This window comes from Pandoraea faecigallinarum, assembly GCF_001029105.3.
GTDB classification, from domain to species: domain Bacteria; phylum Pseudomonadota; class Gammaproteobacteria; order Burkholderiales; family Burkholderiaceae; genus Pandoraea; species Pandoraea faecigallinarum.
Window position 1 is genome coordinate 2,245,483 of the sequence record NZ_CP011807.3, and the last position, 115,343, is coordinate 2,360,825.

General features: G+C 63.5%; 89 protein-coding genes (2 of these 89 only partly in view). 50 read left to right on the forward strand and 39 right to left on the reverse strand.

What is annotated here, in order from left to right:
* Positions 1 to 23: the end of a TrmH family RNA methyltransferase gene (locus AB870_RS10065; protein ID WP_047907887.1), read on the forward strand. The gene continues 757 nt to the left of window position 1, outside the view; 23 of the gene's 780 nt are visible here — the last part of the coding sequence; the start codon falls outside the window, past its left edge; its stop codon occupies positions 21 to 23.
* 103 nt (positions 24 to 126) lie between these two features.
* Here AB870_RS10065 and ppsR read toward each other — a convergent pair whose 3' ends face one another.
* A complete protein-coding gene (gene ppsR / locus AB870_RS10070) occupies positions 127 to 1,017 on the reverse strand; it encodes a posphoenolpyruvate synthetase regulatory kinase/phosphorylase PpsR (RefSeq protein ID WP_084664119.1) in 891 nt (296 codons plus the stop codon).
* 275 nt (positions 1,018 to 1,292) lie between these two features.
* Here ppsR and ppsA point away from each other — a divergent pair, with 275 nt between their 5' ends.
* The 3 genes from ppsA (at position 1,293) to AB870_RS10085 (ending at position 5,439) form a co-directional block, all read left to right on the forward strand.
* Positions 1,293 to 3,683 (forward strand): phosphoenolpyruvate synthase, encoded by a 2,391-nt coding sequence (gene ppsA, locus AB870_RS10075; RefSeq protein ID WP_047907888.1) that lies wholly within the window; start codon positions 1,293 to 1,295, stop codon positions 3,681 to 3,683.
* A gap of 156 nt (positions 3,684 to 3,839) precedes the next feature.
* The gene (locus AB870_RS10080; RefSeq protein WP_047907889.1) at positions 3,840 to 4,274 is read left to right on the forward strand and encodes an NfeD family protein; all 435 of its coding nucleotides are present in this window, start codon (positions 3,840 to 3,842) and stop codon (positions 4,272 to 4,274) included.
* A 190-nt stretch (positions 4,275 to 4,464) separates the two neighbouring features.
* Complete coding sequence (locus AB870_RS10085; RefSeq protein WP_047907890.1) at positions 4,465 to 5,439, forward strand: SPFH domain-containing protein; 975 nt, start codon at positions 4,465 to 4,467, stop codon at positions 5,437 to 5,439.
* Between the two features lie 114 nt (positions 5,440 to 5,553).
* Here AB870_RS10085 and smpB read toward each other — a convergent pair whose 3' ends face one another.
* Positions 5,554 to 6,000, reverse strand: a complete 447-nt coding sequence (gene smpB / locus AB870_RS10090; protein ID WP_047907891.1) for an SsrA-binding protein SmpB — start codon at positions 5,998 to 6,000, stop codon at positions 5,554 to 5,556.
* Between the two features lie 157 nt (positions 6,001 to 6,157).
* Here smpB and AB870_RS10095 point away from each other — a divergent pair, with 157 nt between their 5' ends.
* A complete protein-coding gene (locus AB870_RS10095) occupies positions 6,158 to 6,592 on the forward strand; it encodes a type II toxin-antitoxin system RatA family toxin (RefSeq protein ID WP_047907892.1) in 435 nt (144 codons plus the stop codon).
* The gene (locus AB870_RS10100) at positions 6,582 to 6,920 is read left to right on the forward strand and encodes an RnfH family protein (protein ID WP_047907893.1); all 339 of its coding nucleotides are present in this window, start codon (positions 6,582 to 6,584) and stop codon (positions 6,918 to 6,920) included. Before AB870_RS10095 ends, AB870_RS10100 begins: the two co-directional genes overlap by 11 nt.
* An 86-nt stretch (positions 6,921 to 7,006) precedes the next feature.
* On the opposite strand, the gene AB870_RS10105 is transcribed toward AB870_RS10100, so the two are convergent.
* Entirely contained in the window at positions 7,007 to 7,936 is a 930-nt protein-coding gene (locus AB870_RS10105) for a DMT family transporter (protein ID WP_047907894.1), read from the reverse strand.
* A 432-nt stretch (positions 7,937 to 8,368) separates the two neighbouring features.
* Between AB870_RS10105 and guaB the strand changes: the two genes are divergently transcribed.
* The 3 genes from guaB to guaA are packed head-to-tail and all read left to right on the forward strand — an operon-like array spanning position 8,369 to position 12,086.
* Complete coding sequence (guaB, locus tag AB870_RS10115; protein ID WP_047907895.1) at positions 8,369 to 9,829, forward strand: IMP dehydrogenase; 1,461 nt, start codon at positions 8,369 to 8,371, stop codon at positions 9,827 to 9,829.
* A gap of 6 nt (positions 9,830 to 9,835) precedes the next feature.
* Positions 9,836 to 10,528, forward strand: coding sequence for a hypothetical protein (locus AB870_RS10120; protein ID WP_053059653.1), 693 nt, complete (start codon positions 9,836 to 9,838; stop codon positions 10,526 to 10,528).
* A complete protein-coding gene (guaA, locus tag AB870_RS10125) occupies positions 10,503 to 12,086 on the forward strand; it encodes a glutamine-hydrolyzing GMP synthase (protein ID WP_047907896.1) in 1,584 nt (527 codons plus the stop codon). Before AB870_RS10120 ends, guaA begins: the two co-directional genes overlap by 26 nt.
* 209 nt (positions 12,087 to 12,295) lie before the next feature.
* Here guaA and AB870_RS10130 read toward each other — a convergent pair whose 3' ends face one another.
* Both AB870_RS10130 and AB870_RS10135 read right to left on the reverse strand, forming a co-directional pair.
* Complete coding sequence (locus tag AB870_RS10130) at positions 12,296 to 13,000, reverse strand: SDR family oxidoreductase (protein ID WP_047909050.1); 705 nt, start codon at positions 12,998 to 13,000, stop codon at positions 12,296 to 12,298.
* Positions 13,001 to 13,284: 284 nt separating this feature from the next.
* A complete protein-coding gene (locus AB870_RS10135) occupies positions 13,285 to 14,520 on the reverse strand; it encodes an MFS transporter (RefSeq protein ID WP_047907897.1) in 1,236 nt (411 codons plus the stop codon).
* Between the two features lie 112 nt (positions 14,521 to 14,632).
* Here AB870_RS10135 and AB870_RS10140 point away from each other — a divergent pair, with 112 nt between their 5' ends.
* From AB870_RS10140 to AB870_RS10150, 3 genes are all read left to right on the forward strand, one after another.
* On the forward strand, positions 14,633 to 15,571 hold the full coding sequence (locus AB870_RS10140; RefSeq protein ID WP_047907898.1) for a LysR family transcriptional regulator: 939 nt from the start codon (positions 14,633 to 14,635) through the stop codon (positions 15,569 to 15,571).
* A gap of 19 nt (positions 15,572 to 15,590) precedes the next feature.
* Positions 15,591 to 16,205: an LON peptidase substrate-binding domain-containing protein gene (locus AB870_RS10145; RefSeq protein ID WP_047907899.1), complete on the forward strand. Its 615-nt coding sequence runs from the start codon at positions 15,591 to 15,593 to the stop codon at positions 16,203 to 16,205.
* 129 nt (positions 16,206 to 16,334) lie between these two features.
* The gene (locus AB870_RS10150) at positions 16,335 to 17,243 is read left to right on the forward strand and encodes a ParB N-terminal domain-containing protein (protein ID WP_047907900.1); all 909 of its coding nucleotides are present in this window, start codon (positions 16,335 to 16,337) and stop codon (positions 17,241 to 17,243) included.
* A 135-nt stretch (positions 17,244 to 17,378) separates the two neighbouring features.
* Here AB870_RS10150 and AB870_RS10155 read toward each other — a convergent pair whose 3' ends face one another.
* From AB870_RS10155 to AB870_RS10175, 5 genes are all read right to left on the reverse strand, one after another.
* On the reverse strand, positions 17,379 to 18,098 hold the full coding sequence (locus tag AB870_RS10155) for an ABC transporter ATP-binding protein (protein WP_047907901.1): 720 nt from the start codon (positions 18,096 to 18,098) through the stop codon (positions 17,379 to 17,381).
* A complete protein-coding gene (locus AB870_RS10160) occupies positions 18,095 to 18,910 on the reverse strand; it encodes an ABC transporter ATP-binding protein (protein ID WP_047907902.1) in 816 nt (271 codons plus the stop codon). Before AB870_RS10160 ends, AB870_RS10155 begins: the two co-directional genes overlap by 4 nt.
* Entirely contained in the window at positions 18,907 to 19,794 is an 888-nt protein-coding gene (locus tag AB870_RS10165; protein WP_047907903.1) for a branched-chain amino acid ABC transporter permease, read from the reverse strand. The genes AB870_RS10160 and AB870_RS10165 overlap by 4 nt, the downstream gene beginning before the upstream one ends.
* Positions 19,787 to 20,680 (reverse strand): branched-chain amino acid ABC transporter permease, encoded by an 894-nt coding sequence (locus AB870_RS10170; RefSeq protein WP_047907904.1) that lies wholly within the window; start codon positions 20,678 to 20,680, stop codon positions 19,787 to 19,789. Before AB870_RS10170 ends, AB870_RS10165 begins: the two co-directional genes overlap by 8 nt.
* Positions 20,681 to 20,882: 202 nt before the next feature.
* A complete protein-coding gene (locus AB870_RS10175; protein WP_047907905.1) occupies positions 20,883 to 21,992 on the reverse strand; it encodes an ABC transporter substrate-binding protein in 1,110 nt (369 codons plus the stop codon).
* A gap of 334 nt (positions 21,993 to 22,326) precedes the next feature.
* On the opposite strand from AB870_RS10175, the gene AB870_RS10180 reads away from it, so the two are divergent.
* From AB870_RS10180 to AB870_RS10210, 7 genes are all read left to right on the forward strand, one after another.
* Positions 22,327 to 22,926 (forward strand): GntR family transcriptional regulator, encoded by a 600-nt coding sequence (locus AB870_RS10180; RefSeq protein WP_237170126.1) that lies wholly within the window; start codon positions 22,327 to 22,329, stop codon positions 22,924 to 22,926.
* A 199-nt stretch (positions 22,927 to 23,125) separates the two neighbouring features.
* A complete protein-coding gene (gene tadA, locus AB870_RS10185) occupies positions 23,126 to 23,680 on the forward strand; it encodes a tRNA adenosine(34) deaminase TadA (RefSeq protein ID WP_047907907.1) in 555 nt (184 codons plus the stop codon).
* A complete protein-coding gene (ldcA, locus tag AB870_RS10190) occupies positions 23,677 to 24,609 on the forward strand; it encodes a muramoyltetrapeptide carboxypeptidase (RefSeq protein ID WP_047907908.1) in 933 nt (310 codons plus the stop codon). Before tadA ends, ldcA begins: the two co-directional genes overlap by 4 nt.
* A gap of 325 nt (positions 24,610 to 24,934) precedes the next feature.
* Positions 24,935 to 25,879, forward strand: coding sequence for an allantoinase PuuE (puuE, locus tag AB870_RS10195; protein ID WP_047907910.1), 945 nt, complete (start codon positions 24,935 to 24,937; stop codon positions 25,877 to 25,879).
* A gap of 164 nt (positions 25,880 to 26,043) precedes the next feature.
* Positions 26,044 to 26,559, forward strand: a complete 516-nt coding sequence (gene uraD, locus AB870_RS10200) for a 2-oxo-4-hydroxy-4-carboxy-5-ureidoimidazoline decarboxylase (protein WP_047907911.1) — start codon at positions 26,044 to 26,046, stop codon at positions 26,557 to 26,559.
* A 57-nt stretch (positions 26,560 to 26,616) separates the two neighbouring features.
* Complete coding sequence (alc, locus tag AB870_RS10205; protein ID WP_047907912.1) at positions 26,617 to 27,639, forward strand: allantoicase; 1,023 nt, start codon at positions 26,617 to 26,619, stop codon at positions 27,637 to 27,639.
* Positions 27,640 to 27,711: 72 nt separating this feature from the next.
* Positions 27,712 to 28,245 carry an ureidoglycolate lyase gene (locus AB870_RS10210; protein ID WP_047907913.1) on the forward strand — a complete coding sequence of 178 codons (534 nt, stop codon included), beginning with the start codon at positions 27,712 to 27,714 and terminating at the stop codon, positions 28,243 to 28,245.
* A 148-nt stretch (positions 28,246 to 28,393) separates the two neighbouring features.
* Here the strand turns inward: AB870_RS10210 and AB870_RS10215 are convergent, their stop codons facing one another.
* From AB870_RS10215 to AB870_RS10235, 5 genes are all read right to left on the reverse strand, one after another.
* Positions 28,394 to 29,860 carry an IS1182 family transposase gene (locus tag AB870_RS10215; protein WP_053059358.1) on the reverse strand — a complete coding sequence of 489 codons (1,467 nt, stop codon included), beginning with the start codon at positions 29,858 to 29,860 and terminating at the stop codon, positions 28,394 to 28,396.
* Positions 29,861 to 29,996: 136 nt separating this feature from the next.
* Positions 29,997 to 31,394 (reverse strand): MATE family efflux transporter, encoded by a 1,398-nt coding sequence (locus tag AB870_RS10220; RefSeq protein ID WP_047907914.1) that lies wholly within the window; start codon positions 31,392 to 31,394, stop codon positions 29,997 to 29,999.
* Positions 31,395 to 31,895: 501 nt separating this feature from the next.
* Positions 31,896 to 33,101, reverse strand: a complete 1,206-nt coding sequence (locus tag AB870_RS10225) for a urate hydroxylase PuuD (protein WP_047907915.1) — start codon at positions 33,099 to 33,101, stop codon at positions 31,896 to 31,898.
* A 40-nt stretch (positions 33,102 to 33,141) separates the two neighbouring features.
* On the reverse strand, positions 33,142 to 33,492 hold the full coding sequence (gene uraH / locus AB870_RS10230; RefSeq protein WP_047907916.1) for a hydroxyisourate hydrolase: 351 nt from the start codon (positions 33,490 to 33,492) through the stop codon (positions 33,142 to 33,144).
* A 287-nt stretch (positions 33,493 to 33,779) separates the two neighbouring features.
* Complete coding sequence (locus AB870_RS10235; protein WP_047905322.1) at positions 33,780 to 34,799, reverse strand: IS110 family RNA-guided transposase; 1,020 nt, start codon at positions 34,797 to 34,799, stop codon at positions 33,780 to 33,782.
* A gap of 569 nt (positions 34,800 to 35,368) precedes the next feature.
* On the opposite strand from AB870_RS10235, the gene AB870_RS10240 reads away from it, so the two are divergent.
* A complete protein-coding gene (locus AB870_RS10240) occupies positions 35,369 to 36,736 on the forward strand; it encodes a nucleobase:cation symporter-2 family protein (RefSeq protein WP_047907917.1) in 1,368 nt (455 codons plus the stop codon).
* Positions 36,736 to 38,094 carry an 8-oxoguanine deaminase gene (locus AB870_RS10245; RefSeq protein ID WP_047907918.1) on the forward strand — a complete coding sequence of 453 codons (1,359 nt, stop codon included), beginning with the start codon at positions 36,736 to 36,738 and terminating at the stop codon, positions 38,092 to 38,094. Before AB870_RS10240 ends, AB870_RS10245 begins: the two co-directional genes overlap by 1 nt.
* A 178-nt stretch (positions 38,095 to 38,272) precedes the next feature.
* Here AB870_RS10245 and AB870_RS10250 read toward each other — a convergent pair whose 3' ends face one another.
* Complete coding sequence (locus AB870_RS10250; protein ID WP_047907919.1) at positions 38,273 to 39,211, reverse strand: LysR substrate-binding domain-containing protein; 939 nt, start codon at positions 39,209 to 39,211, stop codon at positions 38,273 to 38,275.
* A 254-nt stretch (positions 39,212 to 39,465) separates the two neighbouring features.
* Between AB870_RS10250 and AB870_RS10255 the strand changes: the two genes are divergently transcribed.
* The 6 genes from AB870_RS10255 to AB870_RS10280 all read left to right on the forward strand — a co-directional run bounded on the left by AB870_RS10255 (position 39,466) and on the right by AB870_RS10280 (position 47,960).
* Complete coding sequence (locus tag AB870_RS10255; RefSeq protein ID WP_084663520.1) at positions 39,466 to 41,004, forward strand: ABC transporter ATP-binding protein; 1,539 nt, start codon at positions 39,466 to 39,468, stop codon at positions 41,002 to 41,004.
* 122 nt (positions 41,005 to 41,126) lie between these two features.
* Complete coding sequence (locus AB870_RS10260; RefSeq protein ID WP_047907921.1) at positions 41,127 to 42,233, forward strand: ABC transporter permease; 1,107 nt, start codon at positions 41,127 to 41,129, stop codon at positions 42,231 to 42,233.
* Positions 42,234 to 42,243: 10 nt separating this feature from the next.
* A complete protein-coding gene (locus AB870_RS10265) occupies positions 42,244 to 43,173 on the forward strand; it encodes an ABC transporter permease (protein WP_047907922.1) in 930 nt (309 codons plus the stop codon).
* Positions 43,174 to 43,263: 90 nt separating this feature from the next.
* Positions 43,264 to 44,412 (forward strand): BMP family ABC transporter substrate-binding protein, encoded by a 1,149-nt coding sequence (locus AB870_RS10270; protein WP_047907923.1) that lies wholly within the window; start codon positions 43,264 to 43,266, stop codon positions 44,410 to 44,412.
* Between the two features lie 252 nt (positions 44,413 to 44,664).
* Entirely contained in the window at positions 44,665 to 46,260 is a 1,596-nt protein-coding gene (locus AB870_RS10275) for an ABC-F family ATPase (RefSeq protein ID WP_047907924.1), read from the forward strand.
* A gap of 266 nt (positions 46,261 to 46,526) precedes the next feature.
* Positions 46,527 to 47,960, forward strand: a complete 1,434-nt coding sequence (locus AB870_RS10280; protein ID WP_047907925.1) for an aldehyde dehydrogenase family protein — start codon at positions 46,527 to 46,529, stop codon at positions 47,958 to 47,960.
* On the opposite strand, the gene AB870_RS10285 is transcribed toward AB870_RS10280, so the two are convergent.
* Positions 47,941 to 48,156, reverse strand: a complete 216-nt coding sequence (locus AB870_RS10285; RefSeq protein ID WP_157112288.1) for a DUF1289 domain-containing protein — start codon at positions 48,154 to 48,156, stop codon at positions 47,941 to 47,943. The two genes, AB870_RS10280 and AB870_RS10285, sit on opposite strands and share 20 nt — an antisense overlap.
* A gap of 165 nt (positions 48,157 to 48,321) precedes the next feature.
* On the opposite strand from AB870_RS10285, the gene AB870_RS10290 reads away from it, so the two are divergent.
* Positions 48,322 to 48,744, forward strand: coding sequence for an EamA family transporter (locus tag AB870_RS10290; RefSeq protein ID WP_174554724.1), 423 nt, complete (start codon positions 48,322 to 48,324; stop codon positions 48,742 to 48,744).
* A gap of 62 nt (positions 48,745 to 48,806) precedes the next feature.
* Here AB870_RS10290 and AB870_RS10295 read toward each other — a convergent pair whose 3' ends face one another.
* The 5 genes from AB870_RS10295 to AB870_RS10315 form a co-directional block, all read right to left on the reverse strand.
* Complete coding sequence (locus AB870_RS10295) at positions 48,807 to 50,123, reverse strand: phospholipase A (RefSeq protein ID WP_047907927.1); 1,317 nt, start codon at positions 50,121 to 50,123, stop codon at positions 48,807 to 48,809.
* A 47-nt stretch (positions 50,124 to 50,170) separates the two neighbouring features.
* Positions 50,171 to 51,775 carry a sensor domain-containing diguanylate cyclase gene (locus AB870_RS10300; RefSeq protein ID WP_047907928.1) on the reverse strand — a complete coding sequence of 535 codons (1,605 nt, stop codon included), beginning with the start codon at positions 51,773 to 51,775 and terminating at the stop codon, positions 50,171 to 50,173.
* Complete coding sequence (locus AB870_RS10305; RefSeq protein ID WP_053059655.1) at positions 51,699 to 53,207, reverse strand: putative bifunctional diguanylate cyclase/phosphodiesterase; 1,509 nt, start codon at positions 53,205 to 53,207, stop codon at positions 51,699 to 51,701. Before AB870_RS10305 ends, AB870_RS10300 begins: the two co-directional genes overlap by 77 nt.
* Positions 53,208 to 53,558: 351 nt before the next feature.
* Entirely contained in the window at positions 53,559 to 54,809 is a 1,251-nt protein-coding gene (locus AB870_RS10310; protein WP_047907929.1) for an NAD(P)/FAD-dependent oxidoreductase, read from the reverse strand.
* A gap of 381 nt (positions 54,810 to 55,190) precedes the next feature.
* Positions 55,191 to 55,661, reverse strand: a complete 471-nt coding sequence (locus AB870_RS10315) for a Cd(II)/Pb(II)-responsive transcriptional regulator (protein WP_047907930.1) — start codon at positions 55,659 to 55,661, stop codon at positions 55,191 to 55,193.
* Between the two features lie 69 nt (positions 55,662 to 55,730).
* Here AB870_RS10315 and AB870_RS10320 point away from each other — a divergent pair, with 69 nt between their 5' ends.
* Positions 55,731 to 58,121, forward strand: coding sequence for a heavy metal translocating P-type ATPase (locus AB870_RS10320; protein ID WP_084663522.1), 2,391 nt, complete (start codon positions 55,731 to 55,733; stop codon positions 58,119 to 58,121).
* A 41-nt stretch (positions 58,122 to 58,162) separates the two neighbouring features.
* Here the strand turns inward: AB870_RS10320 and AB870_RS10325 are convergent, their stop codons facing one another.
* Both AB870_RS10325 and AB870_RS10330 read right to left on the reverse strand, forming a co-directional pair.
* A complete protein-coding gene (locus tag AB870_RS10325) occupies positions 58,163 to 59,209 on the reverse strand; it encodes a CHAD domain-containing protein (RefSeq protein ID WP_047907931.1) in 1,047 nt (348 codons plus the stop codon).
* Positions 59,210 to 59,545: 336 nt separating this feature from the next.
* On the reverse strand, positions 59,546 to 59,824 hold the full coding sequence (locus tag AB870_RS10330; protein WP_047907932.1) for an HU family DNA-binding protein: 279 nt from the start codon (positions 59,822 to 59,824) through the stop codon (positions 59,546 to 59,548).
* Positions 59,825 to 60,332: 508 nt separating this feature from the next.
* On the opposite strand from AB870_RS10330, the gene AB870_RS10335 reads away from it, so the two are divergent.
* Together AB870_RS10335 and AB870_RS10340 are read left to right on the forward strand one after the other, a co-directional pair.
* Entirely contained in the window at positions 60,333 to 61,211 is an 879-nt protein-coding gene (locus AB870_RS10335) for a phosphodiesterase (protein ID WP_047907933.1), read from the forward strand.
* 227 nt (positions 61,212 to 61,438) lie between these two features.
* A complete protein-coding gene (locus AB870_RS10340; protein ID WP_047907934.1) occupies positions 61,439 to 62,209 on the forward strand; it encodes a ferredoxin--NADP reductase in 771 nt (256 codons plus the stop codon).
* Positions 62,210 to 62,342: 133 nt separating this feature from the next.
* Here the strand turns inward: AB870_RS10340 and AB870_RS10345 are convergent, their stop codons facing one another.
* From AB870_RS10345 to AB870_RS10380, 8 genes are all read right to left on the reverse strand, one after another.
* Positions 62,343 to 63,809, reverse strand: coding sequence for an IS1182 family transposase (locus AB870_RS10345; RefSeq protein WP_157112290.1), 1,467 nt, complete (start codon positions 63,807 to 63,809; stop codon positions 62,343 to 62,345).
* Positions 63,810 to 63,960: 151 nt separating this feature from the next.
* Positions 63,961 to 66,204 carry a TonB-dependent siderophore receptor gene (locus tag AB870_RS10350; RefSeq protein WP_084663528.1) on the reverse strand — a complete coding sequence of 748 codons (2,244 nt, stop codon included), beginning with the start codon at positions 66,202 to 66,204 and terminating at the stop codon, positions 63,961 to 63,963.
* Between the two features lie 116 nt (positions 66,205 to 66,320).
* A complete protein-coding gene (locus AB870_RS10355; RefSeq protein ID WP_053059656.1) occupies positions 66,321 to 67,958 on the reverse strand; it encodes a PepSY-associated TM helix domain-containing protein in 1,638 nt (545 codons plus the stop codon).
* A gap of 11 nt (positions 67,959 to 67,969) precedes the next feature.
* Complete coding sequence (locus tag AB870_RS26760) at positions 67,970 to 68,224, reverse strand: hypothetical protein (RefSeq protein ID WP_047907936.1); 255 nt, start codon at positions 68,222 to 68,224, stop codon at positions 67,970 to 67,972.
* Positions 68,214 to 68,492, reverse strand: coding sequence for a hypothetical protein (locus tag AB870_RS10365; protein ID WP_047907937.1), 279 nt, complete (start codon positions 68,490 to 68,492; stop codon positions 68,214 to 68,216). Before AB870_RS10365 ends, AB870_RS26760 begins: the two co-directional genes overlap by 11 nt.
* Before the next feature lie 229 nt (positions 68,493 to 68,721).
* Entirely contained in the window at positions 68,722 to 69,798 is a 1,077-nt protein-coding gene (locus AB870_RS10370; RefSeq protein ID WP_167362694.1) for a fatty acid desaturase family protein, read from the reverse strand.
* A gap of 199 nt (positions 69,799 to 69,997) precedes the next feature.
* On the reverse strand, positions 69,998 to 70,318 hold the full coding sequence (locus AB870_RS10375; RefSeq protein ID WP_047907938.1) for a helix-turn-helix domain-containing protein: 321 nt from the start codon (positions 70,316 to 70,318) through the stop codon (positions 69,998 to 70,000).
* Entirely contained in the window at positions 70,311 to 72,623 is a 2,313-nt protein-coding gene (locus tag AB870_RS10380; protein ID WP_047907939.1) for an FdhF/YdeP family oxidoreductase, read from the reverse strand. Before AB870_RS10380 ends, AB870_RS10375 begins: the two co-directional genes overlap by 8 nt.
* A gap of 234 nt (positions 72,624 to 72,857) precedes the next feature.
* Between AB870_RS10380 and AB870_RS10385 the strand changes: the two genes are divergently transcribed.
* The 10 genes from AB870_RS10385 to AB870_RS10430 all read left to right on the forward strand — a co-directional run bounded on the left by AB870_RS10385 (position 72,858) and on the right by AB870_RS10430 (position 84,211).
* On the forward strand, positions 72,858 to 73,931 hold the full coding sequence (locus AB870_RS10385; protein WP_047907940.1) for a substrate-binding domain-containing protein: 1,074 nt from the start codon (positions 72,858 to 72,860) through the stop codon (positions 73,929 to 73,931).
* 259 nt (positions 73,932 to 74,190) lie between these two features.
* Positions 74,191 to 74,667 (forward strand): NAD(P)H-dependent oxidoreductase subunit E, encoded by a 477-nt coding sequence (locus tag AB870_RS10390; protein ID WP_047907941.1) that lies wholly within the window; start codon positions 74,191 to 74,193, stop codon positions 74,665 to 74,667.
* The gene (locus AB870_RS10395; protein ID WP_047907942.1) at positions 74,660 to 76,309 is read left to right on the forward strand and encodes a formate dehydrogenase beta subunit; all 1,650 of its coding nucleotides are present in this window, start codon (positions 74,660 to 74,662) and stop codon (positions 76,307 to 76,309) included. The genes AB870_RS10390 and AB870_RS10395 overlap by 8 nt, the downstream gene beginning before the upstream one ends.
* Positions 76,310 to 76,418: 109 nt before the next feature.
* A complete protein-coding gene (fdhF, locus tag AB870_RS10400; RefSeq protein WP_047907943.1) occupies positions 76,419 to 79,304 on the forward strand; it encodes a formate dehydrogenase subunit alpha in 2,886 nt (961 codons plus the stop codon).
* Between the two features lie 40 nt (positions 79,305 to 79,344).
* Complete coding sequence (fdhD, locus tag AB870_RS10405) at positions 79,345 to 80,328, forward strand: formate dehydrogenase accessory sulfurtransferase FdhD (protein ID WP_237170092.1); 984 nt, start codon at positions 79,345 to 79,347, stop codon at positions 80,326 to 80,328.
* 34 nt (positions 80,329 to 80,362) lie between these two features.
* Positions 80,363 to 80,596, forward strand: coding sequence for a formate dehydrogenase subunit delta (locus AB870_RS10410; protein ID WP_047907944.1), 234 nt, complete (start codon positions 80,363 to 80,365; stop codon positions 80,594 to 80,596).
* A gap of 196 nt (positions 80,597 to 80,792) precedes the next feature.
* A complete protein-coding gene (locus AB870_RS10415) occupies positions 80,793 to 81,044 on the forward strand; it encodes a hypothetical protein (RefSeq protein WP_047907945.1) in 252 nt (83 codons plus the stop codon).
* Between the two features lie 182 nt (positions 81,045 to 81,226).
* Complete coding sequence (locus tag AB870_RS10420) at positions 81,227 to 81,619, forward strand: hypothetical protein (protein WP_064674810.1); 393 nt, start codon at positions 81,227 to 81,229, stop codon at positions 81,617 to 81,619.
* Between the two features lie 129 nt (positions 81,620 to 81,748).
* A complete protein-coding gene (locus AB870_RS10425; RefSeq protein WP_047907947.1) occupies positions 81,749 to 82,510 on the forward strand; it encodes a phytanoyl-CoA dioxygenase family protein in 762 nt (253 codons plus the stop codon).
* Positions 82,511 to 82,822: 312 nt separating this feature from the next.
* The gene (locus AB870_RS10430) at positions 82,823 to 84,211 is read left to right on the forward strand and encodes a sodium-dependent transporter (RefSeq protein WP_237170093.1); all 1,389 of its coding nucleotides are present in this window, start codon (positions 82,823 to 82,825) and stop codon (positions 84,209 to 84,211) included.
* A gap of 104 nt (positions 84,212 to 84,315) precedes the next feature.
* On the opposite strand, the gene gor is transcribed toward AB870_RS10430, so the two are convergent.
* A complete protein-coding gene (gene gor / locus AB870_RS10435) occupies positions 84,316 to 85,677 on the reverse strand; it encodes a glutathione-disulfide reductase (RefSeq protein WP_047909058.1) in 1,362 nt (453 codons plus the stop codon).
* Positions 85,678 to 86,214: 537 nt separating this feature from the next.
* Here gor and AB870_RS10440 point away from each other — a divergent pair.
* The 5 genes from AB870_RS10440 to AB870_RS10455 all read left to right on the forward strand — a co-directional run bounded on the left by AB870_RS10440 (position 86,215) and on the right by AB870_RS10455 (position 90,176).
* Positions 86,215 to 86,727 (forward strand): hypothetical protein, encoded by a 513-nt coding sequence (locus tag AB870_RS10440; protein WP_071386860.1) that lies wholly within the window; start codon positions 86,215 to 86,217, stop codon positions 86,725 to 86,727.
* 25 nt (positions 86,728 to 86,752) lie between these two features.
* Positions 86,753 to 86,887 (forward strand): hypothetical protein, encoded by a 135-nt coding sequence (locus AB870_RS27370; RefSeq protein ID WP_257786671.1) that lies wholly within the window; start codon positions 86,753 to 86,755, stop codon positions 86,885 to 86,887.
* Positions 86,888 to 87,040: 153 nt separating this feature from the next.
* Positions 87,041 to 88,531 (forward strand): DASS family sodium-coupled anion symporter, encoded by a 1,491-nt coding sequence (locus AB870_RS10445; protein WP_047907950.1) that lies wholly within the window; start codon positions 87,041 to 87,043, stop codon positions 88,529 to 88,531.
* A gap of 26 nt (positions 88,532 to 88,557) precedes the next feature.
* Entirely contained in the window at positions 88,558 to 89,610 is a 1,053-nt protein-coding gene (locus AB870_RS10450; RefSeq protein ID WP_047907951.1) for an Ldh family oxidoreductase, read from the forward strand.
* 140 nt (positions 89,611 to 89,750) lie between these two features.
* The gene (locus tag AB870_RS10455; RefSeq protein ID WP_047907952.1) at positions 89,751 to 90,176 is read left to right on the forward strand and encodes a F0F1 ATP synthase subunit epsilon; all 426 of its coding nucleotides are present in this window, start codon (positions 89,751 to 89,753) and stop codon (positions 90,174 to 90,176) included.
* 30 nt (positions 90,177 to 90,206) lie between these two features.
* Here the strand turns inward: AB870_RS10455 and AB870_RS10460 are convergent, their stop codons facing one another.
* The 6 genes from AB870_RS10460 to AB870_RS10485 all read right to left on the reverse strand — a co-directional run bounded on the left by AB870_RS10460 (position 90,207) and on the right by AB870_RS10485 (position 111,191).
* Positions 90,207 to 93,053 (reverse strand): RHS repeat-associated core domain-containing protein, encoded by a 2,847-nt coding sequence (locus AB870_RS10460; RefSeq protein WP_053059658.1) that lies wholly within the window; start codon positions 93,051 to 93,053, stop codon positions 90,207 to 90,209.
* Entirely contained in the window at positions 93,050 to 97,651 is a 4,602-nt protein-coding gene (locus tag AB870_RS10465; protein ID WP_047909060.1) for a SpvB/TcaC N-terminal domain-containing protein, read from the reverse strand. Before AB870_RS10465 ends, AB870_RS10460 begins: the two co-directional genes overlap by 4 nt.
* 4 nt (positions 97,652 to 97,655) lie before the next feature.
* Positions 97,656 to 100,370 carry a hypothetical protein gene (locus AB870_RS10470; protein WP_071386861.1) on the reverse strand — a complete coding sequence of 905 codons (2,715 nt, stop codon included), beginning with the start codon at positions 100,368 to 100,370 and terminating at the stop codon, positions 97,656 to 97,658.
* A 326-nt stretch (positions 100,371 to 100,696) separates the two neighbouring features.
* Positions 100,697 to 101,716 (reverse strand): IS110 family RNA-guided transposase, encoded by a 1,020-nt coding sequence (locus tag AB870_RS10475; RefSeq protein ID WP_047905322.1) that lies wholly within the window; start codon positions 101,714 to 101,716, stop codon positions 100,697 to 100,699.
* 172 nt (positions 101,717 to 101,888) lie between these two features.
* On the reverse strand, positions 101,889 to 106,328 hold the full coding sequence (locus tag AB870_RS10480) for a Tc toxin subunit A-related protein (RefSeq protein WP_047907954.1): 4,440 nt from the start codon (positions 106,326 to 106,328) through the stop codon (positions 101,889 to 101,891).
* Positions 106,329 to 106,352: 24 nt separating this feature from the next.
* On the reverse strand, positions 106,353 to 111,191 hold the full coding sequence (locus AB870_RS10485; RefSeq protein WP_047907955.1) for a Tc toxin subunit A: 4,839 nt from the start codon (positions 111,189 to 111,191) through the stop codon (positions 106,353 to 106,355).
* A gap of 341 nt (positions 111,192 to 111,532) precedes the next feature.
* Here AB870_RS10485 and AB870_RS10490 point away from each other — a divergent pair, with 341 nt between their 5' ends.
* From AB870_RS10490 to AB870_RS10505, 4 genes are all read left to right on the forward strand, one after another.
* Positions 111,533 to 112,333 carry an enoyl-CoA hydratase/isomerase family protein gene (locus AB870_RS10490; RefSeq protein ID WP_047907956.1) on the forward strand — a complete coding sequence of 267 codons (801 nt, stop codon included), beginning with the start codon at positions 111,533 to 111,535 and terminating at the stop codon, positions 112,331 to 112,333.
* Between the two features lie 149 nt (positions 112,334 to 112,482).
* The gene (locus AB870_RS10495) at positions 112,483 to 113,565 is read left to right on the forward strand and encodes an ABC transporter substrate-binding protein (RefSeq protein WP_047909061.1); all 1,083 of its coding nucleotides are present in this window, start codon (positions 112,483 to 112,485) and stop codon (positions 113,563 to 113,565) included.
* 42 nt (positions 113,566 to 113,607) lie between these two features.
* Positions 113,608 to 114,687 (forward strand): ABC transporter ATP-binding protein, encoded by a 1,080-nt coding sequence (locus AB870_RS10500; protein WP_047909062.1) that lies wholly within the window; start codon positions 113,608 to 113,610, stop codon positions 114,685 to 114,687.
* Between the two features lie 57 nt (positions 114,688 to 114,744).
* Positions 114,745 to 115,343: the beginning of an ABC transporter permease subunit gene (locus AB870_RS10505; RefSeq protein WP_053059660.1), read on the forward strand. Its footprint extends 1,153 nt past the window's final position; the window shows 599 of its 1,752 coding nt (coding positions 1-599); the start codon lies at positions 114,745 to 114,747; its stop codon lies beyond the right edge, outside the window.

Consider the following 115,343-nt stretch of genomic DNA (forward strand, 5'->3'; position numbering starts at 1 on the left):
CGGTGCGTCAGCGATTGCCGTAATGGCGCGCGGCGGGCACGTGAACGCCGCTCAGACGGAAAAAGGGACGCTCATGGCGTCCCGTTTTGCAACGCTCGCATTGACATGATGGGTTGCCCGCAATCGTCAATAAACGTCTCGTTCCAGCTTGATTTCCTGCAAGATCGTCGTGGCGATTTCCTCGATCGACTTGTGCGTCGACGACAGCCATTTGATTCCTTCACGACGCATCATCGCTTCCGCTTCGTTGACTTCGTAGCGGCAATTCTCCAGCGATGCGTACTTGCTCCCCGGGCGACGTTCGTTGCGGATCTCCGATAGGCGTTGCGGGTCGATGGAAAGACCGAAAATCTTGTCCTTGTACTGATCGAGCGTGGAAGGCAGTCTCTCACGCTCGAAGTCGTCGGGAATCAGCGGGTAATTGGCCGCCTTCACGCCGTACTGCATTGCGAGATAAAGCGTTGTCGGTGTCTTGCCGCTGCGCGACACGCCCACGAGGATCACATCGGCGCTTTGCAGGTTCTTGTTGGACTGTCCGTCGTCGTGCGCGAGCGAAAAGTTCACCGCTTCGATGCGGTTCTTGTACGCTTCGCTGTCGGCGTTCTGATGCACCCGGCCGATGGCGTGCATCGACTTGAGGCCAAGTTCCAGTTCGAGCGGTTCGATGAACGTCTGGAACATGTCGAGAATCACGCCCTGGCAATTGCGGAGGATCTCGTTGGCGCGCGCGTCCACAAGCGTGCTGAAGATGATTGGGCGAACGCCATCGGCCCGATACATTTCATTGATCCGTTGCGCGGTTTCATAGGCTTTATCGACGGAATCCACGAACGGGACGCGAATCTGACGGAAACGCATCTCGAATTGCGCCAGGATCGAATGCGCGAACGTCTCCGCCGTGATCCCCGTGCCGTCGGACACGATGAAGACCGGCCGTGCGGCGACCGGTTTGGGTGCCGCTGCGGGTGCGTCGGCAGCGGGTGCAGGGGGATTTCCGGGAGTGGTGGCTTCGCTCATGCGCAGAATCGCAAAATGGTGCATTGCACGGTAGAATAGCGGCAACTTGTTGGATAAGCAATTGCGCGACCATCGCGTGCCACTCCCGGTCAGGCCCGTGCGGCGGGGAGTTTCGGGAAACGGCGATGGTTCGGCGCAGGTCGTCGGGCGCTGGCCCCGGTACTCGACGATGCTCAGGCGTGAGCAAAGCGCGATTTCTTATCCAACAGGTGGGTCGGCCCATGTCAGTCCCAGCCGATCCTCCGAGAATTTTTTTTCTTACCTTAGGGGCTTTTATGACTAACGCAGCACACGACGGCGCCTACGTGGTGCCGTTTGAGCATCTGCGCATGACCGACGTCGAGTCGGTCGGCGGCAAGAATGCATCGCTCGGCGAGATGATCAGCCAACTGGCCAACGCAGGGGTTCGCGTGCCGGGCGGCTTCGCCACCACGTCTTTCGCATTCCGCGAGTTCCTCCAGCACAACAATCTGACCGAGCGCATTGCCAAGCGCCTCGATGGTCTCGACGTGGACAACGTCAAGGCGCTTGCGGAAGCCGGCGCCGAGATCCGCCAATGGATCGTCGACGCACCGCTGCAACCGCAGCTCGAAAAGGATATCCGCGAGCAGTTCGCCCGCATCGCCGCCGATCAACCGGACGCCTCGTTCGCCGTGCGTTCGTCGGCCACGGCCGAAGACTTGCCGGATGCCTCGTTCGCCGGCCAGCAGGAAAGCTACCTGAACGTCGTCGGTATCGACGACGTGCTCGATCGTATGAAGCACGTGTTTGCGTCGCTTTACAACGACCGCGCCATCTCGTACCGCGTCCACAAAGGTTTCACGCACGCCGAAGTGGCGCTGTCGGCCGGCGTGCAGCGTATGGTGCGCTCGGACTGCGGCGCGTCGGGTGTGATGTTCACGATCGACACCGAGTCGGGCTTCCAGGATGTCGTCTTCATCACCGCAAGCTATGGCCTGGGTGAGACGGTCGTGCAAGGCGCCGTGAACCCGGACGAATTCTATGTCTTCAAGCCGACGCTCAACGCCGGCAAGTATCCGATCATTCGCCGTACGCTGGGCTCGAAGCTGGTCAAGATGGAATTCACGCAGCCGGGCGAACCGGGCCGCGTGAAGACCATCGACGTGCCGATGGAACTGCGCAACCGCTATTCGATTACCGACGACGATTGCGCCGAACTGGCCAGGTTCGCGCTGATCATCGAGAAGCACTATGGCCGTCCGATGGACATCGAGTGGGGCAAGGACGGCAAGGATGGAAAGATTTACATCCTTCAGGCCCGTCCGGAAACCGTGAAGAGCCAATCGGCGGGAAAGGCCGAGCAGCGCTTCAAGCTCAAGGGTGACGCCCCGGTGCTGGCCACGGGCCGCGCAATCGGACAGAAGATCGGCGCAGGCCCCGTGCGTGTGATCATGGACCCGAGCGAGATGGAACGCGTGCAACCGGGCGACGTGCTGGTGGCGGACATGACCGATCCGAACTGGGAGCCGGTGATGAAGCGCGCTTCGGCCATCGTCACGAACCGTGGCGGCCGTACCTGTCACGCGGCCATCATTGCGCGTGAACTGGGCGTGCCGGCTGTGGTCGGGTGCGGCGATGCCACCGACGTCCTCAAGGACGGTGCCCTCGTGACCGTGTCGTGCGCCGAAGGCGATGAAGGGAAGATCTACGACGGCCTGCTCGAGACCGAAGTGACCGAGATCCAGCGTGGTGAAATGCCGAAGATCCCGGTGAAGATCACGATGAACGTCGGCAACCCGCAACTGGCCTTCGATTTCGCACAGTTGCCGAACGACGGTGTGGGTCTGGCGCGTCTGGAATTCATTATCAACAACAACATCGGCGTGCACCCGCGCGCGATCCTTGAGTACCCGAACATCGACGCCGATCTGAAGAAAGCGGTGGAGTCGGTGGCTCGCGGTCATGCGTCGCCGCGTGCGTTCTACGTCGACAAGCTGGCCGAGGGCGTGGCAACGATCGCCGCGGCTTTCTATCCGAAGGCCGTGATCGTGCGCTTGTCGGACTTCAAGTCCAACGAGTACAAGAAGCTCATCGGCGGTTCGCGTTATGAGCCGGACGAAGAAAACCCGATGCTGGGTTTCCGTGGTGCGTCGCGTTATATCTCGGAAGACTTCGCTGAAGCGTTCGAAATGGAATGCCGTGCGCTCAAGCGCGTTCGTGACGAGATGGGCCTGACGAACGTCGAGATCATGGTGCCGTTCGTGCGTACGCTGGGTCAGGCGGAGCGCGTGGTCAACATGCTGGCCGAATATGGTCTGAAGCGAGGCGAAAACGGCCTCAAGCTGATCATGATGTGCGAAGTGCCGTCGAACGCCATTCTCGCCGACGAGTTCCTTGAGTACTTCGACGGCTTCTCCATCGGCTCGAACGACCTGACACAGCTCACGCTGGGTCTGGATCGCGATTCGGGCATGGAACTGCTGGCGAAGGACTTCGACGAACGCGACCCGGCCGTGCAATTCATGCTGAGCCGCGCCATCAAGGCTTGCTTGTCCAAGGGCAAGTACGTCGGTATCTGCGGTCAGGGCCCGTCGGACCATCCGGATCTGGCCGAGTGGCTGGTGAAGGAAGGTATCGTGTCGATGTCCCTGAACCCGGACACCGTGGTGGAGACGTGGCAACAGCTCGCCAAAGTGGCGAAGTAAGCGTCACGAGAAACGCCTGAAATAGGACGCGTCCGAGTGGCATCTCGGACGCACCCGAAAGGCGGCGCGCATCCTTGGAGTGCGTGCGCCGATCGGCGGGTTTCATGCTATAAACCCCGGTATCACACCGGGGTTTTTTTGTGTCTGGGAGTTGCGATGGAACAGGCTTGGCTTTGGTTCGGCGTGGCCGGATTGATCGTGGTGCTGGAGCTGGCCAGCGGGACGTTCTATCTCCTGATGGTGGCGTTGGGCGTGGCGGCTGGCGGTATTGCCGCGCTGCTGCGAGCGGACTGGCCGCTGCAATGGGTGAGTGCGGCGATTGTCGCAGGCTTGGCCGTGTGGTTGTTGCGACGCAGCCGGTTCGGTCGGCGGCGTATCAAGATCGACGTGTCGGCCGATCCCAATACCAATCTCGACATCGGTCAGCGTCTGCGGGTGGATGCCTGGCAGCCGGGTGGCCAGGCGCGCGCCATGTATCGCGGCGCCGAATGGGATGTCGAGCTTCTGCCGGGCGAGTTGCTGGATGCCGGATGGTTCGTTATCCGAGAGGTACGTGGCAGCCGTTTGTATGTCGCTCACGTGCCAGCTTGACGGAACGCACCGGTACCAATGAGGCAGCGGCTGCGTCGACACCGTCATCGACATTGTTCGCGGGACGATCGCAGCGTTGCCTGAACGCGCAGACGAACACTTTGGCTTCGGTGTGGTCAGACAGCAAGTCCCGCTATCGCGGTGACGGGGAACCAGCCGGCCGGTAAGGTCGGCGTATTCGGGGGAAATCATGTTATCCAACGTCGCATTTATTCTCTTCATCATTGCGGTCATCATCGCGGCGCGCTCGATCAAGATCGTGCCTCAGCAGCACGCCTGGGTGGTGGAACGCCTTGGGAAATTTCACGCGACGCTCACGCCGGGCCTCTCCATCGTCGTGCCGTTCGTGGATCGCGTCGCATACAAGCATGTGCTCAAGGAGATTCCGCTCGACGTCCCGAGCCAGATCTGTATCACGAAGGACAATACGCAGTTGCAGGTCGACGGCATTCTGTACTTCCAGGTGACGGATCCGATGAAGGCGTCGTATGGTTCGAGCAACTTCATCGTGGCCATCACGCAGCTCGCGCAAACGACGTTGCGCAGTGTGGTCGGCAAACTCGAACTCGACAAGACGTTCGAAGAGCGCGAGTTCATCAATCACAGTGTGGTGAACGCCCTCGATGAGGCGGCTGCGAACTGGGGGGTGAAGGTGCTGCGCTACGAGATCAAGGATCTGACGCCGCCGAAGGAAATCCTGCACGCCATGCAGGCGCAGATTACGGCCGAGCGCGAAAAGCGCGCGCTGATTGCAGCCTCCGAAGGCAAGAAGCAGGAACAGATCAACCTGGCGTCCGGTGCGCGCGAGGCGGCCATTCAGAAGTCGGAGGGCGAGCGCCAGGCCGCCATCAATCAGGCGCACGGCGAAGCGGCTGCGATTCTCGCAGTGGCCGAAGCGAACGCCGAAGCCATTCACAAAATTGCGATGGCCATTCAGACGCAGGGGGGGATGGAGGCCGTCAACCTGAAGGTCGCCGAACAATATGTGGACGCGTTCAGCAAGATCGCGAAGACGAACAATACGCTGATCGTGCCTGGCAATCTGTCGGACATGAGCGGGATGATCGCGTCGGCTCTGAAGATCGTTCGCGGCACGGAAGGCGGTTCGAATACGCCTGCCGAGGGCAGCACGAGCGGCTTCGGCAATCCGGGCACGCGACGCTAAAGGGTTTTGTCGGCGCGTTGGCGCCGGCCAAAATGAAAACGGCCCGAAAGGGCCGTTTTCTTTTGCAGACGCTGCCAGTCGCGGGAAGCGAGCCACACGGTGCGTGCCGGTGTTTCACGTGGGGTTGCGCATCAAGCGCGCTTTTTCGCGGTTCCAGTCGCGTTCTTTTTCCGTCTCGCGCTTGTCGTGCAACTTCTTGCCCTTACCCAATCCGATCTCGCACTTCACGAGACCTTTGCTGTAGTGCAGGTTGATCGGGACGAGCGTGTAGCCGCGTTGCTCGACCTTGCCGATGAGCTTCTTGATCTCGTCGGCCTTGAGAAGCAACTTGCGGGTGCGCACGGGATCGGGCTTGATATGTGTCGATGCCGATTGCAGCGGGCTGATGTGCGCGCCGATCAGAAAGATTTCGCCGTTTTTGATAACGACATAGCCTTCCTTGATCTGCGCCCGCCCGGCGCGAATGGCCTTGACTTCCCATCCCTCCAGCGCGATCCCGGCTTCGTATCGCTCCTCGATGAAGTAGTCGAAGAAGGCCTTTCTGTTGTCGATGATACTCATGGATCCTTGGCGGGTAACTTGGTCGGACCCGGTGAGTCGGGCTCGGGTAAAATAGCGATTTTAACAAAGAGTCTCGGCAAGAGGCGGCTAGCGACACACGCGGATCGACCCGACGTCGATAGCGAACGCGCCGTCAGCACACCTCGCCCGACCGACGATGGCCGAAGTCAGTAAAACCGTTCTCGTGCATTTCTCCGACGAGCAAATGTACGATCTGGTGACCAATGTCGCCGATTACCCCAAATTCCTGCCGTGGTGCGGTGGTGTCGACATTCGGCATCAGGACGAACACAGCATGGAAGCGTCGCTCATCATCGACTTCAAGGGACTGAAGCATTCGTTCGCGACGCGAAATATTCAGGAGCGTCCGCATTCCATCCAGATGACGTTCGTCGAAGGACCGTTCAAGCGATTTCACGGGACGTGGAAATTTACCGCGCTGCGCGAGAATGCCTGCAAGATCGAGTTCGGCCTGCATTACGAATTTGCGAATTTTCTGTTGGAGAAGGTCATCGGTCCGGTGTTCAGCCATATCGCCAACACGTTTGTCGACGCCTTCGTGAAGCGTGCGGAGACCGTCTATGCCCAGTGAGTTGAACGTCGAGGTCTGCTATGCCTTGCCGGGCGAACAAACGATTGTCCCGCTGACGCTTTCGGCAGGGGCCACGATGCGCGACGCCATCGAGCGCAGCGGCTTGCTGCAACGATTTCCCGAACTCGATCTGACGCGCATGAAAGCCGGGGTGTTCGGTAAGGTGCGCGCGTTGGATGCGGTACTCGATGCGGGAGATCGCGTCGAGATTTATCGCACGCTCAAGGCGGACCCGAAGCTGGCGCGTCAGCGCCGTGTCGAGAAGGTGCGCAATGAAGGCAGTCGCGAGGGACAGAAGTGGCTGGGGAGCAGTCGTCGCGGTAGTTGAGATAGCCGTCGAGGTGGTCGTTCAGGCGGCAACCGGGACCGGCGCCGCGACGGCGAACGGCCGGGCGGCACCGGGCAGCGCCCGGTTCAGTTCGACGAGCGTCTCGCGTGCAGGCGCACGGACGCGCTCACGCCGGCGAGCAGCAGCACGATAGCGGCAAGTTCCAGCCAACGCGGCGCGCGATGCTCGTAAAGGAATCCATAGACGAGTGCGAACAGCGTTTCGAACACGATCATCTGTCCCGAGAGCGTCAGTGGCAGGCGTCGGCTTGCCGCATTCCAGAAAGCATTGCCAATGGTCGACGCGCCGAGCGCCACGGCAATATTCACGATCAGAAACATCTGCCAGTCTCGCTGTGCGTCGGCGGCAACCGGGGGCGGCAATAGCGCCGCGGGAATCGCGAGTGCCACGGCTAGCACACCCGTGGCGACACCCGTCAGCAAGGACCATTCTTGACTCGTGAAATGTCCGAATTCTGCGAGATAGCGGGCGTTCGCGACGGCGTACCAGGTCCAACTCAGCAGCGCACCCACGGCGCAGGCGACGCCGATGAGCGTCAATCGCCAGTCGCCGCCGCTGGCTGCGGCATGGGCAAAGACATCCACATTGATGCAGACGATGCCCGCGGCGACCAGCGCCAGCGGGCCGGCAAGCTTCGACAGGGGCAAGGCGCCGTGATCCCGGCTGCCCACCAGCGTCACGGTGACCGGCAGCACGCCGACGATCAGCGATGCGGGGGCGATGCCCGCCATCTGGACGGCACCTGCGAGAAACAGGTAATAGACGAGATTGCCGACGAGGCTCAGTCGAAACAATGCGCGCCAGTCGTTGCCGGAGACGGAATGGCGCAGGCGGGACCAGAGCGGGGCTAGCAGCACGGCGGACACCAGTCCGTACAGCACGTAGCGAGCGGCAGATAGCTCAAGTGGCGAGAAGCCCGGCAGCAGGCGGGGCGCCAGAAACACCAGCCCCCATAACGCGCCCGCTGCCAAGCCATAAGAAATGCCTTTCCCCATGAAATTCGTATCCGTGTCTAATGATGCCGAACCGCCGAACCGCCGAACCGCCGAACCGCCGAACCGCCGAACCGCCGAACCGCCGAACCGCCGAACCGCCGAACCGCCGAACCGCCGAACCGCCGAACCGCCGAACCGCCGAACCGCCGAATTGGGCGCCGGCCGGTAAATCGGCGGCGGGTGTCCTCTGGAAGGGCGCAAGAATAGCACTCATGCCGAGCGTCGCTATTGTGAAATCCGGCAGTTGGCCGGCGCCGCCGGGGCTTCGCGGCATACCGTGGAAATACCGACTGGCGGTCGGAGCCCCGGTCTTTGCACGTCGGGCGCTATCTCGCCGACGTCTCGGGGAAAAAGCCCCTTGACATGTGGGGCGGACGTGCCATGCATCGCGCGATTTCTGTATAATTCGGTTTTGCGCCTATAGGATTTGCCATGCGTCTGATCCAAAAAGCACTCACATTCGATGACGTGCTCCTCGTCCCGGCCTACTCCGCCGTTCTCCCGCGCGACACCAGCCTGAAAACCAAGCTCACGCGCAACATTACCCTGAACATGCCTTTGCTGTCGGCCGCCATGGATACGGTGACCGAAGCGCGTCTGGCCATTGCCATGGCGCAACAGGGCGGTATCGGCATTATTCACAAGAATCTGAAGCCAGCCGAGCAGGCGCGGGAAGTCTCGAAGGTCAAGCGTTTCGAGTCGGGCGTTTTGCGCGATCCGATCACGATTCCGCCGCACATGAAGGTGCGCGACGTGATTGCCCTGTCGCGTCAGCATGGCATTTCCGGTTTCCCGGTCGTTGAAGGCGCTCAGCTCATCGGTATCGTCACCAACCGCGACCTGCGTTTCGAGAGCCGTCTGGACGAGCCGGTGCGCGTCATCATGACGCCGAAGGAAAAGCTGATCACCGTGCGTGAAGGCGCTTCGCCGGCAGACGCCGAGCGTTTGATGCACGATCACCGCCTCGAGCGCGTGCTGGTCGTCAACGACGCCTTCGAGCTGCGCGGTCTGATGACGGTCAAGGACATTACCAAGGCGACCGAATATCCGCTGGCAAGCAAGGACGAACACGGCAAGCTGCGTGTCGGGGCGGCCGTTGGCGTGGGGCCGGACAATGAAGAGCGCGTCGAACTGCTGGTGGCTGCCGGTGTCGACGTGATCGTGGTCGATACGGCCCATGGTCACAGCCAGGGCGTACTGGATCGCGTGCAATGGGTCAAGAAACATTTCCCGCAGATCGAAGTCGTCGGCGGCAACATTGCCACGGCAAGTGCCGCGCTGGCACTGGTCGAGCATGGCGCGGATGCCGTGAAGGTCGGTATCGGCCCTGGCTCCATCTGCACGACGCGTATCGTCGCCGGTGTCGGTGTGCCGCAGATTACCGCCATCGCCAACGTGGCCGAAGCGCTCAAGGACACGGGCGTTCCGCTGATCGCCGACGGTGGCATCCGTTATTCGGGTGACGTTGCCAAGGCATTGGCGGCAGGCGCCCATACGGTGATGATGGGCAGCATGTTCTCCGGCACGGAAGAAGCGCCGGGCGAAGTGTTCCTGTATCAGGGCCGTTCGTACAAGAGCTACCGCGGCATGGGTTCAGTCGGTGCGATGAAGGACGGCGCTGCCGATCGCTACTTCCAGGACCCGGCGAACAATGCCGACAAGCTCGTGCCCGAAGGCATCGAAGGTCGAGTGGCGTACAAGGGGAGTGTGAACGCGATCCTGCACCAGTTGACCGGCGGTATCCGCTCGTCGATGGGTTATCTCGGTTGCCCGTCGATCAAGGATCTGCACGAAAAGGCGGAGTTTGTCGAAATCACGGCCGCGGGCATGCATGAATCGCACGTGCACGACGTCCAGATCATGAAGGAAGCCCCCAACTACCACGTGGAGTAATTGCCCATGAAGGCCATGTTGCGTACGGTACTGTTCCTCGATGCGGCGTTGAATCTGGCACTCGGTGTGTTCCTGATCGCGTCGTTCTGGTCATCGCTGTATGCGGCCATCGATGTCCCTGCGCCGTCGCCCGTGCTTTATGCGCAGGTGCTCGGCGTGGCCTTCATCGGTGTGGCCTGGCTGCAATGGCACGCGACCGTGAATGGCCAGTTGACGGCGACCGTCGCGAAAGTGACGGGCCATGTCAACTGGGTGAGCGGTGCGTTCGTGCTGGGCTGGCTGATCTCCGGCCAGTTGGTCGTGTCGACGGGCGGCAAGCTGATGCTGGCCGTGCTCGGCGCCGTCCTGCTGGTAATAGGCGGTATTCTCGTCAAGCTGGCGTCGAGTGTGCGCACGAAAGAGCGCGTACAGGCGGCGCAACAGGCTGGCGAGCGGGTGCGTGGCGGTGTCGTGAGCGACACGCGGCGCGACGCACCGCAAGATTATTCCGATGCCCGGGTCGTCGACGAGTCCCGTGGCAGGCGCGCTGAGCCGCGTATGGAGACGCCTCGCGGCGGCTCCGCTCCCGTCAATACCACGCCGGTCGCGCCCGTGGGCGCCACCGGCATTGTCACGCCCGTGCCTTCTGCCACGGCGCCGACGTCCAACGAATCCACTTCATCCGTACCTCACGATGCACGACAAAATCCTCATTCTTGACTTCGGCTCGCAAGTCACCCAGCTCATCGGACGCCGCGTTCGCGAAGCGCACGTCTACTGCGAGATTCACCCGAACGACGTTTCGAACGAATTCATCCGCGAATTCAACCCGAAGGCGATCATTCTGTCGGGAAGTCACGCGAGCACGTACGAGGATCAGGATCTGCGCGCGCCGCAGGCGGTCTGGGATCTGGGCGTGCCGGTGCTGGGCATTTGCTACGGCATGTTCGCGATGACGGTGCAACTGGGCGGTCAGGTCGAAGCCAGCAACCATCGCGAGTTTGGCTATGCGGAAGTGCGCGCGCATGGTCATACGCCGCTGCTCGACGGTCTCGAGGATTTCCGCACGGACGAAGGTCATGGCATGCTCAAGGTGTGGATGAGCCACGGCGACAAGGTGACGCAGCTGCCGGAAGGTTTTGCACTGATGGCGTCGACACCGAGTTGCCCGATTGCCGGGATGGCCGATGTAAAGCGTCATTACTATGCGGTGCAGTTCCACCCGGAAGTCACGCATACCGTGAAGGGTCGCGAACTGCTTGAGCGTTTCGTGCTGGAGATCGCCGGGGCCAAACCGGACTGGATCATGCGCGATCACATCGAGGAGGCCGTCAAGGCGATACGCGAGCAGGTGGGCGATGAGGAAGTGATTCTCGGTCTGTCGGGCGGCGTCGATTCGAGTGTCGCGGCGGCGCTCATTCATCGTGCGATTGGCGATCAGTTGACGTGTGTGTTCGTCGATCACGGTCTGCTGCGTCTGGACGAAGGCAAGATGGTGATGGAGATGTTCCAGGGCCGTCTGCATGCGAAGGTGGTGCACGTGGACGCCACGGCGCAGTTCATGGGCCACTTGGCGGGCGTGACGGATCCGGAGCAGAAGCGCAAGATCATCGGCCGCGAGTTCGTCGAAGTGTTCCAGGCGGAAGCGAAGAAGCTGAAGAACGCGAAGTGGCTGGCGCAGGGAACGATCTATCCGGACGTTATCGAGTCGGGCGGCGCGAAGACAAAGAAGGCGACGACGATCAAGAGCCACCACAACGTGGGCGGCTTGCCGGAGACGCTGGGCCTGAAGTTGTTGGAACCGCTGCGCGATCTGTTCAAGGACGAAGTGCGCGAACTGGGCGTTGCGCTTGGCCTGCCGCATGACATGGTCTACCGCCACCCGTTCCCGGGTCCGGGCCTCGGTGTACGTATTCTGGGTGAAGTGAAGCAGGAGTACGCCGATCTGCTGCGTCGCGCGGATGCGATCTTCATCGAAGAGCTGCGCAACACGGTCGAGCCGAACAGCGGCAAGACGTGGTACGAACTGACGAGTCAGGCGTTTGCCGTGTTCCTCCCGGTGAAGAGCGTTGGCGTGATGGGCGATGGCCGCACTTACGAGTGGGTCGTGGCACTGCGTGCCGTGCAGACGCAAGACTTCATGACGGCACACTGGGCGCACCTGCCGCACGAGCTGCTCGGCAAGGTGTCGAACCGTATCATCAACGAAGTGCGTGGCTTGAACCGTGTCGTGTACGACATCTCGGGCAAGCCGCCTGCGACGATCGAGTGGGAATGATCTGAAATCACCTCATGGCCGTTATGGCAGTATCAAAGTCACCATAAAGCCTTCCGATACAAGAGGGCGAGGCAAACGTGCAGTCTCGCCCTGTACGGGGCATTACGGCGGTAAGGCCTGCATCGCGGAATGGATTCGACGATGCGAGCGCGCCGCACATTGGTGAATGTCGCGAATGTCGTGGGCTGGTTGAGCCACGACTGCACGCCTCAGACCGAACGCGTCAGTCCGCCGTCGACCCGAATGTTCTGTCCCGTGATGTAGCCGCCGCCCTCCGAGGCAAGAAACGCCACGGTCGCAGCGATCTCCTCGGCCTTGCCGTAGCGCCGCATCGGCACGCTTTCACGCCGCGTTTCCTGTTGCGGCAGGCTATCGATCCAGCCCGGCAAAATGTTGTTCATGCGGATGTTGTCCTTCGCATACTTGTCCGCGAACAGCTTGGTGAACGACGCGAGTCCGGCGCGGAAAACGGCCGACGTCGGAAACATTTCGCTGGGTTCGAACGCCCATGCGGTCGAGATGTTGATGATCGCGCCCGCGCCTTGCGCCTGCATGATCGGCGTGACGAGCCGCGTCGGACGGATGACGTTCATAAGATACGTGTCCATGCCGCGATGCCAGTCTTCGTCGCTAATCTCCAGGACCGCCGCGCGCGGCCCATGACCAGCGCTATTCACCAGCACGTCGATACGTCCCCAGCGCGCGAGCGCCAGATCGACCAGCGCTTTCAGATCGTCGTTCGACTGATTCGACCCGGTCACGCCGACGCCACCCAACTCGGCAGCGAGCGCCTCGCCCTTGCCGGACGACGACAGAATGCCGACCTTGAACCCGTCCGCGGCCAGCCGCCGCGCCGCCGCGGCACCCATGCCGCTACCACCGGCGGTGATCAACGCCACTTTTTCCACTGTCATGCTGATACTCTCCGGATACGCTGGCTGACGCCCGTATGGCGGCCAGATCTCGTGAAACATGTTCGAGAGCGTACCACCGTGCGACCGCCGCGGCGCATCAGTTTTCGACACGTCATTCAGTAGAAAAATTACGCCGTGACAGAGGCCATCGGCCGGTTGCCGTCGCTCGATGCGCTGCATGCTTTCGAGACAGCCAGCCGCTATCTCGACTTCCGGCTGGCGGCGCAGGCGTGGGGCGTCGCGCAGGGCATGGTGGCCCAACAGGTGCGCGCACTCGAAGCCGATCACGCCTCGGCATCGATGCCGGCGCGCTGTACGAAGCCATGTCGTTTGGCGGCAAACGTCACTCCCCAGGCAGCGAGCGCGAGGACGATCAGCACATGCGGCAGTGCGCAGGCACCCCATGTCGACAATACGGCGCCGCCGAGTATGCCGCTACCGGCGAAGGACAGATTGAAGACTGTCACGAGCATCGATTGCGCCACGTGTTCGTGCCTGCCGGCCGCGTTACCGAGGGCCGTTTGCAGGATCGTTGGCGCACCACTGAAACTCAGGCCCCACAGCACGGCCCCCGCCATGAGCACCGGCCATGAGCCGGGCCAGCCGCCGAACGCGACGATCACCGCGACAAACGTCCCCAATGCCAACAGCGCGAGCCTGCGCAACCACCGGTCCACCCACAGCCCAATCCCCCACAGGCCCACGAGCGTGAAGATACCGAACGTCGATAACAGCGTCGCAAGCCCGTCGCTCATGCCGGCCGACGCGAGAAACGGCGCGATATAGGTGTACATCGTGTAATGCGCGACGACCCACAGCATGACCACCGCGAGGACTGGACGCACGCCAGGCAGGCGGAGTACGTCCACGACACGGGTGCGGGCGGATTGACCGTCGGCACTCTCGTTTGCATTGCTCACATTGGGCACGATCAGCAACATCCAGCCAACCAGCACGAAGGCGAATGCCGACAGGCCGCCGAAGACCCATCGCCATCCGATCAGATGGCCGAGCGTCGTGGCGGCGGGCACCCCAATGGCCAGCGCCAGCGGAATGCCGAGCATGGCGAATGCGAGGGCACGGCCCTGGCGGGCCGGATTCACGAGCCGTCGGGCGTAGGTCGCAATCTCGCTCCACGCAACGCCTGTAGCGAGCCCCACGACGAAGCGCGCGACGAGAGTCCATGTGAAATCGGACGAGATCGCCGTGGCCGCGTTGCACAGGGCAAAGCCGAGCAGGGCGGCGACGAGCACGGTCCGGCGCGACCAGCGGTGCATCAATACCGTGAGCGGCACCGCGCCGAGTCCGGCGCCCAACGCGCAAAGCGTGACCATCTGGCCCGCCCATGATTCGGAGATACGAAATCCGTCGGCCAATTGCGGCAACAATCCGGCGGGCACCGTTTCGTTCGCCGCAGCGATGAAGGAAGCGAGCATCAGCGCGGTGAGCGATGCCCAGGGCGTGGCGTCGACCGGCGGCGCGACGGCGGAGGAAGAAATCGAGGCAGGGGAAGCGGACATGGTGGCTAGTCAATCGAATGTCCCTGGCGGGACGACGTGGGATAGTCTGCCGACATCCGCGATATTTGATAATCTGCCGGGAATTTGAATGACTTTCAAATCCAGATAGAAGATGGCGACTGACAAACTGGGCGACATGCGATTGTTCAGCACGGCGGCGGCGCTTGGCAGCCTGTCTGCGGCGGGCCGCAAACTGGGCCTTTCGCCGGCAGCGGCCAGTGCGCGGCTTGCGAAGCTGGAGGCCGCATTGCATACGCGGCTGTTCATGCGCACCACGCGGCAGTTGCGACTGACCGAGGAGGGGCGTGTCTATCTCGCGCACTGCCTGATTGCCTTGCAGGCTATTGAAGACGGGGAGGCGGCGCTCCAGGCCGGGTGCGCGGCGATTCGCGGCAAGATCCGCGTGTCGGCGTCGACCGATTTCGGCACGCACAAGCTTTCGCCCTGGCTCGACGAGTTCACCGAGCGTTATCCGGACATCCGGTTATCGCTGACACTCACGGACTCTCTGTCCAATCTCGTGCAGGACGACGTCGACCTGGCCATCCGTTTCAGCGAACCGGACGACGGCACGCTCGTGGCGCGGCGTCTCGCGCCGATGTGCCGCGTGCTGTGCGCGTCGCCCGACTATCTGGCGCGGCATGGCGAACCGGCGACGCCCGACGCGTTGTCGGCTCATCGGTTCATCGTGCTGGTGACGGCCGCGGGGCCGCTCAATGACTTCCACTTCCGCAGGGGCGAAGCGACATGGCGATTCACGGTGCCGATGGCGCAGGCGTGGGAGACGAACGATGGCACGATCGCGCGGCGCTGGGCGCTCGATGGGCGTGGCATCGTCCGAAAAACGCTTTGGGACGCCGCGGACGATGTGCGCGCCGGACGGCTGAAGATCGTGCTGCCGGACTTCATCGCGAAGGAACCCGGCGTGTATGCGGTGCGGCATCGCACGCGTTACATGGTGCCGCGCGTGCGTGCGCTGCTCGACTTCCTGATCGACAGGTTCGAACGGGAGACGAGAGCCTGGCCCGACGTTGATACTTGCCGAGTGTGACTTCATGTCATCATACGGCATGGCCCAGATCCCGCTCTTCCCGCTCGGCAACGCCTTGTTTCCCGCTGGGGTGTTGCATTTGCGCATCTTCGAGGTGCGCTATCTCGACATGATCAAGCGGTGTCTTGCCGATGGCACGGAGTTTGGCGTCGTCGTGTTGCGGCAGGGCAGTGAGGTGCGGTTGCCCGACAGCGTGGAGGAGCCCGCGATGATCGGCACCATGGCGCGTATCGAGGACTGGCGTGCGCCTATGCCTGCGTTGCTCGAACTGGTTTGCCGCGGAACGACCAAGTTCCGGCTCTCGTCCGTTGCGCTTGGCAAATACGGACTGTGGACGGGCGAAGCGGAAATGTTGCCCGCCGACGTCAGTGTCGCGCTGCCCGACACGCTTCAGGTCAGTGCCGATACGCTGGGCAAGCTGATTGCCGGTTTGCAGCGCGATCCGGCGCGCGCGGCAAAGCTTCCATTGGCGCCGCCTTACCGGCTGGACGAATGCGGCTGGGTGGCGGACCGCTGGGCGGAGTTGCTGCCGCTGCCCGCGCATGAGAAAGAAACGCTGCTGGGCATCGACGACCCGGTCGCGCGGCTTGCCCGCATTCAGGCCTTTCTGACCGATCACGGCGTGTTGTCCTGAGCCTTTCGCCCCGGGCCCGTTCGGCGTCACGGCGGGAATGTCGTCATTCCCGTGCGGACAGGCGATAATGTCGCCTGTCCAGATTTCCCCATGCCATCGCCGTGTGCGGCGGCATCGTCACACGAATCCATGACAGTCCAGATCAACGAAGAACTCAAGGCGTACATCGATCCGCTCACGCCTGACGAATACGCTGCACTCGAACAGAGTCTGCTTGCCGAAGGTTGCCGCGATGCGCTCGTGCTGTGGGGCGACGTGCTGGTCGACGGCCACAACCGTTACGAAATTTGCCGCAAGCACGACATCGAATTCCGCACGGTCCAGAATCCGTCGTTCAAGTCGATGGACGATGTCCACCTGTGGATGATCGACAACCACCTGGGCCGCAGAAGCGTGTCCGACTATCAGCGCGGCGTGCTGGCGTTGCGCAAGAAGACGATCCTCGAAGCGCGCGATGTGCCCGCCGGCTCTGTGCCCGGGGCGGCGTCCGCTGCGCCGCAGGACACCGCACAGTCGGGCGCGGCCGCCGGTGAAGCGCCGTCGCGGGATGCGTCGAAGCCGTCGATTCCCGCTCACACCATGGCGCTCACGCGCGCAGCGCTGGCGCGTGCGGCGCGTTTGTCGAGCAATACGCTGGGGCAGATCGAGCAGATCCATAATGCGGCGGCGCCTGAACTCGTGGACGCCGTCAAGCGTGGCGAAGTCTCGATCAATGCCGCCGCTGCCGTGTCGACGTTGCCGCAGGCGGCACAGGTCGCTGCGGTGGTTGCGGGCAAGCAGGAATTGCGGGAGCTGGCGCGCTCAGTGCGTGAGGCGCGTCCGGTCAAGCCGCGCAAGAAGAAGGAAGAGGAGATCACCGGGGAGGACGACGGCACGCCGCCTTGGGACACGAGCGCCGATCCGTCGGACGAACTGATGCGGCTTGCCCGGGAACTCAAGGCCGTGACGGCCGAGCGCGACGCGCTCAAGAAAAAAGTCGCCCATCTCACCATCGCGCTGGCCGAGGCGCGCGCCGGGAAGTCGGCAGGGCAGCCTTGACACTTCATGGCGTGCAAACCTGCTGCACGCCATGAAGCCGTCGCCCCCCGGCGCCGAAAGGCCGGCGCGATGCGATGGGCAGTCCGGGAACCACGGGAACCACGGGAACCACGGGCACTATGGGCTCTATGGACATTACGCCGCCCGGCCGCCCAGATACAACTGCCGCACCTGTTCGTCTTCGAGCAGCGCATTGGCTGCCCCGGTCAGTGCGACCGTCCCCATCGAGAGCACGTAGGCGCGATCCGAGATCCGAAGCGCTTCCATCGCGTTCTGCTCGACCATCAGAATCGTCACCTGTTCCTGATCGCGCACGCGCACGATCGCGTCGAACACTTCGTGCAAGACCTTGGGCGAGAGCCCAGCCGAGGGCTCGTCGAGCAACAGCAGACGCGGGCGCGGCATTAGCGCCCGTGCGAGCGCCAGAATCTGCCGTTCGCCGCCCGACATCGACGCCGCAGGTGCGTTGCGCTTTCGTCCCAGCACGGGATACAGCTCGCACAGTTCGTCGATGCGCTTCGCGCAGGCGCTGTCGCTCAGATAGTGCCCGCCGACCTGAAGATTCTCGCGGATCGTCAGTGAGCCGAAGACGTTGTCCGTCTGCGGCACGAACCCGACGCCGCATTCACGGATTTTCCGGTGCACCGGCACTTGCGACACGTCGGCCGTTTCGAGCACGATACGGCCCTCGCGCGGGAGCAGGAATCCGGCAATGGTCTTGAGCAGCGTCGATTTGCCGCAACCGTTTGGGCCGAGGAGCGTGACGATCTCGCGCGATGCGGCGTGCAGCGTCATTCCCTTCAGGATGTCGACTTCGACGGAGTAGCCCGCCACGACGTTCTCGATCTGAATCATGCGGACTCCATTTCTCTGGCACGGGCGGCCGGCGCGGCGGAATGTGCGCCACCGCCGAGATACGCCTGCAAAACACGTTCGTTGGACGAGAGTTCGTCCGGATGGCAACTCGCCACGATGTGACCGCGATCGAGCACGATGCACCGGGTGCACAGTTCGCGGATGAAGTGCATGTCGTGCTCCACGACGACAAGCGTCATGCCTTGTGCGTTCAGGCGCTTGATTGCTGCGACGATGTCACGCCGCAGATTCGGGTGCACCCCCGCCGTGGGCTCGTCGAGCATGACCATGCGAGGCGAACCCATCAGGGCGCACACGATGCCGAGCAACTTCTTCTGCCCGCCCGAAAGCGCGCTGGACGGCAGGTCGCGCACCCGCGTGAGCAGCAATTCGTCGAGCAGCGCGCTTGCCTTGGCGTGCGCGGCGGTTTCCGCATCGCGGGCGCCGCGCGTTCGCAGTAACGTGGAGAACACCCCGTGATGCGAGGTAGCCGCCGCCATCGCGACCTCCATGACGGACATGCGCGCGGGCATCGAGGGCAACTGAAACGTACGTGCAACACCTTGCGCCACAATCCGGTCGGCGCGCAGCGTGTCGATGCGATGCGCATCGAGCGAGATGCTGCCCGCGTCCAGACTCTCGAAGCCGGTGATCGTGTTGAGCAGCGTGCTCTTGCCCGAGCCGTTCGGGCCGAGCAAACCGACGATCTCGCCGGGCATGACGTCGAAAGTGACATCTTGCAGCACCTTGTTGCCGCCGAACGCCTTGGCGACGGAACGGACTTCGAGCAAAGGTTTGACGGAATGCGTCATGCCATTTTCCTCAGTTTTTCGGGCACGAGGCCTTCGCTGCGCCACAGCAGACAGGCGAGCAGGATCAGGCCGATGACACCCAGACGCAGCGCACCGGCGCTGTCCGAGCTGAAATGCAGATAGTCCTTGGCGAATGGAACCAGCGTGTATGCCGCCTGCACGACCGCCGTGCCCACGAGTACGCCCCAAACGTTGCCGATGCCGCCGATCATCAGGATCGTCCAGAGGGCGAACGTTTCCGCCGAGAGCAGGTAATCGGGACCAGTGAAGCTCATGTAATGCGCATACAGGGAACCGGCGACCGCCGTCACGGCGGCGCTGGTCATCACGGCACGGGATTTGAGCGTACGCAGGTTGTAGCCGAAGCATGCGGCGAGCTTCGGTTCCTCGCGCATGACACGCAGGGCGCGTCCGAAACGGCCGTCGGCGAGCCGCTTCGTCAGCCACGCAAAGGCGATCAGCACGGCGAGCACGAGGGCGAGGAATGCCAGCGAGTCGTATGGGCGCGGCAGCGAGTCGAAGAGCATCGGAATCGGGCTGATGCCATTTGCACCGCCCGTGAGCCAGCCTTCGTTCGTGGCGACGGTTCGCAGGATCTCCGCGACGGCGAGTGTGGCGATGCCCCAATAGTCGGCACCCAACTGACGCCCGAGGTGTGCGATGCCGGACCCGAGCGCGACCGCGAGGACGACACCGATGGCCATGCCGGCGAGCGGCGAGCCGCCCGCCTGAATCGTGATGCCTGTGGCGTAGGCGCCAAGCCCAGCGAAAGCGATGTGACCGAAGTTGAGCAACCCGGCGTAACCGGCTTGCAGGTTCAGGCCGAGGGCCATGATCCCGTAGATGCCTGCCACGGTGAGAGTGGCGACGATGAACTCAAACACGGCGCACCTCGCGATCGAACAGTCCGTAGGGTTTGAAAAGCAGGGCCAGGAGCAGGATGAGGAACGCACCGGCATTGATGTAACCGACAGGCAGGAAGGCAACGGCCTTGCCCAGCACCGGTCCGAAATTCAGGTTCGTGACGAGGGTCTCCGTCAGCGCGATCAACACCGCGCCCGCAACGGCGCCGAGCGGATTGCCCAGACCGCCGAGAATGGCGGCGGCGAACACCGGCAACAGCATGTCGTTGCCGAGTTGCACGTGTGCGCCCGCCGACAGCGCAAGCAGTCCGCCGCCAAGGCCCGCCACGGCGCCGGAGGCGAACGTCACACCGCGCGTGATCCACTCTGCGTTGAGCCCCGACGCCGCAGCGAGCGCCGGATTGGTGGCCAGCGCGCGCATGGCGCGACCGGCACGGGTGTAGAACAGGATCAGCGCAAACACCACGAGCAGGGCGAAGGTAGTGGACACCGAGTAGAGCTGGACCTCCGTCACGCGCGCGTCGCCGAAGACCAACGGCTGCGTAAGCGGCAGATTGAACATCTTCGGGAACGAACCGGCAACGCCCTGACATACGGCGATGACGAGCATCGACACGGCGAGCGAGCCGATCATCGCGATGGCGGGGCCGCCGCGCAACAATTTGCGAAAGACGAGACGGTGCATGGCGAGCGTCAGCGCACCCGTGGCGAGCGCGGCGACGGCGAGCGCCATCACCAGTGGCATGCCAAAAGCGAACATGGCATAGGTTACGTAGGCACCGGCCATGGCGTACTGCACATGGGCGATGTTGGGAAACTTGACGAGTCCGTAGACCATGGACAGCCCTAGGGCGACCAGAGCGAGATCGGACGCGCGTAACAGCGTATCGACGAGAAGTTGGAGCATGGAAGGGATCCGCGGTGTGGCAAGGGCGTCGCCGGGGCATGCCGGTCGTGAGATCGTGACGTGTGTGCCTGCGCGCAGACGGGACAGGCCTGCGGTGCGTGCGCCGCTACACACGACATAGGCAACGCCATGCAGGGCGTTGCCTATGGGCATTACATCGAGACGAACCGGCCGATGCCAGCGTCGGCGAAGGTGAGGGCGATCAGCGCGGCACCACCTTGCCGTCGTACTTGAGCTTCGCGTACGGCGGGTCGATGCGCTGGCGATCGGCGTCGAACCTGATCGGGCCGGTGACACCATCGAAGTTTTTGCCCACGTCTTTCAGTGCGGCCTGCACCGCGGCGGGTTGCGTCGACTTCGCCTTGTTGATGGCTGCGGCCGTGAGCATGACGGCGTCGTAGGCATACCCCGTGTATGAAGTCTTCGGTGCCTGACCGTACTTCGCCTGGAACGCATCGATATAGCGCTTGCCGTTCGCGCCGTTCACCGAACCGACTTCCATGCCGAGCTGGCCGTTGGCGATGTTCGCGGGCGTATCCGAGAGGCTCATCGACAACAGAATCGCGTACCACGGCTTCTGACGCAGGCCTAGCTCGAACGCTTCGCGATCGAGTACCGCCGATTCCTGCCCGTAGGCGGTGTAAATGTAGGCGTCGGGCTGGCTGCGCGAAGCTTGCTGGAGTTCGCGCCGATACGTCGACTGCCCGGCGGTGTAGAGCAGTTCGGTCGCGACCTTGCCGCCGAGTTTTTCGAATTCCTCGCGGAAGCCGTGGGCCACGCCCTGACCGTAGGCGTTGTTCGGTGCGATGAGCGCGACGTTGCGATAGCCGAGCGCCCAGGCGTCGGCAGCCGAGAACTTGTTGCCGAGATTCTCCAGCCCGATCAGGTTGAACGACGTGGCGCCGAGGTCCTTGACCTTCACACTTGTGCTGGCGATGTTGATATGCGTGACCCCTTCCTTGACGAGGTACTGTGCCATCGGCAGCGTGATGCCCGACGAATACTCGCCGATCACGACCGGCACCTTGTCGACGGTGGCCAGCTTGCGCGCTGCGTTCAATGCCGTGGTGGCATTGCCGCCCGAGTCTTCGACGATGACGTCGAACTTCTTGCCCATGACGCCGCCCTGGGCGTTCACCTTCTCGACCGCGAGCGCAACGGCGCGGCGCACGTCTTCCCCGACCGTGGCGTTCGCGCCGGTAAGCGAGAGCACGGCCCCCATGTGGACGGCGTCGTCGGCCGCATGGGCATGCGACGCCAAGGCGAGTGCCATTGCGGCGGGAACGATCAACTTACGAAGTTTCAATGACATGGTTTTCCCCCGGAAAAACTCAGTTGAGCCTGCAAGAAAATGCGTTTGACCGATGACCGTGCGTCCACATGTCGGCGGCGACGCCCAGGTGAGCGGCCGCGCGACGGCCGTCGCCGTCGAATCCGCTGTCACCCCTGATGGAACCGGGTCGCACTTGATAAAACTACGCGATTTTGGATCCAAAATAATATATTGGATCCAATGCTATATGATTGGATCCAGAATCGCAATGTGGGTAAAAAATATGCTCTAATCGCGCCATATGCGAACCTCCGGACCCCAAGCACTTCATCAGGCCATCCGCGACACGCTTCGAGACGAGATCTTGAGCGGCGTGCTCCCGGGTGGATATCAATTGCGTCAAGAAGCGCTCGCAGAGCGATTCAATTCGAGCCGGGTGCCGGTGCGCGAGGCGTTGCGGCAACTGGAAGCGGAGGGGTTGGTCACGCACCATCTGAATCGTGGTGCGACGGTGGCGAGCATGAATCTCGAACAGCTTTGCGAGATGCTCGACATTCGCGTGGCGCTCGAATGCCATGCCGCAAAGCTCGCGGTGCCGAACATGGCCGAGCGCGACTTTCAGGTGATGGAACAGATCCTGGCGCAATACTCGGCCTCGGAGGTCGTGTCCGAGTGGGCCGAATACAACCGCCGTTTCCATCTGGCGTTGTCGGCCCCGGCGAACAATCGCCGGCTGCGGATGTTGATCGAAGAGTATTGCCTCAATACCGATAGGTATTCGCACCTTGCGATGTCGCAGGCGACCGGCAAGGAAAAGCCGCAGCACGATCACTACGAGATCCTGGCCGCATGCCGGCGGCGTGACGTTTCGGCTGTGGTGTCGATGCTCGAAGCGCATATCCTTACGACGCGCAACGAAATCAAGGCGATGGCCCGCGACGATATCAGCTTCCTGTCGCGCGCCGCGTTCTAGGCGTTTGCCGGGACATCACGGGCCGGAGGCGACGCGCCGGCGCGGCGTGGCTTCACAAGTCGGGGGTGTCCCCGGACTTGCACTGACCGCGCCTATGCGAGAATAGCGTATTGCCGATGTCGGCCAATTGCGTGGTGCGGGGTGCGTTCCTGGCAGGTGGGGGAACGGGCGATGCGCTGCGGCTTTTCGTCCACGTTTCATGAATCGAGATTTACCCGCGACCGACGAGACCTACATGGGGCTGGCGCTCCAGCAGGCCCGCGCCGCGATGCAGCAGGGAGAAGTGCCGGTCGGCGCTGTCGTGGTCTGCGACGATCGGGTTGTGGCGGTGGGCCACAACTGTCCCGTCGGCGGTCATGATCCGTCGGCGCATGCCGAAATGCAGGCGTTGCGCGCGGCGGCGCAGGTGCTGGGCAATTACCGTCTTCCCGAATGCGAGTTGTATGTGACGCTGGAGCCGTGTGTGATGTGCGCGGGCGCGATCATGCACGCGCGCATCCGCCGGGTCGTGTACGGTGCGGCCGATCCCAAGACCGGCGCATGCGGCAGTGTGGTCGACCTGTTTGCGGAGCCGCGTCTGAATCACCATGCCGAGGTGATCGGCGGTGTCATGCGAGACGAGTGTGCCGGCATTCTTCAAACCTTTTTCAGTGAGCGGCGCGCGGCGGCCAGAGCGCGTCGTCTGGCTCAGCCGTTTGTTGCCGGTGAGGCGGCAGACGCGTCCTCCGTCCCCCCATCGGAATCTTCCAATTGACGCAGACCAAGCTTGTCGAACTGATTGCGCCCTCGGGCTATGCCCCGTGTCCGGACGTCGCCGCGCGCGGTGTCGCAACGCTGGAGAGCCTCGGCTATTCGGTGCGTAACCGCGAGGCGTTGGAGCGGCGCTATCTGCGTTTCGCGGGCACCGACGAAGATCGTGCCGCGGAGATCAACCGTTTGGGCCAAGGCGTCGACCCGCTGCCGCAGGTCGTGCTGGCGGTGCGAGGGGGGTACGGCGCCGTCCATCTGCTCGACCGTCTCGATTACGGCAGGCTCCACGATCGGCTGTGCAACGCCCCGGTGGCGATCGTGGGGCATAGCGATTTCACGGCGATTCAATTGGCGCTCCTGTCGCAGGCGCATATCACCACGTTCGCCGGGCCGATGTTGCTGGCCGATTTCGGTGCCGAGACACTGAGCGATTTCACGCTGCAGCAATTCCATTCGATGATGCATTCGCCGAGCCATGCCGTTCAGTGGACGGATGACGGGGCGAGCGGCGGCATCGACGTCTCAGGCACCCTCTGGGGCGGCAATCTGGCGATGGTGTGCAGTCTCATTGGCACCCGGTATCTGCCGCAGATCGACGGTGGCGTGCTGTTCGTCGAAGACGTGAACGAGCCGCCGTACCGGGTCGAGCGCATGTTGTATCAGCTGCATCAGTCGGGCATTCTCGCGCGCCAGCGTGCGTTGGTGCTCGGCGATTTCTCGCAATATCGTCTGACCGACTACGACAACGGGTACGACATGGCGACCGTGATCGAGAGCATGCGGCGCGTGATTGGCATTCCCATCGTCACCGATATGCCGTTCGGTCATTGCCCGGACAAGCTCACGTTACCCGTGGGTGGGCAGGCCAGGGTGCAGACGTCAGGGGCTCAGGTCACGCTCACGCTTACGGGATATCCCTATATCGACGGCTGACGTGCGCGCGGGCACGACGCACGCGCCTGCCGGGTCGAACCGGCGATGCGGGATGCTTTCTCGCTATCTGCGAAAAAGTCGCCAATTGGCGTGTGTTCGGGGCACTTGATGGTCGTTTCAAAGAGATTCGTGGCCGAAACGACTGCTTCGACGATGAGGCTGGCGCACGCCGGCGCCCGTTTTTTTTGCAAATCGGGCGATCGGCGGGGCAGGCGACTATACGTTTAAGCACAGCCTGAATATCTGAATATGGCTATGTTTCGTCCCACCTTAATTGGCTAAACTTCTTCGATCGTTTCGCCAACAGGAAGGACGCCAAGACATCATGGCCAGCCACAGCAGCAGCTCCAAGGATTATCCTCGCGACCTTATCGGTTATGGCCGTCACGTGCCGTTTGCCGATTGGCCGGGGCGTGCGCGAATTGCCGTGCAGTTCGTCCTGAACTACGAGGAAGGGGGCGAAAACTGTGTTTTGCATGGTGATCGTGCCTCGGAGCAATTCCTGTCCGAGATCATTGGCGCGGCTGCGTACGAGGCGCGCCACATGAGCATGGAGTCGATTTACGAGTACGGTTCGCGCGCCGGCGTGTGGCGCATTCTGCGCGAGTTCGAGCGCCGGAATTTGCCGCTGACCGTGTTCGGTGTGGCGATGGCCATGCAGCGTCATCCGGAGGTGACGGCGGCCTTTCAGGAACTCGGGCACGAAATCGCATGCCACGGCTGGCGCTGGATTCATTACCAGAACGTGGATGAGGCGACCGAGCGCGAGCACATGCGCATCGCCATCGACATTTTCAAGGAAATGACGGGCAGCGCGCCGCTGGGTTGGTACACCGGTCGCGACAGCCCCAACACGCGCCGGCTCGTGGTCGAACAGGGCGGTTTCGTGTATGACTCCGACAACTACGGCGACGATCTGCCTTTCTGGACACAGGTGCAGACCGGCAATGGCGATGTCAAGCCGCATCTGGTCGTACCGTACACGCTCGATTCCAACGACATGCGCTTTGCCGCGCCCCAGGGTTTCAATACGGCCGATCACTTCTTCCATTATTTGCGCGACGCGTTCGATGTGCTCTATGCCGAGGGCGATGAGGCGCCGAAGATGTTGTCGATCGGCATGCATTGCCGTTTGCTGGGGCGTCCGGGCCGCTTTGCCGCGTTGCAGCGGTTCCTCGATCACATCGAAAAACACGATCGCGTGTGGGTGTGCCGCCGCATCGACGTGGCGCGTCACTGGCAGGAGCGCCATCCGTTCGTGGCGGCCTGAGCGTCAATCCGGTCGAGCCGTTGTTTCGCGGGGCTGCCATGTCCGCAGGGTGTGGCGGCAGACATCGAAATTTGAATCCGACAGGCGTCATCGGGCTGTGCGAGAGCATGGCGGGGCGCCACCTTTGTTCTCCAGGAGAGCAGTGAATGAATGCCCCGTTGCCTATGACCCAACGAACCGTAGCCGAATTGTCGGCGCTGCCGCGCGCCGAGTTCATTGCCGCGCTCGACGGCATTTTCGAGCATTCCCCGTGGGTGGCCGAAGCGGCGTGGGACGACCGTCCGTTCGCGAGCGTCGATGCCTTGCATGACGCCATGTGCCAGGCCGTCATCGATGCCGGCGAAACGCCGCAGCTCGCGCTCATTCGCGCCCACCCGGAGTTGGCGGGCAAAGCCGCGGTGCGCGGCGAGCTGACGGCGGAGTCGACTCGCGAGCAGGCGGGTGCCGGGCTCGATCAGTGCAGCGCCCAGGAGTTTGCGCGGCTGACCGAATTGAACGACGCATACAAGGCCAAATTCGGCTTTCCCTACATTCTTGCGGTGCGGGGACATACGCGCACGAGCATCATCGAGAACTTCGCCGGGCGGCTTGAGAACAGTCGTGCGGACGAAATCGAAGAGTGCCTGCGCCAGATTTTCCGCATTGCCGGTTTCCGTTTGCAGGATCTGGTGCGCGACTGATCGCGTTGCGCGCTGGCATCGATTCGTTTCAGACATTACAGAGTTTCAGGAGTTGGCATGGCCCTCGCCCCCCAAGATCCGAACGCACCGGAATTCGTGCGCCGTTACGTCAATCTGGCGGACCCGCGTCTGGGTGCGCAGGCGCTGGTCGCCAGCGACGAGTTCTTCGCGGCCAAGGAGCGCATGCTCAACCCCGAGCCTGCGGTCTTCATCCCCGGCAAATACGACGAGAACGGCAAGTGGATGGACGGTTGGGAGACGCGTCGCAAGCGCGTGAACGGATACGACTGGTGCATCGTGAAGCTCGCGCGCCCGGGCGTGTTGTTCGGCGTCGATCTCGACACGAGCCACTTCACCGGCAACTTCCCGCCCGCGGCGTCGCTCGAAGGCTGCTACAGCCCGGGCGGTGCGCCGACCGATGCGGCCGAATGGTTCGAGTTGCTCGCGTCGACCACATTGCAGGGCAACTCGCACCACTACCACGCCATTGCCGGGCAGCGCCCTGTCACGCACGTGCGCGTGAATCTGTACCCGGATGGCGGTCTGGCGCGTTTGCGTCTGTACGGTTTGCCGCAGAGCGACTGGGCGGCACGCTCGCGCGACGAGCTGATCGATCTGATCGCGATGGAAAACGGCGGCTACGTCGTTGCGGCCAACAATCAGCATTTCGGCCTGGCGTCGAACTTGTTGATGCCGGGTCGCGGCGTGAACATGGGCGACGGCTGGGAGACGCGCCGTCGTCGCGAGCCGGGCAACGACTGGGCGATCATCGCGCTGGCGCAGCCGGGCGAGATCGACAGGATCGAAGTCGACACCGCGCACTTCAAGGGCAACTTCCCGGACCGCTGTTCGATTCAGGCCGCGTATGTCACGGGCGGCACCGAGCAGTCGCTCATCACGCAGTCGATGTTCTGGCCGGTGTTGCTGCCCGAGCAGAAATTGGCGATGGACAAGGCGTTTCAGTTCGAAGCGCAGGTGCAGAAGTTGGGGGCGATCACGCACATCCGCTTCAACATCATTCCGGACGGGGGCGTGTCGCGTCTGCGGCTGTGGGGGCGACTGAGCGACGCGAAGGCGTGAGATCCGCACAAACCTCTGTCGCGCACGAGCTGCGCGACAGAGCAACGAATCGAGAAAAAAAGGAGTGGGGAAATGGCGGGACCGGCATTGAAGATCGAGCGGTTGACGCGCGAGGCGTTTGCGCCGTTTGGCGACGTGATCGAGTTGGCGGGGGCGAAGCATTTCGCGATCAATGGCGGGACGACCGAGCGTTTTCACGATTTGGCGACGGTGGATTTGGGGCCGCAGGGCGGGCGTACGCTGGTCAACGTCTTCCGGGGGCAGCCCAGGCAGTTGCCGTATGAGGTGAAGATGTTGGAGCGTCACCCGCTGGGCAGTCAGGCGTTCATTCCGCTGAAGACGACGCCGTACCTCGTGGTGGTTGCGCCGGCGGGCGAGTTGGACGTGAGCAAGATGCGCGCGTTCGTCTCGGAGGGTTGGCAGGGGGTGAACTATGCAAAGGGCGTGTGGCACCACCCGCTGTTGGCGCTCCATGAGGTGAGCGACTTCGTAGTGGTGGACCGGGGCGGCGAGGGTCACAACTGCGACGAGCAGGATTTGCCGGGCGTGTATTTGCTGACGCAGGCGGCTTTGGATGCCGTGCAGGCAACGCAGAAGGTCGCGTAGAACAGGAAACACGAGAAGCACGACGAAAACCGCGAGCCAGGCACGGGAGCGGAAGCGGAAGCGGCCATGAAAATGAAAACGCCGGGCTATTGCCCGGCGTCAGATTGCTGACGAACCCCTCGTTTTTCGGAGCGAGGGGTTTTATCTTTTAGGCAAGGGCGAATGGGCAGCGTAAGGGCGCGCACATTGAGAGACAAGCCCTCAGGACGCTCATGAGCCACCGAAACGGGCGCCAGAGGTACGAACGCTCGCCTAAACGCGCCCGTAGGCGCGCCACCAGCATCGCAATTTTCTTGATGTTCTGCGCCGCCGCAGCCAACAAGCACTGCTCGGCCACCTTGCGCAGCCCGCGCATGCGCGCATAGCGATGCCCATGCAGTTGCTTGGCATCGGCAAAGCTGCGTTCCACCGTCTCCTTGCGCCGCGCGTAAATGCGTCGTCCCCACTCGCTCAGCCGCCTCGCGTCCACCCGCTGCTTGGCGCGCTCCCAGACGTGGCGCGTCACCACCTTCACCGCGTTGGCACTGTTCGTGCACTGTGCTCGTACCGGGCAGCACCGGCATATCCGAGCATCGGATTTGTATTCCCGATAGCCGAGCCGGTTAGTCGTGCTGTACGGCAGCGCCTGTCCCTGCGGGCACACGTACTCGTTGCGGTACGCGTCGTACTGGAACTGCCGTTTGTAGAACAGCCCCGGCTTGTGGTTCGGCGTGCGATAGCCCATCACCCCGGCAATCTCCCGCTCCTCCAGCCCCTGGCACACCGCTGGCGTGAAGTAGCCAGCATCCAGCCCCACCGCTTCCACCTTGAACTCAAAGCGCTCGCGCTGTCGATCCAGCCGCTCCAGATACGGCTGGCTGTCGTGCACCGAGGCCGGCGTCACATGCGTATCGGTAATGATCGCGTGCTTGGCGTCCACCGTGCGGTGGTCCAGATAGAAGAAGCCCTTCGGCTTGTCGTCCCGCACCATGTAGCCGCTGTCCGGATCGGTCCGGCTAATCTTGGTGTCCTTGCTCGACGGCGGCTCATCGTCGTCCCGATTCAGCGGCTTCTTGCCATGCGCGGCCCGGTCCGCATCCACTGCCGCATTGAGCTTCTCCAGATAGGCCGCAGGCGTCTGTTCCAGCTTTACCACGTCGAACTTGTTCTTGTTCGCGTTGGCCTTCAGGTGCGTGCTGTCGGTGTACAGCACACGGCCATCGACCAGACCACGGCCCATCGCCTGGCGCACGATCTCGTCGAAGATCTCCTGATACACCGTCGTGTCCGTGAAGCGTCGGCGGCGATTCTGTGAGAACGTCGACGCATCCGGCACCTTGTCGGTCAGCCGAAACCGGGCGAACCACCGGTAGGCGACGTTGACCTGGACCTCGCGCATCAACTGCCGCTCACTGCGCACCCCAAACAGGTAGCCGATGAACAGCAGCTTGAACATCACCACCGGATCGAGCGCCGGACGACCGTTGTCTGCGCAGTACAGATGCGCGACCTTTTCGCGGATGAATTCGAAATCCACTGCCGCGTCGATCTGGCGCAGCAGGTGGTCCTTCGGCACGAGTTCCTCGAGCGTCACCATCTCGAGTTCGTGCTGCGTGGGCGTCGGGATCTTTAGCATCCTGCTATTAAAAAACAAAACCCTCGCACTTGGCGAGGGTTTGTCAGCAATCTGACGCCGGGCTATTGCCCGGCGTTTTCATTTCGAGGAGGGAGAAAAAATACGAAGTGCGGGCAGGTGTGTGGACGATGCCCGGTCACGACGAACGCTGTTGGCAGCGTTTTGTGACGTGATGCCTGCCGTGCCGTTTTCGGTACAGCCAGGCGCTGACGGCAAGCGTTGTCGTTTCCGTGGCGAGGAGCGTGTACCAGATGGCGTCGCCACCGAAGTGTGCGTCGAGCATCCACAGAATCCCAAGCAGCAGAACCCAGCTTCGCAGCATGGCAATGGCCGCCGACGGGCCAGGGGCTTCGACGGCCGTGAGGTAGCCGGCCACGATCAGGTTGCCTGCCGCGGGCAGAAATGCGAGCGCGTACCAGATCACCGCATGCGCCAGAATCGCCCATGCTTCGCCGCCTGCGGGCAGGAACAGGAAAGTCAGCGGGCGCGCCAGCGTCGCCATCGCGATGGCCACCAGCAGCGAGAACCCCATGACGGCCACAACACCCAACCGGAACGCCCCTTGCAGGGCCTTAGCGTCCTGCGCGCCGCGATAGAAGCTGATCATCGGCTGCATGCTTTGCACGAGCGCAACCATCGTGACCGTTGCGCCGAGGGTCATGTACTCGAGAATCGCGTAGGCTGCGAGACCCGGTTCGCCGAAGTTCGTCAGAATGACGCGGTTGAAGGCGAAGACCGTCACGGCCGGGGCAATGGCGCCGAGAAATTCCGATGCGCCGTTATACATCGCGCGCCACACATGCGTCTGTCCGCCCCCGCCAAATGCATTGCGGGCTGGCACCACCTGCTTGGCGAACACGAAGTGATAGGCGAGCATGAGGCTGCTCGACACCATCATCGACAACCCGGTTGCCAGCGACGCACCGTACATTCCCATTTCGCGCGCGACGATGAGCCAATAGTCGAGCGCCACGTTCGCGAGCGCCCCGAGAAGCATCGCGTACAAACCGAACCGCGCGGCGCACGCGCCCTCCACGCGCAGGAACAACTCCATGGCATAAAGACCATTCGCGAAGAGCACGAACCAGCCCCAGCCCGACAGGTAGGCCGCCACATCGGCTGTGAGGGCGCCTTCGGCGCCCAGCGCCGCGGCGATCTCATGCCGGAAGACGAGCACCGCGGCGCTCATCGCCACCCCCGCCACCAGCATGACCCAAAGGACTTGCGAGAATGCCCGGCGTGCGTCGGCGTGGCGTTGTTCGCCGAGCAAACGCGCAATGAGTGTGGCCCCGCCGACGCCGACCATCACACTGATTGCATACGGCACGTAGAGCAGCGGCACCACCAGATTCAGCGCTGCGAGCGCCTGCTGGCCGACGTAGCGGCCGATAAAGATGCCGTCGATCAGCGTATAGATCGTGTAGACCCAACCGGACAGGATCGTGGGTACGGCGAGAGACGTGAATTCCTTGAGCAGCGACGTCGTCGCGCGCTGCACGTGGTGGTGTTGATTCGTAGATGTGGAAAGAGACATGGTCCCCCCGATGACATCGCACCGCGTCGTTTCGGGACGCGGCTCACCGTGGCTTGCACATCGAAAACTTCAGGGTGGGGAGTGTTGCCGCTCACGCGCAAGCGATGGCGTAAGCGCTCCACCGCGCGGCGTCGCGCCCTGTAGCGGGGGACGCCGGCGGGGCGGTCAGACGGACGGAGGGAACATCGCCTGGTGCAAATGCACCCAGACGACGCCTTGCCGGGAGGCGGAAAAAAGCAGGAAATTCATGATATTGATCATGGTGTCGATCGTTCGTCCCGGACAGGCCGGGCGCGTATGACAGACACCGACCTTCACGCGCGAGTTCCCCGGCGTGTGACGGTCTGACGGGCGGGGGAGGGGGCGATGGCTGTAGCTACCACCATGGGAATCCCGGAACGAACGCGATACGCTTCGCGGCGAACGCCGGACGAAAAAAGGGGCGCCGAAGCGCCCCAACATGGGTCCAGCAAGAAAGTCGGTCGTTGCCGGCGTGCGCCGTTACTGCTGCGCGCCGCCGTTGAACCAGGCAGCAATCTTCTGACGTTCTTCGTCGGTCATCTGGGTCACATTGCCCAGCGGCATTGACTTGAGCGCCACCGATTGCTGATAAATGCGTTGGGCGTTCTGCGAGATTTCGGCCGGGGTGTCGAGCATCACGCCTGCCGGTGCGCTGCCCATCATGGTCGGCTTGGCCGAGTGGCAGGTGGCGCAACGTTGCGTGAGAATCGGCTGAATCTCCGAGAGTTTCACGGCCGGGGCGGCAGTTTCGCCATGGGCGCCCGCGGCCGGGGCCGGCGCGGGACGCGGCGCGGCGAACACGGCAACGCCGGCGAGCAGTGCGGCGCCAGCCACGGGCAGCGCGTACAGATTCTTGCCAGCGTGACGCAGCACGAAGAACTGACGAATCATCGCGCCTGCGGCCATGATGATCGTGAGGATCACCCAGTTGTACGGGTTGCTGTACGTGAACGCGTAGTGGTTGCTGATCATGATGAACACGACCGGCAGCGTGAAATACGTGTTGTGCACCGAGCGTTGCTTGCCGAGCTTGCCCCAGACCGGGTTCGGGACTTCGCCTTTCGCGAGTGCGTCCACGCTCTTGCGTTGCCCCGGAATGATCCAGAAGAAGACATTGGCCGACATCGACGTGGCCATCATGGCGCCCACGATCAGGAACGCGGCACGACCCGCGAAGATGTGCGTCGTGGCAAACGTCGCGGCCACCACGAACAGGGCGACGGCGATGCCGAGCACGCGTTCGTTCTTGCCCAGCAGGCGGCACAGGAAGTCGTAGACGAACCAGCCCCCGATCAGGAACGCCACCGCAAGGCCCACGGCCTGACCCGGTTGCAGATCCATCACGTTCTTGTCGATCAAATAGGTTTGCGGTTGCAGCAGGTACAGTACGCAGAACAGGGCGAAGCCCGAAAGCCACGTGGTGTACGACTTCCACTTCGACCAGTGCAGGTCCTCAGGCATCTGCGGCGGCGAGTTCAGGTACTTCTGCGCGTGGTAGAAACCCCCGCCGTGCACCGACCACATCTCGCCGAATACGCCTTTTTGCTTGTCTTCGGCGGCCTTGGGCGGCTTCAGACCGTTGTCCAGCATCACGAAATAGAACGACTCGCCAATCCAGGCAATGGCGGCCACCACGTGCAGCCAGCGCAGCAACAGATTGACCCAGTCGGTAATAAACGCTTCCATCTTATGTTCTCCTCAACTGCCTGACGTTCACGTTCGCGGTTTAGCTACCGCGATACGTGGAAAAGCTCCACGGCGACACCAGAAGGGGCACGTGGTAATGCTGCGAAGGCTCGGCGATGCCGAAACGCAGGACAACGCGATCGACGAAGCGCGGCGTGGGCACGTTCACACCCTGCGCAGCAAAGTAGTCGCCCGCGTGGAACACAAGCTCATATTCGCCAGTAACGAAGTCTTCGCCTTCGAGCAACGGCTTGTCGCAACGGCCGTCGGCATTGGTCTGCACGTCGCGCAGCGAACGGCGCTCGCCGTCAACGCGCCACAACTCGACACGGATGCCGGCGCCGGGCTTGCCGTGCGATGTATCTAGTACGTGGGTAGTCAGTCGTCCCATGATGTCTATATGAACGCGTCCCGTTTGCAACAGTTTTCGCGTGTTTTGATAGACAGGATGGGCTGCAGCTCTATATCCGGCCTCGATGCAGTCGGTACAGTCGCTGCGGGCCCCTATGAAATTCGCTGACTCGCACCTCATTCTCCCGGCGAGCTCAAAGCTCGAGGCATCATTCAGGTTTAGCGAGTCCCGGTCCTACCTGGCTTGTCATCACACTCGATTGCTGCGCAACCTTTCGACGTTCACCCTGTGTTTAAACGTTAATCCTCTACGCAAGCGCTGCCCGTTTAGACGGGTTTCACGCTCACGTATCCCTTCTGGTACTGCCGGTCATGGGCAAGAACTGCCCAGATCGTTCGCGCCATCTTGTTGGCTAACGCGACGATTACGACATTTTTTGGCCGCCGCTTCTGGATTTGTTCGACCCACTCACCGGGCTCTTTCGCATGCGTCAGCACAGATCGTGCACCGTGAATCAGCAGGGTGCGCAGATATGTGTCGCCGCGCTTTGATATGCCATGCAAGTTCACCTTGCCGCCCGAACCCGTCTGCTTCGGCACGATCCCAACCCACGCGGCAAACTCTCGTCCCGAACTGAACGCTTTCGCATCTCCCATCATCGCGACAGCTGCTGTTGCCGTCAGTAATCCAACACCGGGAATCTCGCTGATGGCCTTGACCGCCTTATCCTCTTTCTTCCACTCGCGCATCCGACGCTCGATCTCAGCGATCTGCTCATCAAGCTTCTCCAGTCCGTTCCACTGCGCGCGAAACGTATCGATCAGCACGGCAGGCAAACGCTCCGCAATCCGTTCGAGCACAGCGGGTATTTCCTTATCGAGCTTCGCCCGACTCTTGCCCATCACTTCACCGTATTCCGTTAGCAGCCCTCGCAGAGCATTAATCTGCATCGTGCGAAATTTGATCAGTTGCTGTCTCATCCGGTGCAGCCCCAGCATGGCTTGCTGCATTTCGGTCTTTACTGCGACCGGCTTGCCCGGCTGCTGCACGGCCAGCCAGATCGCCTTCGCATCAGCCGCATCGCTCTTGTTCCTGATGTTGAAAGCCTTTACGAACTCCCCCGGCATCAGCTTCACCTCGTGGCCCAGCTTCGCGAGTTGCCGGGCCCAGTGGTGCGCACCACCGCACGCTTCCATCCCGATCAGGCACGGCGCTCGGTTCGCAAAATGCTCAAGGAACTTTGCCCGCTTGATCGGCTTGTTCACGATCTCGCCAGTTTCCTGATCGACGTAATGCACTTGGAACACACTTTTCGCGATGTCTACACCCACTGCCGTACAATTCACTCGGATCCTCCGGTTGCTTTGGAAAACTTCGTATTTTCCACTTTGGGCACATCGATGCCGTTGGCCCGTGAGGATCCACCTTCCTTTGCTCACTCGGTCACGGGGTGGGACGCGTTCATTTCATTCTCCTGTGATGGATGGGTGCATTGTAGGGAGATGGCGGCCCGGCAACGCGCGCAATACCAAAGATAAAAACGTGCACATACCCTGTCACGCCGGACAAAAAGCCGAAGCCCGTCAAGCGGCACGTCAATATGGCATGGGGACGTCTCAAGCGTACGTCGCATGCGCGGGAATTGGGATTTTTGGGAGCGCTATCCGGTTTCGTTATCGCGGATATAACGATATTCGTATGACCCGTTATCGCAGCAGGAGACACGTCGCCCGGAAAGCCCAATGGTTACGTGGATCCTTGGGGAAAACCCGAAACGCATAATAAGCATTCATGCATACGTTCCATGAAAAAAACACTATAGCCGTGGGTGGTCTTGCCGCAAAAGGCGTCGACCTGCACCATTGAGTCACCCTAAAAATAGACATCAAACAGCCCCCCGAGGGACGGAGACGCAATGAGTGTGACGACTAACGCCGTGGATCCGGTCGACGAGCGACTGCCGATCGGAAAATTGTTCATGCTGGGCCTGCAACACGTTTTGGTCATGTATGCGGGGGCGGTCGCCGTGCCCCTCATCATTGGCGGCGCTCTTGGACTGCCCAAGGACCAGATTGCGTTTTTGATTTCCGCCGACCTGATGTGCTGCGGCATCGCCACGCTGATCCAGAGCGTTGGCATCGGCCGCTTCGGTATTCGCATGCCTGTCATCATGGCCGTGACGTTCGCGGCCGTCGGTCCCATGCTCGCGATCGGCACCAATCCCTCGCTCGGCCTGCCCGGCATCTTCGGGGCGACGATTGCCTCCGGCATCATCGGCACCCTGATTGCGCCGCTCGTCGGCAAGCTCCTGCGGTTCTTTCCGCCCATCGTCACGGGCATCGTCATTACGTCCATCGGTCTGACGATCATCGGCGTAGGCATCAACTGGGCGGCCGGCGGCGTGGGTAACCCCGACTATGGCGATCCCGTCTACCTCGGTGTGTCGTTCGCGGTGCTTATCTTCATCTTGCTGGTCACGCGCTTCGTGAAGGGCTTCTTCTCGAACATCGCCGTGCTGCTGGGCATTCTGTTCGGTTTCGTGATTGCGCTGATGCTGCACAAAGTGAATTTCGACGGTCTCGATCAGGTGAAGTGGTTCGACATCGTGTTGCCGTTCCATTTCGGCATGCCGGTATTCGATCCGTGGGCGATTCTCACGCTCACCATCGTGATCCTCATCACGTTCATCGAGTCGACGGGCATGTTCCTCGCGCTGGGGGAAATCGTCGGCAAACCGGTCGACGAAAAGACACTGGTGGCCGGGCTGCGTGTGGATGGCGTGGCGACCGTGATCGGCGGGTTGTTCAATACGTTCCCGCACACCTCGTTCTCGCAAAACATCGGTCTCGTGGGTGTAACGGGGGTGAAGAGCCGCTGGGTGTGCGCTGCCGCCGGGGTCATCCTGCTGGTATTCGGCCTGATTCCGAAAATGTCGGTGGTCGTGGCGTCGATTCCCCAGTTCGTGCTGGGCGGCGCAGGCGTCGTCATGTTCGGCATGGTGCTCGCCACGGGCATCAAGATCCTGTCCAAGGTCGATTACGCGCACAACCGCTACAACCTGTATATCGTAGCAATCAGCATCGGTATGGCGATGATCCCGGTCGCGTCGAACAAGTTCTTCGCAAAGATGCCGGAACAGCTCGCACCGCTGCTGCATAGCGGAATTCTGCTTGCCACACTGTCTGCCGTGATTCTTAACGCCTATTTCAATGGTTTCAAAACCCCCGTGGCGGATGCCCATGGCAGGAAGAATGGCTCGGGCATGGGGTTGGAGGCGCACTGATGAAAACGCTGCTCGTCAAGAATGCCGAAGTGCTCGTGACGATGGACGCCGGCCGCCGCGAGATCGCCCGCGGCGGGCTGTACGTCGAGGGCAACCGGATCGTGGCCGTCGGCACCAGCGACAGTCTGCCGGCGAGTGCGGACGAAGTGATCGATCTGACCGGGCACGTTGTGATTCCCGGTCTCGTCAATACGCACCACCACATGTACCAGAGCCTCACGCGCGCGATTCCGGCTGCGCAGGATGGCGAGCTTTTCAACTGGCTGACAAACCTCTACCCGGTGTGGGCAAATCTCACGCCGGAGATGATCCGTGTCTCGACGAAGACGGCGATGGCCGAACTGCTGCTCTCCGGGTGTACCACGTCGAGCGACCATCTCTACATCTATCCGAACGGATGCAAGCTGGACGACAGCATCGAAGCCGCCGCCGAGATCGGCATGCGCTTTCATGCGAGCCGGGGAAGCATGAGCGTGGGGCAGAGTCAGGGCGGCTTGCCGCCGGACCGCGTGGTCGAGCGCGAAGACGACATTCTCAGAGACACCCAGCGACTTATCGAGACGTATCACGACGAAGGCCGTTACGCGATGTTGCGTGTGGTGGTGGCCCCGTGCTCGCCGTTCTCCGTGAGCCGCGACCTGATGCGCGAGTCGGCGACGATGGCGCGCCACTATGGCGTGTCGCTGCACACCCATCTTGCCGAGAACGTCAACGATATCGCCTACAGCCGCGAGAAGTTCGGCATGACGCCGGCGCAGTACGCGCAGGATCTGGGCTGGGTCGGCCACGATGTCTGGCATGCCCACTGCGTCCAGCTCGACGATGCGGGCATTGCGCTATTCGCGAAGACCGGCACGGGCGTGGCGCATTGCCCATGTTCGAACATGCGGCTTGCGTCGGGCATTGCCCCGATTCGACGCATGCGCGACGCCGGTGTGCCCGTCGGGCTCGGCGTGGACGGCTCGGCGTCGAACGACGCCGCGAGCCTGATCAACGAAGCGCGTCAGGCGCTGCTGCTCCAACGGGTGGGCTTCGGCCCGAGTGCCATGACGGCGCGCGAGGCGCTGGAGATCGCGACCGTGGGCGGCGCGCGTGTACTCGGGCGCGACGATATCGGCGTGCTCGCCGAAGGCATGGCCGCAGACTTCGTGGCGTTCGACACGCGCGGTGTGGGCATGGCCGGCGGCTTGCACGATCCGGTCGCCTCGCTCGTCTTCTGTAATCCTGGACAAGCCGCGTACAGCGTGGTGAACGGACGGGTGGTGGTGCGCGAAGGGCGTCTCGAGACGCTCGACCTGCCGGCGCTCGTCACGCGTCACAACGCGCTGGCGCGGCAACTGGCCGAGGCTTCCCGATAAGGCGTTGTCACACCGGCCGCATATTCATGGTGTGTGGCCGAGCGTGGCAATGGGCAAACGGGAAGTCGGGGTGGCGTGCCTGTGCATGGGGCGCGCCGCCGTGCGGTTCGGCGGAGCGGTGGGGGCCGCTCCGCCGGTAAAACCGGTGAATGCCCGTGAATGCCTGTGAATGCGGAAATTACGGCTGCGTACGCGATTCGAGCAGCGTGCGCGTGGCGTCCGAAATCACGCTGCGCAGCCAGCGAACTTCATCCGAGTAGTGCGTGCGCTCGTGCCACAACTGGTAGTACTGCATGGGCGGGAAGTCGATCGGCGCTTCGAGTACCGTCAGCGGCAGGAACTCTGCGTAATGATCGGCAAACAGGCGTGTCGTCGTAAAAATCAAATCGGATTTCAGCAGCACGTACGGCGCGAGATTGAAGTACGGGATCGTCACGACCACGTTGCGCTTCAGGCGCTCGCGCGCAAGATGCATGTCGATCGCGCCGCGTTGCGCGACGGAATAGGGCGTCGGTGCGAGGTGCGGGCTACCGAGATACTGTTCCAGTGTCAGCCCGCGCTTGGCATACGGATGGCTATTGCGCACCAGACACACGATTTGATCCACGAACAGATTCGAGAGGTGAAGCTGCTCGGGCGGTTCGGGCCAGTTTCCGATGACGATGTCGACTTTGCCGTCTTCGAGCGCGTGTTCGTAATCGAATGCCGGGCCGAGCGAGTGCAGTTCGAGCTGTGCGTTGGGCGCTTGTTGCCGGAAGCGCTCGACGACCGTCGGCACGAAAAGCGTATTCAGGTAGTCGGGGGAGCCGATACGGAACGTGCGCACCGTCGTGGCCGGATCGAAGTTCGATTGCTGGACCGTGATGCGTTCGATCTCTCGCAGCGCATTCTGCGTGGGCTCCAGCAGCGACTGACCGTATTCGGTCGGCACCATCCCCGATTTGCCACGTACCAGCAACGGATCGCCGGTAATGTCGCGCAAACGGCGCAGGGCAGCGCTGATGGCCGGCTGCGACTGGTTCAGCTTGACGGCCGCACGCGTCACGCTGCGCTCGATCAACAGGGTGTGAAGAACGCGCAGCAAATAGGTGTCAATCGGTTCGCGGTTTTGGCTCATGAGAAATATAACGATCCGAATATGCCGGACCCTGTAGTGCATAAGGAAATCATTATGAAGGACAAGCTCGAACGTCTCTATAGCGGAAAGTCCCTATCACCGAAATAGAGGCTGGCCATGCATCGCATCGTCGGTCAGGTGACGTCGGATGGCGGGTTATTGACACACGCTCGACATTTCTACGCGAATTGGGTATTTTCGGACCGCCCAGGCCCCAACTCAGACTCAGTCAGACTTCGCCAGTGACCTTTTCCATGCAACCGACACCACGTCTGGCGCTGACCGGCATTACCAAACGCTATCCGGGCGTGGTGGCCAATGACGATATCGCCTTGAGCGTGCTTCCCGGCGAAATCCATGCCGTACTCGGCGAGAACGGCGCCGGCAAGAGCACCTTGATGAAGATCATCTACGGCGCGGTGCGCCCCGATGCCGGGGAAATTCGCTGGGAAGGGCAGCCGGTCGGCATCGAGAGCCCGGCTGCGGCGCGCAAGCTCGGCATCGGCATGGTGTTCCAGCATTTCTCACTGTTCGAGACGCTGACCGTTACCGAGAACATCTCGCTCGCGCTCGACGACGCCGGTCACGATTTGAGGGCGCTCGCAAATCGTATTCGCGAGGTGTCGGCGCAGTATGGCCTGGACATCGATCCGCAACGGCATGTGCACAGTCTGTCTGTAGGCGAGCGTCAGCGCGTGGAAATCGTGCGCTGCCTGTTGCAGAACCCGCGTCTGCTTATCATGGACGAACCGACCTCCGTGCTCACGCCGCAGGCCGTCCAGAAGCTTTTCTCGACGTTGCGCCGGCTCGCCGCCGAAGGGTGCAGCATCGTCTACATCAGTCACAAGCTCGACGAAATTCGCGATCTGTGCGACCGCGCGACCGTGCTGCGGGGCGGGCGCGTGTCCGGACATGCCGTGCCGCGCGACGAAACGGCGCAGACGCTCGCGCAGATGATGATCGGCCGGGCGTTGCCGAGCATCGAGCGCCGGGCGCATTCGCCGGGCGACGTGCGGCTCTCGCTGCGCAATCTGTCGATGACCAGCGAAGACCCGTTCGGAACGTCGCTGCACGAGCTCAGTCTCGACGTTCACGCCGGGGAGATCGTCGGGATTGCGGGCGTGTCCGGCAATGGGCAGGCTGAATTGCTGGCGGCGCTCTCCGGCGAGGCGCGCGCGCCACACGCGCAGGCCATTGCGCTCAACGACCGTGACGTCGGGCGCATGGGCGCGGCCGCCCGCCGGCGCCTCGGGCTGGCGTTCGTGCCCGAGGAGCGTCTGGGACGCGGGGCGGTGCCGAGTATGTCGCTCACGGAGAATGCGCTGCTGGGCGCCTCCGGCACGGCGCATCTCGGACTCTTGCGTGGCGGCTGGATTCGCCGCGGCACGCTGCGCAAGTTCGCTTCGCTGTGCATCGAGCGGTTCAACGTGAAGGCCGGTGGGCCGGACACGGCGGCGCAAAGCCTGTCCGGCGGCAACCTGCAGAAGTTCATCGTCGGGCGAGAAATCCTCCAAGAGCCCAGGGTGTTGGTGGTGGCGCAGCCGACGTGGGGCGTCGACGTCGGCGCGGCGGCTTTCATTCGTCAGCAATTGCTGGACTTGTCGGCACGTGGGGTTGCCGTGCTGGTGCTGTCCGAGGAACTCGACGAACTGTTCGAGATATGCGACCGGATCACGGTGCTGGCGCAGGGACGTTTGTCGCCGGTTCGCAAGCCCGAACAGACCGACGCCCGCGAAATCGGCTTGTGGATGGCGGGGATATTCCCCGGTGGCCCGGGCGAGCGCGCTGCCTGACGGAGCGCGCCATTTTTCGTCTGTCCGGCCCCATTGGCATGACCTGCGATCCCGGTTTTGGCGGTCTCGCCGGTGTCGGCAGGACACCGATACCGTAACGTTTTCTTCGATTCCCAGACACCATGTTCGATTTCACGCTTGAGCCACGGCCAAGTCCCTCCCGCATCATGCGGCTTGCCATGCCGCTGGTGGCCACGCTCGTTACGCTCGTCGGCGGCGTGTTGATTTTCAGCTTTCTCGGCAAGAACCCGGCTCAGGCGATGGCGGCGTTCTTTCTTGCGCCGGTCAGTAGTCTGAACGGCTGGTCGGAGCTGCTGCTCAAGGCGTCACCCCTGTGCCTGATCGCGTTGGGGCTGGCGATCGGCTATCGCGCGAACGTCTGGAACATCGGCGCGGAAGGTCAATTGTTGCTCGGGGGCATCTTCGCATCGGGCGTCGCGATCCACTTCGACGGACATGGCGGCCCGTGGCTGCTGCCTTTGATGATGGCGGCCGGCGCGCTCGGCGGCATGTTGTGGGCCGCCATCCCCGCGCTGCTGCGGGTGCGCTTTAACGCCAACGAGATTCTCGTGAGCCTGATGCTGACCTACGTGGCTACGCAATTACTAATCTATCTTGTCAGCGGTCCGTGGCAGGATCCGCACGGCATGAATTTCCCGCAGTCGATCAACTTCGGCCGCGACGCGTTGTTCCCGCGCTTGTTCGGCGACTGGCACTGGGCGAGCTGGCGCGGCACGCGTCTGAACGCATCGGTCTTCATGGCGGTGCTCGCGGTACCGGCCGCGTGGTGCTTCATGCGCAAGAGTTTTGCGGGGTACCGGATGGAAGTCGGGGGTCTTGCGCCGCTCGCGGCACGCTACGCCGGCTATTCGGAGCCGCGCGCCGTGTGGCTGGCATTGCTCATCGGCGGTGCAGCGGCCGGGCTTGCGGGCACCGGCGAGGTGGCGGGACCCGTGGGCCAATTGCAGGCGACGTGGGCGCCCGGCTATGGCTTTACCGCCATCATCGTGGCGTTCGTCGGCCGTCTGCATCCCGTGGGGATCGTGCTGGCAAGCTTGCTCATGGCGCTGCTATACCTTGGTGGCGAAGCGGTACAGACTTCGCTTCAATTGCCCAAGGCCATCAGCGGTGTGTTCCAGGGGCTGTTGCTGTTCAGCCTGCTGGGGTGCGATGTTTTCGTGAATTACCGTTTGCGTCGTCGCGCTCGCGCGCTCACGCGAGACGCCTGAGGAGCGCCGCATGAACTGGATCAATTTGCTCACGCCGCTGGCCGCAAGCGCTGTGATCGCCGCCATTCCGCTGATGCTGGCGGCGCTGGGCGAACTGGTAACGGAGAAGTCCGGCGTTCTCAATCTCGGCGTGGAAGGCACGATGCTCATGGGCGCGATCGGCGCATTTGCGGTGACCGTGCAGACCGGCAGCCTCTGGCTTGGCGTGCTCGCGGGCATTGCCGCGGGTGTGGCCATGTCGGCCATTTTCGCCTGGCTCACTCTCTCGTTGATGGCCAATCAGGTCGCGACCGGTCTCGCGCTGACCATCTTCGGCATCGGTCTGTCGGCCTATATCGGGCGGCCGTACACCGACGCGACGATTCCGCTGCTCGCCGACATGCCGATTCCGGGGTTGTCGTCGATCCCGGTACTCGGGCCGTCGATCTTTTCGCTCAACCCGCTGGGCTACCTCTCGGCGCTGCTGCTTGTGGCAATCGCGTGGTTTCTGTACCGTTCGCGCGCCGGGCTGGTGCTGCGCTCGATCGGCGAGGCGCCTTCGGTGGCGCATGCCATCGGCTATCCGGTGGTGCGGATTCGCTATCTCGCGACGCTGTTCGGCGGGGCGATGTCGGGCCTCGCGGGCGCTTATTATTCCGTCGGCTATCTACGTTTGTGGCAGGAGAACCTGACTGCCGGACGCGGGTGGATCGCGCTGGCGCTGGTCGTGTTCGCGACGTGGCGGCCGGGTCGCACGGCGCTGGGGGCAATGCTGTTCGGCGTGGTGATGGCACTGCAATTTCAGGCGCAGGCGATGGGGATTCGCGTCCCGTCGCAGGCGCTGGCGAGCCTGCCGTATCTCGCGACCATCGTCGTGCTGGTCATCATCTCGCGCAATCGTCAGACGATTCGTCTGAATGCACCGGCCTCGCTGGGCAAGCCGTTCTTTGCCGGGTCCTGAGCGTGGCGTGGGTGCATGGCCGGCGGGCAACGGGGAGCGGCAAGCAGCACAAGAATTCAACCGAAACAATCGATCACGAGGAGAAAATCGATGCGACGTAAAGTCCTGATCACGATGGCAAGCCTGGCGGCCGCCATGCTGGTTTGCGCCTGCGGCAAGCAGGAAAACACCACGGCAAACGCGTCGGCGGCGGCGTCCGACGCCCAAGCGTCGGCGGCGTCGGCGAGTAAGGGCCCGATGGGTGTGGCGTTCGTCTATATCGGAAACCCGGGCGATGCCGGCTGGACCTACGCTCACGAGCAGGGCGCGAAGGCCGTCGAGGCAAAGTTCGGCGACAAGGTCACGGTGACCCGGGTCGAGAACGTGCCGGAAGGCGCGGACTCGGAACGTGTGTTCCGCGATCTGGCGAGCAAAGGCAACAAGCTGGTGTTCGGTACGTCGTTCGGTTACATGGATTCGATGGTCAAGACAGCCGCGGACTTTCCCGATGTGACGTTCGAGCACGCCACGGGCTTCAAGTCGGCACCGAACCTCGGCACGTACGATGTCCGCACGTATGAAGGCGCACATCTGGCCGGCGTGGTCGGCGGTCATGTGACGAAGTCGAACGTGATCGGCTACGTGGCGTCGGTGCCGATTCCCGAAGTGATCCGCAACATCGACGCCTTCACCATCGCTGCGCGCGAAGTCAATCCGAAAGTCAAGGTCAAGGTTGTCTGGATCAATAGCTGGTTCGATCCGGGCAAGGAGCGTCAGGCTGCGGAATCGCTGGTCGGGCAGGGCGCGGACGTGCTGATGCAGAACGTCGATTCGGCTGTCGTCATGCAAGTGGCCGAGGAGAAGAAGATCCACGCCTTCGGCTGGGATTCGGACATGAGCAAGTTCGGTCCGAACGCTCACCTCGCGTCGGCAGCGATCGACTGGAGCAAGTATTACCTGCGCACCGTCGACGAAGTCATGAAGGGCACGTGGAAGAACGCGCCTGTCTGGGGCGGCATCAAGGAGGACGAGATCAATCTCGTGGCCCTCAACGACACGGCCGTGCCGGAAGCGGCACGCAAGGCCGTGACGGCACGTCACGACGCGATCCGCGACGGCAAGTACGATCCGTTCACCGGTCCGATCAAGGGGCAGGACGGCAAGGAGATCGTGCCGGCCGGCAAGACGCTGAACGACGACGAGAAGCACCAGATCAACTGGTTCGTGGAAGGCGTCGAGGGTTCGCTGCCGAAGCCATAACCCGAGGCAAGGCCGGACCGGGCGCCCGTGCTGCCGTGCGCGGCGCGGCGCCCCATGAAACGCCGCCGGTGTTGCCGGCGGTTTTTTTGTGGGCGGACGGTTTGCGAACGGGTCGTGCCGTGTGACTTCGCGAATAGGCGGGTTCCCATGCGGAAGGGTTGGACCGGGGGCGCGTGACACGCATCGGTGCTAAAATGTCAGGTTTCGTGGCGCAATTTCGTGCCGCCGCACCTCATCACCCGGATACCGCCTGTGCTGTCTACCGCCAATATCACGATGCAATTCGGCGCCAAGCCGCTCTTCGAGAACATCTCCGTCAAGTTCGGCGGGGGCAACCGCTATGGCCTGATCGGCGCGAACGGCTGCGGCAAGTCGACGTTCATGAAGATTCTCGGCGGCGATCTCGAGCCGAGCGCCGGCAACGTCATGCTCGAACCCAACGTGCGTCTGGGTAAGCTCAAACAGGACCAGTTCGCGTACGAAGACATGCGTGTGCTGGACGTCGTGATGATGGGGCACACCGAGATGTGGGCAGCCATGAGCGAGCGCGACGCGATCTACGCCAATCCGGAGGCGACCGACGACGACTACATGCACGCCGCCGAACTCGAAGCGAAGTTCGCCGAGTACGACGGCTACACGGCCGAAGCGCGTGCGGGCGAACTGCTGCTGGGCGTGGGCATTCCGACGGATCAGCATCAGGGCCCGATGAGCAATGTCGCGCCGGGCTGGAAGCTGCGTGTGCTGCTCGCGCAGGCGCTGTTTTCGAATCCGGATGTGCTGTTGCTCGACGAGCCGACCAACAACCTGGACATCAACACGATCCGCTGGCTGGAAGATGTGCTCAACGAGCGCAACTCCACCATGATCATCATTTCGCACGATCGCCACTTCCTGAACGCCGTGTGCACGCACATGGCCGATATGGACTACGGCACGCTGAAGATCTACCCGGGCAACTACGACGACTACATGCTGGCCTCGGCACAGGCCCGCGAGCGCCAGATGGCGGCCAACACGAAGGCGAAGGAACGCATTACCGACCTGCAGGACTTTGTGCGTCGCTTCTCGGCGAACAAGTCGAAGGCGCGTCAGGCGACGAGCCGTCTCAAGCAGATCGAGAAGATCAAGGTCGAGGACATCAAGCCGTCGTCACGTCAGAACCCATTCATCCGCTTCGAATTCGAGAAGAAGCTGCACAACCTCGCGTTCGAATTCGAGGGTATTTCCAAGTCGTACGACCGTCAGATTTTCAAGAACTACTCGGGCGCCGTGCGCGCGGGCGAACGTGTGGCCATCATCGGTGAGAACGGTGCGGGCAAGACGACCCTGCTGCGTAGTCTCATGGCGGATCTGGCCCTCGACGCAGGCACGGTGAAATGGGCCGAGAACGCGAACATCGGTTATTTCCCGCAGGACACGTCCGAGGCGTTTCCGGAAGACCAGACGCTGACCGACTGGATGGCGCAGTGGGGCAAGGAGGGCGACGACGATCAGGTGATTCGCGGCTCGCTTGGCCGTCTGTTGTTCGGCGGCGACGATGTGGGCAAGTCCGTGCGAGTGCTCTCCGGCGGGGAGAAGGGGCGCATGATCTGGGGCAAGCTGATGCTGGGCCGTCACAACGTCATGATGATGGACGAGCCGACCAACCACATGGACATGGAATCGATCGAGTCGCTTCAGATCGCGCTCGACAAGTATCCGGGCACGCTCGTCTTTGTCTCGCATGACCGTGAATTCGTGTCGGGGCTGGCCACGCGCATCATCGAAGTGAAGAGCGACGGTACGCTGGTCGATTACGCCGGTACATACGAGGAATATCTCGCCAGCCAGGGCGTGGAAGTCTGACGCAGGGCACGCACGGCGCGTATTTCCCGGTAATTCGTCGACAGGGCGCTTGCATGGCAGGCGCCCTGTTTGCGTTTACTGCATTTACGCGGCAACGATGGGGAAACGATGGCGTCCGGTTACCGTCTCGGAAAACGGGAAGAGGCGGATCGGAATCGACCGATTTCATCCTTGGCATGAGAAGCGGGGCGGTGAGCGGACTACAATGGCCGTTCGTCAGTGGTTCGCTATTCATCGGTTGCTCAGACGCGAGCAGGAGGCATTGCATGAAGACGTACGACAGGTTTTTCATTGACGGACGGTGGGTAACACCGGTCGGGCGCGGCACGCTGGACGTTTTTCATTCGGCCGACGGCAGGCTGATGGGCCGCATTCCCGAAGGTGCCGCCGAAGACGCGCAAGCCGCCGTTGCGGCCGCGCGCAAGGCACGTGACACGTGGGCGGCCACACCGGCGGCCGAGCGTGCCGGTTACCTGCGCAAGATCGCTGCGGGCCTCAAGGCACGCACCGACGAACTGGCGCAGGTCATGACGGGTGAGACGGGCATGCCGATCAAGCTCGTGCGTGCCATTCAGGTCGGTGGTCCTGTGTACCACTGGAACAACTACGCGGAACTGGCGGAAACGTTCGAATTCGAGGCGCGCGTGGGTAATTCGCTCGTGGTGCGCGAGCCGGTGGGGGTGGTCGGTGCGATTACGCCGTGGAACTATCCGCTTAACCAGATCACGTTGAAAGTGGCGCCTGCGCTGGCGGCGGGCTGCACCGTTGTGCTGAAGCCATCGGAGGTGGCGCCGTTCAATGCCTTCATTCTGGCCGAGGTCATTGCCGAAGCCGGATTGCCGGCGGGCGTTTTCAATCTGGTGACGGGGCTGGGGCCGGTCGTCGGCGAGGTGCTCGCCCGGCATCCGGACGTCGACATGGTGTCGTTTACCGGTTCGACGCGTGCGGGCAAGCGCGTGTCGGAAGTGGCGTCGCAAACGGTCAAACGTGTGGCGCTGGAGTTGGGGGGCAAGTCGGCGTCGGTCATTCTCGACGATGCGGATCTTGCGGTTGCGGTGAAAGGCACGCTTAACGCCTGCTATTTGAACTCGGGGCAGACTTGCTCGGCTCACACGCGCATGCTGGTGCCGGCATCGCGCTATGACGAGATCAAGGCGCTGGCGAAGGACGCCGTGGCGCGTTTCACGCTGGGGGATCCGCGTGAGGAAACAACGCGTCTCGGGCCGCTGGCTTCCGCGGCACAGCAAGAACGTGTGCAAACGTATATCCGCAAGGGGTTGTCCGAAGGTGCTGAGTTGATCGCCGGGGGAGACGCGGTGCCGGCAGGTTTCGAGGCGGGCTTTTTCGTGCAGCCGACCGTGCTCGGGCGCGTAACGCCGGATGCCACGGTAGCGCAAGAAGAGATTTTTGGCCCTGTACTATCGATCATTACGTATCAGGATGAGGCCGATGCGGTGCGCATCGCCAACGACTCCATCTACGGTCTGGGCGGGGCCGTATGGTCAGGCGACGAGGCGCGCGCCGTGCGCGTGGCGCGTCAGATCCGGACCGGGCAGGTGGACATCAACGGCGGGGAGTTCAATGTGCGGGCCCCGTTCGGCGGTTTCAAGCAATCGGGGCACGGACGTGAAAACGGCGTGTACGGCTTCGAGGAGTTTCTTGAGTACAAGTCGCTCCAGTTCAAGTCTGCGAAGTCGTAGAACTGCTGTCGCAAAAGCGCATCGCCGTGCCGTCGCGGGTGATGCGCTCCCACACCGCTGCCTTCTCCGCTTCGGTGAAGAACACCCAGTTGGAGACTTCGTAGGCGGTGCGGCCGCAGCCTTTGCAGACGTCGTCGAAAAGTGTCGAGCAAACGCCAATGCAAGGGCTGTCGGGACGGTCGTGCAATTCGGACATAGGAAGGCGGATTCGGCCTGCCGCAGCGGGCATGTTGAAAGACGGAGCCATTATCGCATCGATGGCCGGATGGCTTTCGAATCTCCCTACGACGGGGTGCGAGTGGTGGACATCTCCGCCGATTTCCGCTTAGGCGGGTGCAATCTTCGATAGGTAACGATCTTTATGCTGCGTAGCTGGCAACTGTTTGCGCTGGGCTCGGCGTTCTTCGCGGCGCTCACGGCGATTTTCGGCAAGCTCGGGGTGACGCAGGTCAATTCGAACATGGCCACGCTGATTCGCACCGTCATTATTTTCGGCGTCACGCTGGCAATCGTCGGCATGCGCGGCGAATGGCAGCGGCCCACCAGCCTGAGCGCCAACACGTGGGTATTCCTGGTCTTGTCGGGTATCGCAACGGGATTGTCGTGGCTATGCTATTTCCGGGCGCTGCAATTGGGACCGGTGTCGGGCGTCGCACCGCTCGACAAGTTGAGCGTGGCCATGGCGATGCTGATCGGCTGGGTGGTGCTGGGTGAACCGTTCTCGCTGAAGGAGGCGTTGGGCGGGGCGTTGATTCTCGCAGGAGCGTTGGTGCTGGTGTTATGAACCGGCGGGGGCGATCGGATGATCCGTCGTCCCCGGCATGGGGCGATGGCCGGTCGTTACCGTTACCAGCGGAACACGCTGTAGCCGATGCGAACCTGTGACGGCGAATGGCGATTGTAGTCGAGCATGTCTTCACCGTAGCCGGTGAAGTACCCGAGCCAGATGTAACCGCCGGTGCCCGGGATGAGCTTGCCCAGAGGGTAGGTCACCTGCACGTCCACGCTGCCGTAGTTGCGCTTCATGCCCTTGCGGAAAGTGGCGCCGACCTGCCAGCCGTTCGGTTTGCCCCATAGCACGAGCAAATCCATGTAGCCGCGGTAATTCTGGATGTCGGGATTGTCCTTCTTCTCCACATAGGCGTAGAGCTTCGGTGCCACCGTCCAGTGATATTCCGACGGATTGCCGAACGTGAGGATCGGCTTGACGAAGACGGTGTTGATGCTGCGAGAGTCGTCGCCGGCCTTGCCGTTGGACTCGTGCTCGATACCGGCGGCCACGCCCAATGAAGAGAACCAGCCAGCGCGCACGCCGGTATCGGGAATGTAATAGAACAGGCTGGGCCGGTAGTTGGAGTCGCGAAATGGTGCCGATTCAGCCTCCAGGTCCCATATCGACAACTGTGTGTAGCCGAAGTACAGATTGTCGAGGAAGGACTTCGACGCCGGGTTGTCAGGCTTCAGAATGTGGAACTTGAAGCTTAGCTGGAAGCGCGCGTTGGTGTCGCCGTTCTTTCCGAAGGCGATGTACATCGGCTCGTGTGAGGAAATACGGGCGAATTCGGCATCGGACGTGGGGGCAATCGCGTCGGGAGACGCCGCAGCGCCAACCCCCGACGCAGGTGCCGCGGCCAAGGCAGTGGCGCCAGGTGCCCCGGCTGTGCTGCCGGTCGTCCCGCCGCTTACCCCACCTTGTGCGGGCAGCGGGGCGGCGGCGACCATCGGCTCGGCGGGGGCGGCACGATCGAGGACGATGGTTGTGGTCGAGGCATCCCAGTCGACGGGCTCGATGCGGACGGTGCCCCGCAGTTCCGTTGGTAGTACTGCGGAATAGGAGATCCGGCGGAACTGGCCGTTGGCGAGCGTCACCTGCGCGGGCGCCACCGCTTCTCGCTTGAGGTGCAGCAGCGTGGGCTTGAAGTCGTCGTTGGAAATGCGAACGACGATTGCATCCGGCAGCTTGATCGTTTTGCGCCCCGGCGAGTCCTGCGTGACCAGAAGGTTCAGTTGCAACGGTGCGCCGCCGCTCAGCGCACGCGGCGGTTGCAGGAGCGAGAGATCGGCGCGCGCAGCACCGCTCAGGGCCAGGCACAGGGCGGCCGCGCCGAACTGGATAGCGCGAAGCGGCGATGGGGCGAATGTCGCGAGATTCGTCTTGGGCATCGGTCCGGTCTGAGTTGGCGACTTCAGGCCGGGATGCCTGAAGTCGGTTACGTCCCGCCCCGGGTAAGCACCCGGAGGTCGGATTCGCGGGCGCAGCGATCGCGTCCGCGAGATTTGGCCAGGTACAGCGCTGCGTCGGCGCGTTGCAGCCACGCATTGTCGTCGTCTCCCGCATGCCATTGGGCCACGCCGGCACTTATCGTGAACTTTAGCGAACGGCCGTCGACATCGATGCGCGCTGCGCGAACCGCCTCGCGCAAGCGTTCGGCGGCGTCAAAGGCCCGTGCCTCGGTAGCGCCACTCAGGATAATAGCGAATTCTTCGCCGCCCAAACGACCGCAAATGTCATCTTCGCGTAACGAATCGTGACAAAGACGCACGAACGTGGCCAATACCGTATCGCCCAGCGCATGGCCCCAGGTGTCGTTGATGTGCTTGAAATGGTCGAGGTCGACGAGGATGACGCATGTCGGCATGTCGGCGGCCTGCGCCTGCGTGACCTCGGTACGCAGGCGCTTGAGGAAGTGAGCTCGCGACAGGGCGCCCGTGAGGGCGTCGTATTTGACCTCATGCTCGAGAGCGGCGTTTTTGGCAAGCGTGTCGGACAGGTGGAGTTTCTCGCGGCGCACATAGCGAATCAGCAGGTACACCACGCCTGCCGAACTCAGCAGTAGCGCGAAAACGAGCGCGGCGTAGCGACGCCGTTCGATGGACAGGCTGCCCAGTGTCGGTGCTTCGCTCATGGTGTAGATCACCATTTCGCCGTCCGACGACGCTTCGGCCTCCAGCAGATACGGCTGATTGTCGGGGCGCACGCGCACCAGTCGCGCCCGATGTGTGCTTTCGTCATCGTCCGGCTGGAGCTGCAGGAAGTCGGGAGTGCCGGGGGCGAGATCGTAGTTTTCGATCGGCACGACCGTGAAATCTTCCTGTTGATAAAGGTGGTGGCGCTCGGCGCGCGAGAGATTGAACACGGCGGCGCCGGGCACGGCAAGGCCCGTGAACGTTGGGTCATTGGCCAGCACGATGACGCCGTTGGTATCCGTGATGAACGAGGCGCCGCTGTCGGCCCAGTGCGACAACCGTCGAATGCCAAGCTTGACGACGACGACGCCAACGAGCGTACCGTTCTGATAGACGGGCGCGGTGAAGTAGATGCCCGGTAGCCCGGTTTTCCGGCCGGTCACGTACTGCTGGCCGGCGCCGCCAAGCACCGCGGTATTGAAATAGGCACGGTCGCCATATTGATCGCCAATGAGCGGGTTCGACGCGTTGGCGTCGCTCGACGCGATGGTGACGCCATCGGGAGTGCCGAGCCACACAAGGTCCGCACCGAAGTAAAGCTGTGCGGAGCGCAGCAACTCGTTCACGGGCTTGAGCACAGGGTTGGCGAGCAGCAATTCGCGCACCTTGTCGTGCGGCACCTCGGTGAGGGGATGTGCGGCGATGGTGGCCGCCGCATTCTGGATTTGCTCGATTTGCGCGAGCACGCGCGGAATCCCGCGAATGAGGATCAGGTCCTGATTGACGGTGTGCACCGTGCCATGCGCGAGCCGGGTCGCAATGCTGCGCTCTTCATAGAGCAGACGTGCGGCCCGATTCGCCACCAGTTGATCGGCGGCAAAGCGCGCTACCGCCCAGGCGATGAGCACGCAGATGAGAACGGCCAGGCCGCGAACGAAAGCGGAGGCGGCACGGTGGCGGTTGAGAATAGCGTTGACCAACGGCGAAGGCGGTTGCTGACGCGTTTACAGGCGCCCGTGCCAGTCTCGAATGAACGTCTCGATGTGCCCGGGCGGTAAGGGACGCGTGCAATGATACCCCATGCCAGGCATGACAGCCCAGTGAGGCGAGGGCGTCTCGCTGGGCACTGGTCTCCACGCCTTCGGCCACCGTCTCGATTTCGAGCTTGCGGGCTATGGCGATGATCGCGCGAATCAGTTCGGTGTCGTAGCCGCCGAGCAGAACGCCCGCGACGAACTGGTAGTCGATCTTGACGGTACCGAACGGCCAGCGTTTGAGGCGAACGAAGCTGGAATAGCCGGTGCCGAAGTCGTCGAGCGACAGACGAACGCCCATCGCGACCAGTTCGTTCATCAGTGTCGCGGCTTCGTCGAGGTGCGATATCAGCGACGACTCGGTAATCTCGATTTCGAGCTTGTCAGGCGGCACGCGGTGGTGCTTCAGGGCGTAGCGCACCGTCTCCAGCGTCTGCACGCGCATTTGTTGCGCGGACAGGTTGACGGCGACGCGCGGATATTCCTCGCCGTCCGTATGCCACTTGTCGAGTTGGCGGCAGGCTTCGTGCAACGTCCAGTCGCCGATGGGCCCGATGACGTCACAGCGCTCGGCCGCAGGAATGAACTCGCCGGGCATGATCAGTTCGTCGTCGCGCTGCCAGCGAATGAGCGCTTCGAGACCTGTCAGGCGGTGGGTGCGCATGTCGATCTGCGGCTGGTAGTGCAGACGGAACTCGGAATCCGACAGGGCGCGTCCGATGGCGCTACGCCAGTAGTGCTCGTTGCCGGCATCGTCCGGCGGGGCGATGCCCTCGGTCGGCGCGGCCGGGGCTTCGGTGACCAGAAATCGCGAGGCGCTCTCGCGGATGGCCTGATCGGCCACGTCCGACGTGTGTTCGAGCAGCGTGGCAGGCCACACCGGGACCTGCGGCAAATGCGTTATCCCGGCCGATACGATCGGGTAAAGCAGGCCGTTACCGCACGGCACGGGCGATTCACCCGCACGGATGAAGCGGCGCGTGACCTGCACGGCGGCCTCGCGGCTGCCGAGATCGCGCAGCAGGATGGCAATCTGCTGGTCCGAGACGCGACCGATGAGGTCGCGGCGGCGAATGCGCGAGCCGACCCGAAACGCGACGGTCGCGAGCAGATCGGCGTCGGAAATCGCGGGCTGGCTGGTCGCCTTGCGTTGACCGCGGCCCACGTGCAGCACGACCAGCGCGCTGTGACTGTTGGGTGGGCTCGGCGTGCGCAACTCAAGGCTCAGGGCGCGCAATAGCCGCTGGCGATCCAGCAACAGATCGGCGAGGACGACTTGGCGTCGCAGCGCGTTTGTATCGTTCATCTCGACAGGCAGGCAGACGTCGCCTGAACGGTTGAACGTTCGTCACCGCCACGTTTCACGCTGACGAGACGACTGGCGAGGCCATCGAACAGGAAAAGCCCACGCGTCGAACAGGTCGTGCCGCCAGAAAACCCTTGAATCATGTTCTGCATAAGACGCGTAAAAATGTCGGCCGGTCCGCTAGGGGTGAAAAGGGCGCGCCGTGGGCACCGTGTCGCTCCCTGCATTCCGGCAGACCGCGCGCAAGGCGTGGCCCGACTAGATGCTCGTGCCCGGTTGCGAGACCGGGTCCTTTGACCTTTAACGGCACCCGAATTTGAAAATTGAGTGCGGGTTTCACCTATGGCGCGATCAGCGCGGACGCGCAAACCATTCGCGGCCTTTGAGCATGAAGTCCCAATAAACCTTTGGCAGCACGTACTTTTTCAGAATCCACGCAAAGCGATTCGCGCGCGTGCCGTCGATGGGGAATGTAGGGAGAAGTTTCCCTCCATAGCCGAATTCCGCGAGCACGATCTTGCCGTGCTCGACCGTGAGCGGACACGCGCCGTAGCCGTCGTAATGCAATGGAAGGGGGCGGCCGTCCATTGTCGCGAGCAGGTTTTCCGCCACGACGACGGCTTGTTTGCGCGCCGCCGCCGCGGTCTTCGCGTTCGGTGCGGAGATCGCGTCGCCGAGACCGAACACGTCGGCGTAGCGCACGTGACGCAGCGTCTTGTGATCGACTTCGCACCAGCCGGCGGCATCGGCCAGCGGGCTGGCACGCAAGACGTCCGGGGCACTTTGCGGCGGTACGACGTGCAGCAGATCGAACGGCCTGTCGACAAATTGCGATTGCCCGTCGGCGTCGAAAATCTCGAAGCGCGCCACGCGTCGCTCGCCGTCCACCGCGCGCAAATGCGAGAGGTGATTCAGCGAGATGCGATAACGCTGCACGTATTCCATGAGCGCAGGCACGTAATCTTTTACGCCGAAGAGCGCCGGTGCCACGAGATGAAACTCGATCTTCGTCTTGTCGAGCACGCCGCTCTGACGCCACGTATCTGCCGACAGATACATGGCTTTTTGCGGTGCGCCCGCGCATTTGATGGGCATTGGCGGTTGCGTGAAGAGCGCATTGCCGCCTTTGAATTCGCGCACCAGCGACCACGTGTAGGGTGCGAGATCGAAGCGATAGTTGGAGGTGACACCGTTGCGGCCGAGCGTTTCGCTCAGGCCATCGATGGCTTCCCAATTCAGTTGCAGGCCGGGCGCGACGACGAGGAAACGATACGCGAGACGGCGACCATCGGAGAGAAGCACTTGTTGGTGCTCGGGCGCGAACGCCGTGATCGCTGCCGGGATCCAGTTCACGCCTTCGGGAATGACGCTCGACATTGGGCGTGCCGTGCGCGCCGCATCGAATTCTCCGGCGCCCACGAGCGTCCACGCGGGCTGGTAGTAGTGCGTATCCGCCGGATCCACGATCGTGATCGAGAGCGACGGACGGCGGCGGCGCAGGCTGGCGGCAACCGAAATGCCTGCGGCACCTGCGCCCATGATGACGATGTCGGCGCTGCTTTCCGTCGCGGGTGTTGGCGTCGCGGATACATCGCTGGACATAAGGTCTCCGACAAGTGAACGAGAACTGAAACGGATTACGACACATCGATGCGCCGGGCGATGCGTTCGGACGACGCGACGTTTCGCATTCGATGGGCTACCTGAGACACCGCGTCACCTATCGATGGCGGCGGCTACGAGGTGTGCGGGACATTGTATAGAAACTGCGCTCGTTTGCCCTTGTTTTCAGGGGGAAACTCGCGTTTTTTGAATAGGCGTAGTCCGATTCATGCGCGCCTTGCGCCGACTTCAGACTTGATTCGCAGTGTCGCGCAACACACGGGCTGCGATATACGGGGGAGACGGCACGCCGCACTCACGTGCGGTGCGTGACGGGAAGCCGGCGCGTTCGCGCGGTATGCCGGTGCGAGCCGGACGATGTCATGTATGCAGATGATCGTGGTCGCACGCGAGCTCGATCGGATCGGCTTCGCTGTGGCAGGCGCAGGCTTCGCCGTGAGCGCCCTGCAGCAGGGCACGCAGAATGCCGCAGTCGCTCGTCTCGTGACGACTGCGGCACTGCGCCTGCAAATGCAGCAGTTGCTGCTCCAACGCCTGCAATTCATGAATGCGTGTGTGAACGCGAGCGAGATGTGCCTCGATGAGTTGATTCGCGTCTTCGCAAGTCACGTTGTGATCGTGCGCGAGTTCACTGAGTCGCCTGGCATCGGCAAGCGGCATGTCGAGCGAGCGGCAGTGCCGGATGAAGCGCAGCGCTTCCAGATGCTCGTTACCGTAGCTGCGATAGCCCGCGTCGGTTCGGGGCGGGGCAGGCAGCAAACCCGCCCGCTCGTAATAACGAACGGTTTCAACATCGGTACCCGCCGCGCGGGCCAGTTCTCCGATTTTCATGCTTGACTCCGTAGCCACTACAGGGTTTTCAATGAAGGGTAACACGATTGAAGGAAACCAGGAGTCCACATGTCCAATCCCTCGGATTCGGCTCGTCTGGCCGGCTCGACGACGGCGGATCGCAACGCGCCCATTCGCGGGCACGCCCCGGATCAGCCGCATTGCCACGATCATGGGCACCGGCACGACCACGCACATTCTGCACAGCGCCCGCATTCGCTCGATCACGACGCGGCTCCCGTCCGGTCGCATGGGCGTGCCGCCTGCTGTGCCGGCGCGGCGAGCGTCGCGCCGCCCGCACCGGTGCCCGATACCGGCGCGCCGCAAGCGCGTTTTCGCATCGATCAGATGGATTGTCCGACGGAAGAGCGTCTGATTCGGGATCAACTCGAACGTCGGCCAGGTGTCGACGCGCTGTATTTCAACCTGCTCAAGCGCGAGCTGACGGTCGTGTTCGACAAGCGCGCCTCGGTGTCCGACGTGAATCGTCAAAGCGAGGCGGCCGCCGAAACCTTGCGCAAATTGGGCATGACCCCCGTGCCGCTGTCCGACGATGCACCGGGCGCCGCGCCGCCGCCCCCGAGCGGCAAGGGCGACGTGGCACGCCTGGCGGCGGGTGGGATGCTGGCTGCCGCCAGTGAGGCGGCCGTGTGGTCCGGGGTGCCCGAGCACAGCCCGTGGATCGGTGCGATCGTCGTCGCCGCCATATTGGCCTGCGGTCTGCCGACCTTGAAGAAGGGCTGGATCGCGCTGCGCCACTTTACGCTCAACATTCACTTCCTGATGTCGCTCGCCGTGATCGGCGCGATGTTCATCGGCCAATGGCCCGAAGCCGCCATGGTCATTGTGCTGTTCGCATTGTCCGAAAAGCTGGAAGCGGCATCGTTGACGCGCGCGCGACGGGCGGTCGAGGCGTTGATGCGCCTTGCACCGGATCAGGCGTCCGTCGAGCGGCCGGACGGCAGTTGGGCGGACGTGCCTGCCGCGTCGCTTGCCGTGGGCTCGCGAGTGCGCGCACGGCCGGGCGAGCGGATCGCCATCGACGGTATCATCGAACAAGGCAATTCCGCGCTGAATCAGGCGTCGATCACGGGCGAAAGCGTGCCCGTCGACAAGTCGGTCGGTGATGAAGTGTACGCGGGCAGCATCAATGAAAGCGGCCTGATCGTGTATCGCACGAGCGTTGCGCCGGGCGATACGACACTGGCCCGCATCGTGCGCATTGTCGAGACGGCGCAGCAGCAGCGCTCGCCCACACAGCGTTTCGTCGACAAGTTTTCTCGCGTCTACACGCCGGTCGTCGTGCTGTGCGCATTGCTGGTCGCGCTCGTGCCGCCGCTGGCATTCGGCCTGGCCTGGTCGCCCTGGATCTACAAGGCGCTTGTCATGCTGGTGATTGCATGTCCGTGTGCGCTGGTCATTTCCACGCCGGTCACCGTCGTGAGCGGACTGACCGCTGCCGCGCGCGCGGGCATTCTCATCAAGGGCGGTGCATTCCTGGAGAGCGGCCGTCTGATTCGGGCAGTGGCGCTGGACAAGACCGGGACGCTCACGCGAGGCGAGCCGCGTCTGACCGACGTCGTGCCGTTGGGGGAACCGTCGCGCGATGCGGTGCTCACACTCGCCGCCGCGCTCGACGCGCAGACGACGCATCCCATCGCACGGGCCGTCGTCGAGGGGCATGCACAGTCAGGTCTCGGTCCGTTGCCGTCCGTCACCGATTTCGAAGCGCTTGCGGGCAGAGGCGTCAAGGGGCGCGTCGGCCAGACGCTGTATTACCTTGGCAACCACCGTCTGATCGAGTCGCTCGGCGTGTGCAATGCGACGGTCGAAGCCGAACTGACGCGACTCGAAGCGCAGGCCCGTACGGCGATCGTCCTGGCGAGCGAAACGCAGGCGTTGGCCGTGCTCGCTGTAGCGGACACGCTGCGAGAGGAAAGCCGCGAAGCCATCGCGCGACTCGCGAAAATGGGCGTTCGCACGGTCATGCTGACTGGCGACAACCGAGCGACGGCGCAGGTCATCGGTGAGCAGGCCGGGGTCACCGACGTGCACGCCGAGATGTTGCCGGAGGACAAGTGGCAAGCCGTGTCGTCCTTGCGCAAGCAATACGATCATGTGGGGATGGTGGGCGACGGCATCAACGACGCGCCGGCACTGGCCGCCGCCGACGTTGGCTTTGCCATGGGCGTGACCGGTACCGACAGTGCGCTTGAGACCGCCGACGTCACGCTGATGGACGACGATCTGCGCAAATTGCCCGCATTCCTGGCGCTCTCGAGACGTTCCGCGACAGTACTCAAGCAGAACATTGCCGTCGCACTGGCCATCAAGGCGGTGTTCTTCGGACTGGCCGTCGTGGGGATGGCGTCGCTGTGGATGGCAGTGTTTGCGGACGTAGGCGCCAGCCTGCTGGTGATTGCCAACGGCATGCGCCTGCTTCGTACGAAAGTGGTCTGACGTGCGTGACGGTATCGCCCATGCCGGCCGGAAGTCGGCGTTCAGCCCCCGCGCATACCCCGCTCAAGGGCATGCGCGTCGGGCAATTGACACAGTACGTGTGCGGCACGGCTCGTTGCGTTGACGATGATCGTATCGAGCCGGCCACTCAGCATGTCGCGCTGTTGCGCGGCGATGGGTGCCTCTTCCAGCATCCGCTGGGCGACCACCGCATCGTTGAGATGCCCCAGCAGCGTCTGCGCGGCGCGCAAGGCATCCTGATAGGGTGCACGGACCGATTTGCGCATCCAGGGTGTCAGGGCTTCGGCGGTGTAACGCGCATGTTTGATCTTCACTCGCAACGCGTGCAACTGCTCGGTATCGAGCATCGCGAGTTGGCGGCAATTGGGAAATAGCGCGATGTAGCGTTCGCGCAGCATGTTATGTGCATGTTTGGCGAGCGCATGAGGTCGTTTCCCTGGGGTATGCGACGGGCGTCGCAATGCGCTCGCGGCCCGCACATCGGCACGGCCATCGCTTCCCACGCCGAAGGCGTCCAGCAACATCGCATGCAGCGCGTGCTGACGCTCGCTCGTCAACGCCTGCGCCGCTTGTGCACGGGCGTCGCTGCGAAGCCGGGAGACTTGGGCCTCGATCGCGATCCAGTCCACGTCGGGATATTCGAGCCGCAAGGCGGGCAGCGTTTCGCCGCTCAGAACATCGGCATCGCGCGCCGGCCCCATCGACTGACCGAGCCAACGCAATTCCTCCTTGAGGCGACGATGCCAGCGGGGCTTCAGCCAAGGCGAAAAGACGTCGACCAGCGCGCGAAGACGTCGCGTCGCGATGCGCAACTGGTGTACGGCTTCCGGCGAAATGTCCTCGGTGCGATCGGGGCCTTCGGAGGTCTGTGGCAACGTTGGCCATTGCGCCAGTGGCGCTGCGGCAAGCATGACGAGCAGACGCGCAGGCTGCATTCGGCGCATCCGCGAGGCGCGGGGTGACGGAACGTCCTCGGCACCAATGTCGCCGCTGGCGTGGAGGGCGTCTGACGACTCGGGGGAAGCGGCGATAGCCGCCATCGGCGCGCGGATCATGTTGCGCAACATAGCACAGATGCCATGCCTGCCATAGCCGGAAAACTGAGGAGGGGAACGAGCGGAAAGCGGCCGGGAAGTTGACCGTAGGCGACGCCGAACGTTGCCTGAGCGCGGCACCAACGAAAGCATGTGGTGCGTGGCATTACCGGGGTGTCGCACTGCCGCGTCGCGGGCGCCCGTTTCCAGAAGACGGTGCGCAGGACACCCGCGAGGCGCGCAGCGTCATATCAGTCGTGGACCTCGTGCGAGGATGACATGACGCCTTCTCATTGCTACACGCCGCGTAGCGGAAATGCGAGCAAAAAAGATAGGCCGGCACGGAGGCCGGCCTGCGCGCAACTGGCTTTACTTCTTGTTCACGGCGTCCTTGAACGCCTTGCCAGCCGTGAACTTCACGGTCTTGGCTGCCGGGATCTTGATCGCTTCGCCGGTCTTCGGGTTGCGGCCGGTACGCGCAGCACGCTTGCCCGAACCGAACGAGCCGAAGCCGATCAACTGGACTGCATCACCCTTCGCGACAGCCTTCTTGATGACTTCGATCAGCGTGTCGATGGTCTCGCCGGTCTGAGCCTTGCTTGCACCCGTTTGGACGGCGACGGCGTCGATCAGTTCCTGTTTGTTCATGTGTGTTTCCCTTGAGAGGTGGTGAATACCGGCGACAACTCTAACACTTTCGCCATTTGACGAGTGTCGGTGTTGTATCCGCGCCATAAGGCACGCGGCACACGCCAGAATGTCGCCTTCGCGGCACGTCACGCAAACGCGATCCGAAGACCGGTTCCGTCACGCATCGTGAGGGCGCCGGCACTGGCCGGGCAGCCGCATTATAGAGCCATCGGCGGGCTGTGGGCCAGTCCTGGCAACGGTTTGCGGCGATTTTGTTGTGCTGGACCGCATACTTTCTTGTTCTTGATGACAAAACCCCGGTAACTGCGGGCATCTCCGGTCATGCCTCCTCGCAATCCCTTGCTGGGCGGGCTTTGGGAGTTTCCCTAGCGTTTTGGGGCTTGCGTAGGCGAGTGTCTTTTGGTTGGCATTGCCGCGTGTTTTTCGGTAGACGCCTAAAATTCATTCGGGTGTCATTTGCGATGGCTAGCGTGGCGCCGCCGATGGTTCTCAGGGGTTCGTCCATATGCTGCTCTGCCAGATCACCGATCTTCACGTCACGCGCCCCGGTGCGCTCGCCTGCGGGCGCGTGGATACCGCGCAAGCGCTACGTCGCGCAATTGCCGCCATCAATCGCTGGACGCCGCGTCCGGATGCGGTCATTGCCACCGGCGATCTGATCGACACACCTCATTCGTCGGAGTACAAAGTACTTCGGGAGTGTCTGGCGGACCTCGACATTCCGCTCTATCTCGTCGTGGGCAATCACGATCATCGCGAGGGGCTGCGCCAGGCGTTTCCCGAGCACGTCTACTTGCGCACCGGTCAGGCGTTCGTCCAGTATCGGGTCGACCTGGGGCCGCTCACTGTTTTGGCCCTCGATACGCAGGACCCGCCGGGCGCGGGCGGGCATCTGTGCGAGGCCCGGCTGACGTGGCTCGACACCGAGCTTCGGGCGTGCGAAGGCCGTCCCACCATCGTCGCCATGCACCATCCGCCATTCGACACGGGCATCGAGTTCATGGACGGCTATGGCCTCTCGGCGCAGGCGCGTGCCGGCTTCGCACGCGTGATCTCGCGCCATTCGCATATCGAGCGGGTCATCTGCGGGCATCTGCACCGAAGTATTCATGCGGGCGTGGAGGGCGCGCCCGGCATCATGGCCAGCACGTGCGTGTCGACGGCGCACCAGATCACGCTCGGCCTCGTGCCCGGGGCGCCCGGCTCGGTTACGCTGGAGCCACCCGGCTTCGCCATGCATCTCTGGCAACCTGGGGCCGGCGTACGTACGCATCTGGCTTATGTGGGACCCTTCGACGGGCCGTACACGTTCGAAGGCGAATCGGTCGCACCGGCCCCCGGAGCCCCGTCCGATATACCCGATAGGCATATTGATATGCCTTAAATGACTCAGTGGACAAATGAAAGCAATTCCCAATTGGGGTAAAATGGCCGGGTTTTCCCGTCCATAACCGATAGTGCGTATACCTGATACGCCCGGCGTCCGGGCATCAGGGCCGTCAGGGACGGTCTGCGAAAGCACTTTGCGGCGATTCCGATTGGCCGGGCAAGTTGTCCCGGCGGTTGTGCCGAAGTGCCTTGCCGCCGTCCTCCGTCACACGTCAAGTCAATATGAGCATTCAGAATCAACAAACCGTGTTGGAAGTCCACCACTGGACCGACACGTTGTTCAGCTTCAAGACCACTCGCGACGCTTCGTTCCGTTACGTCAATGGCCAGTTCACGATGATCGGCCTGGAAGTGGATGGCAAACCCCTGCTGCGCGCCTACAGCATGGCGAGCGCGAATTACGAGGAAGAGCTGGAGTTCCTGAGCATCAAGGTTCAGGACGGCCCGCTGACCTCGCGTCTGCAGAATATCAAGCCGGGTGACAAGGTAATCGTTGGCCGCAAGCCGACGGGCACGCTCATCGACGACAACCTTCTGCCGGGCAAGAATCTGTATCTGCTCTCGACCGGCACGGGCCTGGCGCCGTTCATGAGCATCATCCGCGATCCGGAAGTCTACGACCGTTACGAGCACATCATTCTGGTGCACGGCTGCCGTTACACGAGCGAACTCGCTTACCGCGATCTGATCACACAGCATCTGCCGGAGCACGAGTATCTGGGCGAGTATGTCCGAGACAAGCTGATCTACTACCCGACGGTCACGCGTGAAGAGTTCGAAAATCAGGGCCGCATCACGGAACTGGTGGAGTCGGGCAAGATTTTCACGGACATCGGTCTGCCGGAATTCTCTCCGGAACACGATCGCGTCATGCTGTGCGGCAGCCCGGCCATGCTCAAGGACACCCGCGAGCTGCTGGAAAAGCGTGGCTTCGTCGAGGGCCACAACCACGCCCCGGGGCATTATCTGGTCGAGCGGGCGTTCGTCGGCTAAGCCGGACGAACGCGACAACGCGAGACGTCCGCCGCAGCGATCCTCGCCGCGGCGGCAAAGGAAGGGCCGCTCCTGGAGCGGCCTCAGATTGCTGACGAACCCCTCGTTTTTCGGAGCGAGGGGTTTTTGGCTTTTAGGCAAGGGCGAATGGGCAGCGTAAGGGCGCGCACATTGAGAGACAAGCCCTCAGGACGCTCATGAGCCACCGAAACGGGCGCCAGAGGTACGAACGCTCGCCTAAACGCGCCCGTAGGCGCGCCACCAGCATCGCAATTTTCTTGATGTTCTGCGCCGCCGCAGCCAACAAGCACTGCTCGGCCACCTTGCGCAGCCCGCGCATGCGCGCATAGCGATGCCCATGCAGTTGCTTGGCATCGGCGAAGCTGCGTTCCACCGTCTCCTTGCGCCGCGCGTAAATGCGTCGCCCCCACTCGCTCAGCCGCCTCGCATCCACCCGCTCCTTGGCGCGCTCCCAGACATGGCGCGTCACCACCTTCACCGCGTTGGCACTGTTCGTGCACTGTGCTCGTACCGGGCAGCACCGGCATATCCGAGCATCGGATTTGTATTCCCGATAGCCGAGCCGGTTAGTCGTGCTGTACGGCAGCGCCTGTCCCTGCGGGCACACGTACTCGTTGCGGTACGCGTCGTACTGGAACTGCCGTTTGTAGAACAGCCCCGGCTTGTGGTTCGGCGTGCGATAGCCCATCACCCCGGCAATCTCCCGCTCCTCGAGCCCCTGGCACACCGCCGGCGTGAAGTAGCCAGCATCCAGCCCCACCGCTTCCACCTTGAACTCAAAGCGCTCGCGCTGTCGATCCAGCCGCTCCAGATACGGCTGGCTGTCGTGCACCGAGGCCGGCGTCACATGCGTATCGGTGATGATCGCGTGCTTCGCGTCCACCGTGCGGTGGTCCAGATAGAAGAACCCCTTCGGCTTGTCGTCCCGCACCATGTAGCCGCTGTCCGGAACGGTCCGGCTAATCTTGGTGTCCTTGCTCGACGGCGGCTCATCGCCGTCGCGATTCAGCGGCTTCTTGCCATGCGCGGCCCGGTCCGCATCCACTGCCGCATTGAGCTTCTCCAGATAGGCCGCAGGCGTCTGTTCCAGCTTTACCACGTCGAATTTGTTCTTGTTCGCGTTGGCTTTCAGGTGCGTGCTGTCGGTGTACAGCACCCGGCCATCGACCAGACCACGGCCCATCGCCTGGCGCACGATCTCGTCGAAGATCTCCTGATACACCGTCGTGTCCGTGAAGCGTCGGCGGCGATTCTGTGAGAACGTCGACGCATCCGGCACCTTGTCGGTCAGCCGAAACCGGGCGAACCACCGATAGGCGACGTTGACCTGGACCTCGCGCATCAACTGCCGCTCACTGCGCACTCCAAACAGGTAGCCGATGAACAGCAGCTTGAACATCACCACCGGATCGAGCGCCGGACGACCGTTGTCTGCGCAGTACAGATGCGCGACCTTTTCGCGGATGAATTCGAAATCCACTGCCGCGTCGATCTGGCGCAGCAGGTGGTCCTTCGGCACGAGTTCCTCGAGCGTCACCATCTCGAGTTCGTGCTGCGTGGGCGTCGGGATCTTTAGCATCCTGCTATTAAAAAACAAAACCCTCGCACTTGGCGAGGGTTTGTCAGCAATCTGGGGCCGCTCCTGGAGCGGCCTTTTTCATGCTTCCGGAGTTGTCTCTCCGGGGGGGGGGGCCTGGCGCGACGTGGCCGCCCCCGGGGACGGCCGGCGATCAGAAATCCATCGTGGCGCTGGCGAGGAACGTGCGGGTCGAGCCCGGCAGCACGAAGCCGTTGTACGTGGTCGTCCAGTAATGCTTGTCCGTGACGTTGTTGATTGCGGCACGGAACACGACGGACTTGCCTGCGATACGCGCCGCATACTTCGCCGACAGATCGATGGTCGTGAACGCCGGAATCGACAGCGTGTTGGCCGCATCGACCTCCTGCTGGCCGGTCACCTTGACTCCTGCTGCCACGGTCAATCCGCGCACGAACGGCGTGTCGTACTCGACACGGCCGGTCACGACATAGCGCGGCGTCGCGTAGATGCGCTTGCCCGCGACACTCGGGTCGTCGACGTCCACGGCCTTCGTGTTAAGCAGCAATACGCCTCCCATCAATCGCCAGTCGCGGGCTACCCGCACCCAGCCGCTCGCGTCCAATCCCTGGAAGCGTTGCGTGCCGTCCTGAACGTAGAAGTTGGACTGGTTCGTGTACCCATAGCCGCGCTCCACGCGGAACAGCGCGAGATTCGCGCCCCACGACGTCTTGTCCGCCTTCCAGCCCACCTCGTACTGTTTGCTCTTGAGCGGACCGTAAGTCGTCGGATAGTTGACGTTGGTGATGCTGGCCGAGCCGCCCGGCTCCAGCGATTCGACATAGCTTGCGTAAGCCGTCGAGTCGTTGTCCGTCTTGTACATCAGGGCAAGCGTCGGGGTGACGGGCTTGGCTTTGTATGACATGCCCGTCTGAGCATAGATGTCGTAGAGATCGTCGTTGAACTGCGTGTAGCGCAGGCCGACGAGCGCGGACATTCGCGACGTGATACCTACGGTGTCGCTGGCGTAGACCGCGCGTTGCGAGATCTTTTCGCTGCGGTACGGCTGATAATCCAGCCCGATATCCTGATTCGGCAACAGCGACGGATTGTAGATATTGCTCGTGCCGAGCGATATGCCGTTGCCGCCCACCCCGTTATCGTTGAGCTTGACCTGGCTCTGGTAGGCCAGGCCGAACACCACGTCGTGCCTGAGCGGGCCGGTCTCGAACTTGCCCTGCACCATGGCATCCCACGCCTGATAGTAGTAAGCGGTCTTCCACTTGTACTGCGTGTCCGCATAGTCGCCGGCCGCGTTGAGTACCGACAGGAAGCTGTCGCCATTCAGTCGATTCTGACGGGCAAAGCGGTACTTGAAGTTTGCTTTCCAGCGGTCGTCGATGCGGTAGTCGAGGGCCGTGCCCGCGGTGAGGGCGTCGGTCTCGTAGTACGTGAAGGGCTGCGCCAGATTGCGGGCGACCTTGTTGGCGTCCGCCACCGCGCCAGCACCGGCGAAGTTCATGCCAAAGAGGGTGCCTGTGGTCTGGCGCTTCCAGTACGCGACATCCGCCGACCAGGTCAGGTCGGGCGTGATGCGAAAGTCGGTCGCGAGCGAGAGCGTTTTGCGTCGCACGTGGTTGTTCGGCTCGGCGGTATTGCCTTCTTCGTTCACGACGTTCAGGCGGTAGCCGAAGCGGTTGTCCGGTCCGAAGCGGCCGCCGAGGTCGAGCTTTTCGCTCCACACGTTGCTGGCTTCGTAGCCGACCGAAAACTGGCGCAGCGGCTCGTCCGTCGGACGTTTGAGGACATAGTTCACGATGCCGCCTGGCGCACCGAACCCGTACATGAAGCCGGACAGGCCCTTGAGCAATTCGACCTGCTCGAACGGTTCGAGCGGGATGTCGGCCTGCCAGGACACGAAGTTCTGGCCATCGATCTTGGTGCCGTCGAGCATGTCCACCCGCATGCCGCGCACGGCGAAGTACGAGTTCTCGTTGCGCTTGTTTTCCGAGAGCGTCGTGACGGCAGGATCCCACTTGAAGGCGTCCGTTGCGGTCTGCGCCATCTGGTTCTTGATCTGCTCGCTGTTCACGCCGATGACCGAGAATGGGGTGTCGACCGCACGACGCGTGCCGAGTGCGCCGCTCGAGACCCGTTCCACCTTCACATCGTCGTCGCGGCTACCCGACACCGTTGTTGCGGGCAGGGCGGCGGCGTCCTGCGTGCCCTGCGGGCGTGGCTGCGCGTCCGGAGCCTTCGGGGCCTGTTGTGCCTGAGGTGACTGCTGTGCGTGAGCGGCGCCGCAGGCGAGCGTCAGCGTGGCCGCACATAACGCGAAGACGCTGGCCACGGCGCGGGTGACGGACGAAGGTGTGAGGTCATGCGCAGCATACGGACGAACGAATCCGCGCCCCGCGAGCGGGCGGTCTTGCAACATCGGTAAATCTCCCTATTATTGACGCGACGTGTGCCGGCGCGTCTGTCCTGAACCAAATCTTCTTTTTATGTGGGGACTCGGTTGACGGCCGGATCGGCCGCCGCAGGCTAGCGCCACTAGCTTCGCGCCGGATTCGGCGGCTCGGGCAGCGCTTCGTCGATGTGGGCGTCGGTGTCGACGGTCTTGTTCGCCGTCTCGCCGACAGGCGACCGGCGCACGTGCGCGAGCGGATACGCCCAGACGCTGTTCGGATCGCCAAGACGGGCGCGACGCCACGTGGCCCGGGCGAACAGCGCGAAGATCGTGGTGCTCGCGAGTGCGGTCAGGTCGACACCGGCGAGCACCCAGTCGCCGTCGGCCATCGTGCGCACGAGGTGATCGGCGGTGAACATCGCATCGGCGGCCGGGATGGCAAGGCAGGCGAGCGCCGTGGCGATCAGCAAGCCGGTGGCGGCGACGGCCGGCGCGGTCATCGCGGCGAAGAGCATCGAGAGCGCGAGCGTGACGACAAAGACCGACAGGGCGGTGACATCCGGCGCGACGACCGCGCCGACGAACGCCACGGCAATGCCCAGACACGTGCCGAGAAAGACGCCGGCTGTGGCCTTCGCCATCCAGCGCAGGTTGGCGGGCTGGAGGGCTGCGTTGCGCTTGCGACGCGATTCGAGCCACAGCAGATTGCCGCTGTAGACGAGCACCGCGCCCATCACCCCGAGAATGAAGTAGACCCAGCGCATGACGTTGCCCGCAAAGTTACCGAAGTGCGCGCCATAGATCATGCTGAGCACGGCGTGATTCGCGTCGCGCACGCCCGGGCTATGCTGTCCGACGATTTCGCCGTCGTTCAGGCGCACGGCCACCGCGCCGAACACCCCCAGCGAATCGCTGGCTTCGCCGTACACTTCGGCCACGGCATCGGGCTTGCCGTAGCGAGACCATGCAACGGCTGTCGTCTCCATGCCGGGGGCGGCGTGTTCGGCGCGGGCAAGCACCGCCTGAAGGCTGAGCGGCTTACCGTCGACCGGGGTGACCTTCGCGGGCACCGCGCCGGTCATCTGCAAGAACTGCGGCGCCAACTTGTTCTCGAACGTCAGAACGTTGAACGCCATCATCAGCGGCAGGCTCAGGCACAGCAACGCGCCGGTCAGCGCAAAGACAATGTGAAACGGCAGGCTGAGCACGCCGATGGCATTGTGGGCGTCCTGCCAGAAACGCTTGAGGTTGCGTCCCGGGCGCAGCGCGAAGATGTCGCGCGTCACGCGCGGTAGATGGACGATCACGCCGGAGATGAGTGCCATGCCGTAAAACAGCGACACCACGCCCATCAGATACAGCCCGTAGGTCGGAATCGAGAGCGAATAGTGCAGCGCATTGACGGTGTTCGACAGACCCGGGCGAGCGTCGCCCGTGACCAGCGACGGTGCGCCTGCCTGCGCATTCCGGCGTAGCCGGGCCTGCATCCATTCGCCGTCAGGCTGTTGCCAATACGCAAACGGCACCGGCGAATGGCTGGGCAGCACGACTCCCATCTGCTCTCGCGCGGCCGGAAACTGCGCGCGCACCATTTCCGCGAGTTGCTCCGTCTGCGCGAGGGTGAGGGGCGCGTGGCGGGTGGCCGGTTGTTCCCAACGTTCGATTTCGTGATGGAATACGGTCAGCGCACCGCCGAGCATGGCGACGAACAGCGCGAAGCCGGCCACGATGCCGGCCCACGTATGGACGCTGAGGTATTGACGCAGAGTTTGAGCGCGCATCGCGGCGATCCTTACCAGACGGCGCGCGCGAGCAGCAGCGCGACCCAGGCGACAACGGTAGTGGCGCCAATGCCGATCCATGCGCGTGCCGCGGTGCGGCTCGCGTAGACAACGGCGAACAGGCCCAGCCATACCAGCGGGAAGAGGGCGATGACGGGAACGGCGGCCGTTTGCCAGCCAGCCGGCGTCATGTAGGCGATGGCACCGCATAGCGCCATGGCAGCGAAGAAACCGGGCACCAGACCCGCGAACGTTCTACTCCACATGGGCGTCTCCACGCAGCCAATGCCAGCCGCCAGCGGCGTACGGCCAGAAGAGCAGCCCGAAGCATAACGACATGAAGGCCGACGCGATGCCCGCCGACGGACCGGCGGCCATCCACCAGCAAATCAGGCTGACGACGGCGGCAACCAGCGCAAGCGTGCGCGCAGGCTGGGCGGCGAGGCGCCGGGCGAGCAACCGCTGATGTTCCGAGGTGAGATAGCAGGCCCCGCCTGCCAGCCATGCCAGTGCAATGGCCAATGCGATCAACATGCGCGTGAGTCGTGAAAATGGATGTCGGCTGTCGTCGGCGAAACGTAAACAAACGCAAACGTTAACGAAAACGATTCGCATTTATATCATGATTCGGACAATTCCTGAAAGAATCCGTCCAAATCCGATATCTCGGCGGTGACGTGGCGTACGGACAACGATGCGCGAAGGCTCGTCGTCCGTCGGGTTTGCCGATGTGGTGTCGGGAAGGGCGTGGCCGACGTGGCGTCTACGACGCGCGGGCCGCGTCGGCGCCCAGACTGCTGGCCGGCAGCGGTCCCCGGAACTGACGAAGCACGGCGCGCCAGTATGGGATCACGGGGCCGTGCGCCGGCTGCGCCGCATCGATTTCCGGCAGCAAATGCCATGGCGCTGTCGGGTACTGGTGATGTACCTGATGCAAATGATGATTGAGCACGAGCAGTCGTCCGAGCGCCGACGCCCGGAAGTTGCGCGAGCGGGCCGGCTCGTCCATCGTCACGCCGAAGTGCGGCAGGTTGTCGGCAATCGATAGCCAGATGCCTCGGGCGGCAAACGCCGCGACGAATACCGGCCACCAGGGGCCATATGTCCACAACGCCAGACCGAAGGCGGCGAGCAGGACGAGAAAATCGCGCTGAATCCGGCGGCGGCGCACCGGATCGGTAGCAAACATGACAGCGCGGCGACGTACGTCGTCATCCTGCGGATCGGCACCGAGCGCGCTGAGCGCAAGGGCGGGCAGATGCCGGGCCGGAATCCACGTGATCAGCGGGGCAAAGACTTCGGTGAGCCACATGCCACCGAGCAGACGCGCCTGATAGCCCAACCAGCGCCCGGCACGCGAGGCGAAGGACGCGTCGGCCGGTAGCGTGCAAATGTCGGGGCGGTCGTACGGCTGACGCGTGAAGCGATGGTGCATCAGATGTCCGAACCGCATGATCTCGTAGGGCAGGCCGAGCAGCAGGGAAAGGGCGCGGCCGGTGCGCTCGTTGGCGCGGGGCTTGAGGCGCAACTGTCCGTGAATGGATTCGTGGATCAGCCCCCAGTGCATCGGCGTGAGCAGCAGCACAGGCAGCAACGTCAGGGACGCGACTTCGCCCCATTGGCGCAACGCCCACCCGAGGCCCAGCCACTGCCAAAGTCCGGTGAGGCTCGTCAGGCCGACCAGCCAGGGATTCCAGTGCGACGGCCTGGCGTGACGCCACAGGGCGGGCGACGGCATTGCGTCGCTGGTGAGTGTCGCGCCGGCCGATGGCATGTCCGCAGAGGCGGGTGTGGGGGACGCGGCGTCGATCTCGGCCGGGGGCGCAACGACGTTCTCCATGGGGTCTCCGTGATGTAACGTGACTGAAAGCAACGTACAACGTAATAACGCGAGGGCAGTGCCGGTGGCATCTTGCGTATTTTCGGAGAGCGCCCGGCACGTGGCGAAGAGAGTGTATGCCGTGCGCCGGGAAGAGAATATGTCAATCGTGTTGCAGCGCCTTACTTTCGTGGCATTTCCGCCATATTGCCACCCTGTGTCAGGGCACGACGGATTGTCCGCCATCGAGTTGCTCATCGAGACTGCGCAACTGGGCGGTGCCCGACGCCGTCAGGTGGGCGAGCTGCACGCCGCGCTTGCTATCGTCTAGCGCGACCCATCCGGCGTCGGTCAGTACGCTCAGGTAACGCAGCAAAGTACTCATGGGCAACGCGCTGCGCTTTGCAAGACGCGGGAGCGACATCGCTTCGCGGCCTTCGCGTTGCCCGTCGCCCAGCGCTTGCAGCAGTCGCGCGAGGTCCTGCACCGCTTGCCCCGGATCGTCGTCATGGCGTGCGACGCCGGCTCGCGCGTCATCCAACGCGGCGCTCCAGCAACACCGGGATCGACTTGGACGTCGGCGTGCCTGCGCCGTCGGCAACGGCGTCGAGCGGCACGAGGCCGTTGGTTTCGGGGTAATAAGCGGCAATGCTGCCGCGCGGAATGTCGTAGGCGACGACAAGAAAGTCGTTGGCACGACGCGCAATCCCATCGTGCCAGACACCGACGATGTCGACGCGCTCACCGGCACGAATGCCGATGGCATCGAGATCCTCGAGGTTGGCAAAGACGACGCGTCGCTGTCCGAACACGCCGCGATAGCGGTCGTTGAGGCCGTAAATCGTGGTGTTGTACTGGTCGTGCGAGCGAATCGTGGCGAGTTGCAGCACGTCGGCGCCGCGTTCGCCGGCCAGCTTGCGCGCCACGTCGACAGGCCGCTCGCCGGGCAGCGCGTGCGTGGTGAAGTTGGCGCGTCCATTGGCGGTCATCCACCGGCGCTCCGAGGGCGGGACCGGAAGGCGGAAACCGCCGGGGCGGCGTACGCGGCGATTGAATCCGGCGAAGTCCTCGAACGTGGCGGCGATGGCGTCGCGAATGCGGTCGTAGTCTTCGGTGTACCAGTGCCAGTCGGCATGCCCGGCGACGCCGCGCCCCATCGTGGCTTGCGCGATGCCGGCGACGATGGCCGGTTCCGAGCGCAAATGCTCGGAGGCCGGCGCGTTGATGCCATACGACAGGTGCACCATGCTCATCGAGTCTTCGACCGTCACTCCCTGCACGACGCCATTCTGCATGTCGATCTCGGTGCGCCCGAGGCACGGCAGAATCAACGCATCGCGTCCGTGCACGAGGTGGCTGCGGTTGAGTTTCGTCGCAACGTGCACCGTAAGCTCGCACTGACGCAGACCCTGCCAGGTGCGCGGCGTATCGGGCGTAGCCATCGCGAAGTTGCCGCCCATGCCGATGAAGACCTTGATGCGTCCATCGAGCATCGCCGAGATCGTGTCGACGACGCCAAGACCCTCGCGGCGAGGCGGGGCGAAGCCGAACACTTCGGCGATCCGGTCGAGAAAGGCGGCGGATGGCTTTTCGTTGATGCCGACGGTGCGATCGCCCTGTACGTTGCTATGACCGCGCACCGGGCACAGACCGGCGCCCGGGCGGCCGATGTTGCCGCGCAGAAGCATCAGGTTGACGATCATCTGGATGGTCGCCACGGCTTGCTTGTGTTGTGTAATGCCCATGCCCCACGTCGCGATGACGCGCTCGCCGCGCAGATAGATGTCCGCGATCCGACACATTTGCGCCCGCGATACGCCGGACGCGCGTTCGAGTGCGTCCCAGCGTTCGGCGCGCACGTCGGCGGCGAAGTCGTCGAAACCATGCGTGTGCTCCGCGATGAAGGCGTCGTCGAGCAGGGCGGCGTCGCCGCGGGCACGGGCCTCGGCGTCACGTTCGAGCACGTGCTTGATGACGCCTTTCACGAACGCGAAATCGCCCCCGCCGGCCGGGGTGACATAGTGTGCGCTGATTGGCGTGGCGCCCATGCTCAGCATTTCGCCCGGGCGCTGCGGGTCGGCGAAGCGTTCCAGTCCACGCTCGTGCAGCAGGTTGATGGAGACGATGGTGGCGCCGCGCTTCGCAGCTTCGCGAAGTTCGCCCAGCATGCGCGGATGATTGGTGCCCGGGTTTTGTCCGAAGAGCAACAGCGTATCCGCCTGCTCGAAATCTTCCAGCGTGACGGTGCCTTTGCCGAGGCCCACGACGGGCGGCAGGCCGACGCTGGTGGGCTCATGGCACATATTCGAGCAGTCCGGGAAGTTGTTCGTGCCGTACTGACGTACGAACAGCTGGTACAGGAAGGCGGCTTCGTTGCTGGTGCGTCCGGACGTATAAAACGCGGCCTGATCCGGATCGGGCAGGGCGCGCAAGCGCTCGCCGATCATGGCGAAGGCGGCGTCCCAGGCAATTGGAAGGTACCGGTCGGTGGCGGCGTCGTAACGCATAGGATGCGTGAGACGGCCATAGCCTTCGAGCGTGTAATCGTCGAGTTCGAGCAACTCGGTCACGGTGCGCGTGGCGAAAAACTCAGGGGTGACGCGTCGCCGGGTCGCCTCTGCCGCCACCGCCTTGGCGCCATTTTCGCAAAACTCGAAGGTCGACGCGTGCTCGCGGTCCGGCCACGCGCAGCCCGGGCAGTCGAAGCCGCTGGGCTGGTTTGCGCTGAGCAATGTGCGCGCGCCCTTGACCGGAATACCTTGGGTGACGAGTTGGATGGCGACGTTTTTGAGTGCGCCCCAACCGCCGGCGGGGCGGTCATACGGGGCAATTTTCGGGGCAGACATGACGTGTTCGGGCAGCAGTGACTGGCAAGCCGCACCAACTTCGGGGGAGTGTGGCCGCCAGGAGGGGTAACGGTTGACGTCAAATAGGCAAATTGGTGCATAATTGCGCAACGCTGTAGCTATGTTTTCGCGCAAATACCGATGCTGAAGTGCCCGTAAATTCGACGTTCACAGGCATCTTATCAGGCATTTGCATGGATTGATTTATGCAATGAATAGCATAAAGGTGGTTTCATGAAACGTATTTCCATTGCACCGCAACTGCGATTTCGTCACGACGGCAGCGATCTCCCGCTCGACAAGGTGCTGTCCTTGCTCACGGAAGTGCAGACACACGGCAATTTGCAGGCCGCCAGTCAAGTGCTAGGCCAGTCGTACCGCGGCGCGTGGGGGCACGTAAAAGAGGTGGAAGCGCTCATGGGCGCGCCGCTGTTGACGATGGCGCGCGGACGCGGCGCCGTACTCACCCCGCTGGCGCAACGTCTGCTCTGGGGGCAAAAACGTTTGCAGGCGCGGCTTGGTCCGCTGCTCGAGACGATGGCTTCCGAGTTGCAGACGGAACTTGACGATCTGCTGCTCAAGGAGACCGATCAACTGCGCCTGTTCGCCAGTCACGGACTGGCGGTGGCGGCGCTGGTCGATTTCGCCGGGCGCGCCGGATTGCCGATCGACGTGAGCTATCGTGGCAGCATCGAGGCGATTGCCGCGCTGGCGAAGCATGAGTGCGAGGTGGCGAGTTTTCACGTACCCATCGGCGCCCTCGCGGAGCCGGTGCTCGACCAATACGTGCCGTTGCTCAAGGGCAAGTCGTACCGCGTGGCCGATGTCGCGTCGCGACGCCTGGGCCTGCTCGTGGCGCGAGGCAATCCGCTCGGCATTCAGTCGCTCGCCGACCTGCCGCGCACCGGTGCGCGTTTCGCGAACCGTGAGCGTGGCTCGGGCACGCGCATCATCTTCGATCTGCTGCTCGCCCGTGATGGCATCGATCCGTCGACGGTCGCGGGCGCGGAGAACATCGAGTTCACGCACGCTGCCGTGGCAGCCTACATCGCCAGCGGGCGGGCGGACGCGGGTCTCGCGATCGAGGCGGCGGCGAGTCAGTTCGGACTCGACTTCATTCCCATCCTCACCGAGCGCTATTGCCTGATGTTTCCGGAAAGCGGCAGCGAATCGCCACACCTTCAGGCGCTGCTGGAAATCCTGCAAAGCGGTGAGTACCGGCAGGCAGTGCATGCCATTCCAGGCTACAGCGAGGGTGCGACGGGTAGGGTGACGTCGCTGTCGGAGGCGTTTCCGTCGCTGGGTTAATTTTCATATGCATGTCATTGCATATTTTGTGCATCGCAATTTTCTCCCGGAAAACCCCGGCCTGTCTGGCTTGGTGCGTGAATGGCATGTGGCTGCGCCCCCGAAGTTCGCTGATCGCGGCTATCGGTATTTCCACGAGGCTTGTTGTGCCGGGACGTTTGGACTAATGTCTAAAGCACTGAGCCCCCGAAAGATGTGTTGTCATCATATGCATTAATGAACATATGAGACGTCATCTTGCCCCAGGAGACAATTCGAGATGGTGTCCACACCTCATGCGACGCTCGCGCCGCTGCTGGCTCGCCACGCCGGCCGCGCAAACGAGCTGTTGCCGCTGCTGCATGCCTTGCAGGACCGCGAAGGCTATGTCGATCCGGCCCATGTGCCGGCCATCGCTGCCGCGCTGAATCTTTCCCGCGCCGAAGTCCATGGCGTCATCACGTTTTATCACCACTTTCGCAGTGCTCCGCCCGCGGCGACCGTGGTGCAGGTCTGCCGGGCCGAGGCATGCCGCAGCCGTGGCGGCGAAGCGCTCGTCGCCCATGTCGAGGCCTGTACCGGCGCGCATATCGACGGCGAGGCGAGCCACGGCGTGAGCGTCGAGTCGGTGTACTGCCTTGGGCAGTGCGCGCTGTCGCCTGCGGTGACCATCAACGGCGAGCTGCACGCGCGTGTCGGTCCGGCGCGTTTCGACGCATTGTTTGCCGATGCACGCGAGCAGGGCGGCCATGACTGAGACAAGCGAAATCATTCGGTCCGGCGCCTGCCGCATCTACATTCCCCGCGACTCGGCGGCGCTGGCGTTGGGCGCGGACCGGCTCGCGAGAGCGGTCGCGTCGGAGGCGGCCCGGCGCGGCATTGCCGTCGATATCGTTCGCAACGGTTCGCGCGGCCTGTTCTGGCTGGAGCCGCTGGTCGAAGTGCAGACACCCTCCGGGCGTATCGGTTACAGCAATGTGCAGGCGTCGCAGGTGAGCGCCATGTTCGACAGCGGTTGGCCCGCGTGCGCGACGCAGGATGGCGAACGGCCCATGCCCGCGACCGATCCCGACGGCAGTTGGCAGGCCGGCATGCCCGCCTGTGTCGGCCGGGTGGACGCGATTCCGTACCTCGCGAAGCAACAGCGGCTCACGTTCGCGCGCATCGGTGTGACCGACCCGCTGGATCCCGTCGATTACGAAGCGCATGGTGGTCTCGCCGGCCTGCGCGCCTGTCTCGCCCTCGACGCCGAAGCCGCGTGTCAGACTGTACTGGATTCGGGCCTTCGCGGACGTGGCGGCGCTGCCTTTCCCGCAGGCATCAAGTGGCGCACGGTCAGCCGCGCCGAAGCCAGACAGAAATACGTCGTCTGCAATGCGGACGAAGGCGACTCGGGCACATTCGCCGACCGGCTCATCATGGAGAGCGACCCGTTCGTGCTGATCGAAGGCGTGGTCATCGCCGCGCTGAGCGTCGGCGCGACCGAGGGCATCGTCTATGTGCGCAGCGAATACCCGCATGCGATCGCCGCGCTGGAGGCGGCGATCGACGTGGCGCGCCGCGAGGGGTGGCTGGGGCCGGATGTCCTGGGTTCCGGGCGGTGCTGCGAGTTGCGTGTGGCGAAGGCGGCGGGCGCTTATATCTGCGGCGAAGAGACCGCGTTGCTCGAGAGCCTCGAAGGCAAGCGTGGCGTCGTTCGCGCGAAACCGCCGATTCCGGCGCTGTCCGGCCTCTTCGGCCAGCCGACGCTCATCAACAATGTGATTACGCTCGCGAGTGTGCCGTTCATCTTTGCGCATGGCGCACAGACATATCGCGAGTTCGGCATGGGCCGCTCGCAAGGCACGCTGCCCGTGCAACTGGCGGGCAACATCCGTCGCGGCGGCCTGGTGGAGCTGGCTTTCGGCGTGACGTTGCGCACGTTGCTCGACGAGTTCGGCGGCGGCACGGCAAGCGGCCGTCCGGCGAAAGCCATACAGGTCGGCGGGCCGCTCGGGGCGTATCTGCCGCCCGCGCAATGGGATCTGCCGATGGACTACGAGGCATACGCTGCCGTGGGCGCGGTGGTCGGCCACGGCGGGGTCGTGGTGCACGACGACACCGCCGACATGGCGGGACTGGCGCGCTACGCCATGGCGTTTTGCGCACTCGAATCGTGCGGCAAATGTACGCCGTGCCGCATCGGTTCGACGCGGGGTGTCGAGGTGATCGAGCGCATTCAGCGCGGGGATACGTCCTCGCGTCAGGTGAGGCTCCTGCACGACCTCTGCGAGACGATGGTCTCGGGTTCGCTCTGTGCGATGGGCGGCATGACGCCGTTCCCCGTGCGTTCCGCGCTCGAACACTTCCCGGCGGACTTCGGTCTGCCCGCCGGCGCGGGACGCTGCGAAGCCGCGTGAGACCGGCGTGCCGGTTCGCCGCTGCGTCGCAAGGGGCAGCGCAGTAACACCATCGACATCGGTGAGAGCCGATACAGCCGATACATCGGACACGAACAGGAGGACGCACATGATCCATCCGAACTTGCAAGTTTCCCCGGGCCACGGTCCCGACATGGGCACGCCGCTGCGCACGAGCGAGGTGGACGTCACCCTGGAGATCGACGGCCAGACCGTGACGGTGCCGGCCGGCACGTCGATCATGCGTGCCGCGGCGGGCAATGACGTCAACATTCCCAAGCTGTGCGCCACCGACTCGCTCGAACCTTTCGGATCGTGCCGGCTGTGTCTGGTCGAGATCGAGGGGCGGCGCGGTTTCCCGGCGTCCTGTACAACGCCGGTCGAGCCGGGCATGAAAGTGCGCACGCAGTCGCCGAAGTTGCAGGATCTGCGGCGCAACGTGATGGAACTCTACATCTCCGACCACCCGCTCGACTGTCTGACGTGCGCGGCCAACGGTGACTGTGAACTGCAGGACATGGCGGGCGTCACGGGCTTGCGCGAAGTGCGCTACGGCTTCGATGGCGCTAACCACGTCCATAGCGCGAAGGACGAGTCGAATCCGTACTTCACATATGACCCGTCCAAGTGCATCGTGTGCAACCGCTGTGTTCGTGCGTGCGAGGAGACGCAGGGGACGTTTGCGCTGACCATCTCCGGCCGCGGCTTCGAAGCGCGCGTCTCGCCCGGGCAGGATGAGCCGTTCATGGACTCGGAGTGCGTGTCGTGCGGCGCGTGCGTGGCGGCCTGTCCGACGGCGACGTTGCAGGAAAAAAGCATCGTCGAGATGGGGCAACCGGAGCATGCGGTGGTGACGACGTGCGCGTATTGCGGCGTCGGCTGCGCCTTCAAGGCGGAGATGAAGGGCGGCGAAGTCGTGCGCATGACGCCGTACAAGGACGGTCTTGCGAATGAGGGGCATGCGTGCGTCAAGGGGCGCTTTGCCTGGGGATACGCCACGCACAAGGAGCGCATCACCAAGCCGATGATTCGCAGCAAGATCACCGATCCGTGGCGTGAAGTGACGTGGGACGAGGCGCTGGACTATGCGGCGTCGGAGTTCCGGCGTATTCAGGCGAGGTATGGTGTGGACGCCATCGGCGGCATTACGTCCTCGCGCTGCACGAACGAAGAGACGTATCTCGTGCAGAAGCTGGTGCGCGCCGCGTTCGGCAACAACAACGTCGATACCTGCGCGCGCGTGTGTCATTCGCCGACGGGGTACGGGCTCAAGCAGACGCTCGGCGAGTCCGCCGGAACGCAGACGTTCAAATCCATCGAGCATGCCGACGTTATTCTGGTGATGGGGGCGAACCCGTCGGACGGGCACCCCGTTTTTGCGTCACGGCTCAAGCGGCGGGTGCGTGAGGGCGCGAAGCTCATCGTGATCGACCCGCGCCGTATCGATATCGTCGACGGGCCGCACATCAAGGCGGCGTTCCACCTGCCATTGCGCCCCGGGACCAACGTGGCAATGGTCAATGCCCTCGCGCACGTGATCGTGACCGAAGGGCTGCTGGCCGAGTCGTTCATTGCCGAGCGCTGCGAAGACCGTGCGTTCGCGCAGTGGCGCGACTTCGTGGCGCTGGCGGAGAATTCGCCTGAAGCCGTGTCGGTCGTCACCGGCGTGCCGGCGGAACAGATTCGCGGCGCTGCGCGTCTGTATGCGACCGGCGGCAACGCGGCGATCTATTACGGGCTGGGGGTCACGGAGCACGCGCAGGGGTCGACCACGGTGATGGGCATCGCAAACCTCGCGATGGCCACGGGCAACGTGGGGCGCGAAGGCGTGGGCGTGAATCCGCTGCGTGGACAGAACAACGTGCAGGGCTCGTGCGATATGGGGTCGTTCCCGCACGAACTGCCGGGCTACCGGCATGTGGCCGATACGCTGGTGCGCGAGGCGTTCGAGGCCGCCTGGGGCGTGACGTTGCAGGCCGAGCCGGGGCTGCGTATCCCGAACATGTTCGACGCGGCGATTCACGGCAGCTTCAAGGGCCTCTACTGTCAGGGCGAGGACATTGTGCAGTCCGACCCCAACACGCAGCACGTGGCTGCCGCCATGGAGGCGATGGAGTGCATCGTCGTGCAGGACATCTTCCTGAACGAGACTGCCAAGTATGCTCACGTGCTGCTGCCGGGCACGACCTTCCTCGAAAAAGACGGCACGTTCACGAATGCCGAGCGCCGTATCTCGCGCGTGCGCCGCGTCATGGCGCCGCTGCCGGGCATGGCCGACTGGGAAGTGACGATTGCGCTGGCCAGCCGGCTGGGCTACGAGATGCCGTACTCGCATCCGTCGCAGATCATGGACGAAATCGCGCGGCTCACGCCGACTTTCCGTGGGGTGAGCTATAAGCGGCTGGACGAGGCGGGCAGTCTGCAATGGCCTTGCAACGACGAGGCCCCCGACGGTACGCCGATCATGCACGTCGACAGTTTTGTTCGTGGCAAGGGGCGTTTCATCATTACGCGCTACGTGCCGACGGACGAAAAGGTCACGCCGCGTTACCCACTGCTGCTCACCACGGGGCGTATCCTCTCGCAATACAATGTCGGAGCGCAGACGCGTCGCACGCACAACGTCCATTGGCACGACGAAGACCGGCTCGAAATCCACCCGCACGATGCGCAGGAGCGCGGCATCAAGGACAACGATTGGGTCGGCATCCGCAGCCGGGCAGGGGAGACGGTGCTGCGTGCGCTCATCAGTGACCGTATGCAGCCGGGCGTGGTGTACACGACGTTTCACTTCCCGGAATCGGGCGCGAATGTCATCACGACGGATAACTCGGACTGGGCGACCAACTGTCCGGAATACAAGGTAACGGCAGTGCAGGTCTTGCCGGTGGCGCAACCTTCGGCATGGCAGGACAAGTATTCGAAATTCAACCGCACGCAGCTCGAATTGCTCGATGCGGCCCGCAACCCCGCCGAGCCCGTGCCGGCCAGGTAGGGGAGCGAACATGCGAATGAAGTGGAGTTAGCGTTAGACGATGTCCAACCCTTTACGTGAATTGACGGGCGCGGGCGGTGCCGGCGGTCAGGCCGGCCCCCGCAATGGTCGCGCGGCTCGTGACGGTCGTGATCGCCCCGATCGTTCGGGCGAGGGCGACCCTGACAGTGGCGTGGCGGCGCCCGTTTGCGATGTGGCGCCTGCCGCCATCGACCCGGAGAGCCTGTCGCCGCACGCGGCGTTCGCGGTGCGGCGCTTCCGTCAGGGGGCATGGCAGCAGGCCGGGGATGAGTTGGCCGAGGAAGTGCCTGTCGCCCTGGAGTTCAACGGCATCTCCCACGTGGTGATGCTGGCGACGCCCGCCGACATCGAAGATTTCGCGCTCGGCTTCGCGCTGTCGGAGGGCATTCTGAACGACCGACGCGAGTGTTACGGGATCGACGTCTCGGCGACGTCGCTGGGCATTACCGCTCATCTCGAAATCGCTTCGCGGGCGTTCGCCGGGCTCAAGGAACGGCGCCGTAACCTCACGGGGCGTACCGGCTGCGGACTCTGCGGCACGGAGAGTCTCGATCAGGTCTTGCGTGCTCTGCCGTCGGCCGGGGAGCCGCTGCGTGTCACGCACGCCGCATTGGCGGCAGCCCATGCCGGTCTGGCCGCGCATCAGCCGCTCAACGGCGTGACGGGCGCGGTCCATGGCGCTGCGTGGTGTTCGCCACAGGGCGAAATCCTGTGTCTTCGCGAGGACGTCGGCCGTCATAACGCACTCGACAAACTCATCGGCGCATTGGCGCGCGAGGGGCAGGGGTTCGAGCGCGGCTTCGTGCTCATGACGAGCCGTGCGAGCGTCGAAATCGTGCAGAAGGCGGCGCAGGTCGGTATCCCGATGGTCGCGGCCGTCTCCGCGGCGACGGCATTGGCGGTGCGCACTGCCGAGGCTGCGGGCGTAGCGCTGGTGGGCTTCGTGCGCGGCGAGCAGTGCGTCATTTACACAGGCGGGGCGGCGCTCGACGCGCACGTCTGACGGCCCATTACATGCAGTGGCGGGAGATTCTTCGATGGACAGTAACAATCTCGTGCGGATGGCGAATCGCATCGCGGATTTCTTCGAATCGTTGCCCGATCGTGAGGAGGCGCTGGGAGAAATCGCCACGCATCTCCACAAGTTCTGGGATCCGCGCATGCGCATCCAGATTCTGGTCCTTGCCGACACGCCGGCCGCCGGCGAGATGCACGCGCTGGTGCGAGATGCGCTCGCGCGCCACCGCGCGCGACTCACGCCCGCGACCTGATTCGCTGCGGGTGACGGTTCCCACGGGTGTATCGCCAACGGATACGGTGGAGGGCGTAGGGGACGTAGGGGACGTAGGGGACGTAGGGGCGGGCGTAGGGAGTACGGGCCGGTGTTGCCGCCAAGGTACGCTGCTCGCGGTATAGTAGGGGTGTCGGTCGCGCATTGGCGCGGCCCTACCCTTAGCGGAGGACTTGATGAGCGATACCCCCACGCGCAAGCCCGGCCAAAAGCGTGCTCACAAGGAGGACGAAGTGGAACGCGACCTCGACGAAGCGCTTGAGGAGACGTTCCCGGCCAGCGACCCCGTGTCCATCGAGATCGACAAGCCGAAGCATGCGCCCGCGTCGAAATCGTCCGTGACGAAGCGTCTCGACGAAGGGTTGGAGGAAACCTTCCCCGCGAGCGACCCGGTATCGATCGATACGGGAAAGTCGCCGAAGCGATAGGTTCGCGGCGGGATGCCGGCAGATGGGGTTGCGATGCGTCCGGATTTTGCTCGCAGGCCCGTCCGGCGGGGCCTTCGTCGAAAAATATATCTCCGGTCCGGCGAGGGTTCGCCGCCCGGACGGGCCGAATTCGTGGCAAAATGCCGCGCCTGACTCTCTCAGGCTGGGACTGTAGGAAATAAATGGCGGCAGGTACGGTTAAAAAAGTTCGACGCTACGCGCTGGAAACCATCGACGTGATGGGACAGAGCGGGCTTGGCGTCGTCGAGCGCCCCGACGGGCGTTTCGTCATGTATCCGGAATATTGGACGCAGACGCAGGCGCTCAGCCAGAAAATGCGCACGCTTTACCGCCGTAACTGCCAGCTTGAATACCAGTTGGCAAAGCTCACGCGTGAACTCGACCGTCTGCGCAGCGTGGTCGACACGCCACGTCCCGCCGGCAATCCCCAGGCTTCGCTTCCCGGCACCGACGTGCCCCAGCCCGAGGCGCAGCTGGATCGCAAGTCCGCCTCCGCGGCTGTGTCCGCAGCCGTGTCCGATTTACCGCCCCGACGACGTAAGCGCGCCGCCTGAGCGCCATTGCCGAGACAGGGTGTTTGTCGTGTCCCGCTCCGGCCATGCTCCGCAAGTCCTCCCGATTCACCCGGTTACATTAGCGAATCCCCCTTAACAGCCAGCTTTCCGCCTGCTTCGCCGACCATCATGGCGCTTACCGCATCGCAACTCGAAACCTTCCGTAACGACGGTTACCTGATTCTCCCGCGCTATGTGGCGCAGGCCGACTGCGAGGCGATTCTGGCAGACGCGCGAACCCAGCTGGCGGCGGCGACGCCGCCTCTGGAGTTTGAAGCCGACGTCGGCTACGAAGGTGCGCCGCGCTCACGCGATGCCGTGGGCGGTCAGACGGTGCGCCGCCTGCTCAAGGCCTACGACCGTGGCGAGGCGCTGCGCCGCTGGGCAACGCGCCGGGACTTGATCGAATCGCTTGCCCAGATTTTCGGCGAGGATGTCGTGCTGACGCTCGCGCACCACAACTGCGTGATGACCAAGCACCCGCACTTCGGCACAGCCACAGGCTGGCATCGGGACATCCGTTATTGGTCGTTCCCCGACAATTCGTTGGTTTCGGTCTGGCTCGCGTTGGGCCCGGAAACACGTGCCAATGGGGCGCTTCGTTTCATCCCCGGATCACACCGCGAACATCTGGAGCCCCATCAGCTCGATTCGTTGGATTTTCTGCGTCCCGACGAACCCGACAATCAGACGCTCGTCGCGCGCGGCAAGCAGGTCGAACTGGCGCAGGGCGATGTGGTGCTGTTTCACAGCGGACTGTTCCATGCGGCCGGTCGCAATGAGGGCGATGCCACGAAGTTCTCAGTGGTCTTTGCTTATCGGGGCAAATCCAACCCGCCTACGCCGGGGTCGCGTTCGGCATCCGCCGGCGAGGTCGACCTCGGCCATTGAGACGCCGGTGCGCGTCAGGCATCGCAATTTCTTGTGCCGCGCGCGAGGCAGCGAAACATCCGGCGCCGCCTGCCTTTCGTCGCTTTCGCGCTCTGATTTGGGTGCTTTCCTAAAGCGGAAAGCATCTTTTCCCGCGTAGACTCTCCGGCCACCCTTGTGGTGTCTTGCGCTGGCGCATGTGTGCCCCATCGGCGTGCCGTCGATGCCGGGCCGCGCCGGTAATCTGCCTGACGCCATTCCATGAACAAGCGATGTCACACCCGAACGGATGCCTTGCCGTTGGGTGTGTGCGTCCGTTTTCGGAGGAGACACGTGTCCCGTTTACCCATCACCCCCGCTGCATCCTCCGCGTTGCCCGCCGCCACGGCCACGCCCGGCAATGCGAGTCGAGCCACCTGGGGCTCGCGGCTGGGGTTCGTTCTCGCTGCCGCCGGCTCTGCGGTCGGTCTGGGGGCGGTATGGAAATTCCCCTACGTGGTCGGCGAACACGGCGGCGGTGCCTTCCTCGCCGTGTATCTGGGCTGCGTGCTGACGCTGGGCGTCGCCTTGTTGCTGGCGGAAATGACGATCGGTCGCCTTACTGGCCAGTCCATTACGACAGCGTTGCGCACGTTGGGCGGGCGCGGCTGGGCGTGGGTCGGCCGTATTGCCACGTTCAATGCTTTTGCGATCCTGTCGTTTTATGTGGTCGTCGGCGGCTGGACGGTCGCCTACGTGTTACGTGCCCTTACAGGGTCTGTGCTGGCCAACGACACGGCCCGTCTGGTTGGCGAGTTTTCCGCGTTCACCGCGAATCCGGCGGCGTCGCTCGCAAGCATGGGCGCGTTTCTCGGACTGACGGCGCTCATCGTGGCCGCCGGCGTGCAAAAGGGCATCGAACGCGCGGGCAAGTGGCTCATGCCGGCGCTGTTCTTCCTGATGCTGCTCGTCATCGCACGGGCGCTCACGTTGCCGGGCGCGATGGCCGGCGTTGCGTGGTTCCTCACGCCTGACCTTTCGGTCATTTCAGGCGACACCCTGCTCGAAGCGCTGGGGCTGGCGTTCTTCTCGTTGTCGCTGGGCGCCGGCATGATCGTGGTCTACGGCTCCTATCTGCCCAAGGATGCACGACTGGCCGGCTCCGCCGTCTGGGTGGCGACGCTCGCTACGCTGGCGTGCTTTCTCGCCGGCCTGATGATTCTTCCCGCGGTCTTCGCCTTCGGGGTCACCCCCAACGCGGGGCCCGGCCTGACCTTCATCACGATGCCCGCGATCTTTGCGCAGATGCCGTTCGGCCATGCCATCGCCGTCGCGTTCTTCCTGTTGCTGCTGTTTGCAGCGCTCACGTCGGCTGTCTCCCTGTTCGAGCCGGTCACGGCGTTTCTGATCGACGAATATCGGTGGCGCCGCGCGCCGGCCGTCATCGCCGTGTTTGCCGCCACCTTCTTTTTCGGCGCGCCTGCGGCGTTGTCCTTCGGCATCTGGTCGGATGTGCGAATTTTCGATCGGACGATTTTCGATCTGATGGACTACGTGACCGTCAATCTGTTAATGCCGGTCGGCGGTTTATGCGTGGCTTTCTTTGTCGGTGCGCGCATCTGGCCGACGGCGCGCGCCGTGCTGGAAGGTTCGCGTGCGCAATGGTTCGTGCCGCTCTGGCGTTTGTTGCTGCTGGTGCTCACGCCGATCGCCATCTTCGGTGTCTGGTATCAGAGTCTCTGATGCGTTGAGTCCGCGAGGCCGGCCTCGCATCGCGTCGAGGTCGTGCCAAGGTTGCGCCAGAGCAGCGCGCCGAGAGAGGTTCGCCGTCGACGTGCCCGACCGGCTTATGCGACCGGCGTACGCATCGTTACCCATTCCTCGGCAGCGGTCGGATGTACGGCCAGCGTGCGATCGAAGTCGGCCTTCGTTGCGCCCATCGACAGCGCCACGCCGAGCAACTGAACCTGCTCGCCGGCGTGCTCGCCCACCATATGCGCGCCGACAATCTTGTCGGTTGCGCAGTCGACCAGCAGCTTCATCAGAATCTTTTCCTGCCGGCCTGACAGCGTTGCCTTGAGCGCACGGAACGATGCCTTGAACACTTTGAGCTGCGCATACTGCGCACGCGCCTCGCTTTCCGTAAGGCCCACAACGCCGATTTCGGGTGTACTGAAAACCGCGGTCGGGATGAGCTTGTGATCTACGCGCGTCGGCCGTTGCCCGAACACCGTATCGGCAAACGCCTGTCCTTCGCGGATCGCCATCGGGGTGAGATTAACGCGATCGGTCACGTCGCCCACGGCGAAGATCGACGGCACGTTGGTGCGCGAAAACTCGTCCACGATCACCGCGCCCTTGTCGTTGAGCGCCACACCGCTCGCGGCCAGACCGAGTCCTTGCGTGTAGGGCACGCGACCCGCAGCACTTAGCAGCACATCGGTGTCATGGCGGCTGCCGTCCGAGAGCGTGACACGCAATCCATCCTGAACTTTCTCGGCACGCTCGACGGTGCGCTCCAGCAATATCTCGATGCCACGCTCGCGATAGGCCGCCTCAAGCGATGTCCGGACTTCTTCGTCGAAGCCGCGAAGCAAATGCGGCCCGCGGTGTACGACCGTGACCTTCGACCCAAGCCCGGCAAAGACCCCGGCAAATTCCAGTGCAATGTAGCCGCCGCCAATGATCGTGATGCGCTTGGGCAGCGTGTCGAGATGAAAGACTTCGTTCGACGAAATCGCGTGCTCGCGGCCGGCGAAGTGAGGCTGATCGGCGGGGCGGCCGCCGGTGGCGATCAGGATGTGGCGGGCGGTGACGCGCTCGCCGGTGGCGGGCAATACGACCGTGTGCGGGCCTTCGACCACCGCGCGCGCAGCGATGAGTTCCGCGCCGGCGCGTTCCAGATTGGTTCGGTAGATGCCTTCGAGCCGGGCGATTTCGGCGTCCTTGCGCGCAATCAGCGTTTTCCAGTCGAACGTGGGCGAGGGCACTTGCCAGCCGAAGCCTGCGGCGTCTTCGAAGTCGTCGGCGAAGCGACTGGCGTAGACGAGCAGCTTCTTCGGCACGCAACCGCGAATGACACAGGTGCCACCCACGCGAAACTCCTCGGCCACCTTCACGCGAGCACCATATTGCGCGGCCACACGCGCGGCACGCACGCCGCCCGAACCGGCGCCGATCACGAACAGATCCACATCGAACTGGGACATTGCTGACTCCTTTATGTCATTTGGCGCATCGGACTGCATGTCGATGCCCATGGCTTAGCGCGTTGAGCGATTGTGCCAGAGACATGCGCCCTACATCGGGACACCCGGGCGTTTTAGGGGACGTCCGATGCGCGCCTCGGACACTGCCGCATCGCAGGCAAGGGAGTGCCGCGCTCGTGTGCCGTCATAAGCCAGATCCGTCGTCAATTCGGGTTTTCGCACGGTCGTGCGCTTTTGTTGACCCATGTCAATGCGCCTGGCGAAATGCCGGCCGACAATCGAAGACGTCGAATGTCAATCAATGTTTCACCGGCACGCGCGCCCCCTGACCTACAGAGCCGGGGCGGGTGCAATGCCGGTGATCCATCGCGGCAGTCCGATGTTTCTGAAATGAAACACTTCCCGGAAATTTTTCGGACTTCGTGCGAATGGTGGAATTGGAAGTGCATAAGAATCAAAGAGTTGTCCCTCGTGGTCCGGAATTTGCTCCGATGGATTCAACACAGGCGGGACTCACCGCCGGCACACGAGGATGTCATGACGAAGTCGCTTACCCGCCTCATGGGCGCCACGTCGGCGCTGGCGTTGTTGTGTTGCTTCTGGATGACGGCATCGGCACATGCCGCCAATTCACCGGCCACTGCGAGTCCCCCCAGTGCATCGGCCGCTACGAAGATCACAACGGCCAACGCCGGACATGGTGCCCGGCCTTCGCGGGCCGCACGCACGAAGCGTGCGGCCCGCGTGTCGGCCTATTCGCCCCCGGGCTCGCCCCCCGCCGCGCTGGTCGGCGTAGCGCCCGCGCCCTGGCGCGACGTGTTTGCCGAGGCGGGCGCCTGGGCGGCCGACCCGGTCGTCGTGAGCGGGCGGACCTTGAGCGGCACCCTCGGCAATGCCGGGTTGACGAGCGCAATGGAAGGCATGGTCACCGGGCCGCGCGCCGGGTTGACCGGGTTGTATCAGACCGTTTGGCATCGTGCGCTGACCAATCCCGCGCTGCACACCCAGCTCTTCGCCGGGGCGCCGGAATACTTCGGACTGCATTTCTAAATTTCCCCTCCCGGGAGTGTCCGGCATGCAGCACGTCGCCGCGCCGCATTCGCTGCCGCGTTCAACGTTCGACCCCGCGCTGCGCGAGTCCGCATGGCGCATGGCCTGGTCGCGCGTGCCTGCGCCAGCGCTGGCCTCGCACATGCTTCATTGCGCCTGAGAGCGCCGCGTGCGCCTTCGTCCCCGGCGCGTGCATTTCCCTCCTGCTTGCCTCGCCAAGTTCAATGCGGTTAGGATTAACCCGCAGTTCAAGCGTGGCATTTCCTCAAGACATGCCGGCTGCCGGCATGCCATTCCGTTCTGGAGCCCCCTTATGAGCACGCCTGACGTTTCTGTGCAAAGCCCTCCCCAGAAGAAAGCACTTCCCATCGGACTGATTGCCGGTGTAGTCGTAATGATCGCCGTGCTCCTGATTCCCATGCCCGACGACCTGCCGGTCGCCGGGCACCGCATGCTGGCCATCCTTGCATTCGCGGTGGTCGTCTGGATTACCGAAGCCGTATCGTACGAAGCCAGCGCCATCATCGTGACTTCGTTGATGGCGTTTCTCGTGGGTACCGCGCCGACGGTGCAGGACCCCAGCGTCGAGTACGGCACGTCGCGCGCGATCAGCATGGCACTCGCGGGCTTCTCGAACTCCGCGCTGGCGCTCGTGGCCGGCGCGTTGTTCATTGCCGCGGCCATGACGCTCACCGGGCTCGACCGGCGCATCGCACTCGTCACGCTCTCGAAGATCGGCACGAGCACGCGCCGCGTGATGATCGGTGCGGTCGCCGTCACCATCCTGCTCTCGCTCGTCGTGCCCAGCGCCACCGCGCGCAGTGCCTGTGTCGTACCGATCATGATGGGCGTGATCGCTGCGTTCGGCGTCGACAAGCGCTCGAACATCGCCGCCGGCGTCATGATCATCGTGGCGCAGGCGACCAGTATCTGGAACGTCGGTATTCAGACCGCTGCCGCACAAAACCTGCTGACTGTGGGGTTCATGGACAAGATGCTCGGCGACCGCATTACATGGGCCGAGTGGCTGATGGCGGGTGCGCCGTGGGCCATCATCATGTCGGTCGTACTCGTGGTCCTCGTGCTCCGGATGATGCCGCCCGAGGCGGACGCCATCGCCGGCGGCAAGGAAGCCGTGGAAGCGCAATTGCGCGAGATGGGCCCGATGACGAGCGCACAGAAGCGCCTGCTCGCCGTGTCGATCGGTCTGCTGCTGTTCTGGGCGACGGAAGGCAAGCTGCATCGCTTCGATACGACCTCGGTGACGTACGTCGGCCTTGTCGTGCTGATGTTGCCGCGCTTCGGCGTGATGACCTGGAAAGACGTTCAGTCGCGCATTCCCTGGGGCACGGTGATCGTGTTCGGGGTGGGTATCAGTCTTGGCACCGCATTGCTGACGACGCAGGCGGGGCAGTGGCTCGGCAATCACGTCGTTGCCGCGACCGGTCTCGACTCGTTGCCGACGTTGTGGATCTTCGCGATTCTGGCGGCGTTCCTGATCCTGATTCACCTCGGTTTCGCCAGCGCCACTGCGCTGACGTCCGCCATGCTGCCGATCCTGATCGCGGTGCTGCAAACGCTGCCGGGCGACTTCAACCGGCTTGGCATGACGATGTTGCTGGGCTTCACGGTGAGCTTCGGGTTCATTCTGCCGATCAACGCACCGCAAAACATGGTGTGTCTGGGCACCGATACGTTCACGGCGAAACAGTTCGCGAAGGTCGGGATCGTCGTGACCATCGTCGGTTACGCCCTGCTGCTGGTCTTCGCCGCGACGTACTGGCGCTGGCTGGGCTGGCTGTAACGCGTACCGTCGAACAAGGAGCCATCATGCGAATCCCCCTGAAAGACGCCGTCGACTTCGGCAAGCAACTGTTGTGCGCACAAGGCGTGCCGGACGACATCGCGCTCGACGTCGCACAACATCTGGTCGAATCCGACCGCGTCGGCTACGCCAGCCACGGTCTGTCGATTCTGCCGACGTATCGCAAGGTACTGGAGGACGATCAGGTCAATCCGAACGGACGCCCAAGCGTGCTTACCGACCACGGCAATCTGCTGCTGTACGAAGGCAATCGCGGTTTCGGTCAGCACGTTGGCAAGTTCGTGGTCGAACGTGCGATAGCGCGCGCCTTCGACAAAGGCGTGGCGATCCTGACGCTGCGCAACAGCCATCACCTCGGCCGTATGGGACAGTACGGCGAGATGGCGGCGCATCAGGGGCTCGTCTTCATGGCGTTCACGAACGTGACGAACCGGCAACCCATGGTCGCACCATTCGGCGGCAGCGAGCCGCGTCTGACGACGAACCCGTTGTGTTTTGCCGGACCGCTGCCGAACAATCGTCCGCCGCTGGTCGTCGATATGGCGACGAGTGCCATTGCCATCAACAAGGCGCGCGTGCTGGCGGCCGAGGGCAAGCAGGCGCCCCCGGGGTCGCTGATCGACGGCTACGGCAATCCGTCCACCGATCCGAATGTCCTGTTCACCGAGCCTTTCGGCGCCTTGCTGCCGTTCGGCGGGCATAAGGGCTATGCATTGGGTATCGTGACGGAACTGCTCGCAGGAGTACTCTCGGGCGGCGGCACGATCCAGCCGGAGCATCCGCGGGCCGGCGTGGCGACAAACAACATGTTCGCCATCGTGCTCAACCCGCAGGTCGATTTCGCCGCCACGTGGCGCTCGCACGAAGTGGAGGCGTTCATCGACTATCTGACGTCGTGTCCGCCGCAGCCGGGTTTCGACCGTGTGCAGTATCCGGGCGAGTACGAAGCGGAGAATCGCAAAAAGCACCACGACCATATCGATCTGACGACGCCGATCTGGGAGTCGTTGCTGAAGATGGCGACGGACCTCGGGGTGGCGACACCGCGCACGTTGTAGGCAACAGGGCACGGCGGGCAACGTGTCCACGCGATGCAGGCCATACGATAAACAAGGGCGTGAGGGCCGCGCCTCGGCGGGCGGGCGCGAGATTCGCCGGTCTCGCCATTTACGTGGTATCGCAGGGAGAAGTGAAACACATGGCTTTACTCAAGGTGGACGTGGTGAGTACCGAGCGTTCGATATTCTCGGGCGAGGCCCGCTTCGTGGAAGTGCCCGGGTCGGCCGGCGAGTTGGGCGTGTTGCCGGGTCACACGCCGTTGCTGTCCGGCGTGCGTCCGGGCACGGTGCGAATTGAAGCGGCGGACGGCACCGAGACATTCCTGTACATCGCTGGCGGTTTCGTGGAAATCCAGCCCGACCGGGTGACGGTGCTGGCCGATACGGCCATGCGTGCCGAGAGCCTCGATCAGGCGCGCGCCGAGCGCGCGCGCGAAGCGGCCGCGGCCTTGCTGGAGCAGCAGACCGGCGACATCGACTACGCGAAGGCGCAGGCCGAACTGGCCGAAGCGGTGGCGCAGTTGCAGGCGATCCGGCGCATGCGTAAGCAAAAGCAGTCGCGCTGACGGTGCCGGGTCGGCGCCTCTCGCGCGTGGCTAGTCACGTGGCCTCTCGTACACGTCGACAGGCACGTGCGTGAGATTCAGTTCCCGGGCGACGACCATCCGGTTTCTGCCGTCGCGCAGCCGAAATTTCTTGCCTCCAACCATCCGTATCACCGAAATCGGCGGGATGTAGTTACCCGCCAGGATGCCGGCTCTGATCGGGCCTTCTTTCTCGGGATTGCGCGCCATCGCGCCCGCGTTGTCCTGGTCCAGAATGTTCTGGATCGGCACGAACCGGTCGCCTTTTCTGCGCGATTTCCAACTGCTGATCGTCTCGTGGTCCGAGCGGATCCGGAACGGATCGTACCGGGTCATCAGTTCCACGAAAATCTTGTTATCCAGGGTACGCGCGGTTTTGCGGTCGTCGTCGACATAGAAGGCCACGTGCTGCTCCACGTTGCCCGAACGTACGTGTATGGCCTGCAAGTCGAGACCGCCCGAGAGCAGGTTTCTGTCGCGGATGGCGTCCATATCGCTTTGGCGCAATGGCGGATCCAGCGGCGGTTCCAGACTGGTCAGTGGGCGCGATTCCGCCAGAACGACCGTGTCGAGCTCGTGCGTCAGTCCTTTCCTGTACGGACCGAACCGGCGAATTCCGTCACCGGCGTCCGGCGCCTGTTCCGATGCAAGCCGCGCGCGCTTTGCCCCGGGCTCGTCGCCCGTGGTGGACGCCGCACGCGTCGCGGGGCGACGCAGCGAGCGCGCCGAAGACTGCGTGAGCCGTCGAAAGCCGCGTTGCAGAATTCGCGCGGCCCGGTCCTCGGTCATCAGCCCATCGACGTCGCGCCGATTGACGGGATTGTTGCCGACCATGCTGAAGAGATTCCATCCATCGAGCGGCCCGGCGGGATCGGGGTTGATCCAGCGTGAGAGCCACGGCGCGTAATAGCGCTGGCCATAGGCGTAGAGGCCCGTGGCGTCGCGCTCCTTGCCCGAATAACGACGGTATTTGTACGCCGATTCGATTTCGGTTCGTGCACTGACGTAGGCCGTACCGCCGAACGGGAAATACGATTCGAACGTGATGATGTCGGCATTGCCATCCAGTTCCAGAATCGTCGAATCGATATGGTCGCTCAGGCTGAAACGCCATGCGTCCTGCGCGATGCCCTCGGGTTTGCCGAGTTGCCAGTGCAGGACTGTCACACCAGCCCGGCCACCCGCCTCGAACCTGATGACGTCGAGCGTCTCCACCGGCGTTGCCTGTGTCGCGCCGTCGGGAATCTGTTCCGTTTGGCGCAGCTCCAGCCCGGGCAAATAACGCACGCGCACAAGTCGCGTAGTCCTGCTCGTCAAGGACCGGGTGAGTTTCGTCGCACGTGCACCGTCGGCGTCGTACCAGTACGTTTCGTCGTCGTCGTCGGCGGCGGCGGTGGTCGTGGCCGCCCGGGACACCTGAGCCACACGTCGCAACTGATTCCGGCAGTTCCACGTCAGTGGCCGCCCGGGATCGAGCTCACGCAGATTGCCGCATGCGTCGAAAAACGCGTCGACCTCGTCGGGCGCGATATCGCCGGTCTGCACGACGGCGCGGTTCGACGCGGGCGCGACGACCATTTCGGTGGTGAAGGGCACGCTCCCTTTATGGTGCATCGAGACCAGATTGCCGGCACGATCGTAGTCGTAAGTGCGCGTATAGGGCGTCAGGTCATCGCGCGACGGCCACGACGGGCCGGGCGCGTAGGCGGACATGCCCTGTTGGCCGAGACTGGCGTCCTCGGTACCCGTGGCTTCGATCAGGCGGTACAGCGCGTCGAGCGTGTAACGGTTTTCCGGATCGACGCGTCGCTGCCGCGCGCGGCCGCCCGCCGGTGCGGTGTTTTCAATGGCGACGCGGTTGCCCACGGGATCGTAGACGTAGGCGAGTGTCTGGAGCGCGACGCGCCGTCCCGGCGCGGCCGGGCGCGTGGTGAGCACGTGGCTCAGACGGTCCGTCTGCGGTTCGTACTCATACAGGGTCGTGACGCCATTGGCCACGTCCTCACGCAGCGGTAGTCCGGAAGGCGCGTATTCGACGGCGCGAAGGACAGGCAGCCATGCGGTGCTGCCCGCCATCTGCAATTCGCCGGCGCACAATTGGCCGGCAACGTCGAAATGCAAACGCTGACTGTGCCCCGAGGCATTCGTGTGTCCCGTCTCGTTGCCCAGCGCATCGAGCGACCACGTCGTCGTCCAGGTCTGTGCATCGAGATCGCGCGGCCATGTGTCTTCTTCGCCGGGCGCCCAGTGACTCTCGGGCACGTCGTCGCGCAGGAATCGTTGGTCGGTGTCGAGCGGCAACTGCGTCATGCTGTAGCGCGGTGTCGACGTCAGACCCGCGGGCGACCAGTGCGCGATCAATTGGCCGCGCAGGTTGTCATCGGGCGTTCCGGTCGCGTCTGCGTAAATCAGTGTTTCGGTGGTGCGTGGCGGCGCGTCGTCGCGTTGTTCCGTAACGGTAAGCGGCCGGCCCTGCGCGTCGTACGTATGACGGATCTGCTGCCCACGACCGTCTTGCTGCCAGACGATGTTGCGCGCGGCGTCGTAGATGGCGAAACGTGCGCCGGCGTCCGCGCTATGCACGGCCAGAGGTTGTCCGCTTAATGAACGGTGATAACGAAAGTTCGGCGTGCTGGCCGGCGTGTCCTGATGGGCGTCGCTGCCGCGCGGGTCCGTACTGCTTTCGTGATGGCCGCGCACGGTCCAGGTTTGCCGCGACACGTAGCGGGCAATGTCGTCGTCTCCTGACGCACGGTTGTATCGAACGGTGCGGCATATCAGAGCGCGGGCGTCGAGCGCCGTCACGGTCGGCGTGTGGGCGCAGCGCCGCACGGTGGCATCGTCGGCGATGGTCGTCATGATCCGGCTCCGGGGGCGGTGAGAGCGCCGGTGATTTCATGTGCGGTGTCGTTCTCGTCTTCCACTACCGTGTGCCACGGACCGTACGTCGTACGTGTCAGAAAGCCCGAGGCCATGACGGACATCGCCGGTCGCCCGAGCGGGTCGAAGTAATGCCGGTCGTAATGCGCGGTACCCCGCAAGGCCTCGTCGCGAACATACCGGTGCGATGAGGCGAAGTACGGGCGGTACACGCGCACCGCAAGCGCCTTGTTGTTGTACTCGACCCGTTCGCTCACACGCCAGCGCGGGTCGGCGGGTTCGACGACCGGCAGGCCGTCCGGGTCGAGCGCGAGGCATCCGTCATCGAGCACCTTCCAGGCATCGCCCGCCGGTACGCGGAACTTCTCCTGCAGGATTCGCGCGAAGCCGTCCGAATCGGTGATTTGCATGCGGATCTGGCGTTGCGCATCGTCCGGATACCTGTCGGCGAGCAGACACAGGGCGTGCGGGGGACGACGCTCGGCGTCGAGCAGGGTTCGTGCAACGTCCGCAGGCATGGCGGGATACATAGGCGCGCCGGCGCCCGGAGCCACGGCCTCGGCACGAGGCGACGCCGCCGAAGTCGACACCATCGTTTGCGCCGCGCGGCGTGCGCTGGCGCGCACCTGCCCGCCGGGCATCACCCATCGACCGGCGATCCATGCGCTCATGGCATGTACGCCGGCGTCGACCCGGCCCATCCAGCTCAGTGGCGAGTAGTACCAAACGCTGCCGATGTCCTGCAACGCCGCCTGTGGGGATGCGATGGCTTCGTCCGTGTCCGTGATTTCACGCACGTAATCCGATAGCGGCATGAAGCCGGCCGGGGCGCCGCGCTCCGTGCCGTGGAACGACGTTGCAATGAGGCGGCCGAATCCGTCGTAACGCGCTTCATGCGTGTTCTCGTTCGGATCGACGATATTTTCAGGCAGCATCGTGACGTAGTCGAGGCGCGCCTGTGTCGTACATCCGTCGGGGGCGACGCTCCGAACGTTGGCGCACCGGTAAGCGTCGTAGCCGAGCGTCGTCTCGCCCAACGTATCCGTCTCGCGCCATGTCGCCATCTGGTGGAAATCGGCAAGCGGGCCAAAGGTGGCGCATCGACGGTGAACGGCGAGCAACGTGGCGGCTTCGTCGGGCAGAAACACCGGCATCTCGTGATAGCCGGCGGCCTGAAGTTCGGCTAGCAGCGTCGATTCGTCGATGACACCGTCGTACGCGCGTAGCGCGGCGGCGTCCAGCTCGGCGAGCGCTTCGTAGGCGACGAGCCCGCTCGGCAGCGGTTCGCCGTCGTCGTCTGTCACGTAGTGCGTTTCCGACAACCCGGCGATCTCGCGCTCGTCGCCGCCGGATAGCGGTCCGTCCTCCGCCACGAATGCCTCGTAGGTGACGTCGGCCGGCGCCAGCCCATTCTCGAAGAACGCCAGCGCGTTGGTACGCGTGCGCCACGGCATGCCTGCACGCCAAACGTCGTCCCGGTCGATATCGATCCACGCGGCCCGCGTCTCGGTGACATAGGCGGTGCGTTGCGCGACATCGTAGGCGTCTTGCCGCCATTGCGCCTGCCAGTCGGTCGGTGCTGTGGCGGCGGCCGGGTTCGAGAGCGGTTGCGCATCACGTCGCGCGTAGTGCACGAGGGCGTGGTGCAGCGGTGAGCCGTTGGCATCCCAGCGCAGGCCGAGATGGTGATCGCATCGTGGGTCTTCCGGCGCACGCTCGTAATGATGCGTGCGTTGTTCGGCGATGAGCGCTCGCACGACACTGCGGTGTGCATAGGCGTTGGGCGATTGCATCAGGCGCAGCAGATAGCGCGTCTGCGAGACCGTGTACGGCGCGTTGTTCGCGTCGTCCAGCCCGAAGACTTCGACGCGGCGAATGGCGCCGCTCAAGGCGCGTGCCATGTCGCGACGCATTGGTGCGCTCCACGACGCCCAGTCGTCGGCCGGTACGTCGACGTTGCCCTCGGCCTCGAATCGGCAGCGAAGGGTATCGCCCATCGGCAGAGCGGCGGGGTCGCTGCCGTCGAAGCCGGGGTGATCGCCGTCATCCGCAAAGTCGTCGTGGCCGACGAACCGCCAGGTGCGGGTGAAGGTTGGGGCGGTGAACCCGTCCTCGGGCGGCGCGTCTTGCGCAGGCTGCTCGGCGTCGCGTTGCAGCACCAGGCCGAAGCCCCGGAGTTCGCGCTCGAACGGGTCGTAGTAGCCGTGTCGATACTGGAAGTGCTGGCGCAATTCGGTGCCGGTGATCTCGTCGAGCTGACGCCGCTCGACGACGACGGGAAGCGCGAACGGGATGGCGCTGGCCGCCGCGCCGCCCTGCGTTGGCCCGGCGGCGCGCTCGGCTTTTTCGTCCAGCCACTCCTGCGCGGAACTGCGATATCGCGTCGTCGACGCCAGCCCCATGTTGTTGTTCGTCCCTTCGAGCAGATAGGGCTTGCCCTGCGCGGCAAAGTCGCAGCGCCAGTGGCGCGGGGTCATGTAGGGCACGGTGAGGACGAGACTGGCGCAACCGCTGCCCGTCAGATCGGCGGCGCTCACCTGACATAACCGGTCGTACTTCACGCCTTCGGGCCACGGTACCTCGCGCGCGGCGCGCCAGCCGTTGCCGCCGTCGTTCAGATAGATCTCGGCGTGATCGCGCTGCAGGTAGATCATGTCCGCCGCACCGGACCCGTCGAGATCGGCAAGGCGAATGCGCCCGGCGTCGAACTGGATGGCGTCGAACGCCGGCGCGGCAAACGCGCGCGGCGGGCCGAAGCGGCCCCGGCCGAGGCTGGGCCAGACCGTCACGGCGTCGTGGCGCACGCATACCAGTTGTGGCTGCCCGCAGCCGAGCAGGTCCGCGAAGGCAATCAGTTCACGGCGCCCGTCGCCCAGCCCGGGAAGCCGGGTGTCCTGCGCGACATCCAGCGGTGCGCCGAAGCCTTGCCCGTCGGCGTTCGGGTATAGCCGGACGCTGTTAGGGCCGATGAGCGCGAAGTCGTGCAGACCGGCCCCGACAAGATCGGCGAACTGGCCGCCTGGCGCCAGGAATTCGGTCGGTACGGCCGCCAGCGGTACGAACGCCGACCAGCGACGCTCGGCATCGAGCGCAAAGTATCCGGCGAAACCCGGTTGCGCGACGAGCCACTCCAGTCGGCCGTCGCCATTCAGATCGGTGAGCGATTGCCGAAGCGGGACGCCCGGGTGATCCGGGGGAATGTGTTCCAGTCGCTGCGCCGGTCCGTAGACGATGTTGTCGCCGCCGGTGTCGACATCTGCGCGCATGGGTTCCCGATAGAACCACGCCGCGGGCGTGCGATAGAGAATCCCGGCGATGCCTTCGCCATACAGATCGACCAGTTGATAGTCCTCGCCGTCGTTCAGGCCGGGCAGGGCGGGTAATGGCGTGAATGCCGTGTCTTCCCCGGGAATTTGAAACGGGCGGTAGAAACACTCCAGCGGCGCGGACCACGTCGTCTCGCCGTGCTTGTCGTAAGCCATTTCGTGAATGGCGCTCAATGGGGTGCACACGCGACCTGACTCATACTCCAGCAAGGTGCGACGCACGAGCACCGGTGCCGGCCCGAGTTCGTCGAAGCGATGGAACATGAGCGCCTGATGGCACAGGCGGCGTGTCCTGATCTCGAAGCCGAATGCGAAAGACGAAAACGGATCCGCGCGTTCGAGCCACGCGCGTTGGGGCTCGTAGGGCGGCGTATCTTCAAGGCCGAGATCGCGCTCGCCGTAGTCGAGGATCAGCTCGAAGTGCCACGGTCCGATATCGTTGCTGCTGTCGTTGCGGCCAGGGTCCGCGTTCGCGAGCGTACCGGGAATCGGGCTTGCGATGGCGTTGCCGTATCGAACCCGTTGCAGGTACACCGCGTCGGCCCGATGCGGCGCCATGTCGTCGCCCGTGTCGTGTTCGTCGTCTAGCGCGTAGTCGTAGCGGATCTGTTCGCCATTCACGGCGACGGATTCGTCGAGCCACCATTCTGCGATGCGGCCGATCGGAGATGCCCCACCGGTCGCGGGGGCGTGCGTGCGCGTCACTTTCCCGTAGACGTGTACGGTGCCATTGGCGTCGTGCACGATCCAGAACCATTCGCCGTCGTCCTCGCCTCGCCAGGACTCGATGCGCTCCGCTCCGGTGAGCACGCAAGGGAAATACCGAACGACGGTGTAGCGCTGTGCAAGTGCGGCACCTCGGAATTCATGCAGCGTGCGGCGCACCGGTTGCCCGTCGGCGTCGACCTCCGGCACGATCACCTCGCCATCCGGGCCGACGAGTTCGTCCGAGGGAATGGCGCTTGCGGGGCCGTCGTTGAACGTCGGTGTGCCTTTGCCGGTGCGACGCGCGATTCGGGCGTGTGCGATGTGCCAGCCCTGACCGAATTCGGACTTGCCCGACTGGCTGCTGTAGTCGAGCGCGAGGGCGGGATGAAATCCCCGGCCGGGGGAAATCGGCAAAGCGACCGAGAGGGTCGCCGCGCCGGTGACCCCGATGGCGCCGAGCGTGTTGCCGATGCCATGAATCGCACCGCCGCCCTTCGGCAGGGCGGGCGGCGCGACAGTAAGCGGGGCGTCCGGACTATCCATCGCGTCATCCGAGCCGTTCGGCGGCGTGCGGCGGAGAAACATCATCGCCCCGCGACGTGACCCAACTCACGGCTTGCTTGTGCACGAGGTACCGCTTCACGCCATCGACCAGCCGGTACACGCTGACGGTATAGCTGTCGTTCGGCAGCAGGCCCAGCAGCGGCAGATAGACCGTGTTGTAGTCGGGCTCCTCGACGCGCGACGGCTCCCCGGCGGGTTCCTCGAACTCGAACTCGTACCCCGGTTCGGTGTCATCGGGCAGATAGTTGCCAAAGCCGACCACGAGCGTTTCGAGCAGGGTACCGAGCGTTTTCGGGCAGTAGTGGCACGGTTCGATGGGGATGTCGCCCCATCGGTCGAGCAGAGTCGGGTCTTGCGGCGCGAACGCATCGGCAAGAAAGTATGCCTCGCCGACGGCGCCGACGAAGCGCACCCGGACAGTCTCGACGGGCGCATAGTCCGCGGGGCCCAGATCCTCCAGCAGCGTGGCGGAAATCGTGACCTGCTGTGCATCGATACGATGGAAAGTCACTGGGGCGGTGAAAGGCCCCAACGCCGTGCCGTCGCGCAACTGGACCGTGATTTCGAGGGCATCGGAAGGTCCGGGCTCGACGGCGGCATGAAACGGTTTCGCGGCGAAGGAGACCTGTAGCATCGAATGCGCGAGCAATTCGGCGACGGGTGGATTGACCACCCTTGGATACAGGTTGGCGTAGCGGAAATGATCGCCCGACTGGGCCGGCGAACGGAACTGAATCCGGATGGGTATCGGTCTTGCGCCAGCGGAGGTGATCGTCAGCGTCGCGTCTTCCGGGTAGCCGGTGTGTACGCCATTGGCGAAGGTGTAGCTACCCTTGATGTAAATCCTGCCGTGCGCGTCGGTGCGCAGCGTGGTGCCGATCGCGGGAGTCAGATGGAATCCCGGCGCGTCCGGGCCCGGGGCAAGCGAGTCATCCGGGACGAGATCGGCGAGTGTGCAGGGGATATCGGCGAGCGGTTCTCCGTCGACCGTGGACAAGGCCTGAATCGAGAATGAGACGTCGCCGCCCGCGGGATGGAAGCTGCCGATGACGATGGTGTCCGGCGCCGGGGAGTAATCGTTGGCGTCCAGACGCAACGTATGGGTCAGCGTGTCTACCCGTGCGTTCACCGTGAACTGCGACTTCCAAGGCTCGCATTCGAACAGGAACCGGTAGGGCGCGACGCCGGCTTCCTCGGTCGCGGCAATCGTCCAGCTCAGGCCGTCGATGCCCAGCGGTCTCTCGACGTCGACGGGCGGGGTCACCTCGAACGCGGGGACACGCGACGTGTCGGCGGCGACGTAGTTCAGGGCGATGTTCCGGTCCAGGGACACGGACGTCGGCGTGGGTTTGATGATCAGCGTATGAGGGACGTCATATCCCTGGACGATGAGTTCGTCTTCGGCCGGATTGACGCGCCGGCCGTCCCAGTAAAGTTCGAAGTTCTCCCATGGCATCGAATCGATGGCACGCAGTGCAGCCGTCTCGACGAAGGCGGCGTCGTTGTAAGGGGCGTCCGCCGATGCGCGGATCGATGTCGTTAGAGCGGCCGGTGCGACCTCGATCTGCGCCCAGCCGTCTTCGTCGGCCTGGACCGTGCCCATGGGTTTGTCGTCCGCGTGCCAGTCGACGCTCGCGCCTGCGGCCGGCCCCTGCGTGACGACGTTGAAGACACGAACACGCACGTCGGCCGTTTCTCCGAGCGGAATGCATGGCCAGTAGCCGGGCAAATCGATGGGTGCCAGCCTGACCTTGAAGTGACCGGTGACGCAATCGATCGCGTGGACGGGCGCGTCGTAAATGCTCTCGATGGCGACACTGTTGGGCACGCCCTCGTCGGCGTCTGCGGCACAGTCGAGCATCCACGGCGCCTGTACCGGCTGGGCGTCGTCGTCCGGGGCCACCGGTTCGGTCGGCGTGAGCGTGAGCCCCTGCGCGTCGGCCCCGTTTGCGTCCTGCCAGTACGCGTAGGCGGGTGAGCCCGGGAATCGGCCGTCCGGACTTGCCAGCCATCCGCAGGCTTCGTCGACGGGTAACGTCAGCCTATGCCCGGCGCCGATGCATACCGGAAGCCGGCCGTCGACTGTCCACCGCGGGGTGCGGCCGTCCATTGAAATCGGCAGCGGTGCGTCGTGAAGTGCCAGCGCGTTCAGGTACAGGCGCACCGACACGCCGTGGTCGTCCGGCACTTGCATCGACGCGCCCGATATATGGACCTCGCCGGGCCGCGTGGGCCACTCGGGCTCCGGATCGTCGTCCGGTGGCGGGTCCTCGGGGGCCGTGCCGTCGGGCTGACGGCCGGACGCGAGGTGCAATTCGAGTTCGGTATCGTCAGCGCCCGGCTGAAATGCCTCGTCGGCGGTGAGCCAGGGAGCTGCGATGCCGGGCACGCTTTTTCCGGGCACGGGAAGCGGCAGCTCGGTGAATTCGCCCGATGGATGGCAATACAACCTCGCATTGGGGGGCGGCGGCAAGGGGCTCTCGGTTGGCTGATAGGTCAGATGCAGCCGGTATCCCGTCCGTTCTTGCGTGAGGTATGCCGGATCGACCGGCATGGGCATGCGCTGCGAGATCAGGGTCGTGAGCGAAATGTCGAGATAGGTGCGCACGCCGTCCACAATACGGTGAGTGACGCCCGAATTGCCGTGCACATTGGTCCAGCCTTGCTTCCAGTCGTTACCCAGATTGCCGTAGGGCACGAGATTTCGTCCCGTCCGGCGGTTGCGTGGTGTCGTCATGATGTCTATATGAACGCGTCCCGTTTGCAACAGTTTTCGCGTGTTTTGATAGACAGGATGGGCTGCAGCTCTATATCCGGCCTCGATGCAGTCGGTACAGTCGCTGCGGGCCCCTATGAAATTCGCTGACTCGCACCTCATTCTCCCGGCGAGCTCAAAGCTCGAGGCATCATTCAGGTTTAGCGAGTCCCGGTCCTACCTGGCTTGTCATCACACTCGATTGCTGCGCAACCTTTCGACGTTCACCCTGTGTTTAAACGTTAATCCTCTACGCAAGCGCTGCCCGTTTAGACGGGTTTCACGCTCACGTATCCCTTCTGGTACTGCCGGTCATGGGCAAGAACTGCCCAGATCGTTCGCGCCATCTTGTTGGCTAACGCGACGATTACGACATTTTTTGGCCGCCGCTTCTGGATTTGTTCGACCCACTCACCGGGCTCTTTCGCATGCGTCAGCACAGATCGTGCACCGTGAATCAGCAGGGTGCGCAGATATGTGTCGCCGCGCTTTGATATGCCATGCAAGTTCACCTTGCCGCCCGAACCCGTCTGCTTCGGCACGATCCCAACCCACGCGGCAAACTCTCGTCCCGAACTGAACGCTTTCGCATCTCCCATCATCGCGACAGCTGCTGTTGCCGTCAGTAATCCAACACCGGGAATCTCGCTGATGGCCTTGACCGCCTTATCCTCTTTCTTCCACTCGCGCATCCGACGCTCGATCTCAGCGATCTGCTCATCAAGCTTCTCCAGTCCGTTCCACTGCGCGCGAAACGTATCGATCAGCACGGCAGGCAAACGCTCCGCAATCCGTTCGAGCACAGCGGGTATTTCCTTATCGAGCTTCGCCCGACTCTTGCCCATCACTTCACCGTATTCCGTTAGCAGCCCTCGCAGAGCATTAATCTGCATCGTGCGAAATTTGATCAGTTGCTGTCTCATCCGGTGCAGCCCCAGCATGGCTTGCTGCATTTCGGTCTTTACTGCGACCGGCTTGCCCGGCTGCTGCACGGCCAGCCAGATCGCCTTCGCATCAGCCGCATCGCTCTTGTTCCTGATGTTGAAAGCCTTTACGAACTCCCCCGGCATCAGCTTCACCTCGTGGCCCAGCTTCGCGAGTTGCCGGGCCCAGTGGTGCGCACCACCGCACGCTTCCATCCCGATCAGGCACGGCGCTCGGTTCGCAAAATGCTCAAGGAACTTTGCCCGCTTGATCGGCTTGTTCACGATCTCGCCAGTTTCCTGATCGACGTAATGCACTTGGAACACACTTTTCGCGATGTCTACACCCACTGCCGTACAATTCACTCGGATCCTCCGGTTGCTTTGGAAAACTTCGTATTTTCCACTTTGGGCACATCGATGCCGTTGGCCCGTGAGGATCCACCTTCCTTTGCTCACTCGGTCACGGGGTGGGACGCGTTCATTTCATTCTCCCATATCGGAGCGCTGCACAATAGTCGGCGATAAGCCTGCCGGCTTATGCCCCGTGGGCCTCGTCTTCGTCACCCAGCAGTTCGGTTGCGACGTCCGTTGCGAACTGGGTGCCGCCGTCCACAGCGGTGTATTCGATGTGAATGACGATGTCCGTGATCGAATTGAGTACCTCGACGTGCGGCGAATACTTGTGACGCGCGAATGCGATCTGCCATGTCGACACGGCGCCCATACGCTCGAAGGGTTCGTAACGCTCGTGGTCGAAGGCGAAGCGCATGCCGGCACCATCGTCGTCGAGCCCGGTGCATACGGCGACCTGGGGCGTCAGGCGCAGGTTCTGCCGGACATAGGCCGGATCGCCTTCGCTGGGGTTGTAGACGTATCGCATCGCCGCCATGTCGGGCTTTATCACGATCTGGCTCCCCAACTGCGTGAGCGTCATGTTCAGGGTCTGATACGGCCCGATCACGGCGGGCACGGTGACGGAGACGCGTCGCAACTGGCGCAGATAGTGGCCGGGATGGTCCAGATCGAACACCCGGCTGTGCAGTTCGAACGCGAGCTTGCCGGTCTGGATCAGTTCGTTTCGTCCGTCTTCCCATTGCTCGCCGAGGTGTTCGCGCAGCGAGATGTGTTTCTTGATGACCAGCGCACGCTCCAGGCGATGCACATAGGCGGCGTCCATCTTGAGCAGCGCCAGCGAGAGGGATTCCCCGGCGGTAAGGCCGTAGTAGCCATCGAGCCAGGCGCCGGGCTCGATGAAATGGGTTTCGTAGTCGCCCACCTCGTATTGCCACCCGGCGTGAACGGCGTGGCACAACGTCGTCGTCGCGTCGTACGCCTGGAAGTAAAGCGTCGCCATGCGGTTATGCAACCAGCGAAATAGCGATGCCCGGCTACCGCGCGTCTGCGTCAGAAACGTGTACATTTCCTCGGCCTGCGCCATCGCCCGGGTTTGCTGCGACAACGATGTGCGGCTTGCCTGAATCTGTACGTCCTGCGCGGCCAGTTGGGTATCGAGTGTGCGCATCTCGGCGGCGGCCATGTCCCGCTGGAATCCCCATTCGCTTCTGCGCCGGCGGAAACCTTCCGTGCGGTCGAGCGATTGCGACTCCATACCGAGCAGCTTCGAACTGGTCTCCATCGTTTTGACGGCTGCACGGCCGAGCGCACCCCATTGGTGTCCCCCGTTTGCCAGGCCGAAGATGTTGGGTGCCGAGTCGGCAATCGCCGCACTCAGCACGCCGAGTTCCGTCATATGGCCGAGCGCCCGGCCAAGCGCCAGCTTGCTGTTCGACGCGATTTCCAGCGACGAGAGGTCTTCGTCATAGAGGCGCCGGTAGTAGTCGTACCTCATCTGCACGCTCTCGCGAGAGGCGAGCATCGAGTCGCGGACCGCCTGCGCGTGGGTAATCATCTCCTCCTGGATCCGGATAATGAACTGCCCCATCTCGATGACGTGCTGCTGCGCGATCTCCTCCTGCGCGGCACGATCCCCTTGCTCAAGGTACTGACGCACCAGCGAGCCGAACTGGCACAGCGTCTGAACGGCTTGCTGCGCACGCGGCAGGATCGTGGCGTAGCGGAACGGCAGCACGACCGGCCCGCCCGCGGTGTCGCGACGATGCCGGCCGCCGTCCCCCGATTGAGCCCGCATGAGGTCCTTCGGCGACACCGGCGTGTCGTAGAGCGGCAGGTCCAGCGGCTTGCCGTCGATGCTCAGGAAATGCCGCAGGTTGAAAAGGCGTGACGCAATCGTCTCCCATAGCGTGAGCAGGTCCAGATTCAACGGCAGCCGGAATGCCGGATGCGCGAGCAGATCCGCGCCCACCGGGCCTCCGGGCGTGCGTGCCAGATTCGCGAGGCATTCGTCGGTGAAGCTCGCCTCGATGTCGGCGAACACGAGCGAGTCGTGCTGCTCGTCGAGTGTCGAAAGCGACGCCGGCGTCCACTGGGGAGCGCTCTCGAAGTCAGGGGCTTGCCCCATCATGCGTGCCGCGCGCTGATACAGCATCTTCGCCTCGGTCAAACTGTCGCGCGACATCTGGCGGTACAGCATGTCGCCCCATTCGATCAGCGTCTCGACGTAGTCGCGAAAGATGCGCTTGCGGTAATGCACGGGGCGGCTGTACGCGATGGCGTCGGGGTCGGCCGGCGCGGAGATTTCGTGATTGGCATCGCCCTGTTCGACGAGCGGCCGCACGCGCCAATACGACGGCGTCTCGGTCTGTGCAGGCTGGACCGGGCGCGCGGGGTCGAACATGAAGCTCAGCCAGCGCAATGCGTCCGCGTAACTCATCTCGGCGCGCAACTGGTATGCCACGAGGTGCGGAAGATGGAAAAAGATCTCCCAGAAATATCGCCCGTTGGCGCCGTTGAAATCCAGAACGTCCGCCTCGTCAGGTTTATCCGGGCGAGGCGGCTCGCGGGTGTTCTGCGCGTCCCAGTCGAGCATTCGTTCAAGGGAGATGGAAGCCCGCTGAATCAGCGTTCCGGTGAAGACCGTGTTCAGCAGCACGTACTTCGACGTCAATTCGCTGACGTCGAACGCAAGAAACTGTCCGCCCCCCTGAGCGTTGACGATCTCGGGCGGATCGAGCACGTCCTCGGCGAGCACAACCTTGTAGGTGTTTCGCCAGGACGGGGGCTCGACGGCACCGAACGAAAATACATGCTCCATGGCGCCGCTGCTCCCCAGCGAATGGGTCGACTTTTCCTTGATGCCACCGTTCATCACGAGCCGCTTGCGCCACGCCTGTGCGCCTTCGTACAACAGCGTGAAATCGGCATGTTTCGGCCGGGGGATGCCGGAGAAGCTGTCGCCGCGAAAGTGTTCTTCCGTCGTCGGGAACCCGATGAGGGAGAGGTCGATGACCTGAAAACCCGCTCCCTCCTGAAATTCGGCTTCCGTCGCGTTATCCAGGGCTGTCACGTCGGCGTCGAAGAGCGTGAAGAACTTGTAGTGCATGCCGTTCGGCGGATCCCATTGCATGGTGATGTCGCGTCCGGACGGTGTTCTGATCTGCGCGACGCGCAGCAGCGGAAATATCGGCTGCACCGTCGCGGTGACGGTGCCCTCCGGCTGTTTCGCGAAGCGAATGACGGCGGCGTCGTGCACCCGGCCCGTTATCCATCGGAACTTGAGCACGAATCGCCCGGAACGGAAATCGAGGTCGTTGACGACGGCGGTGCACGTCGCCTCGACGTCGAGGTTGCCCGACACGTTTTCACCGTCGCCGGTCACGAAGTATCGCGCGCTCAGCGAAAGCTCCGAGGCGATTCGGGCGTCGGCCCGCGTTGCCCTGGTTTCCGGTGTGACGACGATTTCCTTCACGTAGTAGCGGTTCGGATCGAAAATGGCCTCGATGCTGGGGAACCGGTTCTGCAAGACGAGCGAACTGACGAAGCGCTGCTCCGCGAGAGTGCGAAGCGTGGTCTGCCGGTCGTCGGTCAGGGGGACGGGGTTGAACAGCGCGTCCCATGCGTGAAACCGGTCGACATTGCCGTTTTCCGGCCCGATGAGGGCGATAGCCATCGACGATTCGTTCGGAAGGTCGGCATCGAAGCCGATGGCAATGAGACGAAACGGCGTGTCGGGGGCCGCTTCGACCTCACTCACAAAGGTGGACGGCGCCCACAGGCCGTTCAGATCGGCGAACGAATAATGAAGTCGGAAGTGCCACACCGAATTGCGGACCCCGGTCGGTGGCGCCAGGGGGGTCTCGACGCGCTCCACCCACACGACGAAAAGTCGCCCGTTCACGCAAACGGGCCGGATATGCGTCACATCCCCCGACATCTTTGCCCCGATGATCCGCCACTCGTCCCAGGCGCTCGGATTCAGATAGGTCTGCCCCTGCCCGAGCCGGACGTCGGCGCGCCGCCAGTAGAACTGTCCCGGCGATGCCTTATGGCGTCCGATGAAGTAATACGGGGCGTCGCGCCGATCCGTGCCGTCGATGTAGCCGCTCATGACGTCGAGATTGGCGACATGCTCGAAGGCGCGCAGGTACGACAGGATCGCCACGCGTGCGCGGTCTTCGTTCAGCCGCGCTTGTCCGAGATCGCTCTCCAGCGTCCTGAAGAATTCGCTCTTGCGAATGCGCAACGTCGGATCGATGTAGTTCTCCGGATACGATCGCAACTGCTCCACGCCGGCCCAGACGTCGTATCGCGACTCCCACTCGCGCCAATGGGCAACGTCGTCCGGGTCGAACGGTGCGGAAAAGCCGGGTTCCTCCCCGGCATAGACGGCGTGAATGTAGCGCTGTAGCGATGCGATCAACTCGCCGACGACCGAAGTCGACGGCGCCGTCTCGACATCGTGGTCGAGCAGTTGATAGCGATTCAGGTCGTCGCTCGTGACCGGCGCCCCTTGAGCGATTTCGGCGTTGATCACGATCTGACCGAGATAGAAATCCATCAGCGCCTGTTGCCGGGATTTGGCGAATACGCCGTACATCGCACGAATGTCTTCGCTCATGGCGAGGCTCCGGGGCGGTGGGATTCAGAGGGGCGCAGCGGGGAATATCCGCACATTCATCCAATGGACGTGATAGGGATCGACCAGTCTCACACCGATGGCGAAACGCGCGGTTTCAGATGGCTCTCGCGTACATTCGAGCGTCCACCGGAGGCCGTCTGCGGGCATTTCCCGCATCTGCATGTAGCTCGGCGTCGCGAGCAACCCCTGTCCTGTCGGGTTGGCGCCTTCCCAACTGAGGAGTACGTCTTGGTCGAGCAGGTGGTCCTGACCATTGGCCGGCGCGACATGCAGGACATAGGTTTGTCCGACGCGCAACGAGAGCCGGTCGGTGACTTCGACGCCGTCGAGCGTGATCGTCCAGCGCGGGACCGGTACGACCGTTACCGTGAAGGCGATGGGCGTCAGCCCCGTTGGTGTTGCCGTAAACGTATACGTGCCCGCGTTGGCAAGAGACGCAGACGTGCGGCTGTGGCCGGACAGGTCGGTAGGCACCACCACGTCGAGACTGTCCTGACGATCCCACGCGACATCCATATGCGCGATGGGCGGCAGTTCACCCGAGGGTTCTGCCGGTTCGGGGAATTCGCTCGCCTGAACGAGTATGCCCACGTGGCCGAGCTTCTGCGGATCCTGGACGACTCGCTGATGGAGCGCGACGATGGGCGAAGCGACCGGCCCGCCGACGATATCGAGCGGCGTCTGCACGTGGCGGCCGTGCAGCGATGCACCGACGACGATGGTGCCGACGGCCGCCGGCTCGATACTCAGCCGGACGTAACCGTCCGATTCCGACTCGGCGCTGCCGGCGTTCTCGCCGTCGACCGTGAAGACCACCGTTTCCCCTTGCACGGGTGCGCCCGTGAGTGAAAGCACCCGGCACAGAACGGTGACCTCGCCGCCGGCGAGTTGCGCGGAAACTGCCCGGATCCCGAAACTGCTGTCGATGAAAGGCTGATCGACGAAATTGATATTGGTGAAGGTGGCGGCGGAGTTGTTGTAGCGCACGACCACGGTGCTTGTGCCGGTCTCGCGGCTGACCATCGCGCTATGCGCAAATCCGTACTGATCCGTAAAGCTCGTGGTGCGCAGAAGACGTCCCGGGCCCTCGGCAATATCCCACCGCACTTCACGTCCGATCGCCATGTTCTCGTAGTTATCCTTGACGTAGGCATGGAGGTGGACCAGTTCGCGCTCTCCGGCCAGATTTTCTTCGGGCGGCAACGCATCGGTGTCGTCGTAGACTTCGAGCGATGCTTCGTCGCAGTCGATCCGCACGGCGGGCAACGCGATGCGCTGGTCCAGCCCGATCGTGGCGAATGCGTAAGCCATGCCCATGACAAGTCCCGGATACAGCGTGAGGTGCGCTACGCCATCGGCATCCGTCGTCGTCGCCTCGCTCTGGATCACACCGGCCCCGGACTGAGACCAGCGCACCGGGATGCCCGCCAGCGGTGCCCCTGCCAGATCGCGAATCGTCAGCGCGTAGTGCGCCTCGTTGTCCGCGTCGTCGTCGTTGGCGACCAGCACCGTTTTCGAGACGGTGCAGGTGCTGGTCGCGCTTTGGCCGACTTCCGGCGTGACTTCGCGCTGACCGGACGCGTTCGCGTCGTCGGACACGCTCATGCACGCGAGTGCGTCCTGTGCCGCTTGCCGGTAGTCGGACACCGTTCCGGTTTCGGTCAGCTGGCCCAACCGGTCGAGGGCGACGATGCTCAACCCGGTGACTTGCGAGAGATGAAGCAGCCGGAGCAGGCCGGTGAATTCGGTCAGCTGACGTATGATGCCCAGCGGGCTGACGATCCGGGCGGCGTCGAGCACATCGCGCGCGCCTGCGCCGACGAGCGAGGCGACACGGCCGGCCGCCGCATCGCGCATCAGTCTCGCGTAACCGTCGTTTACCTCGATGGCGTCTTCGTCGACGATGCCGGGCGTATTGATCAACGTGAGATAGGTCAACAGGTCGGCGGGCGAGCCGTGTCCGCGCTCGACGACATCGCGGTAGGTTTGAAGATAGTAGAAGTCGCGAAAGGTTTTGGCCGCGGGCGCGAATCCGAAGGCATTGCGCCCGCCGGACTCACCCAGACGGGCATTGTGCGCATGCATGGCAAGCATGGCGCCATCGAGGGAGAAATGCGTGACGATTTCGGCCTGTCGGCGCAGCTCGCTCAGTCGCTGGAGCATCACTTCGGACCCTTCGGCCTGCCTCGGCGGGCCGTTTTGCGTCGACGCTTGCGACCATGTGAGGATGGCGTCGATCTGGCGGCGCGCCATCGTCGCGCTCGGCACCGGGGGCGTGCTCCACGACCAGCGGAGAATTTCGTACGCGCTTTGACCGGCCCAGTCGATAAGCGGCAGCACGAGCTCACTCGCGAGACCGAGATAGCCGCTGACGTGTTCTTCCACGATGGCGCGCTGGGCGGCGCGCGAGCGCAGGACGATGGCGCCCAGCGTGGCGATGATCTGCTCCATGAGCGGGCGCTTTTCTGCCGGGATGTCGTCGTTCCTGACAGGTTTCGACAGGCGGGTGAAGCCTGACGAAAGACCGTTCGCGCAGACTCTGACTTCGCCCATGAAAAGCGCGCTTACGGCGTCACGGATAATCTCGGCGGCGCTCGATGCAAAGTCCTCGTCGGTTCCCGATACGCCGTCGAGCACGATGCCTTCCGGATCGACGACGTCGCCGAGCTGGCATAGCCATTCGGGCGTGATTTCCTGGTCCGGGCCGCCGGGTGTCACCGGCACGAATATCGTCTGCGGAATGCCGGCTTCGTACAACTGACCGAGCGTGATCCGCGTGCTCGAGAGTTGATTGCGCAGGCTCTGGATGAGCGTCTGTTCCGGCATGCCCGCGCTGTCGGGCGTCGATGGCGGGCGCAGGTGCCGAATCATCCACGCGATGTCGATCGCCTTGTCGCGACACCATCTCACGCATCCTTCGGCCGCTACCAGGGCGCTCAGGAAATCGGTGTCGCCAATGGTGGGGATGCTGTGGATGCGTGGTGTGCCGGCCATTTGGCCGACGATGGGAGTGCCGTCCAGCCCGAGCGTTTCGAGCAGCCCAAGCAGTACTGTCGGCGATAGACCGAGATAGCGCGCAAGACTGGCGATGCGGAAAAAGGCCGACACGACATCGAGCGATCGCGTGAGCACACGACCTTGCATCTGCGCCGAGATGGTTCGCGCGAGGTAGGCGAATTCGTCCGGATCCAGACCGAGGGCCACGGCGATGTGTTGGGCCGCAGCCATGCCGGTCGCCTGGTCGAAACCGATGCCGGTCTCGATGGGCCCGCCATCGAGCACCAGCGGCATCGAGTGGGTGCGCGGCTCGTTGAAGATGCGGTCGAATTGCGAAGGTCCGGCGTCGTCGCGCAACCCGTAAGGCGCGACCGTGCTCATCCACGCGGCGAAATCTTCCGCCGTGACGTCATAGCGCGCCCGGAAGTCGCAAAAGACGCCAAGGGCGCGCAACGTGCTCGTGGTAATCGCGGGCGCGCCCGAGCGATGTTGCGCAATATGCGCAGCCATGATCAGACGGTCGGTTTCCGGATAGCCGATGTCCAGCCACCGGCTCAGCCGGATGACCCGATGGATTCTGTCCGCACGATTGACAGTCAGCTCGGTGAAGTAGTGGGGAGGATCCACGTCTTCGGCTGTTTCCTCGGCCTCGCCTTCAGGGCCTTCCTTCCGTGCCTCGGACCGGAGCGGTGCGGGCGGCGCGCCGGCCTCGATTGCAATCGCCGGAGTTTGCGCGGCGTTCAGGTAGACCGCTCCAAAGGCGGCGGCACTCGCAGGCGGCAGGTCCGGCACATTGTCCGAGGCCACCGGCGCGGCGGACTGGACAGCGAACAGACGGGCCAGGTGCGTGGCCGACGTATGGGTTCGTGCACAGAACACCGCAGTGTCGACCAATTCCGGCAAGCCGCCAACGCCATACGTTTCGCGATAGAAGCGGGAATCGTCCTCGCCCGATCCGGTGCCCGAGAAGAACGGCGCAGTGAGCAATTTCTGACGCGCCGGGCCAACCGGCAAGCTCAGCCGCATGGCGTTGTCGCCCCAACTGGTTTGCATCATCCGATGGGCGAAGTAGTGATACCCCGGATCGACCTGCCGGGCGACTTCTCCGAGTGTGAGGACCTGTCCCCGGGCGAGCGCCAGGATCTCGCGGATCTGTGTCGCCCAATGCTCGTAGGGCATTGACATCGGATAGCGCACTTCGGACATCGCCAGATCGATGTCCGGTGCTTCCTCCGGATCACCCGAGAGCACCTTCAAGTATGCGGAGATGGCGTATTCCAGCACGCGCGTCGAGACGGACAACGCCGGAATCTCCTCGGTAAACGCCTTCTCGTCGATGATCTCGTCGGCAATGTCCGGGCGGCGCTCGTCGAGCTTGAGTCTGAACGTGCCGCCCGTGCCCGAAGTCTCGATTGCGCGGGCGCGCCGGTACAGCGTCAGCAGATAGGCGACGGGCGAGGTACGTGCCTCGATGGCACGGGGGCGGGCCATTGCCGCCCAGTCCTCGTCGAACAGATTGCTGTATTGCGGTCCGTGAGTGAGCGTTTCGAAGCCCGGGACGAAGTCGGGCGACTTCCGTTCGCTGCGCGTGAGTTCGCGCTCCCGGAACTGCCGGGCGACGACGATGGCCGCCGCCGCGGCGCGCTGCTGCAGCACGCGAGCCTCGTCGATATGCAGGCCCGGGTGCCGGTCGAGCAGTTGCCTTACCGACAGGCTGCCCAGCGCCACGGTGTCTGCCGCGGTTCTTGCCGCCTCGCGCGCGGCGTCGGAATGCGTCGTCGTCAGTCGCTCAAGCAGCGGGCTCGTATAGGACGCGGAGGACGCGGCTTTCGGTTGGCGCGCCATCGGAATCTCCCTGTGATCGCCACGCTCTCGGTGGCACGGTCCGACACCGAATCAGACTTGAACGGCGTAAATGCGCAGTGCCATCGTCGGCGGTTGGGCGTACGCCAACAACTGTCAACGTTGACAGGTCCCTTGCCGCACCTGCGCTCGGCCTCGTGAGGTGCAACCGCTTGAGGTAAACCCTGAAGCGATTCGACTTGCGTCCTTTTTTTGAAATAACTATATTTCTTTCAAATAACAGTTATTGCACTGAGATAACTGTTTAGCGAAAAATGCGTTGATCGCATTGTCGTCATCTCAATGCACGCGTGATGTCACGCGTCGATGTCCATGGAGTTCAAATGAGCGAGACCGCAAAGCAAACGGAACAGGAAGTTCTCTTCACGCAGGTCGGCAAGGTTGCCGTGATTACGTTGAATCGCCCGCAGGCGCTCAACGCCTGGACCATCGCCATGCGCGAGCTGATCATCGATGCGCTCCAGCGCTTCAACGCCGACGACAACGTGGCGGCCGTCATCATGACCGGGGCCGGGCGCGCGTTCTCGGCCGGGCAGGATCTGGCCGAAGCGAAGCACTTCGACGGCGACACTGCCATCGAGTGGATCAAGGGCTGGGAGCATTACTACGACGTGATTCGCAGCCTGAAGAAGCCGCTGGTGATGGCGCTCAACGGCACGGCTGCCGGCTCGGCGTTCCAGGTGTCGCTGCTCGGCGATATTCGCGTGGGCCATCCGGGCGTGCGCATGGGGCAGCCGGAGATCAACGCCGGTATCGCGAGTACGACCGGTCCGTGGATCATGAATCACATGCTGGGGCTGTCGCGCACGATCGAACTCACGCTCACCGGCCGTCTGATGGATGCCGACGAGAGCCATCGCCTGGGCCTGATCCATCACCTCGTGCCGGAAGACAAGGTGTTCGAGAAAGCGCTGGAAATTGCCACTGAGCTGGCTGAAAAACCCCCGGTGGCCATGCGTCTGGACAAGCAACGCTTCCGCGAAATGACCGAAGGCACCTTCCAGGACGCCATCGAAGCCGGCATGCGCATTCAGCGCGAATCGTACGAGTCGGGCGAACCGGCGCGCATGATGGCGGCCTTCTTCGCCAAGCGTGCGGCGAAGGCCGACGCGGCCAAGGCCTGACGCCAACGTCGCTTTCCGAAGAGATCGCTGTCCACACAAGCGAATGAAGTCCTGAAGTCCTGTCACGCATCGCGGCGCATTCCGGCCGTGCGTGACAACCCACACAGGACATGCGCGATGCGCGTGTCCACTGCAAAGCGGAGTTCCCCATGTCCCACTCGCACGACCCGCAAAACCCGTCCCGTCGCCGGCTGCTTCAGATGGCAGGTGCTACCGCGCTCGCAGGCGCGTTGCCGCTCGCGAACCCACGCACGGCATTCGCGCAGGCGAAGCAGCTGATCGTCTCCGACCCGGGCGGCCCGTACACCGCCGCGTACCGCCGTGCGTTCTACGATCCGTTCGAGAAAGCCACGGGCATCAAGGTCGTGAGCGTGGCGCGCGATTCGCAGCCGGTGGCGCAGTTCGCCGCGATGGTGCAGACGAAAAACTTCGTGTGGGACGTGACAACGCTCACACTCTCGGCCGACATCCCGTATCTCGAATCCAAGGGCTTCCTCGAACCCATCGGCATGAAGGCGGCCGACTTCCCAGGCATCATGCCCGAGGCGGTCACGGCGGACTGGCTCGGCGTCGACGTGTATTCGACCGTGCTCGCGTATCGCACCGACAAGTTCCAGAAGGAGGCGCCGCAAACGTGGGCCGACTTTTGGGACGTCAAACGTTTTCCCGGCCGCCGTTCGCTGCGCCGCAGCCCGCTCGACACGCTCGAGCAGGCGCTCATGGCCGACGGCGTGCCCATCGACAAGCTGTACCCGCTCGATCTCGATCGCGCCTTCAGGTCTCTCGACAAGATCAAGCCGCACATCAATCTGTGGTGGACGTCGGGCGCGCAGGCCATGCAGGCGATTCAGAGCGGTGACGTCGACATGATGTCGACATGGAACGGTCGCGCGCAGGCGGCCATCGACAACAAGGCGCCGGTGAAGATTGTCTGGAATCAGGGGCTGTACTCCATCGAAGGGTGGGGCATTCCGAAGGGCACGCCGCGCGCCGAGTTCGCTCGTCAGTTTGTGCGCTTTTGCGGCGATCCGGCGCGTCAGGCACTCATTACGCAGGATCTTGCATACGGCCCGACGAACCTCAAGGCATTCGACGGCATTCCGAAAGAGCGTGCGCCGTTGTTGCCCACGGCACCCGCCAACCTCAAGGGGATGCGTCTGCCCAGCCCGCAGTGGTGGGCGGAGAACCGCGCCAGGGCCACCGAGCGTTTCAACGCGTGGTTGTTGTCGTAAGCGTCGCGAACACCGGAGCAGTGGAGCAGGATGAGCACGAACATGAGTACCAAACTGGAAACCATCGGTCTGGCCAAGACCTATCGCGAGACCCCCGCGCTTCTGCCAACGGATCTGCGCGTTGCGGCAGGGGAATTCCTCACGTTGCTCGGGCCGTCGGGCTCAGGCAAGACCACGCTGTTGCAAATGATCTCGGGGCTGGTCGAGCCCAGCGCCGGACAGTTGCTCATCGACGGGCGAGACGCCACGCACGATGCGCCGGGCAAGCGCGGGATCGGGATGGTGTTCCAGAGCTATGCGCTGTTTCCGCATATGACGGTCTGGGAAAACGTGGCGTATGGCCTGCGCATGCGCAAGCTGCCGCGGGCCGAACTGGCGCCGGCCGTCGACGCAGCGCTCGCCATGGTCAAGATGCAGTCCTTCGCGCAGCGTCTGCCCTCGGAGCTCTCGGGCGGTCAGCAGCAACGGATCGCGCTGGCGCGCTGCTTCGCATTCCGTCCGTCGATCATTCTGCTCGATGAGCCGCTCGGCGCACTCGACAAGAAACTGCGCGAACACATGCAGTTGGAGATCCGTCGTCTGCATCAGGAGTTGGGGGCGACGTTCATCTATGTCACACACGACCAGGACGAAGCGCTCACACTCTCCGACCGGATCTGCCTGATGAATCAGGCGCGCATCGAACAGATCGGCACGCCGGCGCAGTTGTACGACCGCCCGGCCACGCGATTTGCCGCCGATTTCCTCGGACACTCCAACTTGCTCGACGGCATTGTCGAGCGGTTGCCGCACGGCCAGGTCGCGCTGCGCGTGGGCGCACGTCTCGTGCCCATCGGCCCGAGCCCCGACCTTCCCGCGGCCGGCTCGGCCAGTCTGCTCGTGCGTCCGGAGGCGGCGCGCCTGACGTCGCCCGAAGATGGCGCGCTCGCCGGCACCATTCGCGAAGTCGTCTTCCTTGGCTCCGATACGCGCGCCATCGTCTCGCTGGGGCAGGGCGGCAGTGCCGACGGTGCCGACAGCGCAGACTTCACCGTGCGATGCCCGCGCGATCTGACACCGCGCGTAGGCGATCGAGTGGGATTGGCGTGGGACCACGGTCGTGCCACGCTGCTTACGCGCTAAGTCGTCATTCGGGCGCTCGTGCGAGTGCCCAAGTCATCTGCTTCAGGAGTATTTGCCATGTGGCTTGTTCAACGCCTGCCTCAGGCGGGGCCTCGTATTGCCTGGCCAAAGCATCTAGCCCGCTGGTTGCCGGCCTTGCCCGCGTTGCTGTTCCTCGCAGTGTTCTTCATCGTGCCGGTCGTTGAGATTCTGCAAGGCGGCCTTTACGATGCGGATGGCGTGTTGTCGGTTGCGCAGTTCACGCGCATGACGCACTCTACCGTCTACATCAAGGTGCTCGGCTCGACATTCTGGATCGCGTTTCTGACCGCTGCGCTGTCCGTGCTGCTCGGCTATCCGGTCGCCTATCTGCTCGCCCGTTTGTCGGCGCGCTCGCGTGAGCGCTGGTTGTTGTGGATCGTGCTGCCGTTCTGGACGAGCTATCTGGTCAAGACGTACGCCTGGATGTTGTTGCTCTCCAAGACGGGGCTGCTCACGACCCTGGCGACGCATCTGGGGCTGATCGACAGCGCGGGCACGCTGGCCCCGTCGCTCACCGGCGTGCTGATCGGCATGGTCCATGCCATGCTGCCGCTGGCCGTCATGACGATGCTGCCGATCATGCGCGGCATCAACATGCAACTCGTGCAGGCCGCGCAAACGCTCGGCGCGGACCG

Excerpts from the sequence above, each read along its gene's own strand:
- ppsR (WP_084664119.1), bottom strand. The coding sequence starts at position 1,017 with ATGAGCGAAGCCACCACTCCCGGAAATCCCCCTGCACCCGCTGCCGAC.
- ppsA (WP_047907888.1), top strand. The coding sequence starts at position 1,293 with ATGACTAACGCAGCACACGACGGCGCCTACGTGGTGCCGTTTGAGCAT.
- AB870_RS10080 (WP_047907889.1), top strand. The coding sequence starts at position 3,840 with ATGGAACAGGCTTGGCTTTGGTTCGGCGTGGCCGGATTGATCGTGGTG.
- AB870_RS10085 (WP_047907890.1), top strand. The coding sequence starts at position 4,465 with ATGTTATCCAACGTCGCATTTATTCTCTTCATCATTGCGGTCATCATC.
- smpB (WP_047907891.1), bottom strand. The coding sequence starts at position 6,000 with ATGAGTATCATCGACAACAGAAAGGCCTTCTTCGACTACTTCATCGAG.
- AB870_RS10095 (WP_047907892.1), top strand. The coding sequence starts at position 6,158 with ATGGCCGAAGTCAGTAAAACCGTTCTCGTGCATTTCTCCGACGAGCAA.
- AB870_RS10100 (WP_047907893.1), top strand. The coding sequence starts at position 6,582 with ATGCCCAGTGAGTTGAACGTCGAGGTCTGCTATGCCTTGCCGGGCGAA.
- AB870_RS10105 (WP_047907894.1), bottom strand. The coding sequence starts at position 7,936 with ATGGGGAAAGGCATTTCTTATGGCTTGGCAGCGGGCGCGTTATGGGGG.
- guaB (WP_047907895.1), top strand. The coding sequence starts at position 8,369 with ATGCGTCTGATCCAAAAAGCACTCACATTCGATGACGTGCTCCTCGTC.
- AB870_RS10120 (WP_053059653.1), top strand. The coding sequence starts at position 9,836 with ATGAAGGCCATGTTGCGTACGGTACTGTTCCTCGATGCGGCGTTGAAT.
- guaA (WP_047907896.1), top strand. The coding sequence starts at position 10,503 with ATGCACGACAAAATCCTCATTCTTGACTTCGGCTCGCAAGTCACCCAG.
- AB870_RS10130 (WP_047909050.1), bottom strand. The coding sequence starts at position 13,000 with ATGACAGTGGAAAAAGTGGCGTTGATCACCGCCGGTGGTAGCGGCATG.
- AB870_RS10135 (WP_047907897.1), bottom strand. The coding sequence starts at position 14,520 with ATGTCCGCTTCCCCTGCCTCGATTTCTTCCTCCGCCGTCGCGCCGCCG.
- AB870_RS10140 (WP_047907898.1), top strand. The coding sequence starts at position 14,633 with ATGGCGACTGACAAACTGGGCGACATGCGATTGTTCAGCACGGCGGCG.
- AB870_RS10145 (WP_047907899.1), top strand. The coding sequence starts at position 15,591 with ATGGCCCAGATCCCGCTCTTCCCGCTCGGCAACGCCTTGTTTCCCGCT.
- AB870_RS10150 (WP_047907900.1), top strand. The coding sequence starts at position 16,335 with ATGACAGTCCAGATCAACGAAGAACTCAAGGCGTACATCGATCCGCTC.
- AB870_RS10155 (WP_047907901.1), bottom strand. The coding sequence starts at position 18,098 with ATGATTCAGATCGAGAACGTCGTGGCGGGCTACTCCGTCGAAGTCGAC.
- AB870_RS10160 (WP_047907902.1), bottom strand. The coding sequence starts at position 18,910 with ATGACGCATTCCGTCAAACCTTTGCTCGAAGTCCGTTCCGTCGCCAAG.
- AB870_RS10170 (WP_047907904.1), bottom strand. The coding sequence starts at position 20,680 with ATGCTCCAACTTCTCGTCGATACGCTGTTACGCGCGTCCGATCTCGCT.
- AB870_RS10175 (WP_047907905.1), bottom strand. The coding sequence starts at position 21,992 with ATGTCATTGAAACTTCGTAAGTTGATCGTTCCCGCCGCAATGGCACTC.
- tadA (WP_047907907.1), top strand. The coding sequence starts at position 23,126 with ATGAATCGAGATTTACCCGCGACCGACGAGACCTACATGGGGCTGGCG.
- puuE (WP_047907910.1), top strand. The coding sequence starts at position 24,935 with ATGGCCAGCCACAGCAGCAGCTCCAAGGATTATCCTCGCGACCTTATC.
- uraD (WP_047907911.1), top strand. The coding sequence starts at position 26,044 with ATGACCCAACGAACCGTAGCCGAATTGTCGGCGCTGCCGCGCGCCGAG.
- alc (WP_047907912.1), top strand. The coding sequence starts at position 26,617 with ATGGCCCTCGCCCCCCAAGATCCGAACGCACCGGAATTCGTGCGCCGT.
- AB870_RS10210 (WP_047907913.1), top strand. The coding sequence starts at position 27,712 with ATGGCGGGACCGGCATTGAAGATCGAGCGGTTGACGCGCGAGGCGTTT.
- AB870_RS10215 (WP_053059358.1), bottom strand. The coding sequence starts at position 29,860 with ATGCTAAAGATCCCGACGCCCACGCAGCACGAACTCGAGATGGTGACG.
- AB870_RS10220 (WP_047907914.1), bottom strand. The coding sequence starts at position 31,394 with ATGTCTCTTTCCACATCTACGAATCAACACCACCACGTGCAGCGCGCG.
- AB870_RS10225 (WP_047907915.1), bottom strand. The coding sequence starts at position 33,101 with ATGGAAGCGTTTATTACCGACTGGGTCAATCTGTTGCTGCGCTGGCTG.
- uraH (WP_047907916.1), bottom strand. The coding sequence starts at position 33,492 with ATGGGACGACTGACTACCCACGTACTAGATACATCGCACGGCAAGCCC.
- AB870_RS10240 (WP_047907917.1), top strand. The coding sequence starts at position 35,369 with ATGAGTGTGACGACTAACGCCGTGGATCCGGTCGACGAGCGACTGCCG.
- AB870_RS10245 (WP_047907918.1), top strand. The coding sequence starts at position 36,736 with ATGAAAACGCTGCTCGTCAAGAATGCCGAAGTGCTCGTGACGATGGAC.
- AB870_RS10250 (WP_047907919.1), bottom strand. The coding sequence starts at position 39,211 with ATGAGCCAAAACCGCGAACCGATTGACACCTATTTGCTGCGCGTTCTT.
- AB870_RS10255 (WP_084663520.1), top strand. The coding sequence starts at position 39,466 with ATGCAACCGACACCACGTCTGGCGCTGACCGGCATTACCAAACGCTAT.
- AB870_RS10260 (WP_047907921.1), top strand. The coding sequence starts at position 41,127 with ATGTTCGATTTCACGCTTGAGCCACGGCCAAGTCCCTCCCGCATCATG.
- AB870_RS10265 (WP_047907922.1), top strand. The coding sequence starts at position 42,244 with ATGAACTGGATCAATTTGCTCACGCCGCTGGCCGCAAGCGCTGTGATC.
- AB870_RS10270 (WP_047907923.1), top strand. The coding sequence starts at position 43,264 with ATGCGACGTAAAGTCCTGATCACGATGGCAAGCCTGGCGGCCGCCATG.
- AB870_RS10280 (WP_047907925.1), top strand. The coding sequence starts at position 46,527 with ATGAAGACGTACGACAGGTTTTTCATTGACGGACGGTGGGTAACACCG.
- AB870_RS10285 (WP_157112288.1), bottom strand. The coding sequence starts at position 48,156 with ATGTCCGAATTGCACGACCGTCCCGACAGCCCTTGCATTGGCGTTTGC.
- AB870_RS10290 (WP_174554724.1), top strand. The coding sequence starts at position 48,322 with ATGCTGCGTAGCTGGCAACTGTTTGCGCTGGGCTCGGCGTTCTTCGCG.
- AB870_RS10295 (WP_047907927.1), bottom strand. The coding sequence starts at position 50,123 with ATGCCCAAGACGAATCTCGCGACATTCGCCCCATCGCCGCTTCGCGCT.
- AB870_RS10305 (WP_053059655.1), bottom strand. The coding sequence starts at position 53,207 with ATGAACGATACAAACGCGCTGCGACGCCAAGTCGTCCTCGCCGATCTG.
- AB870_RS10310 (WP_047907929.1), bottom strand. The coding sequence starts at position 54,809 with ATGTCCAGCGATGTATCCGCGACGCCAACACCCGCGACGGAAAGCAGC.
- AB870_RS10315 (WP_047907930.1), bottom strand. The coding sequence starts at position 55,661 with ATGAAAATCGGAGAACTGGCCCGCGCGGCGGGTACCGATGTTGAAACC.
- AB870_RS10320 (WP_084663522.1), top strand. The coding sequence starts at position 55,731 with ATGTCCAATCCCTCGGATTCGGCTCGTCTGGCCGGCTCGACGACGGCG.
- AB870_RS10325 (WP_047907931.1), bottom strand. The coding sequence starts at position 59,209 with ATGTTGCGCAACATGATCCGCGCGCCGATGGCGGCTATCGCCGCTTCC.
- AB870_RS10330 (WP_047907932.1), bottom strand. The coding sequence starts at position 59,824 with ATGAACAAACAGGAACTGATCGACGCCGTCGCCGTCCAAACGGGTGCA.
- AB870_RS10335 (WP_047907933.1), top strand. The coding sequence starts at position 60,333 with ATGCTGCTCTGCCAGATCACCGATCTTCACGTCACGCGCCCCGGTGCG.
- AB870_RS10340 (WP_047907934.1), top strand. The coding sequence starts at position 61,439 with ATGAGCATTCAGAATCAACAAACCGTGTTGGAAGTCCACCACTGGACC.
- AB870_RS10345 (WP_157112290.1), bottom strand. The coding sequence starts at position 63,809 with ATGCTAAAGATCCCGACGCCCACGCAGCACGAACTCGAGATGGTGACG.
- AB870_RS10350 (WP_084663528.1), bottom strand. The coding sequence starts at position 66,204 with ATGTTGCAAGACCGCCCGCTCGCGGGGCGCGGATTCGTTCGTCCGTAT.
- AB870_RS10355 (WP_053059656.1), bottom strand. The coding sequence starts at position 67,958 with ATGCGCGCTCAAACTCTGCGTCAATACCTCAGCGTCCATACGTGGGCC.
- AB870_RS26760 (WP_047907936.1), bottom strand. The coding sequence starts at position 68,224 with ATGTGGAGTAGAACGTTCGCGGGTCTGGTGCCCGGTTTCTTCGCTGCC.
- AB870_RS10365 (WP_047907937.1), bottom strand. The coding sequence starts at position 68,492 with ATGTTGATCGCATTGGCCATTGCACTGGCATGGCTGGCAGGCGGGGCC.
- AB870_RS10370 (WP_167362694.1), bottom strand. The coding sequence starts at position 69,798 with ATGGAGAACGTCGTTGCGCCCCCGGCCGAGATCGACGCCGCGTCCCCC.
- AB870_RS10380 (WP_047907939.1), bottom strand. The coding sequence starts at position 72,623 with ATGTCTGCCCCGAAAATTGCCCCGTATGACCGCCCCGCCGGCGGTTGG.
- AB870_RS10385 (WP_047907940.1), top strand. The coding sequence starts at position 72,858 with ATGAAACGTATTTCCATTGCACCGCAACTGCGATTTCGTCACGACGGC.
- AB870_RS10390 (WP_047907941.1), top strand. The coding sequence starts at position 74,191 with ATGGTGTCCACACCTCATGCGACGCTCGCGCCGCTGCTGGCTCGCCAC.
- AB870_RS10395 (WP_047907942.1), top strand. The coding sequence starts at position 74,660 with ATGACTGAGACAAGCGAAATCATTCGGTCCGGCGCCTGCCGCATCTAC.
- fdhF (WP_047907943.1), top strand. The coding sequence starts at position 76,419 with ATGATCCATCCGAACTTGCAAGTTTCCCCGGGCCACGGTCCCGACATG.
- fdhD (WP_237170092.1), top strand. The coding sequence starts at position 79,345 with ATGTCCAACCCTTTACGTGAATTGACGGGCGCGGGCGGTGCCGGCGGT.
- AB870_RS10410 (WP_047907944.1), top strand. The coding sequence starts at position 80,363 with ATGGACAGTAACAATCTCGTGCGGATGGCGAATCGCATCGCGGATTTC.
- AB870_RS10415 (WP_047907945.1), top strand. The coding sequence starts at position 80,793 with ATGAGCGATACCCCCACGCGCAAGCCCGGCCAAAAGCGTGCTCACAAG.
- AB870_RS10420 (WP_064674810.1), top strand. The coding sequence starts at position 81,227 with ATGGCGGCAGGTACGGTTAAAAAAGTTCGACGCTACGCGCTGGAAACC.
- AB870_RS10425 (WP_047907947.1), top strand. The coding sequence starts at position 81,749 with ATGGCGCTTACCGCATCGCAACTCGAAACCTTCCGTAACGACGGTTAC.
- gor (WP_047909058.1), bottom strand. The coding sequence starts at position 85,677 with ATGTCCCAGTTCGATGTGGATCTGTTCGTGATCGGCGCCGGTTCGGGC.
- AB870_RS10440 (WP_071386860.1), top strand. The coding sequence starts at position 86,215 with ATGACGAAGTCGCTTACCCGCCTCATGGGCGCCACGTCGGCGCTGGCG.
- AB870_RS27370 (WP_257786671.1), top strand. The coding sequence starts at position 86,753 with ATGCAGCACGTCGCCGCGCCGCATTCGCTGCCGCGTTCAACGTTCGAC.
- AB870_RS10445 (WP_047907950.1), top strand. The coding sequence starts at position 87,041 with ATGAGCACGCCTGACGTTTCTGTGCAAAGCCCTCCCCAGAAGAAAGCA.
- AB870_RS10450 (WP_047907951.1), top strand. The coding sequence starts at position 88,558 with ATGCGAATCCCCCTGAAAGACGCCGTCGACTTCGGCAAGCAACTGTTG.
- AB870_RS10455 (WP_047907952.1), top strand. The coding sequence starts at position 89,751 with ATGGCTTTACTCAAGGTGGACGTGGTGAGTACCGAGCGTTCGATATTC.
- AB870_RS10460 (WP_053059658.1), bottom strand. The coding sequence starts at position 93,053 with ATGACGACCATCGCCGACGATGCCACCGTGCGGCGCTGCGCCCACACG.
- AB870_RS10465 (WP_047909060.1), bottom strand. The coding sequence starts at position 97,651 with ATGGATAGTCCGGACGCCCCGCTTACTGTCGCGCCGCCCGCCCTGCCG.
- AB870_RS10480 (WP_047907954.1), bottom strand. The coding sequence starts at position 106,328 with ATGAGCGAAGACATTCGTGCGATGTACGGCGTATTCGCCAAATCCCGG.
- AB870_RS10485 (WP_047907955.1), bottom strand. The coding sequence starts at position 111,191 with ATGGCGCGCCAACCGAAAGCCGCGTCCTCCGCGTCCTATACGAGCCCG.
- AB870_RS10490 (WP_047907956.1), top strand. The coding sequence starts at position 111,533 with ATGAGCGAGACCGCAAAGCAAACGGAACAGGAAGTTCTCTTCACGCAG.
- AB870_RS10495 (WP_047909061.1), top strand. The coding sequence starts at position 112,483 with ATGTCCCACTCGCACGACCCGCAAAACCCGTCCCGTCGCCGGCTGCTT.
- AB870_RS10500 (WP_047909062.1), top strand. The coding sequence starts at position 113,608 with ATGAGTACCAAACTGGAAACCATCGGTCTGGCCAAGACCTATCGCGAG.